Annotated in this window: 116 protein-coding genes, 2 tRNA genes, 1 other RNA gene and 1 pseudogene (2 of these 120 only partly in view); 77 read left to right on the plus strand and 43 right to left on the minus strand. The window is 59.7% G+C overall.

The window, feature by feature from the left end:
- Positions 1-861, plus strand: the 3' portion of a protein-coding gene (locus DAES_RS07730; protein WP_013514480.1) for a CgeB family protein. 408 nt of this gene lie to the left of the window's left edge; only the last 861 of its 1,269 coding nucleotides appear in the window; its start codon lies off the left edge, out of view; the stop codon is at positions 859-861.
- 78 nt (positions 862-939) lie between these two features.
- Here DAES_RS07730 and DAES_RS07735 read toward each other — a convergent pair whose 3' ends face one another.
- The 11 genes from DAES_RS07735 to xerD form a co-directional block, all read right to left on the minus strand.
- Positions 940-2,163, minus strand: coding sequence for a replication-associated recombination protein A (locus DAES_RS07735; RefSeq protein ID WP_013514481.1), 1,224 nt, complete (start codon positions 2,161-2,163; stop codon positions 940-942).
- Complete coding sequence (locus DAES_RS07740; protein ID WP_013514482.1) at positions 2,160-2,900, minus strand: RsmE family RNA methyltransferase; 741 nt, start codon at positions 2,898-2,900, stop codon at positions 2,160-2,162. Before DAES_RS07740 ends, DAES_RS07735 begins: the two co-directional genes overlap by 4 nt.
- 45 nt (positions 2,901-2,945) lie before the next feature.
- The gene (gene lysA / locus DAES_RS07745; protein WP_013514483.1) at positions 2,946-4,184 is read right to left on the minus strand and encodes a diaminopimelate decarboxylase; all 1,239 of its coding nucleotides are present in this window, start codon (positions 4,182-4,184) and stop codon (positions 2,946-2,948) included.
- A 29-nt stretch (positions 4,185-4,213) separates the two neighbouring features.
- Positions 4,214-4,684, minus strand: coding sequence for a hypothetical protein (locus DAES_RS07750; protein ID WP_013514484.1), 471 nt, complete (start codon positions 4,682-4,684; stop codon positions 4,214-4,216).
- Complete coding sequence (gene mutS / locus DAES_RS07755) at positions 4,681-7,368, minus strand: DNA mismatch repair protein MutS (RefSeq protein ID WP_041271386.1); 2,688 nt, start codon at positions 7,366-7,368, stop codon at positions 4,681-4,683. The genes DAES_RS07750 and mutS overlap by 4 nt, the downstream gene beginning before the upstream one ends.
- Positions 7,365-8,516 carry a tetratricopeptide repeat protein gene (locus DAES_RS07760; protein ID WP_013514486.1) on the minus strand — a complete coding sequence of 384 codons (1,152 nt, stop codon included), beginning with the start codon at positions 8,514-8,516 and terminating at the stop codon, positions 7,365-7,367. Before DAES_RS07760 ends, mutS begins: the two co-directional genes overlap by 4 nt.
- A 10-nt stretch (positions 8,517-8,526) precedes the next feature.
- Complete coding sequence (locus tag DAES_RS07765) at positions 8,527-8,883, minus strand: lipopolysaccharide assembly protein LapA domain-containing protein (protein ID WP_013514487.1); 357 nt, start codon at positions 8,881-8,883, stop codon at positions 8,527-8,529.
- 11 nt (positions 8,884-8,894) lie between these two features.
- Positions 8,895-9,383, minus strand: a complete 489-nt coding sequence (locus DAES_RS07770) for an HIT family protein (protein ID WP_013514488.1) — start codon at positions 9,381-9,383, stop codon at positions 8,895-8,897.
- Between the two features lies 1 nt (position 9,384).
- Entirely contained in the window at positions 9,385-9,861 is a 477-nt protein-coding gene (locus DAES_RS07775) for a TIGR00725 family protein (protein ID WP_013514489.1), read from the minus strand.
- A gap of 101 nt (positions 9,862-9,962) precedes the next feature.
- Entirely contained in the window at positions 9,963-12,644 is a 2,682-nt protein-coding gene (locus tag DAES_RS07780; RefSeq protein WP_041271696.1) for a CBS domain-containing protein, read from the minus strand.
- A gap of 20 nt (positions 12,645-12,664) precedes the next feature.
- Positions 12,665-13,588 (minus strand): site-specific tyrosine recombinase XerD, encoded by a 924-nt coding sequence (xerD, locus tag DAES_RS07785; protein ID WP_013514491.1) that lies wholly within the window; start codon positions 13,586-13,588, stop codon positions 12,665-12,667.
- 211 nt (positions 13,589-13,799) lie between these two features.
- On the opposite strand from xerD, the gene DAES_RS07790 reads away from it, so the two are divergent.
- The 3 genes from DAES_RS07790 to DAES_RS07800 are packed head-to-tail and all read left to right on the plus strand — an operon-like array spanning position 13,800 to position 15,778.
- The gene (locus DAES_RS07790) at positions 13,800-14,966 is read left to right on the plus strand and encodes an LL-diaminopimelate aminotransferase (RefSeq protein ID WP_013514492.1); all 1,167 of its coding nucleotides are present in this window, start codon (positions 13,800-13,802) and stop codon (positions 14,964-14,966) included.
- Positions 14,966-15,466 (plus strand): 2-amino-4-hydroxy-6-hydroxymethyldihydropteridine diphosphokinase, encoded by a 501-nt coding sequence (gene folK / locus DAES_RS07795; RefSeq protein WP_269077530.1) that lies wholly within the window; start codon positions 14,966-14,968, stop codon positions 15,464-15,466. Before DAES_RS07790 ends, folK begins: the two co-directional genes overlap by 1 nt.
- Before the next feature lie 18 nt (positions 15,467-15,484).
- Positions 15,485-15,778, plus strand: a complete 294-nt coding sequence (locus tag DAES_RS07800) for a TRASH domain-containing protein (RefSeq protein WP_013514493.1) — start codon at positions 15,485-15,487, stop codon at positions 15,776-15,778.
- Between the two features lie 100 nt (positions 15,779-15,878).
- Here the strand turns inward: DAES_RS07800 and DAES_RS17590 are convergent, their stop codons facing one another.
- Positions 15,879-16,394, minus strand: a complete 516-nt coding sequence (locus tag DAES_RS17590) for a hypothetical protein (RefSeq protein WP_157864825.1) — start codon at positions 16,392-16,394, stop codon at positions 15,879-15,881.
- Between DAES_RS17590 and DAES_RS07805 the strand changes: the two genes are divergently transcribed.
- Positions 16,347-18,440 (plus strand): tetratricopeptide repeat protein, encoded by a 2,094-nt coding sequence (locus DAES_RS07805; protein WP_013514494.1) that lies wholly within the window; start codon positions 16,347-16,349, stop codon positions 18,438-18,440. The genes DAES_RS17590 and DAES_RS07805 overlap by 48 nt on opposite strands.
- A gap of 103 nt (positions 18,441-18,543) precedes the next feature.
- On the opposite strand, the gene DAES_RS07810 is transcribed toward DAES_RS07805, so the two are convergent.
- The 6 genes from DAES_RS07810 to rimI form a co-directional block, all read right to left on the minus strand.
- Positions 18,544-19,329 (minus strand): carbonic anhydrase, encoded by a 786-nt coding sequence (locus DAES_RS07810; protein ID WP_013514495.1) that lies wholly within the window; start codon positions 19,327-19,329, stop codon positions 18,544-18,546.
- Positions 19,330-19,580: 251 nt separating this feature from the next.
- Positions 19,581-19,667 (minus strand) — tRNA-Leu (locus tag DAES_RS07815).
- 13 nt (positions 19,668-19,680) lie between these two features.
- A complete protein-coding gene (gene secG / locus DAES_RS07820; protein ID WP_013514496.1) occupies positions 19,681-20,028 on the minus strand; it encodes a preprotein translocase subunit SecG in 348 nt (115 codons plus the stop codon).
- Between the two features lie 40 nt (positions 20,029-20,068).
- Positions 20,069-20,824: a triose-phosphate isomerase gene (gene tpiA / locus DAES_RS07825; RefSeq protein ID WP_013514497.1), complete on the minus strand. Its 756-nt coding sequence runs from the start codon at positions 20,822-20,824 to the stop codon at positions 20,069-20,071.
- Entirely contained in the window at positions 20,821-22,023 is a 1,203-nt protein-coding gene (locus DAES_RS07830; protein WP_013514498.1) for a phosphoglycerate kinase, read from the minus strand. Before DAES_RS07830 ends, tpiA begins: the two co-directional genes overlap by 4 nt.
- A gap of 27 nt (positions 22,024-22,050) precedes the next feature.
- On the minus strand, positions 22,051-22,500 hold the full coding sequence (gene rimI / locus DAES_RS07835; RefSeq protein ID WP_013514499.1) for a ribosomal protein S18-alanine N-acetyltransferase: 450 nt from the start codon (positions 22,498-22,500) through the stop codon (positions 22,051-22,053).
- Between the two features lie 95 nt (positions 22,501-22,595).
- Here rimI and DAES_RS07840 point away from each other — a divergent pair, with 95 nt between their 5' ends.
- Entirely contained in the window at positions 22,596-23,135 is a 540-nt protein-coding gene (locus DAES_RS07840; protein WP_013514500.1) for an NUDIX hydrolase, read from the plus strand.
- On the opposite strand, the gene DAES_RS07845 is transcribed toward DAES_RS07840, so the two are convergent.
- Positions 23,132-23,923 carry an inositol monophosphatase family protein gene (locus DAES_RS07845; protein ID WP_013514501.1) on the minus strand — a complete coding sequence of 264 codons (792 nt, stop codon included), beginning with the start codon at positions 23,921-23,923 and terminating at the stop codon, positions 23,132-23,134. The genes DAES_RS07840 and DAES_RS07845 overlap by 4 nt on opposite strands.
- A gap of 64 nt (positions 23,924-23,987) precedes the next feature.
- A complete protein-coding gene (locus DAES_RS07850) occupies positions 23,988-24,191 on the minus strand; it encodes a DUF6485 family protein (RefSeq protein ID WP_013514502.1) in 204 nt (67 codons plus the stop codon).
- 279 nt (positions 24,192-24,470) lie between these two features.
- On the opposite strand from DAES_RS07850, the gene DAES_RS07855 reads away from it, so the two are divergent.
- Positions 24,471-26,213, plus strand: a complete 1,743-nt coding sequence (locus tag DAES_RS07855) for a hypothetical protein (protein WP_013514503.1) — start codon at positions 24,471-24,473, stop codon at positions 26,211-26,213.
- Positions 26,214-26,235: 22 nt separating this feature from the next.
- Positions 26,236-27,318, plus strand: coding sequence for a glycine cleavage system aminomethyltransferase GcvT (gene gcvT, locus DAES_RS07860; protein ID WP_013514504.1), 1,083 nt, complete (start codon positions 26,236-26,238; stop codon positions 27,316-27,318).
- Positions 27,319-27,357: 39 nt separating this feature from the next.
- Here gcvT and DAES_RS07865 read toward each other — a convergent pair whose 3' ends face one another.
- Positions 27,358-28,020: a lysophospholipid acyltransferase family protein gene (locus DAES_RS07865; RefSeq protein WP_013514505.1), complete on the minus strand. Its 663-nt coding sequence runs from the start codon at positions 28,018-28,020 to the stop codon at positions 27,358-27,360.
- A gap of 162 nt (positions 28,021-28,182) precedes the next feature.
- Here DAES_RS07865 and yedF point away from each other — a divergent pair, with 162 nt between their 5' ends.
- Positions 28,183-28,800: a sulfurtransferase-like selenium metabolism protein YedF gene (yedF, locus tag DAES_RS07870; RefSeq protein WP_041271699.1), complete on the plus strand. Its 618-nt coding sequence runs from the start codon at positions 28,183-28,185 to the stop codon at positions 28,798-28,800.
- A 92-nt stretch (positions 28,801-28,892) separates the two neighbouring features.
- Entirely contained in the window at positions 28,893-29,648 is a 756-nt protein-coding gene (locus DAES_RS07875) for a pseudouridine synthase (protein WP_013514507.1), read from the plus strand.
- Positions 29,649-29,689: 41 nt separating this feature from the next.
- On the opposite strand, the gene DAES_RS07880 is transcribed toward DAES_RS07875, so the two are convergent.
- The 4 genes from DAES_RS07880 to DAES_RS07895 form a co-directional block, all read right to left on the minus strand.
- The gene (locus tag DAES_RS07880; RefSeq protein ID WP_013514508.1) at positions 29,690-30,382 is read right to left on the minus strand and encodes a LolA family protein; all 693 of its coding nucleotides are present in this window, start codon (positions 30,380-30,382) and stop codon (positions 29,690-29,692) included.
- Positions 30,383-30,396: 14 nt separating this feature from the next.
- Entirely contained in the window at positions 30,397-32,646 is a 2,250-nt protein-coding gene (locus DAES_RS07885; RefSeq protein WP_013514509.1) for a DNA translocase FtsK, read from the minus strand.
- 87 nt (positions 32,647-32,733) lie between these two features.
- Positions 32,734-33,291, minus strand: a complete 558-nt coding sequence (gene efp / locus DAES_RS07890; protein WP_013514510.1) for an elongation factor P — start codon at positions 33,289-33,291, stop codon at positions 32,734-32,736.
- A 58-nt stretch (positions 33,292-33,349) separates the two neighbouring features.
- Positions 33,350-33,808, minus strand: coding sequence for a type II 3-dehydroquinate dehydratase (locus DAES_RS07895; protein ID WP_013514511.1), 459 nt, complete (start codon positions 33,806-33,808; stop codon positions 33,350-33,352).
- A 123-nt stretch (positions 33,809-33,931) separates the two neighbouring features.
- On the opposite strand from DAES_RS07895, the gene yihA reads away from it, so the two are divergent.
- Positions 33,932-34,570 carry a ribosome biogenesis GTP-binding protein YihA/YsxC gene (gene yihA, locus DAES_RS07900; RefSeq protein WP_013514512.1) on the plus strand — a complete coding sequence of 213 codons (639 nt, stop codon included), beginning with the start codon at positions 33,932-33,934 and terminating at the stop codon, positions 34,568-34,570.
- On the opposite strand, the gene DAES_RS07905 is transcribed toward yihA, so the two are convergent.
- Genes DAES_RS07905 through DAES_RS07915 form a run of 3 tightly spaced genes read right to left on the minus strand, consistent with a single transcriptional unit; the run spans position 34,571 to position 37,067 of the window.
- A complete protein-coding gene (locus DAES_RS07905) occupies positions 34,571-35,713 on the minus strand; it encodes an LptF/LptG family permease (RefSeq protein ID WP_013514513.1) in 1,143 nt (380 codons plus the stop codon). It abuts the gene before it with no gap.
- On the minus strand, positions 35,710-36,876 hold the full coding sequence (gene lptF / locus DAES_RS07910; protein ID WP_013514514.1) for an LPS export ABC transporter permease LptF: 1,167 nt from the start codon (positions 36,874-36,876) through the stop codon (positions 35,710-35,712). The genes DAES_RS07905 and lptF overlap by 4 nt, the downstream gene beginning before the upstream one ends.
- Positions 36,873-37,067, minus strand: a complete 195-nt coding sequence (locus tag DAES_RS07915; protein ID WP_013514515.1) for a hypothetical protein — start codon at positions 37,065-37,067, stop codon at positions 36,873-36,875. The genes lptF and DAES_RS07915 overlap by 4 nt, the downstream gene beginning before the upstream one ends.
- Positions 37,068-37,211: 144 nt before the next feature.
- On the opposite strand from DAES_RS07915, the gene DAES_RS07920 reads away from it, so the two are divergent.
- Positions 37,212-38,003, plus strand: coding sequence for an undecaprenyl-diphosphate phosphatase (locus tag DAES_RS07920; protein WP_013514516.1), 792 nt, complete (start codon positions 37,212-37,214; stop codon positions 38,001-38,003).
- Positions 38,004-38,096: 93 nt separating this feature from the next.
- Positions 38,097-38,173, plus strand: a tRNA-Met gene (locus DAES_RS07925).
- A 51-nt stretch (positions 38,174-38,224) separates the two neighbouring features.
- On the opposite strand, the gene DAES_RS07930 is transcribed toward DAES_RS07925, so the two are convergent.
- The gene (locus DAES_RS07930) at positions 38,225-38,623 is read right to left on the minus strand and encodes a desulfoferrodoxin family protein (protein WP_013514517.1); all 399 of its coding nucleotides are present in this window, start codon (positions 38,621-38,623) and stop codon (positions 38,225-38,227) included.
- 192 nt (positions 38,624-38,815) lie between these two features.
- Here DAES_RS07930 and ssrA point away from each other — a divergent pair.
- Positions 38,816-39,206, plus strand: a transfer-messenger RNA (tmRNA) gene (gene ssrA, locus DAES_RS17300).
- Between the two features lie 418 nt (positions 39,207-39,624).
- On the opposite strand, the gene DAES_RS07935 is transcribed toward ssrA, so the two are convergent.
- From DAES_RS07935 to DAES_RS07950, 4 genes are read right to left on the minus strand one after another with little or no spacing between them, the layout of a single operon-like run.
- Positions 39,625-40,047 carry a hypothetical protein gene (locus DAES_RS07935; protein WP_013514518.1) on the minus strand — a complete coding sequence of 141 codons (423 nt, stop codon included), beginning with the start codon at positions 40,045-40,047 and terminating at the stop codon, positions 39,625-39,627.
- Positions 40,044-41,630 (minus strand): recombinase family protein, encoded by a 1,587-nt coding sequence (locus DAES_RS07940; protein ID WP_013514519.1) that lies wholly within the window; start codon positions 41,628-41,630, stop codon positions 40,044-40,046. Before DAES_RS07940 ends, DAES_RS07935 begins: the two co-directional genes overlap by 4 nt.
- Complete coding sequence (locus tag DAES_RS07945; RefSeq protein ID WP_013514520.1) at positions 41,623-42,147, minus strand: DUF2924 domain-containing protein; 525 nt, start codon at positions 42,145-42,147, stop codon at positions 41,623-41,625. The genes DAES_RS07940 and DAES_RS07945 overlap by 8 nt, the downstream gene beginning before the upstream one ends.
- 34 nt (positions 42,148-42,181) lie before the next feature.
- Positions 42,182-42,424 (minus strand): hypothetical protein, encoded by a 243-nt coding sequence (locus DAES_RS07950; protein ID WP_013514521.1) that lies wholly within the window; start codon positions 42,422-42,424, stop codon positions 42,182-42,184.
- Between the two features lie 295 nt (positions 42,425-42,719).
- On the opposite strand from DAES_RS07950, the gene DAES_RS07955 reads away from it, so the two are divergent.
- The 15 genes from DAES_RS07955 to DAES_RS08025 all read left to right on the plus strand — a co-directional run bounded on the left by DAES_RS07955 (position 42,720) and on the right by DAES_RS08025 (position 57,984).
- Positions 42,720-42,953: a LexA family protein gene (locus DAES_RS07955; protein ID WP_009379056.1), complete on the plus strand. Its 234-nt coding sequence runs from the start codon at positions 42,720-42,722 to the stop codon at positions 42,951-42,953.
- Positions 42,954-42,986: 33 nt separating this feature from the next.
- Positions 42,987-43,775: a hypothetical protein gene (locus DAES_RS07960; RefSeq protein ID WP_013514522.1), complete on the plus strand. Its 789-nt coding sequence runs from the start codon at positions 42,987-42,989 to the stop codon at positions 43,773-43,775.
- Entirely contained in the window at positions 43,765-45,867 is a 2,103-nt protein-coding gene (locus DAES_RS07965; RefSeq protein WP_013514523.1) for a 7-cyano-7-deazaguanine synthase, read from the plus strand. The genes DAES_RS07960 and DAES_RS07965 overlap by 11 nt, the downstream gene beginning before the upstream one ends.
- Before the next feature lie 172 nt (positions 45,868-46,039).
- Entirely contained in the window at positions 46,040-46,366 is a 327-nt protein-coding gene (locus DAES_RS07970) for a hypothetical protein (protein WP_013514524.1), read from the plus strand.
- Positions 46,367-46,561: 195 nt separating this feature from the next.
- On the plus strand, positions 46,562-47,146 hold the full coding sequence (locus DAES_RS07975; protein ID WP_013514525.1) for a sigma-70 family RNA polymerase sigma factor: 585 nt from the start codon (positions 46,562-46,564) through the stop codon (positions 47,144-47,146).
- A 104-nt stretch (positions 47,147-47,250) separates the two neighbouring features.
- Positions 47,251-47,583, plus strand: a complete 333-nt coding sequence (locus DAES_RS07980) for a hypothetical protein (RefSeq protein ID WP_013514526.1) — start codon at positions 47,251-47,253, stop codon at positions 47,581-47,583.
- Entirely contained in the window at positions 47,580-48,596 is a 1,017-nt protein-coding gene (locus DAES_RS07985) for a PD-(D/E)XK nuclease family protein (protein WP_013514527.1), read from the plus strand. Before DAES_RS07980 ends, DAES_RS07985 begins: the two co-directional genes overlap by 4 nt.
- Before the next feature lie 26 nt (positions 48,597-48,622).
- Positions 48,623-49,393: an ATP-binding protein gene (locus tag DAES_RS07990; RefSeq protein ID WP_013514528.1), complete on the plus strand. Its 771-nt coding sequence runs from the start codon at positions 48,623-48,625 to the stop codon at positions 49,391-49,393.
- Between the two features lie 12 nt (positions 49,394-49,405).
- Positions 49,406-49,879: a DUF669 domain-containing protein gene (locus DAES_RS07995; protein ID WP_013514529.1), complete on the plus strand. Its 474-nt coding sequence runs from the start codon at positions 49,406-49,408 to the stop codon at positions 49,877-49,879.
- Complete coding sequence (locus DAES_RS08000; RefSeq protein ID WP_013514530.1) at positions 49,879-50,361, plus strand: ERCC4 domain-containing protein; 483 nt, start codon at positions 49,879-49,881, stop codon at positions 50,359-50,361. The genes DAES_RS07995 and DAES_RS08000 overlap by 1 nt, the downstream gene beginning before the upstream one ends.
- Positions 50,313-52,541: an SF1B family DNA helicase RecD2 gene (gene recD2, locus DAES_RS08005; RefSeq protein WP_013514531.1), complete on the plus strand. Its 2,229-nt coding sequence runs from the start codon at positions 50,313-50,315 to the stop codon at positions 52,539-52,541. The genes DAES_RS08000 and recD2 overlap by 49 nt, the downstream gene beginning before the upstream one ends.
- Positions 52,538-55,852, plus strand: a complete 3,315-nt coding sequence (locus tag DAES_RS08010; protein WP_013514532.1) for a CHC2 zinc finger domain-containing protein — start codon at positions 52,538-52,540, stop codon at positions 55,850-55,852. Before recD2 ends, DAES_RS08010 begins: the two co-directional genes overlap by 4 nt.
- Positions 55,853-56,339: 487 nt before the next feature.
- Positions 56,340-57,110 carry a hypothetical protein gene (locus tag DAES_RS08015; protein ID WP_013514533.1) on the plus strand — a complete coding sequence of 257 codons (771 nt, stop codon included), beginning with the start codon at positions 56,340-56,342 and terminating at the stop codon, positions 57,108-57,110.
- Positions 57,111-57,113: 3 nt separating this feature from the next.
- Entirely contained in the window at positions 57,114-57,392 is a 279-nt protein-coding gene (locus DAES_RS08020) for a hypothetical protein (protein WP_011367837.1), read from the plus strand.
- Positions 57,393-57,483: 91 nt separating this feature from the next.
- Positions 57,484-57,984 carry a hypothetical protein gene (locus DAES_RS08025; protein ID WP_013258634.1) on the plus strand — a complete coding sequence of 167 codons (501 nt, stop codon included), beginning with the start codon at positions 57,484-57,486 and terminating at the stop codon, positions 57,982-57,984.
- Between the two features lie 423 nt (positions 57,985-58,407).
- Here the strand turns inward: DAES_RS08025 and DAES_RS08030 are convergent, their stop codons facing one another.
- From DAES_RS08030 to DAES_RS08040, 3 genes are read right to left on the minus strand one after another with little or no spacing between them, the layout of a single operon-like run.
- Complete coding sequence (locus tag DAES_RS08030; protein WP_013514534.1) at positions 58,408-59,322, minus strand: site-specific integrase; 915 nt, start codon at positions 59,320-59,322, stop codon at positions 58,408-58,410.
- On the minus strand, positions 59,303-59,677 hold the full coding sequence (locus DAES_RS08035) for a hypothetical protein (protein ID WP_013514535.1): 375 nt from the start codon (positions 59,675-59,677) through the stop codon (positions 59,303-59,305). The genes DAES_RS08030 and DAES_RS08035 overlap by 20 nt, the downstream gene beginning before the upstream one ends.
- Before the next feature lie 33 nt (positions 59,678-59,710).
- The gene (locus DAES_RS08040) at positions 59,711-59,905 is read right to left on the minus strand and encodes a hypothetical protein (protein ID WP_013514536.1); all 195 of its coding nucleotides are present in this window, start codon (positions 59,903-59,905) and stop codon (positions 59,711-59,713) included.
- A 140-nt stretch (positions 59,906-60,045) separates the two neighbouring features.
- On the opposite strand from DAES_RS08040, the gene DAES_RS08045 reads away from it, so the two are divergent.
- From DAES_RS08045 to DAES_RS08065, 5 genes are all read left to right on the plus strand, one after another.
- Complete coding sequence (locus DAES_RS08045; RefSeq protein WP_013258631.1) at positions 60,046-60,318, plus strand: hypothetical protein; 273 nt, start codon at positions 60,046-60,048, stop codon at positions 60,316-60,318.
- Entirely contained in the window at positions 60,315-60,593 is a 279-nt protein-coding gene (locus DAES_RS08050) for a hypothetical protein (RefSeq protein ID WP_013514537.1), read from the plus strand. Before DAES_RS08045 ends, DAES_RS08050 begins: the two co-directional genes overlap by 4 nt.
- On the plus strand, positions 60,593-62,116 hold the full coding sequence (locus DAES_RS08055; RefSeq protein WP_013514538.1) for a terminase large subunit domain-containing protein: 1,524 nt from the start codon (positions 60,593-60,595) through the stop codon (positions 62,114-62,116). The genes DAES_RS08050 and DAES_RS08055 overlap by 1 nt, the downstream gene beginning before the upstream one ends.
- 114 nt (positions 62,117-62,230) lie before the next feature.
- Positions 62,231-63,739 (plus strand): phage portal protein family protein, encoded by a 1,509-nt coding sequence (locus DAES_RS08060; protein WP_013514539.1) that lies wholly within the window; start codon positions 62,231-62,233, stop codon positions 63,737-63,739.
- Positions 63,739-64,602, plus strand: a complete 864-nt coding sequence (locus DAES_RS08065; RefSeq protein WP_013514540.1) for a phage head morphogenesis protein — start codon at positions 63,739-63,741, stop codon at positions 64,600-64,602. Before DAES_RS08060 ends, DAES_RS08065 begins: the two co-directional genes overlap by 1 nt.
- A gap of 180 nt (positions 64,603-64,782) precedes the next feature.
- Here DAES_RS08065 and DAES_RS17305 read toward each other — a convergent pair whose 3' ends face one another.
- The 7 genes from DAES_RS17305 to DAES_RS08080 all read right to left on the minus strand — a co-directional run bounded on the left by DAES_RS17305 (position 64,783) and on the right by DAES_RS08080 (position 71,017).
- Positions 64,783-66,102 (minus strand): B12-binding domain-containing radical SAM protein, encoded by a 1,320-nt coding sequence (locus DAES_RS17305; protein ID WP_013514541.1) that lies wholly within the window; start codon positions 66,100-66,102, stop codon positions 64,783-64,785.
- Complete coding sequence (locus tag DAES_RS17595; protein WP_013514542.1) at positions 66,095-66,919, minus strand: prenyltransferase/squalene oxidase repeat-containing protein; 825 nt, start codon at positions 66,917-66,919, stop codon at positions 66,095-66,097. The genes DAES_RS17305 and DAES_RS17595 overlap by 8 nt, the downstream gene beginning before the upstream one ends.
- On the minus strand, positions 66,909-68,018 hold the full coding sequence (locus DAES_RS17310) for an amino acid--tRNA ligase-related protein (RefSeq protein WP_013514543.1): 1,110 nt from the start codon (positions 68,016-68,018) through the stop codon (positions 66,909-66,911). The genes DAES_RS17595 and DAES_RS17310 overlap by 11 nt, the downstream gene beginning before the upstream one ends.
- Positions 68,015-69,226 (minus strand): GNAT family N-acetyltransferase, encoded by a 1,212-nt coding sequence (locus DAES_RS08070; protein ID WP_013514544.1) that lies wholly within the window; start codon positions 69,224-69,226, stop codon positions 68,015-68,017. Before DAES_RS08070 ends, DAES_RS17310 begins: the two co-directional genes overlap by 4 nt.
- A gap of 260 nt (positions 69,227-69,486) precedes the next feature.
- Entirely contained in the window at positions 69,487-69,783 is a 297-nt protein-coding gene (locus tag DAES_RS08075; RefSeq protein ID WP_013514546.1) for a PqqD family protein, read from the minus strand.
- Entirely contained in the window at positions 69,780-70,832 is a 1,053-nt protein-coding gene (locus DAES_RS17315; protein WP_013514547.1) for a radical SAM/SPASM domain-containing protein, read from the minus strand. Before DAES_RS17315 ends, DAES_RS08075 begins: the two co-directional genes overlap by 4 nt.
- Positions 70,829-71,017: a helix-turn-helix domain-containing protein gene (locus DAES_RS08080; protein ID WP_013514548.1), complete on the minus strand. Its 189-nt coding sequence runs from the start codon at positions 71,015-71,017 to the stop codon at positions 70,829-70,831. The genes DAES_RS17315 and DAES_RS08080 overlap by 4 nt, the downstream gene beginning before the upstream one ends.
- Before the next feature lie 227 nt (positions 71,018-71,244).
- Between DAES_RS08080 and DAES_RS08085 the strand changes: the two genes are divergently transcribed.
- The 43 genes and pseudogenes from DAES_RS08085 to DAES_RS08295 all read left to right on the plus strand — a co-directional run.
- Complete coding sequence (locus DAES_RS08085; protein ID WP_013514549.1) at positions 71,245-73,641, plus strand: DNA adenine methylase; 2,397 nt, start codon at positions 71,245-71,247, stop codon at positions 73,639-73,641.
- A 12-nt stretch (positions 73,642-73,653) separates the two neighbouring features.
- On the plus strand, positions 73,654-74,016 hold the full coding sequence (locus DAES_RS08090) for a hypothetical protein (RefSeq protein WP_013514550.1): 363 nt from the start codon (positions 73,654-73,656) through the stop codon (positions 74,014-74,016).
- 18 nt (positions 74,017-74,034) lie between these two features.
- Complete coding sequence (locus DAES_RS08095) at positions 74,035-74,898, plus strand: HK97-fold major capsid protein (RefSeq protein WP_013514551.1); 864 nt, start codon at positions 74,035-74,037, stop codon at positions 74,896-74,898.
- Positions 74,899-74,917: 19 nt separating this feature from the next.
- A complete protein-coding gene (locus DAES_RS08100) occupies positions 74,918-75,277 on the plus strand; it encodes a hypothetical protein (protein ID WP_013514552.1) in 360 nt (119 codons plus the stop codon).
- Entirely contained in the window at positions 75,264-75,728 is a 465-nt protein-coding gene (locus DAES_RS08105) for a hypothetical protein (protein ID WP_013514553.1), read from the plus strand. The genes DAES_RS08100 and DAES_RS08105 overlap by 14 nt, the downstream gene beginning before the upstream one ends.
- 19 nt (positions 75,729-75,747) lie before the next feature.
- A complete protein-coding gene (locus DAES_RS08110; protein WP_236608483.1) occupies positions 75,748-76,074 on the plus strand; it encodes a hypothetical protein in 327 nt (108 codons plus the stop codon).
- A complete protein-coding gene (locus tag DAES_RS08115; protein ID WP_013514555.1) occupies positions 76,064-76,549 on the plus strand; it encodes a phage virion morphogenesis protein in 486 nt (161 codons plus the stop codon). The genes DAES_RS08110 and DAES_RS08115 overlap by 11 nt, the downstream gene beginning before the upstream one ends.
- 59 nt (positions 76,550-76,608) lie before the next feature.
- A complete protein-coding gene (locus tag DAES_RS08120) occupies positions 76,609-77,157 on the plus strand; it encodes a hypothetical protein (protein ID WP_013514556.1) in 549 nt (182 codons plus the stop codon).
- A gap of 12 nt (positions 77,158-77,169) precedes the next feature.
- Positions 77,170-77,427, plus strand: coding sequence for a hypothetical protein (locus tag DAES_RS08125; protein ID WP_013514557.1), 258 nt, complete (start codon positions 77,170-77,172; stop codon positions 77,425-77,427).
- A 2-nt stretch (positions 77,428-77,429) separates the two neighbouring features.
- Positions 77,430-78,959 carry a phage tail sheath C-terminal domain-containing protein gene (locus tag DAES_RS08130; RefSeq protein ID WP_013514558.1) on the plus strand — a complete coding sequence of 510 codons (1,530 nt, stop codon included), beginning with the start codon at positions 77,430-77,432 and terminating at the stop codon, positions 78,957-78,959.
- Positions 78,960-78,974: 15 nt separating this feature from the next.
- Positions 78,975-79,436: a phage tail protein gene (locus tag DAES_RS08135; protein ID WP_011366977.1), complete on the plus strand. Its 462-nt coding sequence runs from the start codon at positions 78,975-78,977 to the stop codon at positions 79,434-79,436.
- 15 nt (positions 79,437-79,451) lie between these two features.
- Positions 79,452-80,129 carry a T4 family baseplate hub assembly chaperone gene (locus DAES_RS08140; protein ID WP_011367808.1) on the plus strand — a complete coding sequence of 226 codons (678 nt, stop codon included), beginning with the start codon at positions 79,452-79,454 and terminating at the stop codon, positions 80,127-80,129.
- 328 nt (positions 80,130-80,457) lie between these two features.
- Positions 80,458-81,477: pseudogene (locus DAES_RS18095) on the plus strand (phage tail tape measure protein); the annotation flags it as partial.
- Between the two features lie 2,438 nt (positions 81,478-83,915).
- Positions 83,916-84,227: a DUF7768 domain-containing protein gene (locus DAES_RS08150; RefSeq protein ID WP_013514560.1), complete on the plus strand. Its 312-nt coding sequence runs from the start codon at positions 83,916-83,918 to the stop codon at positions 84,225-84,227.
- Between the two features lie 2 nt (positions 84,228-84,229).
- Complete coding sequence (locus tag DAES_RS08155) at positions 84,230-84,700, plus strand: CIS tube protein (RefSeq protein ID WP_011366981.1); 471 nt, start codon at positions 84,230-84,232, stop codon at positions 84,698-84,700.
- A complete protein-coding gene (locus tag DAES_RS08160) occupies positions 84,697-84,987 on the plus strand; it encodes a LysM peptidoglycan-binding domain-containing protein (protein WP_013514561.1) in 291 nt (96 codons plus the stop codon). The genes DAES_RS08155 and DAES_RS08160 overlap by 4 nt, the downstream gene beginning before the upstream one ends.
- Positions 84,988-85,053: 66 nt before the next feature.
- Positions 85,054-86,346: a phage late control D family protein gene (locus tag DAES_RS08165; protein WP_013514562.1), complete on the plus strand. Its 1,293-nt coding sequence runs from the start codon at positions 85,054-85,056 to the stop codon at positions 86,344-86,346.
- On the plus strand, positions 86,330-86,704 hold the full coding sequence (locus tag DAES_RS08170) for a YcbK family protein (RefSeq protein WP_013514563.1): 375 nt from the start codon (positions 86,330-86,332) through the stop codon (positions 86,702-86,704). Before DAES_RS08165 ends, DAES_RS08170 begins: the two co-directional genes overlap by 17 nt.
- Positions 86,701-87,120 carry a DUF1353 domain-containing protein gene (locus tag DAES_RS08175; protein WP_013514564.1) on the plus strand — a complete coding sequence of 140 codons (420 nt, stop codon included), beginning with the start codon at positions 86,701-86,703 and terminating at the stop codon, positions 87,118-87,120. The genes DAES_RS08170 and DAES_RS08175 overlap by 4 nt, the downstream gene beginning before the upstream one ends.
- On the plus strand, positions 87,113-88,162 hold the full coding sequence (locus DAES_RS08180; protein WP_013514565.1) for a phage baseplate assembly protein V: 1,050 nt from the start codon (positions 87,113-87,115) through the stop codon (positions 88,160-88,162). The genes DAES_RS08175 and DAES_RS08180 overlap by 8 nt, the downstream gene beginning before the upstream one ends.
- A gap of 12 nt (positions 88,163-88,174) precedes the next feature.
- Positions 88,175-88,549: a hypothetical protein gene (locus tag DAES_RS08185; RefSeq protein WP_013514566.1), complete on the plus strand. Its 375-nt coding sequence runs from the start codon at positions 88,175-88,177 to the stop codon at positions 88,547-88,549.
- Positions 88,546-88,809: a PAAR domain-containing protein gene (locus DAES_RS08190; RefSeq protein ID WP_011366988.1), complete on the plus strand. Its 264-nt coding sequence runs from the start codon at positions 88,546-88,548 to the stop codon at positions 88,807-88,809. The genes DAES_RS08185 and DAES_RS08190 overlap by 4 nt, the downstream gene beginning before the upstream one ends.
- A 10-nt stretch (positions 88,810-88,819) precedes the next feature.
- Entirely contained in the window at positions 88,820-89,128 is a 309-nt protein-coding gene (locus DAES_RS08195) for a hypothetical protein (protein ID WP_013514567.1), read from the plus strand.
- On the plus strand, positions 89,125-90,135 hold the full coding sequence (locus DAES_RS08200; RefSeq protein ID WP_013514568.1) for a hypothetical protein: 1,011 nt from the start codon (positions 89,125-89,127) through the stop codon (positions 90,133-90,135). Before DAES_RS08195 ends, DAES_RS08200 begins: the two co-directional genes overlap by 4 nt.
- Before the next feature lie 12 nt (positions 90,136-90,147).
- Positions 90,148-91,038: a hypothetical protein gene (locus DAES_RS08205; RefSeq protein WP_013514569.1), complete on the plus strand. Its 891-nt coding sequence runs from the start codon at positions 90,148-90,150 to the stop codon at positions 91,036-91,038.
- Positions 91,038-91,955, plus strand: a complete 918-nt coding sequence (locus tag DAES_RS08210) for a GPW/gp25 family protein (RefSeq protein WP_013514570.1) — start codon at positions 91,038-91,040, stop codon at positions 91,953-91,955. The genes DAES_RS08205 and DAES_RS08210 overlap by 1 nt, the downstream gene beginning before the upstream one ends.
- Positions 91,956-92,054: 99 nt before the next feature.
- A complete protein-coding gene (locus DAES_RS08215; protein ID WP_013514571.1) occupies positions 92,055-93,464 on the plus strand; it encodes a baseplate J/gp47 family protein in 1,410 nt (469 codons plus the stop codon).
- Positions 93,464-95,038 (plus strand): phage tail protein, encoded by a 1,575-nt coding sequence (locus DAES_RS08220; RefSeq protein WP_013514572.1) that lies wholly within the window; start codon positions 93,464-93,466, stop codon positions 95,036-95,038. Before DAES_RS08215 ends, DAES_RS08220 begins: the two co-directional genes overlap by 1 nt.
- A 10-nt stretch (positions 95,039-95,048) precedes the next feature.
- Positions 95,049-95,642, plus strand: a complete 594-nt coding sequence (locus DAES_RS08225) for a hypothetical protein (protein WP_013514573.1) — start codon at positions 95,049-95,051, stop codon at positions 95,640-95,642.
- Positions 95,643-95,652: 10 nt separating this feature from the next.
- On the plus strand, positions 95,653-96,642 hold the full coding sequence (locus DAES_RS08230) for a hypothetical protein (RefSeq protein WP_013514574.1): 990 nt from the start codon (positions 95,653-95,655) through the stop codon (positions 96,640-96,642).
- Positions 96,643-96,764: 122 nt separating this feature from the next.
- Complete coding sequence (locus tag DAES_RS08235) at positions 96,765-97,226, plus strand: hypothetical protein (RefSeq protein WP_013514575.1); 462 nt, start codon at positions 96,765-96,767, stop codon at positions 97,224-97,226.
- 12 nt (positions 97,227-97,238) lie between these two features.
- Positions 97,239-97,772 carry a hypothetical protein gene (locus tag DAES_RS08240; protein ID WP_013514576.1) on the plus strand — a complete coding sequence of 178 codons (534 nt, stop codon included), beginning with the start codon at positions 97,239-97,241 and terminating at the stop codon, positions 97,770-97,772.
- Between the two features lie 15 nt (positions 97,773-97,787).
- Positions 97,788-101,336: a DUF4815 domain-containing protein gene (locus DAES_RS08245; protein WP_013514577.1), complete on the plus strand. Its 3,549-nt coding sequence runs from the start codon at positions 97,788-97,790 to the stop codon at positions 101,334-101,336.
- A gap of 12 nt (positions 101,337-101,348) precedes the next feature.
- Positions 101,349-101,606: a hypothetical protein gene (locus DAES_RS08250; RefSeq protein ID WP_013219032.1), complete on the plus strand. Its 258-nt coding sequence runs from the start codon at positions 101,349-101,351 to the stop codon at positions 101,604-101,606.
- 248 nt (positions 101,607-101,854) lie between these two features.
- Positions 101,855-102,814: an amidoligase family protein gene (locus DAES_RS08255; protein ID WP_013514578.1), complete on the plus strand. Its 960-nt coding sequence runs from the start codon at positions 101,855-101,857 to the stop codon at positions 102,812-102,814.
- Positions 102,815-102,825: 11 nt separating this feature from the next.
- The gene (locus DAES_RS08260; protein ID WP_013514579.1) at positions 102,826-103,347 is read left to right on the plus strand and encodes a DUF5049 domain-containing protein; all 522 of its coding nucleotides are present in this window, start codon (positions 102,826-102,828) and stop codon (positions 103,345-103,347) included.
- Positions 103,332-104,129, plus strand: coding sequence for a glucosamine 6-phosphate synthetase (locus DAES_RS08265; RefSeq protein WP_013514580.1), 798 nt, complete (start codon positions 103,332-103,334; stop codon positions 104,127-104,129). The genes DAES_RS08260 and DAES_RS08265 overlap by 16 nt, the downstream gene beginning before the upstream one ends.
- Complete coding sequence (locus DAES_RS08270) at positions 104,126-104,683, plus strand: gamma-glutamylcyclotransferase family protein (protein WP_013514581.1); 558 nt, start codon at positions 104,126-104,128, stop codon at positions 104,681-104,683. Before DAES_RS08265 ends, DAES_RS08270 begins: the two co-directional genes overlap by 4 nt.
- Positions 104,684-104,802: 119 nt before the next feature.
- Entirely contained in the window at positions 104,803-105,006 is a 204-nt protein-coding gene (locus tag DAES_RS08275) for a helix-turn-helix domain-containing protein (RefSeq protein ID WP_011927933.1), read from the plus strand.
- A 9-nt stretch (positions 105,007-105,015) separates the two neighbouring features.
- Positions 105,016-105,531: a BREX-3 system P-loop-containing protein BrxF gene (gene brxF, locus DAES_RS08280; RefSeq protein ID WP_013514582.1), complete on the plus strand. Its 516-nt coding sequence runs from the start codon at positions 105,016-105,018 to the stop codon at positions 105,529-105,531.
- Positions 105,528-109,259 carry a DUF6079 family protein gene (locus DAES_RS08285; protein ID WP_013514583.1) on the plus strand — a complete coding sequence of 1,244 codons (3,732 nt, stop codon included), beginning with the start codon at positions 105,528-105,530 and terminating at the stop codon, positions 109,257-109,259. The genes brxF and DAES_RS08285 overlap by 4 nt, the downstream gene beginning before the upstream one ends.
- A 7-nt stretch (positions 109,260-109,266) precedes the next feature.
- On the plus strand, positions 109,267-111,105 hold the full coding sequence (locus DAES_RS08290) for an RNA-binding domain-containing protein (protein WP_013514584.1): 1,839 nt from the start codon (positions 109,267-109,269) through the stop codon (positions 111,103-111,105).
- A 2-nt stretch (positions 111,106-111,107) separates the two neighbouring features.
- A protein-coding gene (locus tag DAES_RS08295) for a DNA methyltransferase (RefSeq protein ID WP_013514585.1) crosses the window boundary here: on the plus strand, positions 111,108-113,544 show its 5' portion. Its footprint extends 368 nt past the window's final position; the window shows 2,437 of its 2,805 coding nt (coding positions 1-2,437); the start codon lies at positions 111,108-111,110; its stop codon lies off the right edge, out of view.

Raw genomic sequence — 113,544 nt, forward strand, 5'->3', positions numbered from 1 at the left:
CAGAAGGAGCCTTTCCTGAGCGATCTAAAGGGCATAGGCCAGCCAAACGGGTTGTATCTGCCCCTGGCCGCGCTGCCCGGCTTCCACCACCCCATGGAGCTGACGCCCATGGAACGGCGAAAGTTCGGCTCGGACATCTCCTTCATGGGCGCGGGCTACCCCAACCGGCGCGTTGCCTTCCGCGAGCTGGTCAGCCGCGATTTCAAGCTCTGGGGCACGGACTGGGACGGCGACCATGTCCTTGAACCCCTGGTCCAGATGCAGGGCGCGCGCGTCTCGCCGGAAGAGTGCGTCAAGATATTCAATGCCACGCGCATCAACCTGAACCTGCATTCAAGCATCCAGGCCGAGGAGCTGGTCACCCTGGGCGATTTCGTCAACCCGCGCACCTTCGAGCTGGCGGCCTGCGGCGCGTTCCAACTGGTGGACCAACGCACCCTTCTTGAAGAAGCCTTTGCCGACGACGAGCTGGCGACCTTCACGTCAATGGCTGAACTGCTTGAAAAGATAGACTATTACCTGGAGAGACCCGAGGAGTGCCAAGCCATTGCCGGGCGCGCCAGGGCGCGGGCGCTCAAGGACCACACCTACCATGCGCGTCTGGAGACGCTCCTCGACTTCACTGCCAGGCGCATTCCGGGCTGGCCCAGGGGCAGGGAGGCCAGCGTGCTCGACGCCGATTTCCCGCCTGAATTGCGGGACGAGCTGCGCGGCCTGCTGGCCCGGCTCGGCCTGTCCGAGAGCGTGCCCTTCAAGGATCTGGTCTGGAGCCTGCGCCAACAGCAGGGTGCGCTGTCCGACCTGGACACGGCCATCCTCTTCCTGGACGAATGGCAAAAACTCTACGCCAAACGCACCTGACCGATTCCTCAAGTGACACATGAACAAAAGGGTTCGCACCATATGGGTGCGAACCCTTTCTTCTTGTCATTCAACGGATTAGGATTTGCGTTTGAACTGCTTGAGCCAGGCGAGCAGCCGGGGTTCCTCGCCCTGATCCTTGGGATGGTAGAATTTGCGCCCGCGCAGTTCGTTGGGCAGGTAGTCCTGGTCAGCCCAGGCCTTGGGGAAATTGTGCGGGTAGAGGTAACCCCGGCCATAGCCCCATTCGCGTTGCAGCGAGGTGGTGGCGTTGCGCAGGTGGAGCGGAACAGGCTTGGGTCCGTTCTCGCGGACCTCTTTCTGGGCCGTGCGGTAGGCGGCGTAGGTGGCGTTGCTCTTGGGAGCCAGGGCCAGATACACGGTGGTCTCGGCCATGGGGATGAATCCTTCGGGCATGCCGATGGCCTCCACGGCCTGATGACAGGCCAGGGCCAGGGGCAGGGCCTGCGGGTCGCCCAGGCCGACATCCTCCGAGGCCGAGATGATCAGGCGGCGGGTGACAAAGCGCGGGTCCTCACCGCTCTCCAGCAGGCAGGCCAGATAGTACAGGGCCGCATCCGGATCGCTGCCCCGGATGGACTTGATCAGGGCCGAGGCCAGCTCGTAGTGGGAATCGCTGTCGCGGTCGCCCCGGACCACGATCTCGGGCAGGGATTCGCGCAGCACCTCAACCGAACGTTTGTCCTTGGGCAGTTCGGCGGTGTATTCGATGAGATTGAGCAATGTCCTGGCGTCGCCACCGGCCATGGAAGCGAGCAGGGCGTAACTCTCCTCTTCCAGCTCCAGGCTGAGCGCCTCGGTTCCGCGATGGGCCACGCTGATCAGCTCCTCGCGGTTCAGGGTGCGCAACCGGAGCACATGGAGCCGGGAGAGCAACTGCCGGGTGACGCTGAAGGACGGGTTTTCGGTGGTGGTGGCGAGCAGGGTGATCTCGCCGGACTCCAGGATGGGCAGAAAGAAATCCTGCTGCGCCTTGGAAAAACGGTGCAACTCGTCGAGGATGAGGATGTCGTGGCCGGGCAGCTGCTTTCTGAGGGCGGTCAGTCCGGCCTCGGGCGCGCTGAGACGCAGGCTCTTCTTGCCCGTCAGCCGGGCCAGGAGCATGGCCAGGGTGGATTTTCCGCAGCCGGGCGGACCGAAGAGGAGCAGGCTCGGCAGCCGCTTGGACTTGGTAAAGGCCTCGATGCGGTTGCGGATGTGCCCCTGCCCCACAAACTCATCAAGGGATTTCGGCCTGATCCTGTCGGCAAGAGGTTGTGATTCTTCGATTTCAAGTTTCATTTGTCGCCTTGTCTCGCGAACCAGCCGAGGCTGAGACAATAGGTTGCAGCGGTCTCCCAGCGCAGGATGCTCTGGCCAAGGGTCACCGGGACGAATCCGCCCTCAAGCAACGCCAGGGCCTCGTCATGCTCAAGCCCGCCTTCGGGACCAATGACGATGAGGCTTGTGCCACAGGAAAGATCAGCCGGGGTGAGCGGCCTGTCGGCCTCGTCCGATTCCCAGGCAACATAGCATCTGTCAAAGCCGCGCGCAAAGTCGAGCAGACCCCCCAGCCCGGCGGGCAGGACCGTGATGGTCGGAAGGAGCGGATTGCCGCATTGCTTGGCAGCCTGGACGCACTTGTCGCGCCAGCTCTCCTTGGGCGTGTCGGGCATCTGCCCCTGGCTGCGGGCGGCAGACCAGAAGGCCACGCCAAGACCTTGAAGCTCCACCAGTTTTTCAAAGAGGTAGTCACGCCGCTTGGACTTTCCCCAGCCGATGGCCAGGGTCACGCCCGTGTCCTGCGCCGGGTGGCTCTCAAGGCTCACGGCTTCGAGCAGGGCGGTGTTCCTGTCGGTCTTTTGGACCTTGAACAGGCCGACGCGGCCCAGGCCGTCAAAGAGGCGGACTATCTGGTCGGGCGCGGTCCGCAGCACGGCCAGCATGTGGTGCGCCTCAGCCCCGGAGAAACGCACGGTTTCGCCCACTGCCGAAGGCCAGCCCTGTGCCGGATGATGGAATGAATTGAGCCGTGCCATGGGTGATCCCCAAATGAAAAGGCCGGGGCGAACCCCGGCCCCTGGCTAGAGTTCCTTGTCGATCAGGTCTTCGTAGGTCTCGCGCTTTCGGGCCACGGTCACCGTGTCACCATCCACCAGCAGCTCGCAGGCCCTGGGGCGCGAGTTGTAGTTGGACGACATGGTGAAGCCGTAGGCTCCGGCAGAGAAGACCGCCAGCAGTTCCCCCTGGTTCACGGCGGGCAGGGCGCGCTCGCGGGCCAGGAAGTCGCCGGATTCGCAGATGGGGCCGACCACGTCATAGGTCAGGGAGTCGCGCTCCTTGGGCGTGACCTCGGCGATGCGGTGGTAGGAGCCGTAGAGGCTGGGGCGCACCAGATCGTTCATGGCCGCATCCACGATGAGGAAATTCCGGGACGGGTTGGACTTGGTGTAGACCACCTCGGTGACCAGGATGCCCGCGTTGCCAGCGATGACCCGGCCCGGTTCGAGGATGACCTTGAGGGGAACGCCCGTGAGCTTCTCCTTGAGGGCCTGCCCGAACTCGGTGGGGTGGGGCGGCTCCTCCTCGTCATAGGTGATGCCGAGCCCGCCGCCCAGGTCGAGGTACTTGATGCCGATGCCCATGTCCTTGAGCCTGCCGTAAAAATCGAGCAGCTTGTCCAGCGCCTCCATGAACGGGGCGATGCTGGTGAGCTGCGAGCCGATGTGGCAGTCCATGCCGATGGGCTCGATGTTGGCAAGGTCCGCGCACATCCGGTAGGCCTCAAGGGAGTTCTCGATATCCAGGCCGAATTTGTTCTTCTTCATGCCGGTGGAAATGTAGGGATGGGTCTGCGGGTCCACATCGGGATTGATGCGGAAGCTGACCTTCGCCACCTTGCCCGCTTCGCCCGCCACTTCGTTGATCTTGAGCAGCTCGGCCACGGACTCGATGTTGAACATGAGAATCCCGGCATCGAGCGCCTCGCGGATCTCGGAGGGCCGCTTGCCCACGCCGGAGTAGACGATTTTGTCCGGCGACACGCCCGCCTTGAGCGCGCGATAGAGCTCGCCGCCCGAGACGATGTCCATGCCCGCACCCAACCCGGCCAGGAGCTTGAGCACCGAGAGGTTGGAGTTGGCCTTGACCGAGTAGCATGTCAGATGGTCCAGCCCGTCAAAGGCGGAGTCGAAGGCCTGGAAATGCCGGGTGAGGGTGGCGGCGGAGTAGACGTAAAGCGGGGTGCCGTATTGCCCGGCCAGGGCCGTGACCGGAACCTCTTCGGCAAAGAGGGCGCCGTCACGATACTCGAAATGATGCATGCACTATCTCTCCTTGGAAAATCTATGGATTACTGCGTGGTGACAAAGACATCGGTATAGGTCAGGGGGAGCGCGGGCAGGTCGTTCTTGCCAGCCACGCGAAAACGGTACTGCTTGTCCGGCTCAAGGGTACACAGGCTCAGCTTCAAGGTGTTGCCGACCAGATCGAAGGCGCCCTGGTTGCGCGTGAAATGGACGGCGTCCCTCGGCACGAACGGACAACCCACGCACCCCTCGCCGTCGCCGCCGCCCACGATCTCGTACTGGATGCTGGCCCGGTACAACCGCCGGGCCGCGCCGCCTACCGCGATGGTCAGCAGCAGGCAGGTGTCGGTGCGTTCCGCGGCCATGATCTCCAGGGTGAAGGTGTCCTCGCTTTGCTGGGGCTGCGGCCATTCCTTCTTGCCCAGGGCACACCCGGAGAGAGCGGCCTGGACGAGCAGGAGCAGGGCGGCCAGGGCGGCCAGGGAACGTTTCATCTGCGGAGTCGATCTGCTCATTGCTTGATCATGCCTTTCCACTGGTTGAGGAGCATCAATGCCTCTATGGGCGTCATGCCGTCCACGTCAAGGGCCGTCAACCGGGTGATGACGGGATGCTCCGGCACCGGTGCGCCGGGGGCCGGACACGCCGCATCCCCACACGTTTCCTGCGGGCACGGGGGAACCAGGGCGAATCCGGGCAGCAGCTTCTGCGAGGCGCGTTCAACCGCACCCCTGGAACGGGTATCCTGCGATTTTTCTTCGAGGTTCGCAAGGATTTCCCGCGCACGATCCACGACCGGTTTGGGCACCCCGGCCAGCTTGGCCACCTCGATGCCGTAGCTGCGGTCTGCCGGGCCGGGCACGAGCCTGCGCAGAAAGACAATGTCCCCCTTCCATTCCTTGACCGCGATATTGAGGTTTCTCAACCCCTCGATCTTTCCCTCTAGGCCGGTCAGCTCGTGGTAGTGGGTGGCGAACAGGGTGCGGATGCCGCCCCTGGCGCGGGTGGCAAGCTCCTCGACCACGGCCCAGGCCAGGGAAAGGCCGTCATAGGTGCTGGTGCCCCGGCCTATCTCGTCGAGGATGACCAGACTGCGCTGGGTGGCCTGACGCAGGATGCGGGCGGTCTCGGTCATCTCGACCATGAAGGTGGAGTGGCCCTGGGCCAGATTGTCCGAGGCTCCCACCCGCGAAAAGACGCGGTCCGCCAGCCCGAGGCGCGCCCGGCGGGCCGGGACAAAGGAGCCGATCTGGGCCATGATCACGAAGATGGCTACCTGTCTGAGCACCGTGGACTTGCCCGCCATGTTCGGGCCGGTGATGAGCAGGATGCGCTTGTCCCTGTCCATCCGCAGGTCGTTCGGGATGTAAGTGGCCCGGCCCATGGCATCCTCGACCACCGGGTGCCGGCCCGCCTCGATGTCGATGTCCAGGCCGTCGTGCAGCTCTGGCCGGTGCCACTCGTTGATCCGGGCGGCCTCGGCCAGCCCCTGCCAGTAGTCCAGGGCGGCCACGGCGTCGGCCATGAACAGGAACCGGCTCCGGGCGCTGGCCACCTGTTCGCGCAGGGTCAGAAAAAGGCTGTGTTCCAGGGCCTTGCGCTCGTCAGAGGCAGAGATGATCCGCTCTTCCATTTCCTTGAGGGCCGGGGTGATGTAGCGCTCGCTGCCCACCAGGGTCTGGCGGCGGATGAAATGGTCGGGCACCTGTCCCTTGTACGCCTTGGAAACCTCGAAATAATAGCCAAAGACCTTGTTGTAGCCGAGTTTCAGCTTGGGGATGCTGCTTGCGTCCAACTCCTGCTGGTGCAGGGTCCGCAGCTTGTCCTCGCCGTGCTCGTTGAGCTCGATCAGTTCGTCTAGCCGAGGGTCGAACCCCTTGCGGAACAGGCCGCCGTCCGTGATCAGGGGAGGCGGGGAGTCCACGAAGGAGGATTCGAGCAGTCCGGCCAAGTCCTCCATGTCGTCCCATTTCAGGAGCAGCCGTTTCACGTCGGGCGCGGTGTCAAGGTCAAGCCCGGCGAGCAGGGCGCGGACCTTGGGCAGCATGGGCAGGCTCTGGCGCAGGGCCACGAAATCCCTGGGCGTGGCCCGGCCCAGGACCACGCGGGTGGAGAGCCGCTCAAGGTCGTGCACCCCGTCGAGCGCCTGGCGCAGGTCGGCCCTGAGCTGGTCGCGGTCGTGGAGAAAGACCACGCAATCCTGGGTCTTTTCGATGGGAACAATGTCGCGCCAGGGCTGGCGCAGGCGGGCCTCCAGCAGGCGTCCCCCCATGGGGGTCATGGTCCGGTCCAGGACGCGCCACAGGGTGCCCTTGCCCGGCCTGCCGTCAAGGCGGCGGAAAATTTCGAGATTGCGCTCTGTCACCTCGTCCAGGAGCAGGTGTTTGCCCAGGTTGAGCGGCCTGAATTCGCCCAGGTGGGTGAGGGGGCATTTCTGGGTGTGCTCAAGGTAGGTCAGCAGCGCGCCGCAGGCGCGCACCAGCTCCGGCTTGTCACCCAGGTCAAGGCTGTCGAGACTGGCCGTCCCCTGCACCTCGGCAATGCGCCGGGCCGCCATGGCCGGATCGAAATAGGAGGCGGGCGGCACGCCCGTGACCTGCGCCTCCAGCTCGGCATACTGGGGCGGCACCTTGCGCCCTTGGGGCAGGAGCAGCTCGCGCGGGCCGATCTTGACGATCCATTGCCACAGCTCCGGCTCGCGGCGGCTGTGCAGGCCGGACCACTGCCCGGTGGAGAAATCGACCCAGGCGACGCCGCCCGCGTTCCTGTCCGAGTCCCAGAACATCACACCAAGGTAATTGTTTTCCTTGGATTTGAGGTTTGAATCTTCGACCACGGTGCCGGGAGTGAGCACGCGGGTGACGGCCCGCTTGACCAGCCCCTTGGCCTCCTTGGGGTCTTCGATCTGGTCGCAGATGGCGATGCGGTATCCCTTGTCGAGCAACTGGGTCAGGTAGGGCTCGACAGCGTGGTGCGGCACCCCGCACATGGGGATGGGGTTGTCATCCTTGGGATTGCGGCTGGTCAGCGTGATCTGCACGGCCCTGGCCACGGTCTGGGCATCCTCGAAGAACAGCTCGAAGAAGTCGCCCATGCGGAAGAACAGCAGGCAACCGGGATTCTCCTCCTTGAAGCGGAGGTATTGTTCCAGCATGGGGGTCAGTTTCTGCTTTTCCACGACACCGGCAGGGTTGGTTATTGCGAGAAATCTTTGCGAAAACCGATGGAATGCCAGCTGCGGCAGCGGGGGCAGTTGTAGAAGAGATGGTCGCGCTTGAGGCCGCAGCGGCGGCAGAAGAAGCGACGCACCATGCGCGCCCGGTCGATGAAGAAGTTCAACTGTTCCATGAAGAACGGAGTCAGGGTCTGATCCATGCGCGACTGCTCGAAAAGCTCAAGGCGGGCCAGCCAGAAATCGGACTGCATGACCAGGGTCTTCTCAAACCAGCTCTTGGCGTTCTCGATGTCGCCGATGCGCAGCAGGTACACGCCCCCGTAGTAGAGCAGCAGCACGTCCGGCTCCTGCGACTCGATGACCGGCACCACGGCAGTGACCACGGCCCGGTCCGAGCAGACCCCGGCCCACTCGGCGTTCTCGTCGGGCGGCGTGTCCATGGGCCGCTCCGCCTTGATCAGGGCCTGGAGCAACCCTTCGAGCAGGACAAAGCGCAGGTCCGAAGCCACGTTGTCCAGGGCCTCGCGCAGGATGTCGGCCACGCGCCGCTCGCTGCCGGACTTGTAGGCCTGGACCATCTGCTCAAGCCACGCCTCGACCGCGCCGGGATAGGCGCGGATGGCGTGCCGGAGTGATCGATTGGCCTGGGATTCCTTGCCTTCCTTGAAATAATCCATGGCAAGGCGGACAAGATAGTGCGCCTGCGGCAGGGGCAGATTGAGCTGCCCAAAAGCCTCGGCGGCTTTTTCGAACGCCCCGCGTTCCGCTGCCAGACGGGCCATCTCGTGCTGGATGGCGACCGCATCCTGCCCCTGGGCACGGGCATCCTCGAACGCCTGTGCGGCCCGGTCCAGAAAACCGCCGCGCCGGAAATCGCGGCCAAGCTCGAACAGGGCGCGGGCCTTGAACTCGCGGGCAAGGCCGGGCCTGACGATGAGGCTGTTGCGGATATGGATGGCGCGCTCGATCTCGCCCTGGGAGCGGTAGAGGCTGCCCAGCGCGAGATAGATTTCAACCGCCTCCGGGTCGTTCTTGACGACCTGACTCAACTCCTCGATGGCCGCACGGGTGTCCTGGACGAGGAAGGCTTCCCCGCCAGTCACTTCACGCGCAGCCTTGAGCTTCTGGTTGAAGTCAGAGGGCTTCTTGCGGTTGAACGGATTCCAGGCCATGGGCTTCCCGTCAGTTGGACTGTTCGGACTTTTCTTCGGTGTTGTAGGAGCGCGTCTCGTTGATGGGCATGTTGCGCAGGGAGTTCAGTTCCTGTTCCAGGCTGGCCATGCGGGTCTTGCATTCCCTGAGCTTGACGCCGGAGCGGAACTTGTCCAGCGCGAAATAGATCATGGTCAGGATGGCCCCTGCCACAAAGGCGGCCATGATCAACACGGCAAAGGGCAGGGGAACCGAGTGCAGCGTCATGGTGTAGGGGATTTCCAGCTTCAGGACTAGCCCTTGGAGCAACACATCGTTGTTCTGGCTGAAGAAAAGGATGGAAAAGACAAAAAGAGCCAGGAGAAACAGAACTTTGATGAAACGCATGAGCCTACTCCTTACGATGTAATTGCGTCAAACAGAGGCCGAAGCCGGGCATAGGTTGAACTCAGATGCTCCGGAATGACCGTGGTTTCGCCGAACACGGCCATGAACGAGGCGTCGCCGTTCCATCGGGGAACGATCTGGAAATGCATGTGTTGGGCGATCCCGGCCCCGGCGGCCTCGCCCAGGTTCAGCCCCATGTTGATGCCATGGGGGTGGAACGCCTGCTCCAGCACCGAGGTGCTGTGGCGAAGCCAGAGCATGCAGTCGTTGGACTCTTCCAGGCTGAGGTCGAGCAGACTGCTCACATGGCGGTAGGGTGTGACCATCAAATGTCCGTTGTTGTAGGGGAATTTGTTCATGATCACGAAACAGTACCGCCCCCGGGCCAGAATGCACCGCTCCTCGTCCTGCGCCTGGTCCTCAGGGATGCAGAACACGCATTCGTCCGGCTTTGGCCCCAGGATGTAGTTCAGCCTCCACGGCGCCCACAATACTTCCATATCACTTCCGCTCAAGAATTGATTTGATAATCGACAGGGCGTGTTCCGGATCCCGTGCCCGCTGCACGCCGTCTATCGCGCCCATGTCGCCGATGGCCACCACCGGCTTGCCTGTCTTGCGGGCCAGGGCCACCTCCGAGAGGGTGCCGAACCCGCCGCCCACGGCCACGATCACGTCGCCGTTGGTCACCACCAGCATGTTGCGCATGGGGCCAAGCCCGGTGGCGATGGGGATTTCCACCCAGGCGTTGGCCGTGGTCCGGTCGCTCGACGGCAGTATGCCAATGGTCCTGCCGCCCGCCTCGCGCGCGCCCTTGCACGCGCCTTCCATGACCCCGCCCAGGCCGCCGCAGACCACGACATATCCGTTCCTGGCCAGCAGGCCTCCCAGCTCGACAGCGGCTGCGTAGAGCGCCCGGCCCTCACTATTCGGCCCGCACTGGCCTGATCCTATCACGGATACATGGCTTTTTGCCATGGCCCACTCCTGTTCGACCGCCATGACGGCAGCACTCTCAGTATCACCAATGGCCTGATTTTTCTACACGCCTTGGCGTCTTTGGGCAAGCATGAAACCGCTCACGAACCGTCGCCTTCCTTACACGTGCGCGACAAAGCACGCCCGAGCCGCTTGGCCAGCCGGAGCTGGTCCTCGCGCGTTTGCGCCCTGCCGTCGATCTTTGCCTCAAGCACCCTGACGAGGATGGCCGAGTAGGCCGGGCCAGGCGCAAGCCCCATCTCCTGAAGATCGGTTCCAGACACGTCGATGGTCACATCGCGCAGCCGGGTCAGGTATTGCGAGATGCCCCGGCGGATGTGCTCCTTCCTGCTGCGGGCCATGAGGAACAGGACGCCCTCAAGGGGGATGGGCCGAAGAATGGCGGAGAGCCGGCTCAAGCGCGACTTGTCCTCGCGCCAGCTCATGAGCCGCATGAGGGCGTCGCCGATCATGTCGCGCAACTGGAGGAATTCGCGCTCCTCCTTGGTGGTGAAGCGCAGCCTCGACGTCACCTGACCGATCTGGTCGCGCTTGATGCCCATGGTCAGACCCAGCAGATAGAGCTTCCATGGCACGACCCTGGGCTCCAGGTAGAGCAGCTTGTACCAGTTGTTGACCTTGCCAAGCTCCATGAGCACCTGCACCCGGTCCGCCGAGAGCTTGAGCAGGGGATGGATCGCCTCCATGATGCCCAGCTCCTGCATCCGGTTGAGGCAGGCCAGCGGATTCTCCTCGGCCATGATCAGCTGCAATTCGTGCATGATGCGGGTGCCGGAGAGTTTGCTGAACAGGTCGAGGCTCAGGGCGTTCTTGATCAGGCGCAGGGTCTGGCCGCCGATCTGGAATTCGAAACGCCGCTCAAAGCGGATGGCGCGCAGGATGCGGGTCGGGTCTTCCACAAAGCTCAAGGAGTGGAGCACCCGGATGGCCTTGTTCTTCATGTCCTGCTCCGCGCCGAAAAAGTCCACCAACTGGCCGAACCGGCCCGGATTGATGCGCAGGGCCAGGGCATTGATGGTGAAATCGCGCCGGTACAGATCCATCTTGATGGACGAAAGCTCCACCGTGGGCAGGGCCGCCGGGTATTCATAGTATTCGAGCCGGGCCGTGGCCACGTCCACGCGCTGGTCGTCGAGGATGACCACCGCTGTCTTGAACTTGACATGGGCCTTGACCCTGCCGCCCAGCTGTCGGGCCAGCCGCCGGGCATAGGCGATGGCGTCGCCTTCCACCACCAGGTCGAGATCGAAATTGGGCCGGGCCAGCAGGATGTCGCGCACGAAACCGCCCACCGCGTAGACCTCCCAGCCCATATCCTGGCCCAGTTCGCCCGCGACCTTCAGGAAATCGATCATCTTCTGGGGCAGTCGGCTGTTGACCAGGGAGGCGATGTTGCGCTCCCTGCGCCGCTCGGGCAGCAGCGAGTCCGGAATCCGCGCCGGTTCGTCGATGAGCATGTTCATCAGGTCGGTCCGGGTGATCACCCCGACCAGGGTTTCGCCGTCCATGACCGGAAGCATGCGCTGCCGTTTGCCCAGGATGATCTCCATGACCCGGTACAGATCGGTCCCGGACTCCACGGTCTCGAACTTGCGGCTCATGTATTCGCTCAGGCCGAGCTTGCCCAGGCCGTGCGACAGGGCCTTGTCCGCGGTCTGGTGTCCCATGATGCCGACGCAGCGCATGGTGCCGCTGGCGACCACGGGCACATCCTTCAGGCCGTAGCGGGTCATCAGTTCCACAGCCTCGTTCATGGCCCTGTCGTCCTCGATGACCACCGGCGGGCGCGACATCAGGCTCTCGATCACGATCTGGGGGTTGATGTGGGAGTAGAGCAGGGCAAAGAGATCGTCGCGCACCTCGGCCAGGGTCCGGTCCTTGACCGTGGCCGAGGCCGCAGCCGCGTGTCCGCCGCCGCCTAGGGAGGTGCAGATCTGGCCGACGCTGACATCCGGGTGCTTGGAGCGCGCCACCACGTGGATGCGGTCGCCCATGCGCCCCAGGGCAATGACGACCCGGATGTTCTCCATGTCCATGAGTTTGTGGACCAGCAGGGCGAAGTCGGGCACGAAGCGGTCCGTGGACAATTCGGTGATGACCACGTCCACGCCGTGGATGTCGTAGGTGGCCGCGTTCTGGAGCAGCTCGCCCAGGTGGGTGATCTGCTCGGCGGACAATTCATGGGAGAGAAGGTCTGAAATGACCTCGATGTCCATGCCCTGACCCTTGAGCCAGCCTGCGGCCTCGAAATCGTGCGGGGTGGTGGAGTTGAAGCCAAAGGAACCGGTGTCCTCGTAGATGCCGAGCCCGAGCAGGGTGGCTTCCTCGGCGTTCAGGGTGATGCCGCGTGTACGCATCTCGGCCACGATGATGGCCGTGGTCGAGCCCCAGTCCTTGACCACGCTCATTTCCGCCTTCAGATCGTCGTCCGTGTCCGGATGATGGTCATAGAGGTGGATGCGCAACCCCGGCTTGTCCAGCAGGGGACGCACCTGGGGGATGCGCGAGCGCTGACGGGTGTCCACCACCACCAGCAGTTCCACATCGTCGGGGTCGATGTCCTTGAAAGCCTTGAAGTTGAAGAGATATGTCGTGCTCTGGATGAAGAAGTTGCGCAGGCTCTTCTCCTGGCTGCCGGGAAAGACGAGGGTTGCGCCCGGATAGAGCTTGCTGGCCGCGACCATGGCGGCCAGGGCGTCGAAATCCGCGTTGGCGTGGGCCGTGATCACGGTCTTGGCATGTATCTTTTCGTTTGCGTTCATGGGGGTGTCAGCCGTGGCGATCACATGGAGGACCGCGGGTGGTATTGCTGGTGGATCGACCTGAGCCTGCCCGCCTGGATGTGGGTGTAGATTTCCGTTGCCGAGATGTCGGAATGGCCGAGCAGCATCTGCACGGTGCGCAGGTCCGCGCCGCCTTCGAGCAGATGGGTGGCAAAGGAGTGGCGAAAGGTGTGGGGCGAAATGCTCCGTTTGATTCCGGCCTTGTCCGCGTAAGTCTTGATCAGCTTCCACACCCCCTGACGGGTCAGCCCCTTGCCCGAGCGGTTGAGGAACATGAAGTCCACGGCAGGGCGGAAGGCGGGACGGGTGTTCAGCAGATAGCGACTCAGCACATCCTGCGCCACATAGTGGATGGGCACCAGCCGTTCCTTGGCCCCCTTGCCGAACACCCGGAGCAGCCCGGTCTGGGCGTCGTAGTCCAGCACCTTCATCTCGATCAGCTCCGAGACGCGCAGCCCGGCGGCGTAGAGCAGCTCCAGCATGGCTTGATCGCGCATGCCCAGCTTTGTGGCAGTTTCGGGCAGGGCGAGCACACGGGACATTTCCTCGCGGGTCAGGAATTCCGGGAGCTTTTTGGGCAGCTTGGGATTCTCCAGCAGATGGCCGGGGTCTTCCTTGTACCAGCGCTGGTCCAGGGCAAAGGCGAAGAAGCCGCGCAGGGACGAAAGGTGTCGGGCCAGGGAGCGGCTCTGGAGTCCCCTGGCGCGCAGATATGTCAGATATAAAAAGAGCGTGCGCTCGGTCAGGTCTTCAAGGCGGAAGGATTTTTCCTCAAGAAAGGCAAGCAGGGAGGCGAGGTCGGCGGAATAGCCGGACAGGCTGTTTTCGGAGAGTCCCTTTTCGATGAGGACATGCTCAAGGTAGCCGTCCACCCAATGGTGGGCAGGGGGGGTGTCTCTGCCTGATTTCTGTTCCCTGGCCATGATCACGCCACAATCACTCTGAGTGTTTGAAATGGTGCAATAAAATTGTCCCGTCCCCAACCATCGCTCACGGTCCGGCAGGGGTGGTCCGGCCACGCCTTCATCCGATAGCTATCAAGTGGGCGCACAAAGAGCAATGGTTCACATTGACAGTGGGACACCGCCCAATTATGAAAGACACTTCGTAGTTTACTGCAAGGAGAGTTCATACATGACAGTTTTCAGTCTCGCGGATCGCCTTTCGACTTTGCCCCCGTACCTGTTCGCGGCCATCGACAAGGCCAAGGCCCAGGTGGCGGCCAAGGGCATGGACATCATCAGCCTCGGCATAGGCGACCCCGACCTTCCCACTCCCGAATTCATCATCGAGGCCCTGTATAACGGCGCCAAGAACCCCAGGAACCATCAGTATCCTTCCTATATAGGCATGAAAACATACCGGCAGGCCGTGGCCGACTGGTACAAGCAGCGTTTCGACGTGGATCTCGACCCTGACACCGAGGTGGTCAGCCTCATCGGCTCCAAGGAAGGCATCGCCCATTTCCCGCTGGCGTTCATCAATCCGGGCGACGTGGCCCTGGTGGCCACGCCCAACTATCCGGTCTACGGCATCGCCACCAACTTCGCGGGCGGCGAGGTGCAGTATCTGCCGCTGCTTGAGGAGAACGACTTCCTGGTCGATCTCGACGCCGTGAGCAACGACACCTGGGCCAAGGCCAAGATGATCTTCGTGTGCTATCCGAACAACCCGACTGCGGCCACGGCCACCCGGGAGTTCTACGAGCGCCTCATCGAAAAAGCCAGGGAGTTCAACGTCATCGTCGTCTCCGACGCGGCTTACACCGAAATCTACTACAACCCCGACGACCGGCCCATGTCCATCCTTGAATGCAAAGGGGCCAAGGACGTGTGCATCGAATTTCATTCCCTGTCCAAGACCTACAACATGACCGGATGGCGCATCGGCATGGCTGTCGGCAACCCGAGCCTGGTTGCCGGGCTGGGCAAGATCAAGGAGAACTGCGATTCCGGCATCTTCCAGGCCGTGCAGGAAGCGGGCATCGCCGCCCTCAGGGATGGCGAGCCCTACGCCGAGCAGTTCCGCGCCATTTACAAGGAGCGGCGCGACGTGGTCAGCGCGGCCCTGACCAAGGCGGGTATCAGGCACCGCGTCCCCGACGCCTCCTTCTACATGTGGTGCAACACCCCCGAAGGCTACAAGTCGTCGGAATTCGTTACCAACGTGTTGATGCAGACGGGCGTGGTGCTGACGCCAGGCAATGGCTTCGGCACTCCCGGCGAAGGGTATTTCCGCATCTCTCTCACCGTAAACAACGACAAGCTCGAGGAGGCGGTATCCAGAATATCGAAACTGTAATCTGCTACGTCAGCCTCGGTTCCAACGAGGGAAACCCCGAAGAGAACCTGAACGAAGCGCTGACGCGGCTTGAGACCTATGGCGACGAGATTTCGCTCAAGGCCATTTCGAGCATCTACCTGACCGAGCCGCAGGGGGAGATCAGGGATCAGCCCTGGTTCGCCAACCAGATGATCAAACTCGAAATCGATGCTGAGATATGGGCGGCTGCCGGGTTTCTCTCCACCTGCACGGCCATCGAGGCCCAGCTGGGCCGGAACCGGCAGGTGCCGGGCGGTCCGCGTCCACTGGACATGGACATCATCGCCTGGGGGGATGTGGTCATGCACACCGACTTCCTGACCCTGCCGCATCCGCGGGCCAGGGAAAGGGCGTTCGTGCTCATTCCGCTCAAGGAGATCGCGCCTGATTTCGTCTTTCCCGACGGGACCACGGTGGACGAGGCCCTTGCCGCCATCCGGTACCGGCTGGACGGCAACAAAATCTGGCAGGATTCCTAAACCACCACGGAGCGCTCCATGCTGAAGTTCATCGTCATCGGCCTCGCCTTGTTTCTCGTCTACAAGCTCTTTTCCGGAGACAAGAAGAAAAAGGAAATGGGCCAGAAGGAAACCATGAAGCAGAAGGTCGCCTCCGGGGAGATGATCAAGGACCCGGTATGCGGCACCTTTGTGGAAAAGGACGGAGACATCCGCGTCAGGGAAGGGGAGAAGTTGCACGTCTTCTGCTCCTATGAATGCCGCGACATCTACCTCAAGCAGATCGACGCCATCACCGTTGATCCCGTGGAAAAGCCCAAAGACGAAGCATAGCCCAGACCTCATCCAACACTTCACAAAAGCCCGGCAACGGGCTTTTTTTGCGTCCTGTGTGCGGGGACACGTGAGCACCTTTGTATGAAGGTGCTCACGTTCATGGACATGCCAGGGCCAGTGATCTGACCAACGGCTCCACGAAGTGCGCGCCGCCTGTCCAAGGGCAACCATGCCAGAGGTCCGACGAGTCAGGACGGGCAGGCACGGCCTTGGAAGCGTTTTTCCTGATTTGATGACCGGGATCATGCCGGGTGAACATGAAAATGCCTCCACAAGGATTTTCAGGACACAACGAGAGAGGTCGAGGGACGAACAACGCGATGCCAAGAGTTAAAGCATTGGCTTGTTCTGCTATTTCAACATTATACACAGTTGTCTCATAATGTAAATTATGTAAACTTTTAAAAAATAAGGGTGAAAGCTGGTTGGCCGGGCCTTGATCCGCCCTCTCTTGGGAGCCATTTTCCGGGAACCGCGAAATTGGCCCATTGAGAGTTTTTGTCGAGCCTGTTAAGGGAATGGCCTTCGGAAACCAACAAAATGCCGCTAGCGGTGTGTGAGAGCCATGAAACGAATTTTGATCATTTTGGCAGCCGGTGTCCTTGTCCTTCATGGGTTCGCCTTTGACTGCGCCGCCCAGTCTGCATCCGCCGACTCCTTTGAGGGCTGGCTCGAAAAGTATGGTGCCTGGGACCGACTCGAACAGGAATACGCGTCCGAATCCTCAAGCGACGCGCCCGATGTCATCCTCAAACGGGCCGAGGTCTACCTGAACCTCAACTCTCCGGGCAAGGCCCTGGAGATCATCGAGATGACTCCCGCCTTTGCGGACAATGCCTATGAGATCGAGCGACTCTGGCTGGGCGGCAAGGCCCAGCGCGCCATGGGCGACCTGAACAAGGCCGTGCTCTGGTTCAGCCAGTCGGCCTCGCTGACCCCGGACGCGAACACCATGATCCGTCGCTTCAAGGATGAAGCCGGCCTGGAGCACGTCTGGATGGATGTCTGGCTCAAGCGTTTCTGGTCTTTCCGTGCCAACACGACCCTTTCACGGGACGTGCAATACGAGGCCCTCAAGCGGATTCAGTCCGTCGGAGCCACTGTCTGGGGCGGGAGCTACTGGACCACCGCTGGTACGGCCCTGGCCTCGCAGGTCCATGGCCAGTCGCCCTCCCCGGCCACTGGCGGGGTTGCCTCAATGGTCTCCCAGGCCGACAGCGACGCAATCGTCAAGGCCCTTGCCCTGGTTTCCCTCGAAAATTTCGAAGAAGCCAAGGTTTCTGTCGAGACCCTGAGCAGGGACGAGGTCCGGGCCTTCTGGCGCATGGTCATCGACTTTCTCGAAACCGGCAGCCTGCCGTCTGACCTCACTGTCTTTGATGGCGGTAACTATCTGAAAGCCAACGCTTTCTGGGAAGGGAACCTGCTTGCGCCCTATTCCGTGTCCCGTTCCCAGTGGCTGCTTGGCAACCCGGAGTCCGGACCGTGGACCTCGTTCCGCAACAACATCCTTTCCATGCCCTTGGACGACGCCAACCGGGCCATCGACAACGAACTCGGCTCCATGCTCATCTCCGAGCAGACCGGGGCCCTGCTCGGCAGCTTCAAGTTTGCCCTCGCCCTTGCCAACGGGGATTTCATTACCTCGGCAAACGCCTGGAATAAAACAGATAAACGCATGCTTCCATTGGCCCTGCAATTGGCTGGCGCCATGCGCTTCAAGGATAACTTGAACAATCTCCTGCCCGAGAATCAGGCCGAGGCCATCAAGGTCCACCCGATTCTGACCGCCTTGTGCAGCGCTGGCGGGTATGAAGTGAACGCGGACGAGGCCCCTTTCTGGATTTCCGCGCCGGCAGACAAGATCACCCCCCTCTCGCAGCGCGACTGGCCCATGGACAAGCTGCTCCTGCTTGCCAGCTGGCAGCAGGAATTCTTGAAATCCCCCACCGAGGATCTGGCCAAGCGCTCGGCCTACCTGTTCGACGACACGGCGTTCGGCATCGAGAGCACCCTCTACCTGGCGGATCAGGCCGTGCGCTTGAACCAGTTGCAGCTCGGAGCCTTCTACCTCAACAGCATCAAGGCCGACACTCTGGGACCGGCCCAAAAGATGAAGTGGTATGATGTCAAACTCCGCCTTGAGCTCGAAACAGGGCGGGAGGACGCCGCCCTTGAGACATACCGGCAGATGGCCGCCTCTTCCGAGGCCATCCCGGTCATGACCCGCCTGCGCATGGCCCTGCTCTTTCAGCAAAAACGCGACTTCGTGACCGCGCGCGACCAGCTCCTGGCCATCTGGGCCAGCCGCGACACCATCACCACCACCCTCCAGGCCGAGACCCTGTTCTGGCTCGGCGAGGGCGAACAGGGCATGCAAAACACGGAAAAGGCGCTGGACTACTACCTGCAACTGGCCTGGAAGTACCCCCAGGAGAACATCTGGGCTTTGACCGCCATGTACCGCGCCTCCCTGATCTACGAAAAACAGGGCAAATACGACACGGCCAAACGGCTGCTCAACACCGTGGTCAGCCGGGCCGACCGCAAGGAACAGCGCGAGGCCGCCAAGGCGCGCATCGACGCCATCGACAAGAAGATGGGCAAAGGCGGACAGACCCCGACCACCGGCGGCTCCACCCTGGTCTACCCCTTCTAGACCGCCCTCCCCCTCAACGCACAAGGCCCGCACGGCGAATACGCCGTGCGGGCCTCGTTCATTGGAGCGAGTGTCTTCGCCAGGAACTGGCGACCGCTCTGCCCTACTCGGCCATGGCGTTCATGGCACGGCCAGGGTCGCGCTCCACCGCGTCCAGCAGTTCGAGAACCCTGGACTCGGGCAGCCAACTGACGCGGCCAGTCCCGACGTCGTAAATCGCCCCGACCACCTTGACCTTGCCGGACCTGACGATCATGCGGGTGGCCGGGCTCTGCATGAACAGGTCCGTGATGCCCTGCCAGACGTTCTCCTCGATGGCAAAGGGCAACACGGCCCTGCCCGAAGCATCGGGATGGGCGGCGATGGCCCGCTGCACAGCCGGGATGATGGGAGCGACCAGCGGCGGAATATTGCGTTCAAACGTCAGCTTGCGCCCCTGCACCACGTCGGTCACGGCTGCGACAGCGCCGCATTGGGTGTGCCCCATGACCACCAGCACCGGCGTGTGCACATGGGCCAGCCCGTACTCGATGGACCCGGCCTCGTCGGTTTTCACCACATTGCCCGCCACCCGGACCACGAACAGGTCTATGAATCCGGCGTCGAAAATCCGCTCCACCGGCACGCGGGAATCCGCGCAGGAAAGCACGGTGGCAAAGGCATGATCGGCCTGGCTCTCGTTCCCGGCCTGGGCCAGCCGCTCCGCGTCGGTGTTTTCATGGAGCGCCTTCCCGGCGACGAACCGCTCGTTGCCTTCCTTGAGCATGGCCATGACCTCGTCGGGTGAGGCTTTGCCCACCACCAGCTCGGCCTGGGCCAAGGCCACCAGGACAGTGGCAAACACAACGTTCGCGCAGATGATGGCCAGGGAATGGAATTTACGGTCCATGCTCTCCTCCCGATTTAGGTGCATGAGTGACACGATGAAAGACAAGATCATAGGACATTATAATGACATGCTGGCATATAAGTATCATTCACACAACCCGAATTGAGGAAATACGTGCTGCTGTCCTTCGGAGGACGACTGAACATAGGCATGAGCATACGGCGTATGGGATGCACCCGTGAGTAAAAGGATACTGGACGCACCAAAAGAGGAAGGGTTGCAGCTTGTTAGCCGCAACCCTTTTTCATTCGTGGTGCCGAGGGGGGGATTCGAACCCCCACGGAATTTCTTCCACTGCCCCCTCAAGACAGCGTGTCTACCAATTCCACCACCTCGGCTTTATGCTTTGAGCTATTCGCTCTTGGCTTTGTCGCCGGTGTCCATGAACTTCACGCCGGGCTTCTGCTGATCAGCCGGGACGATCGGTTGGACGATGCCGTCACCCTTGAGCATGAGGGAATCCTGCGTAGATACCTTGTTGCCGGTGATGACGTTGTAGGTCAGAGAGGTGATCAGGAAAACCGTTGCCAAGCCTGCCGTGATCTTCACCAGGATGCCGCCCGCGCCGGTGCTGCCGAACATGGTGCTGCTCCCGCCGCCGAAGATGACGCCCATCCCCTCGTGACCGGATTGAAGCATTACTGCGCCGATCAAAAAGATGCAAGCCAAAACATGGATGACAATGACTAAATTATCCACAATCTTACCTTATACTCCCTCGTTACAATCCGCTTGCTCATCAGGCCAGAACGATCTGAGAAAAGCTTTCGCTCTGCAAGCTCGCGCCTCCTACCAAGACACCGTCGACATTGTCAAGCGCAATAATCTCGGCGCAGTTGGAAGGCTTGACGCTGCCTCCGTACAATATGCGCATTTCATTGGCTTTTTTGCCAAGGATGGCGGCCATGGTTTTTCGGGTAAAGGCGTGGGCCGCAAGAATCTCCTCAGGCCCGGCCACCTCGCCGGTGCCGATGGCCCAGACAGGCTCGTAGGCCACGCTGATTCTTTCGGGCGAGACATCCAGGGGCACGTCCTTCAGGCCCAGGCGCAGCTGGCGCTCCAGGACCTCTTCCACGCGGCCCGCCCTGCGTTCATCGATGAGTTCGCCGATGCACAGGATGACGCGCAACCCGGCGGACAGGCCAAACGCGGTCTTCTGGCCAATATAGGCGTCATCCTCACCCAGGACATGGCGACGCTCCGAGTGGCCTGTCAGGCCGTATGCCGCCCCAACATCGCGGAGCATGGCGGGCGATATCTCGCCGGTGAACGCGCCCTCTTCCCTGAAATAGAAATCCTGGCCGCCCGTGGCAAAACCAGGCACTCCCGAAAACGCGTCCGAGACCGCCTTGAGACAGGTGAACGGCGGGCAGACAAGCACTTCGCGATCCTGGGGGAGTTTTGCCGCAGCAAGCTCGACCAGTCCGCGGGCCGTGGCCTGCGCCTCGTCCCAAGTCTTGAACATCTTCCAGTTGGCGGCCATCAATTTCTTCATTTCTTCATGCACTCCTTTAAGGCTTGAATCGCGGGCAGGTCCTTGCCCTCCAGGAACTGGAGGAAGGAGCCGCCGCCCGTGGATATGAAGCTGAATTCATTGGGAAGTCCAAGCATATGAACCACGGCGTCCGTGTCTCCTCCGCCGACGATGGTGGTTGCGTCGTCAAGGGCGGCGATGGCCCGACACACGGCGAAAGAGCCTTCGGCAAAGGCCGGGGTCTCGAAGAGTCCCATGGGGCCGTTCCAGACCACGGTCCTGGCCTTGGAGATCACTGTCACGAAGTTATTGATTGTTTCAGGCCCGATGTCCAGCACAAGCGAATGATCCGGAATGGCGGTGGCTGCGCAGACACCCTCGGCCTCGGTGGCGGTGTGCGTTGCGGCGTAGAGAAAATCGACAGGCAGATGCAGCGTGGTGCCAAGCGTGCCCGCCTTGGCCATGATTGAGAGGGCCTCAGGGACGAGATCGGTCTCCACCAGGGATTTGCCGACCGGGTGGCCCAGAGCGAGCAAAAAGGTGTTGGCCATGGCCCCGCCGATGACGATGTCGTTCACCTTGCCCAGCAGGTTGTTGAGAATGCCGATCTTGGTGGATATCTTGGCCCCGCCCGAGACGCAGACATAGGGCCTGTCCGGGCTGATCAGGATCTTGTCGAGATATTCGAGCTCGCGCTTGACCAGGAAACCGGCGCAACACATGGCGGCGTATCTCGGAGCGTCCACTACCGAGGCGTTGGCCCTGTGGGCCACGCCAAAGGCGTCGTTGACATAGATATCCGCCATGGAGGCGAGCTGCTTGCCGAAATCGCCCCGCTCCTCCTCCGTCCTTCCGATCTCTTCGGGATAGAAGCGGAGGTTTTCGAGCATCATGGCCTGTCCGGGCTTGAGTTCCGCTGCCATGCGCCGCGACTCCGGGCCAATACAGTCCGGCGCCAGGGGCACATCGATGCCCAGCATCTGGCCGAGACGCCGGGCAACGGGTGCCAGCGAGAGCGCAGACACGGCCTTGCCCTTGGGCTTGCCCAGGTGGGCACACAGAATGATGGCCGCGTTCTGCTCCAGCGCGTATCGCAGGGTCGGGAGGACCGCGATCATTCGGTTCTCGTCGGTGATCACGCCCTCGTCCAGGGGGACGTTGAAATCCACACGGAAGAGCAGTTTCCTGCCCGCGATGTCAATCTGATCGATAAATTTCATATCGTTGCCTTTGATGGTTTTTTGGAGTCAATCCCGCTTGAAGTCATGCCTGAACAACAAGGCGTCTTCCTTGGTGTCAGGATAATACCGTTTCCTGACCCCTATCTGCTCATACCCGAATTTCCGATACAAATCGATGGCTGCGGTGTTGGATACCTTGACATCGAGAAAACTCTTCGCAATCCCCTTCCCGGTGCAGATGTCAAAGGCCCCGGCCAGCAGCGACTGGCCCAGGCCGCGCCGTCTCAAGCCGGGATGCACGGCCAGGTTCAGGATCTCCATCTCGTCCTCGATCAGGGAGAAGGCGATGTACCCGGCCAGCAGGCCCTGGCTGCGGACGCCCAGTATCTTGTACACGCCCCGCTCAAGCCCCATGGCGAATTGCTCGCGCGTCCAGTGGTAGGCGAAGCACAGCCGTTCAAGCTCGATGAGCTCCTCCATGTCGGATTCGCCAAGCGGCACAACCCTCTCACCCATGACGCTCTCCAGTCTCCCCTTCTGACCGCTGGAAAAACGCGGCCATTGCGTGTATATGTCCTGCACGAGCACACCAGAAAAACCGGGATCAGGACATGATATTCACCAAAAAATCACCTGCCAGGATCGACGCCACCCGTTTTGTCGAGGTGGTGGACGACGCGAACCGGCCTCTGGCTGTCCTGGCCAAGGATATTGTCCACCGCCAATTGCTCAAACACCGCTCGGTCCAGGTCCTGGTCTTCAACGCGGACAAGAAAATCTACCTGCAGAAACGGAACATGGACAAGCGGTTCTTTCCGGGCCGCTGGGACGTTTCGGCCAGAACCCATCCCCATGTTGGTGAAGCCGTCCGCGACGCCGCCATGCGCACCCTCAGGGAAGAGTTGCACCTGGGAGCCGAGGCCCCCCAGTTCATCAGGGCCCTGCCCGCCTGCCCGGAAACCGGGTTCGAGCATGTCTCGATCTTTGCCGTGAGCCGCAACACCCAGTCCATAAACCCGAACAGCGACGAGGTCTGTGAGGGATACTATTTCTCCCGCGAGGAGCTGACCTGCCTGGTCAAGGAGTTCCGCGAACTCCTGACCCCCAATCTGGTCACCCTTTGGGAAGCCGGTATGCTTGTAAGCGTTTAGCCCTCGCAAATCAACCGGCTCAGTGCATCATGGATGACCCCGTTGGTCGCCAGGATGGTCTTTGAGCGCAACGTATACTCCCTGCCCGCGTCATACTCGGTGACCTGGCCGCCCGCCTCGCGCACCAGCAGCCATCCTGCCGCCGTGTCCCACGGGTTGAGCGCGCTTTCAAAATACCCCTCGTAGCGGCCACAGGCCACATAGGCCAGATCAAGCGCAGCGGCCCCCACCCGGCGCACACCCTGAGCGCGAGGCAGGATCGTCCTGAGATTCCTGAGGACCGTCTCCAGATGCTCATCAATGGCGTAGGGAAACCCGGTGGCCAGGAGCGATTGCTCCATGGTCCCCTCGGCAGACACGGCCACGGGTTTGCCGTTGAGCTTTGTCCCGCCGCCCAGGCGCGCGGAAAACATCTCTCCGAGCAAGGGCAGATTGACCACGCCAAGAACGACCCTGTCGCGCTGCCACAAGGCAATGGAATTGGCCACGAACGGCAGCCCGTTGGCAAAATTGGTCGTGCCGTCCACCGGGTCTATGATCCAGGTCAGCTCGCCGGGTTCGGTATCGCTGGCCGATTCCTCAGCCAGAAAATCAGCTCCGGGCAGCAGGCCGGGCAACTCGCCCTTGAGCATCTCCTCCACGGCTATGTCGGTCTCGGTGACCAGATCGATGCGCCCCTTGTGGGTGATCTTCCTGGCCCTGGTCGAGGCTTGCACCACGATCTCCCCGGCCCGTGCGGCGATGCGTTCTAGCCCGGCCAGGACAGTCGGTCCGTCAACGTGGGTCATCGGTTCATCTCCATAAAAAAAGGGCGGATAGCCCCGCCCGGTTCCTTGTACTGAAAACAGTGTCTCACGACCTGCGCTGAATGAAGAATTCCACGGTCCGATTGTAGGTCTTCTCCTCCTCCAAAGTGAAGAAGCAGGCCGGAATCTCGCCGCGCTGCCTGTGATAGTGAAGACACTCGCAACAGATGCCGTGCTTGTCGCAGGACGCTGTGCAGGTACAGTATTGTTCATTGATCTTGGCCCGTGGGCACTGGTCTTTCTTTTTCATCCGCTCCACCTCGCATGGCACCTTTCGCTGTTCGGGGTCAAACCTCGCGTATTCTAGCCAAATGGAGACATAGTGTCAATTATTCTGGACTATTGATAATCCGGCATTTGAAGCGCGAATGCGTAATGCCTGGGGCCGAGCGCCCACTCCCCTCCACTTTCGGAATTCGTGTTGTTAAATCCGTTGAATTCACCCCTAAATATGTGTATGAATTGAGAGTCGCGCAAAAAGTGTGCGTGACGAGTTGGTATCATCACCTGATCACGGACACAGCCATCAATGTGGAAAAATGCGTTCAGCCAAGCGCCTGGCTACGGGGAAACCGGGAGCAAGACGCCCTTCCGGGAACTGGAAACTCTTGAGGATATCAAGGTATTCCTCGACTATTCCCACATCAAGCATTGTCTGCTCAAGCCGTATTTCGAGAACGGGGACTACCCGCTCGTCGAGGCCAGGGAGCTGCTCCCCTCCTTTGAGGTGGACCTTTACGAGTACAAGAACCTCCCAGGCTTCAGCATGGTGGTCTTCGACCGCCCCCTCAACTCGTTTCAGGAAGTCTTTCAATACGATGCCCTGCACTCCCTTGCCGAATGGGAAGGCGTCCACCTCAAGGAGCACTCCTGCCAGCTTGAGGAATCCGTCATCGGCACCAATACCCGCACCTTCCAGAGCCGGCTGCCCAAGCGCCATCATGACGAGTTTCTGCGTCATTTTGAAAACAAGGACATCTGCGCCATTGACAACTATGGAGAATTGCTTCCATTCCTGCTCGAACTCGAACGGGCGCATGTCGTGGCCCACGATGCCTCTGGCCGGTTCACCCTCCAGGGCATCTACGCCTCGCTGCCGTCAAATCTGGACAGCGAGCTCAAGCAGTTCGGGCTGAAGATCGGCAAGTTCAAGCCTGGCAACAGCATGCTCTACGAATGCAACCGGCTGTTCGTCTACCAGTTCATGATGGAACTGTACGGCTTTCCCATCGTCTCGGAACGGCGCACCTCGTCGGCCATGTTTGCCATCAGGCTGCTGCGTCAGAACCAGCGCTTCATCGTCCGCGTCCTGGGCCAGAGCGACCGGACCATCACCACGCTGATGTCCCGGCCCGTGGACGCCCCCGGCAAGATGCGCCGCTACCCCAGGGTGGAGAAGATCGGTCTGGTTCGCATCAACGAGGGGCAAAAGGAGGCCATCGAGCTGTTCGATGACCAGGGATTCTTCGTGGATCGCAAAAACCACGTCGTCATCCTGCGCGTCACCTACCAGCAGCACGAGTACAACTCCAAGAACGTGCGCGAGGACAGGGCGCTCTCGGTCCACCGGCAGGAGGTCATCCATCCCCTGACCGGACGGTCCATCGACAGCCTGAACATCATCCAGAACATCCAGAACATGCTCCTGCGTCTCAACGACATCGTGCGCGGTGAATGCCGCGTGCCCATCAACTACAAGCGCTCCGAGGTCATCAACTCCACCGAAACCCACGAGAAACGGCTCAAGGTGCTGTTCATGTGGCTTTCAAAACACATGTACCGGATCGTGGACTACTCGGACGAATACTACTCCCAACTGGTCAAGGTGCTCGACGGCTACCTGCTGGCCCCGGACAATTACGACATTTTCAGCGAGCACTACGAGTTGCACCAGGAGGTCTGGTCGCGATTCAGCCATATCCAGCAGGCGCGCAAGGTGCGCATCCTTGAAGAGCTGCGCTCCAGGCGCTATCGGGGCGAGCCGGTCTCCTACAAGGAGATGCTCGAACTCATGACTGACATCCTCGGCGATCTGAAATTCGAGATCGTCAACTATTTCGACAAGCTTGTTGCAAAAGTCCTGATCATTGGCGAGGATGTTGTGGCCGACCCGTACCTGCGCCGCAAGTATGTGGAAGTCAGGGAGGAGTCCCTGTCCCCCTATGGCCTTGAAATCAGGAAGCACTACCAACGCCTCGTGGCCCTGCTCGACGAGTTCCGTTCCATCAGGAAATCCCGGACACTGAGCGCCTCGGGCAAGACACCCGTCTAGACACATCCGCAAGGAGGAACCCTTGGAATCCCTGGCAATAACCCCAATCACCAAATGGCACCGCGAGCATGGCGCCAAGATGGCCCCTTTTGCCGGCTTTGACATGCCGGTGCAATACAAGGGCATCATCATCGAGCACAAGCACACCCGCTCCAAGGCAGGCATCTTCGACATCTGCCACATGGGCGAGTTCAAGCTGGCCGGTCCAGGTGCCATGAACGCCCTGAACACGGTCGTCAGCCACGACCTGACCACGCTGGGCCCTGGCAAGTGCCGTTACGGCTTCCTGCTCAACGCGTCCGGTGGCATCATCGACGACCTGATCATCTACTGCCTGGCCGAGGACGAGTACATGCTCGTGGTCAACGGCGCATGCCGCGACAAGGATTTCAGCCAGATCAAGGCCAACCTGCTAGGTGGGCTGTCCTTCACCGACATCAGCGACGAGACCGGCAAGATCGACGTGCAAGGCCCCGAAAGCCTGGACGTGATCAACGCCCTGACCGGCAGGAAATGGAACGAATTGAAATACTTCAACTTCGAGGCCACAGACTGCCTCGGATTCCCCATGCTCATCAGCCGGACCGGGTACACGGGCGAGCTTGGCTATGAATTGTACCTGCCCGCAGACAAGGCGCTCGCAGTGTGGGAAAAGCTCGCGGCAGACACGCGTGTGGAGCCGGTGGGCCTGGGCGCGCGCGACACCCTGCGCCTTGAGATCGGCTATCCCCTCTACGGCCAGGATCTCGACGATGAACACACGCCGGTGGAGGCCGGGGCCGGGTTCTTCCTGAAAAAAGAGACCGACTACATCGGCAGGGCCGGACTCGGCACAGTCCGCCAGATGCTGGTACCCCTGGCCATCGAAGGCCGCCGCACTGCCCGCCACTACGACGAGGTCTTCCTGCCGTCCGGCGAAAAGACCGGGGTTGTCACCAGCGGTTCCTTTGCCCCGAGCCTGGGCCACTGCGTGGCCCTGGCCTATGTCCGGGCTGAAGATGCAGAGAAAGACCTCTTTGTCATCAAGACGGCCCGGGTCGAGCTTGAGGCAAAGAGGACCGGGTTGCCCTTCTACAAGGACGGCACGGCCCGGATGAAAGTCTAGCAGACGAAAAACACAGAGGGACGCTGCGGCGTCCCTCTGTCATTGCTGATCTTTCTCCGGACCCAGGGCGAGCATCGCCTTTTCCAGCCGTTCCTGCTCGCGAGCCAGCGTTTCTTCTGTCAGCTTTTCCGTGGTCACGGCCATGGGCTCTCCCACATAGATGTGGCAGCGCGTGAACGGCAGGGGCAGCGCAAACCGGTCCCATGACCTGTGAAACACCTTCTTGCGTACGGGATAGGCCCGCAGCGGAATTATGGCGGCCCCGGCCTTCTGGGCCAGGTAGATGACGCCGCCCTTGGCCTTGTGCCTTGGTCCGCGCGGGCCGTCCACGGTAAAGACGGCCATGCGGTTTTCTCTCACCATCACTCGGATGGCCTGGAGCAGCGCCCTGACACCGCCGCGCGTGCTCGACCCCCGGACCGTGGCGTGGCCGAGCTTTTCCAGCACCTGGGCGATGACCTCGCCGTCCTTGCTCTGGCTGACAAAGGTCACGACATCCGAACTGATGGAAGTATGACCGAACCCGGTCAAGGAGAAAAGCTCACCGTGCCAAAGGGCCAGCACCAGGGGATGACGCTGCTCGCGCTTGGCCAGGATGCATTGCAAATCGCCGTGCACCTCGAAACGGATGGTGGCGATCCACAGCCGATAGAGAGTGGCTAGGAATGGTGAAAGTCGGGTCGGATCAATGGGTATCTTCATGGTCGAGTCCGGTATGCAGTTTTGTTACCCTTATAGACTGTTTCGCTCCAAGACAAGCCCACCGACTTTTCGACGACCCCCTGGTGCAAATCCAGGCATAAATCATATCTATTTGACCGAGCAGGCCGGTCTATGATTGATTCCGGTTTCAAGGAGGAATTCATGTCTGAAACAACACTCGAATGCCAGGGACTCCCCTGCCCCCAGCCGGTGCTGCGCTGCAAGGACGCGGTGGAGCGTCTGAACCCGGAGCGGATCACCGTGGCCGTGGACAACGAGGCGGCCAAAGACAACGTCTCCCGCTTTCTCGGCACCAGGGGGTATCGGGTTGAGACCGCGCAATCGGACCGCCAATACCTCATCACCGGAACCAGGGCGCAGGACGATCAGGCGCAGCCCGCGACGGGCGGACAGTCGGCAACCTCGGATGCCGGGACCGCTCCCCAGAAGATTCTGGTCTTCATCAGTTCGGAGGTCATCGGCTCGGGCGACGATGGTCTCGGCGGCAGGCTGATGTTCAACTTCCTGGCCACCCTCAAGGAGATTGGAGGCGAGCTGTGGCGCATCATCCTGGTCAATGGCGGGGTACGGCTGGCCGTGCCCGGCAGCCCGTGCCTGAACCAGCTCGCGGCTCTGGAGCAGACTGGCGTGTCCATCCTTGTCTGCGGCACCTGCCTTGAGCACTTCGGCCTGACCGGCCAGCGGCAGGTCGGCCAGGTGACCAACATGCTCGACGTGGTCACCAGTTTCCAGCTTGCCACCAAGACGGTTCACGTCTAATACTCTTTCGTGAGCGGCGGGACGGACCTCGTCCCGCCGCTGTTTCATCCCCCATTGCACGCAAATCCGGCCTGGCCCGGTGTGGAAACCACATGTCCGACGACTCTTCCCTGATGCGCCTGAACAAGTTCATCGCCCAATGCGGCGTCACCTCGCGCCGCGGCGCGGACGATCTGGTCTTTGGCGGCAGGGTCGCGGTCAATGGTGAAAAGGCCGACTCGCCGGGCATCAAGGTGGACCCGGCCCGCGATCATGTGACTGTGGACGGCAGGCCCGTGGTCCTGCCGGGCAGCGGCGGCGACATCACCATCATGCTCCACAAGCCGGTGGAAATCGTGACCACGGCCAGGGACCCCCAGGGGCGCACCACCGTGCTCGATCTGCTTCCGCCGGAGATCGTGGAACTTCGACCCTTCCCGGTGGGACGGCTCGACTATTATTCGGAAGGGTTACTGCTGCTGACCACGGACGGCGAACTCTGCCACCGGCTGACCCATCCCAAGTGGCATCTGCCCAAGGTGTACGAGGTGACCATCCGGGGTTCTGTGCCGGAAAAGGCGATCCGGACCATGCAGTCCGGGATGACCCTCAAGGCGGGCGACAGGCTGGCCCCTGCGGACGCGATCCTGCACCCGCCCGTGGCCGGGAGCCAGGTGCTCGAAATCACGCTCATTCAGGGGCTCAACCGGCAGATTCGGCGGATGTGCGAGGAGCTGGGGCTGACCATCCTGCGCCTGCACCGGGTCAAACAGGGGCCGATGGAACTGGGCAATCTCAAGCGCGGCCAATGGCGCGAGCTGACGGCTGCGGAACTGACCGCCCTGAAAAAAGCGGTCAGTCTGGCCTGACATTTCGGGCCTGGCAACCACTCGCCAAGCCATTCAATCTCCTAGAATCCTTGGGTGTTGTCCTCAACCTGAACGCCTTCGGGCGGGACAAAGGTGAACATGTCGGCAGACAGCTTGATGTCCTGCTTGACATTGGACAGGCGGACCTCGTTGCCGTTGCCGTAGAAATCCACGATCATCACCTGCCGCAGCAGCCCTGTGTCAGGCTCCACGCCGACATAGGCCAGGACCATGCCCGGTTCTGGTTCCTTGGGCAGCAGTTGCAACACGGTGAAGCCCTTGCCCCACCGCTCGCGGACCTCATCAGCTCCCTGCCACTCGGTCTTGATCACGAAATCCTCCTTGAGATTGGCCCGCCCGGAGATGAAGCGCAGGATGGTCTTGGAATCGAGCAGCGCCTCGACCCCATACTTCAGCGCCAGCTGTTCGGCTTCGATGTAATCCCAGGCGTAATCCGGCCCGACCACGAGCAGTTCCTTCTCCGGCTCCAGGGTCTCCCAGCGGACCTGGGAGGGCTGGCGGAACCAGATGCGGCCCCGGCGTTCCTCGACATCCCCGCTGGCCACATTGGTCAGCTCCTGGACAAAGTCGCACCTGAAGGTCTTGAGGGTTTCGTAGCGTTTCTGGATGAGATCGGGCATGTCCTCGGGCGCCACGGCCTTGCCTGCATGGGCAAGGCCGGCGAAAACCAGACAGACGGACAGGGAAACCAGGGCCATATATTGTCTAGACATTTTCAAGTCTCCTTTTATTCCGGTGAGATAACTTTTCTCGGCTTGCTTCCGTCCTGCGGGCCGAGAATCCCGTCCATTTCCATCTGTTCGATGTATCGGGCCGCCCTGTTGAAACCGATCCTGAAGCGACGCTGCAACAGCGAGATGGACGCCTTGCCCTGGCTCAGCACAAACTGTACCGCCTCGCCGTAGACCGGGTCGTCGGACTCGTTGACCAACTCGGAACCATCGCCGCCCGGAGCATCCTTCTTCCAGTCCGTGAAATCAAGCTCAAACTCCTGGGGCTGACTGTCGCGCCAGAAGTTGACCACGTGCGCAATTTCCGTCTCATCGACGTACGCGCCGTGCATCCGCGTGAGCTTGCCGCCGCTGGGCTTGAAGAGCATGTCGCCCTTGCCCAGCAGGCGTTCCGCGCCCACACCGTCGAGAATGGTGCGCGAATCGAACTTGGAGGTGACGAAAAACGAGATGCGCGTCGGGAAGTTGGCCTTGATCAGGCCGGTGACCACGTCCACGCTCGGCCTTTGGGTGGCCAGCACCAGATGGATGCCCGCGGCCCGCGCCAGTTGGGCCAGCCGGACGATGCACTGCTCCACTTCCTTGGCCGCGGTCATCATCAGGTCCGCCAGCTCATCGATGACGATGACAAGGTACGGCATGTGCTTCATATGCTCGAATTCTTCCGGCACAGTGTCGCCCATGTCCTCAAGCTTCTTGTTGTATCCCTCGATGTTGCGCACGCCGAGCTTGGCCATCTTCTGGTAGCGGCAGTCCATTTCGAACACGGCCCAGTCCAGGGCGCTCTTGGCCAGGCTCATCTCGGTGACCACCGGGTGCACCAGATGCGGCAGGGCCGCATACGGGGCCAGCTCGATGCGCTTGGGGTCCACCAGGAGCAGCTTCACCTTGTCCGGCCCGGCCTTGTAGAGCAGGCTCAGGAGAAAGCCGTTGATGCCCACCGACTTGCCCGCGCCCGTGGCTCCGGCCACCAGCAGGTGTGGCATCTTGGCCAGGTCGGCCACCCGCGTGGCTCCGTGGATGTCCTTGCCCAGGGCCAGGGTCAGGGGCGATGTGCTGCCCGTGAATTCCTTGGACTCAATGACCTCGCGCAGATAGACCGTCTGGCGGTCCACGTTGGGGATCTCGATGCCCACGCTGTCCTTGCCCGGAATCGGGGCCTCGATGCGCACGGATTCGGCCTTGAGGGCCAGGGCGATGTCGTCGGTCAGGTTCTCGATCTTGCTGACCTTGATGCCCGGCGCAGGCTTGAACTCGAACATGGTCACCACAGGGCCGGGCACCACCCGCTGAATCTCACCCTGCACATTGAAATCGTTGAGGCATTCCTTGAGCCGATCAGCCAGGGGCTGGAGCACCGCCTGGGTCTGGCTGGTGGCCTGCGGCGGTGGCTGCGTGAGCAGTTCGATGCTCGGCAGACCATTGACGCCAGTCGGAGCGACAGCACCCGGAGTCTTGACAGGCTTGGCCGGTTTCGGCTTTTGCGGTGCGGCCTGGGGTTCCTTTCGCTTGTTCTTGTCACCGTCGTCCAGGTCGATATAATGGATGTCGCAATCCTCTTCGTCCACCATATCGAATCCAACGATCTCGTCCCTGCCCAGCTTCACTTCTGATGCCCTGGCCTTTTTGCGCGCCCGGTACTGAGCCATGCGCGCGTCGATCTTCTCCTGAAGTATGGCCCGCCACAGGAGCAGCCTGTTCCAGACCGAGGCCCAACTGTAGCCGAAAAAGGCCTGAAAGGAGATGATGCTGATGAAAACCCACAGCAGAAACGCTCCAGCCGGGCGCAGATAGGTCAGAGTCAGCCGGGAGACGATTTCGCGGCCAAAGAATCCGCCGCCCACAAGGCCGTAAGCGTCAGCCGGGAGGTCCACCAGCCAGGGATGCGTGGCCCAGGCCTCAAAAGCCACGAACAGACCGGCCAACCCGAGCCAGCGGATCTTGGAAATGCGGATGCGGCTGACAAACCGGGACAGCCCGAGATACAGGAAGTAAAACGGCCAGAACATGGCCCCGAACCCGAAAAGCTCCACAAGGAAACCGGCGCAATAGGCACCGGCCACGCCAGCAACGTTGCGCACCCGCCACCCCTCGCTGACCGCCTGGTTGAAGCTGGGGTCGGCAGGGCTGAACGAGAGCAGGCTCAGGAAGGTGAAGGCCGAAACGAAAAGAAAAAACAGGCCGGTGAATTCCCTGCCATGCCCTGTCCGCCTGGATTGAGCCGATGTGATCTGCCGTCGCGCCATTCGTCCCCGCTTTTGAAAAAAGGTCCTGGACAGCGAACCGTCCACGACCTTTTTTACGCAATTTTCACAACGTGTTGCAAGTCGAGTCTATTCGCGCCCGAGGTATTCGCCGCTGCGCGTGTCCACCTTGATGAGGTCGCCCTCGTTGATGAAGAGCGGAACGTTCACCTGAATACCGGTCTCCAGCGTGGCGGACTTGGTGGCGTTGCTCACGCGGTCGCCCTGCACGCCCGGATCGGTCTGGGCCACCTTCAGGTTGACGTTGGCCGGGAGATCGACCCCGATCAGCTCCCCGTTGTACAGAAGCACCTTCACGGTGTCGCCTTCCTTCACGTAGCCGCCAGCCTCGCCCATGTTGGCTCCAGGCACGTTCATCTGCTCGTAGCTTTCGAGATCCATGAACACGAAGTCCGTGCCTTCCTTGTAGATGAACTGCATGGAAACCACGGCCATGTCCGGTTTCTTGACCTTTTCGCCGGAGCGGAAGGTCTTGTCCAGCACCTGGCCGGTTTTCATGTGGCGCAACTTGGTGCGCATCATGGCACCGCCCTTGCCGGGCTTGAAATGCTGAAATTCAATGATTTCGAACGGTTTGCCGTCAATCTCGATTTTCAGGCCTGTCCTGAAATCCTTGGTCGATATCATGCTTTCTCCGAAATGGCAGACCCCGGAACGCAGCCGGGGCGGTTGTCGTTTTTTCCGATTATCCCTTGAGACGCTCGTAGAGCGCCTGGACAGCAAGCCCATACCCCAGAATCCCGAAACCGGCAATAACGCCGATGCACTGTCCCCCCATGAGGCTCTGCTGGCGCAAGGGCTGGTCTGTGCGCGCCCAGATGTTGCTGATATGCACCTCGACACACGGGATGTTGATCCAGGCGAGGCAGTCGGCAATGGCCAGACTGGTATGGGTGTAGGCCCCGGCGTTGAAAACCACGCCGTTGGTCCCGTCGCCCCTGGCTCGCTCCAGCCGGTCCACCAGCCCCCCCTCGGAGTTGGACTGGAAATGGTGCACGACGATCCCGTCCGCCCGCTCGCCCATGATCCGGCGCAGGATGTCCGGCATATCGTCCATGGTCTGAGAGCCGTATATCTCGGGCTGGCGGGTACCGATGTGGCCCAGATTGGGGCCGTTGAGTATCAGGATATCGAGTTTTTTCATGCCGCTTCCCCCCTTGGGTGGCCTCATGGCTGTTCAGGCCCGTCACGCGCCTTGACGCGACTGCGCAAAAAGAGAACATTGGGCTCTCCACACGCACATCAACACGGACACGGTGCCCCTTTTATGAACCGAACCATCGAGTTAGTCAAAACAATATACGAAATCAAGCAGCTTGAGAGCCTGGATGAGCCTCAGATCGCCCTGGCCGGGAGATCGAACGTGGGCAAATCGTCGCTGGTTAACAGACTGGCCGGGCGCAAAAGCCTGGCCAAGATCAGCTCCAAGCCGGGCAAGACGCGCAGCCTCAACTACTACCGGGTCAACCCGGACGGTTTCTATCTCGTGGACCTGCCCGGCTACGGCTACGCCAGGTGCTCGCAATCAGAGCGGGAGAAATGGGGCAAGCTCATCGAGGCGTACATGACCGCCAACCCTGGCCTGAAGGCTGTGGTGGTCCTTCTTGACGCCCGCCTGACCCCACAAAAGCTTGACCTTGAGCTGACGTCCTATCTCAGGGGGCTGGGCATCCCGGTCATTCCGGTGCTGACCAAGTCCGACAAGCCCAAGCAGCGTGAGCGGGCCGCGCTCCAGAACCAGTGGAAGGACATCCTGCAACAGCCGCGCCTGCCGCTCCTCTTCTCCAGCAAGACAGGCATGGGCGAGGACAAGCTCTGGAATGTCCTGGCCGAATACGCGATCAACGCCGTGCCCGCCTCCCCTGCCGAAACCCCTGACGACACCCAGGAGCCCCTGGCCGATTAGCTAGGGTCTTGCCGTCTTCAAAGCGGTTCCCCAGGTTCTGACAAAGGCCTGAAAGCCGGGCACGGTCACCCAGGCCAGCCGCATCCCCGCCAGGGCGGCCATGACGAAGTTGCCCAGCCAGGCGGCCACGAACGGCGGCAGCACGGCCTGCTCGCCCGCAGTGGCCCCGACAGCGTGGACCCCGTACTGCACAAAGATCAGGATCAGCGAAAAGCCGATGTTGGCGTAGATGTTCTCCGAGAAAGTCACCAGGGCCAGGGCCAGCAGGGCCATGACCGCGATAGAAAAGGCATAGGACCACTTGGTATGCCAGATGGTCCTGAGAATCTCCACGTTGGAGCCGGATTCCTCAAGCTTCTCGATAGCCCTTGAGAGTTCCAGCAGGGGCAGCTGCGCGGTGTCGCCCTTGAGCTCCACTGCGGCATAGGCCTTGAGGTTCTGGCGGACCGAGAGGAATTGCGAGAGCCGCGTGACCGAGACAAAGGTGCGGGTGTCCAGTTCGTGCACGTCGAGCAGCCCCCACCCGTTGTCGTCGATCATGGCCTTCTTGGCCGTGAGGATGCGGATGAGCTCCTGGTTGTCCGTGGCGAATTCGTAGACCACCACATCCGAGGCCCGGCTCTTGCCCGGATACGCCTCCCTGGCCAGCACGATGAACGGGCCGTCGCGGAACCAGAGGTCGGTGATGGTCAGTTCGTCGAGCTGCTTTTTCCTGACATCCTCCTTCCATATCCGGTTGGCCTCGTACTCCCCAAACACGCCGAGGAACTGGGAAAAGGCCAGCTGCCCCAGACTCCAGAACATGGCGTAGATCAAAAAGAACTTGATGAACCAGGCAAACGAGACGCCTCCGGCGCGCAGGGCCAGCATCTCCTTGCTCCGCGTCAGGATGCCGAGCTGGAGGACCAGGGCCAGCAAAAAGATCGCGGGCATGAGCTGCGAGACGATGAGTGGAATCTTGACGAAGAAATAGAAGAGGATCGTCTCTGCGCCCAGCCCCGCCTTGATGAAGTCGTCCAGCCGGTCGAAGACATCCGAGAGCAGATAGATGCAGGTGCCGACAGTCAGGCAGATGGACATCAGATAGAGGTTCTGCTGGATCAGATACCGGCCCAGCACGCCGATGCCGAAAACGGACCTCATGCCGTCACCCTCCACCGTCCGCGCAGATGGCCCAGCCACTGGATCACCGGCAGGCTGCGTTCCTGGTTGGCGAACCGGATGCCGAACACGGCCACCAGCACATACAGGATGTTCGGAGCCCACAGGCCGTAGACAGGTGCGATGGCCCCGGCTTCGCCCAGACTGACGCTCAGGGAGAACATGCTGTAATAAAGAAGGAAAAGTCCCATGGACAAGAGCAGGCCGTACTGCTGCCTGAGACCCCGGAAGACATAGGCGATGGGGATGGCAAACATGCCGAGGATGAGACAGCCAAGCGGGAGGGTCAGCCGCTTGTAATACTCGGTGTCCACCTTGCGCAGGAATTGCGCGGTCTGCTGCGGCGCGATGGACGGATCGTTCCTGATCTCCCTGAGAGCGGCAAAGGTCATGTCCTTGGCCTTCTCCTCGCTGAAGCTGAAGTCGCCCAGGAGCTTGCCCAGGTCAAGCCGGACAGAGTAGCTTCCGAAACGCAGGATATTGATATCCTCGCCGCTCTGCCGGTATATCCTGCCCTTGTTGAAGACGATGTGCACCTCGGCGGTCTTGGGGCTGGATACGATCCGGGCCTCGGGGGCCACGACCACCACCGAGGCGCCGCTAATGGACTGGTCGCGGACAAAGACGAACTTCAACTCGCCGGTGTCGTTGTCCACCTGATGGGCGTAGAAGGTGATGCCCGGAAACTCCTTGTTGAACACGCCCGGCTGGAGCGCGAACCGCGAATGGGACCGGGCGAACTGGTAGAGGCTCGTCTTGAACATGTCCATGCCCCAGGCCAGCCCCCACATGGAGATGAAAAAGGTGAACAGCGTGCACAGGACGCAAAAAGCGATGGGCGCGGGGAGCATCCTGTACAAACTGACGCCATTGGCCTTCAGCGCGGTCAGCTCGTTGTCCGTGCTCATGCGCAGAAATGTCAGGAACACGCTGAGCATGGTGGCGATGGGCGTGATGAGCAGCAAAAAGAACGGCGTGAGATAGAAGAACAATTGCAGGATGTTGAAAAAGCCGATGTTCTGCGAGAGAAAGAGCGAACGCAACTGGAGCATCCGACCAATGAGGATCAGCCCCAGCAGGCAGGCGACCGTCAGGCCGAAAAGCTTCAGCAGTTCCTTGAATATTTGACGATGGAGCAGTTTCACCGGGCTGGGCAGTCTTGTTTTTCCCTATAAAATCTCTGGAGAAATTCCACATCCAGCGGACTCAGGTTGAAGCGCACCGCCGCCTCCTCGATCAGGGCGGCCAGGGGTTTGGGAGCGCTTGCCTCCTGCTTCTCGCAGATCCAGGTGATCGCCTTGCGGGTCAGTTCGCTGCCGGGCATTATGGTGGTCATGGTCATCTCCTGGAGTGTTGCTGGCTAGATCATGCAAATACACCAGCTTCCAAGGGGTTGCAAGCGCGTGTTTCTTGGGCTAGGCCTCATCGGAACGTTCCGTGCTCTCGGCAGGCAGCACTTCAACCGGCAAAAGGGGTTTTCATGGCATCCTGGTATGTGGCGGTCATTCTCGGCATTGTCGAGGGGCTGACCGAGTTTCTCCCGGTCTCCAGCACCGGCCATCTCATCCTGACGAGCCACCTGCTCGGCTTCACCGGGCCAAAGGCCGAGACCTTCACGATCGTCATCCAGCTCGGCGCCATCCTGGCCGTGCTCACCCTCTACCTGGACCGCTTCATCGGCCTGCTCAGGTTTGATCCGCAAAAAAACTTCTCCGGCCCGCGCGGGCTGTGGCTCCTGTTCCTGACCTCCCTGCCCGCCTCCCTTCTGGGGCTGGCAGCCCACAAATACATCAAGGCGTACCTGTTCAGCCCCTTCACCGTGGCCTGCGCCCTGGCCGCGGGCGCGGTCATGATCCTGGTGGTGGAGTCGGTGGACAAGCAGGAAAAGGCCGCGACTCTGGACGAGATCACCCCCTGGCAGGCCCTTGGCATCGGCCTGTTCCAATGCCTTGCCCTGTGGCCCGGATTCTCCAGGTCGGCGGCCACCATCATGGGCGGCATGCTCCTGGGGCTGCGGCGCACCGTTGCCGCCGAATACTCGTTCATCGCCGCCGTGCCCATCATGGTTGCGGCCACGGGCTATGATTTCCTCAAGAACTACGAGCTGTTCGTTGCCGACGACCTGTTTTTCCTGGCCGTGGGCTTCGGGGTTTCCTTCATTGCCGCCTGGGCGGCCATCAAGGGGTTCATCTATCTGCTTGGCCGCCTCACCCTGCGCCCCTTTGCGGTGTACCGGCTGACTCTGGTTCCGCTCATTTTCCTGTTTTTGTAAATGATTTCATAAAAATGCAATCCATCCACTTTTCCCCTTGCCAAGCCGTGGAAGACGGTCTATAGACATTTTCCGCTTCGGCAAAACAAACGTGGCGAGGTAGCTCAGTAGGTTAGAGCATGCGGCTCATATCCGCAGAGTCGGAGGTTCAAGTCCTCTCCTCGCTACCAGCGATCAAAGGCCCGCAAGGATTCACCTTGCGGGCTTTTTTTTGCGTCCTGCTAGACCGTGAATCTGGTCAGCCAGAAGTCGTGCAGGTTGCAGAAGCTGGTGGCGTAGTATTCCCCTTTTTCCTTGATGGTGTAGGTGGATTGCGGCTTGCTCTCAGGGGTGAACACCTGGGAGCCGATCACGACGCCGCCCGCGCTGACCACCGTGTGCCGGACGATGAAGTGATCCTCGCTCATGGAGTGGTCGGTCAGCAGGGTCACGCTGTCGCCCTCCACGGTCACGATGGGCACGTGGATGGCCACCTTGGCCGCCCACATGCCGGGATCGTCCGCCGTATAGACGATGCCCGTGGGATACGGTCCGCTGGCGGCCTCGGCCCGGCCAGCCCCAAGGGTCAACCCTGCCGCCAGGGCCAGGGCCGATTTCAGAAAAACCCGTCTGTCGTTCATGGTTCCTCCTGATGGATGATGACTGCATCCACAATAGCACTTTCACGCTTCCTGGCAACGCTTGCCATCATTTTTCGGTTGCATGCAGACAATCCGGCATCCCCCCCTGCACTTGCGGGGATTTCGTCACAAATGCCTTGCCAACGGCCTGGGAGGCCTTATATAGCTTGTGTCCGTCCGGTTTTTTGAAATGGGGGCGCACTGGTTTCGACGGGGATAGCAGAAGCCAAGGTTGCAGGTCGAGGTTGGTCGATGGCCTCGTAAAAATCGACCTAGCACACAAGTGCCAACAATGACTACGACTACGCTATAGCTGCCTAGTTTCTAGGTGACTGTAGTTCCAGGACATGATCCTGGCGGCTCCCTGGGCCTACGCCCGATAAACCAGGGACGTCGACGACACCCCTTGGGCTAGCCCTGCGCGGCCACCTGTCCCGCACAAGGCGAAACTTTAGGCAGGCATGTCATGCAGCCGCCCGGTCAGGGGCAATCCGCATGCCGAGAACTGAAACCTGACCTAAACCTGTAGATGCCTTGAGCTGATCGTTCTCGGACGGGGGTTCGACTCCCCCCGCCTCCACCATTTAGAAAAGACAAACCCGTCTCTCTGGGGTCATTCTCCGGGGTGACGGGTTTTCTTTTTCCCCTTGTTTCTAAAGGGTTTGCGCCTGTTTTACATCTTTCCGAAGCACCTCTCCGCACCATCGATTCTCCCCATCCTCGAGCCTTTCTTTCTCTGTTTGGCCCCTGATTCTCTGTTTTCTCCGGACCAAGTCCGAAGCTCGTCCGGAAAGCTACATCCTTGATTGATATGGGTTTGCGGATGGTTGCCGTTTTTGGCGGTTGTCTTAGGTCATCGTTCGACGCCGCAACCGGACGTTTTTTTCGAAATCACCTGCATCGGCCGTGAAAAGAAGTGTGGTCAACTCCGGTTTCCTGACCCCAAAGTAGAAAAGCCGACGCTGATGGTCGGCTCTCTGGCGTGGTCTCCGGTCCGGTCGTCAGTCGGTGGTGAAGCCGAACTGGCGGCGCTGCTCGGCCCAGTCCTCGGGAAAGGTCTGGGTCAGCTTGGCCAGAGAGAGCCCGTTGGGTTCCTCACCGTTGATCAGGGCTTCGACGATGTCGGGGGCCAGAGTCGTCAGCTTGAGGATGCGGGCCACATACGAGCCATCGACGTCGAGGGTACGGGCAAGCTCGCTGATGGACTTGATCTGGCCGGATTCGAGGATGTCGGCCCAGGAAAAGGCCCTTGCCAGAGCCTGGAGGACGGCGGACTGTACCGGCTCCTGCGCCCCGGGGATATCTCCATCCAGGGCCTGGGGAGCGATGACCGTCTTGCGGCCGCGCATGCGCCGGATCAGCATCGGGATGTGGATCTGCAGGTTGCCGTTGTCGGCTACGGTAATGGTCGGCTTCATTTTCATCGGCTTACCCTCCGTTCGGTGACTTCGCATGCCAGACCAGCCAGCTCGGCGATGAGTGTTGTCAGCCCGTTGGTGCGCAGCTCCATATCGATTCCGGTCTCCCGGATCTCCACCTTATCCACCAGGAGGCGGATGAGCCGGTTTCGCTCCACCGGGAAAAGGTCTTCCCAGAAGCCCTCGACATTCTGGAAGGCCTCCGAGACATCCTGTTCCGTGATGCTGTTCCCCCGGTAGGCTCTGCAGCGCTCGCTCACATGGGTCAGTTGTTTCGAGAGCTCAACCGCCTGGCGATTGACCGTCGTCAGCATCTCAGTCTTGCCCGGCTGATCGCTGCCGGGTTTCATTAATTCGAGAGCCTGCTCCCGCGCCTGCGACAGCTCCATCTCGAGTTGGGCTTTCTGCTTGAACAACCGCTCCCGCTCTGCCTGCTCGATGTCCCGGGCCGCGAAGTAGGTCTTGGCCACCAGCGTCGGTGTGCGGAACACGGCGCTCAACTGCTCAATCACGGCCTGCTCGATGTCCCCGGCGGGAATCCGTTTGAGCGGGCACCGGCTCACGGTCCGCTTGCTGTCCTTCTGACAGATGTAATAGGTGTAATGGCGGCCGTTCTTGCGGGCGTAGGTCGGCCCCATCGAGCAGCCGCAGTGGCCGCAGCGGATGACGCCTTTCAGCGGGGCGACCATTTTGGTTCTGGCCATGGAAACCTTGACCGGTTTGTTGTCCTCCAGGATGGCCTTAACCTTGTCCCAGGTCGCCCGGTCGATGATCCCTTCGTGCTCACCAGGGTAGCTGCGATCCTTGTGGGCGATCTCGCCGATATAGATCCGGTTGTTCAGCAGCCGGTAGATATGGGCGGTGTTCCATTCGGAGCCCTCGCGCACTTTGCCTTTCTTGGTGGTCCAGGCCTTGGTGCGGTAACCCTGTTCGTTCAGCTCTTGGCCCAGCTTCTTGGCCGAGCCGATCTGGATGAATCGGCGGAAGATGTACTGCACCGTTCTGGCTTCATCGGGGTTGATCAGCAGCTTCTTATTTTCCCGGTCGACGTCGTATCCGATGATGGGCACGCCGCCGCAGTATTTCCCCCGGCGCTTGGCTGCCGCCACCTTGTCCCGGATACGTTCGGCGATGACCTCCCGCTCGTACTGGGCGAAGGTAATCAGGATGCCGAGAAACATCCGGCCGGTGGGATCGGTGGTGCTGAAGTGCTGGGTGACCGAGACGAAGCTGACACCCTTCTCGTTGAAGAGGTCGATCATCTTCATGAAGTCCAGCAGCGAGCGGGACAGCCGGTCGACCTTGTAGACGACGATCACATCGATCTTCCCGGCGTCGATGTCCGCCAGCAGGCGGCGTAGCCCCGGACGCTCCATGTTCCCGCCCGAGAAACCACCATCGTCGTAGCGATCCGGCAGAGCCGTCCAGCCACGCATTCTCTGGGCTTCGATATAGTGTTCCGCCGATTCCCGTTGCGCATCCAACGAGTTGAACTCCTGTTCGAGACCTTCCTCGTGGCTCTTGCGGGTGTAGATGGCACAGCGCAGCGTCTTGTTCTTTCCCGGCGCGACATTGCTGTTATCAAGCATCTGAACCTCCCTCGGCTTTTCTGCCGTAAACCTTCTTCAGCCCGAAAAAGACCTTGCCGTTCCAGCGCGTCCCGGTGATCTCCCTGGCCACCGCGCTGAGCGACCGGAAGGTGCGGCCTTCGAACTCGTAGCCATCGGCAAGGACGGTCACCTCATATCGCCGGTCGTTCCAGACCCGCACCAGTCTGGTCCCGGGCAGGATGGCCTCGTTCGATTTCCGCTCTTCTGGGATGCGTCGATTGACAGTGGCGACCGGGTCCTCCTTGGCGTCCTGCTGAAGATGGACCTTGGCCTGCTCGGACAGCCCGCCGTAGAAAAGCTCCTGGATGCGATAAGCCAGCCGCTTGATGAGGAATTGCTTTTTGTACTGGGGCGGCTCTTCTCCGTAGAGATCGAGCCATTTTTCCCGGAGCTGCTCCAGGGACATGGATTGCAGCAGAGCCATCTGCCGAAGGACTGAGTTTCGGGTTCGGTCCTGATTCTTGCCGCCCGTGGCGGCGTTGTGTAACTCATTCATTTTCAACTCCTTATTTTGGTTTCCGGACGAGTTGTCATGAATGAATGCTCTGTTCCGGCAATGAATCAAGTCCTTCTCCGAGCACAGGGGAAGAATCTTCGAAAACCTCTAACTCATTGCCCACACATGCGTTTTTTGCCTTTCGGCGCAGGACCGCCGTGGCCAGAATGGAGGCGGCTGACTGGAGCCTCGCCTCACCCGACAGGCGGCCGGGTTTGCCGTTTTCGCCAAGGTCATCCGTCCCCGGCCCATCATTCATTTCCTGTACATCCAACATCGAACACCTCCGGTGGGACCGGGGGCTGGATGGTGTGGATGCCAGAAAACGGTGGCGGTCGGGATGCGCGTTCTATGGCACCCACAACCGCCTCAGCTCCGCCTCTGGTCGGTTATCTGGTTACATCCGGCTTGAACCGGACTTGCGTTCGTTACCTACCGGAGGGACGTGCAAGATGACGGAATCAGACGAGAAGTCCTGTTTTTTTGATTGACCTGATGTTCATCAGGTCGTATATTTTGTGGTCATAAATTGGGCTTAATCCGCTCAGTGGCTACGACACGGAGCAATCGCCATGGGAAAGAAAAAGGTATCGGAAATAACCGACCCACAAGCAAACACGCTGAGGGTCATTTGCCAAATCATCGATGAAAAGGGGTTGCCGCCAACGGTGAAAGAATTGTCGGAAGTCCTTGGTATCAGCCACGCGAGCGCCCACGAGCAGATCGCTCAACTGGTACGGAAAGGCTATCTGAAGAAAGAAGCTCGTAAGGCCCGAAGCATCGTCGTCATCAGGAGGCCCGAATAACGATGCTGGGTCGCGAAAAATAAGGAGATCGACATGGGGCACGTCAGACTTGGAAGCCTTCCGAGGTCGAGGGCATGGAAAGAGGTGGTCGGCCTGATCACGGCCGGTGCCGACGTGTCCCAAATCGCAAACGCAACAATCCGGGCAGCCGATAAAGCATTCACCTTCGTGCTCAACGATGAGGGGTTCACCGAGGCGGTCTGGTTGATGACGCAACTCGCCATTGCCGCAAAAAAGGAGAACCTCGGCGAGCATCTCCAATCCCTCGGCGTCAACCTGCCGCAGGATACATCCCTTCCCGATCTTGCAGCCGCAGTCTCCGAGGCCCTGGATAACAAATTGGAGTCCAACGGTGGCCGATCCGACCTCGGTGAAATGTCTCAGCGTGCATTGGTCGGAGCCCTGGTAGAGCACATCTCACCAAAACTGCCGTCTCTCTTCGCCCCCGGGCCAGATGATGTTCGGGCCGCACTGGCAGCGCTCGGGAAAAAGCGGGAGTTCGGAGAGCTGTCGCGGACTTTCTTCGCCAAGCTGACCAACGAGAGCATGAACTACTTCCTCTCAAAAACGCTGGCTACCCATCTGGGCGAGGGCCAGCGCTTTGCCACCATGAATGAAATGGGACAATTCGAGAAGGCTCTGAACACGCACTGTAAAGAGGCGTCCCTGATCGTCGAGCAGTTTTCAGCAGATTGGTTTTCGAAGCACAGGTACGAAGAAGGTGGTGACATCTCCAGGGAGTCTTCCAATGGCTTCGCCTCTTACGCGCTGAAAAAGATGAAGGACGAGCTAAAAGAAGGAGCGCGAGCCGATGCAAGATAAACGATATATCATCTGTGGGAACGCACCGACCGATGGGATTGAAGAAAATCCTGACCGTGATCTGCGCCTGCGCCTTTGGGGCAAGGATGGGCTGGACAAGATCACCCTACGCATTGAAGACATCCACAAAAAGATGAGCAAGGACGTGCCTGATTCTTTCCAGGACCTGCTCGAAATCGCCACCTACGTTTACAGTGCCGATCAGGCCATCCCACGAGGGGCCGACGACGTCGATTCTTTTGGCCATGGCTGGCGCAGGGATCTGCACTTCATCATCCCGGTGCGGAAGCCAGATTTTTGGAACGGAGACGATATCCACCAGGCGCTGCGCTCCACGCTTGGTTTCTTGTCTGACGACAACTATCACTTCGAGTTCGTCAAACTGAAAGAGGCTCAGGCATTCCAGGGATATCTGAAATTTGATGATGACGGACGGCTCTTCGGCTATCCGGAACAGGTAGTGATGTTTTCAGGTGGGCTGGACTCGCTGGCGGGAGCCATCGATGAAGTTCTAAATGAAAAACACAAGGTCGTCCTTGTTACCCACAAGTCGACACCGAAGCTCAACACGCGCCACCGGCGACTGGAAAAGATGATTGCCGACAAGGCTGGGGAAAATGCCCCGCTACACATCGGCGTCCGGGTCAACAAGAACAAGGGGCTGAACTACGAGTACACCCAGCGCAGCCGATCTTTCCTCTATGTGTCTATCGGGGCGACCATCGCAAAAATGCTCAATCTGAAAAGCGTCCGTTTTTACGAAAACGGGGTCATCAGTTTGAATCTGCCGGTCTGCGCTCAGGTAGTCGGAGGCCGGGCAACACGCACCACCCACCCCAGGGTGATCCGAGGCTTTCAGGAAATCATCAGCCTGGTGGCTGGCGAACCGTTCACGATTGAGAATCCCTACATCTGGAAAACCAAGGCCGGTGTTATCGAGGTGATCACCAAGGCCGGATGCCAGGACATGATCGCGGCATCGACCACCTGCACCCATACCTGGGAGATGACCAATCACCATACGCATTGCGGAACGTGTTCGCAGTGCATCGACAGGCGTTTTGCCATGATTGCGGCAAAAGCGGATCAGCATGACCCCGTGGAAGCCTATAAGGCCGATATCTTCACCCAAAGTCGAAGCAAGGACGAGGACAAGATCATGGCTGCCGCGTACCTGGAGCGAGCCAACCAGGTCCGTGACCAGGATGACATCACCCAGTTTATCGCTCGATTCAGCGAGGTAAGTCGGGTCTTCCGCTACTTGAATGGGAACCCCGGAAGCGTGGCCCAAAAGGTCTATGACCTTTACAAGCGCCACGCCAAGGAGGTCTGCGATGCTATGGACACCATGGTTGGCCGTAACATCACCGCCATCCGCCAACGCACCTTGCCGGGAGACTGCCTGCTCAGGACGGTCTATGAATCGGGATCGGTGATCTCTGTCCCAGCTATTCCGGTCGAGCAGAAGCAGCCGGACAACTACTTCAGGAAGCGCGGGGGTGTCTGGGCCGCACGCTTTAACGGCAACGCCGAGGTGCTTGTGACGGGTGTCGACAAAGGAGCCGAGTACATCAACTTCCTCCTGGCGAGGCCTAACAAGGAAACCTCGGTCTACGAGATCGTCTGCGGGTTTGCCATCGATAGCTGCAACGCGGTCCTGAACTCCAATGAGACCGACGAAGGTTTTCAGGTCACCCAGGGGGTTCCGTTGGGTGATACCGGCTTCGTTGCCGATCGCAAGGCCGTCGAGCAATACCGGGAGACGGCTCACGAGCTTCTTCGAGAAATTGAAGAAGCCCGGGCAGAAAACAACGATGCCGAAATCCAGCGGCTTGAGAACGAAATGACCCAGATCACCGCCGCAATCAACGAGGCGGTTGGTCTGGGTGGCAAACTCCGGAAATCCAACGACAAGCGGAAGAACATCCGCGACGCCTTCCGGAGTGCCGTGAACCGGGCCATCACGTATCTGGACAAGTATGACAAGCCGCTGGCCGCCCACCTGAAGGAGTCCATCAAGTGCGGCAACGAACCGGTCTACCGGACCGAAGAGGAGATCGTTTGGGAGGTCCGCCCGATAGTCAACGAATGACCCGGGACCACCCAGGAAGAAAAAACTAAAAAAATTTCCGCTACGCCAAATGTAGCCATTGCGACGCCGGATGTAGCGCCTTCCCCAATGAAGGCGCGATCCGGCGTTTTTTATTGGTCAGCATAGGGTTGGCCACCGGGCGTGCCAGAACTTCCGAACAAGGAGACTGGCAGTGGCACAAGTCAACAAAGCACACCTCACCCCACCGAAGCGGCGACTCATCGAGTTGATGCAGGACATCAACTTCGGCCGCATCACCAACATTCCGGTCCGCGACGGCGAACCGGAACTCACCCCTGACACGGTCATCGAGCGCGAGATCAAGCTGGGCGGACAGAGCGGTCCCCGGCCCGAGCGCGACCAGGATGACTTCATCCTCAAGCAAGAGGTCGTGGCGCTGCTGGAGCACCTCGCGCAGATGGGCAGCGGAAAAGTCTGCCTGCTCGAGATCAAGCACGGTCTCCCGTTCCTGATGCGCATCGAGGAACGGGCAGCCTGAACACGTAACGACCTAAACCCTTAGACACTGGACAACAAGCTGGACGCATGGCGGAGGCTGTTGTGGGTGTCGCCGAGCCGAATACGGCAATTGGCGGCGTACCTGCGACCCCTTCGCCCACGCGACAGCTTTGTCCTGTGATCTGGCCCGTGCCGACACCCACGCGGACCTCCTCCTCGCTCCGAGGAGGCCCCGATGGTTTCACAGAATTCTTACGACGGCATCGACAAGTATGCCGCCGACCTCATTCGGCACAAAGCACGTCAACTCGTAGGCAAGGCCGGATTCACCGAGGACGACAGACCCGACCTCGAACAGGAACTGATGATCGATCTGCTGCAGCGGATGCGGCATTTCAATCCAGCCAAAGCCAAGAAGACCACCTTCATGGCCCGAATCGTCGAACGTCACATCTCCACCATCCTGGAGGCCCGTTTCGCCCAATGCCGGGACTGGCGGCTCTGCCAAACCTCACTCAACGAACCCCTCGACAACGGCGAAGGCGACACCACCGAACGGATCGACTTCCTGGACAGCGAGGGCTCCCTGGGAGGCGGCACCCGCGAAACAAGGGAGCGTCTCGCCCATGAGATCCGCATGGATCTCGACCGAGCCATCGCCTTGTTGCCGGAAGAGCTCCGGGATCTGTGCGTGCGCCTGCACGACAGCACCATGGCCGAAGTCGCCCGGGAGATGGGCATTCCCAGAACCACCCTCTACGACCGGCTGAGCAAGCTCCGGGACGCGTTCCGCGAGGCCGGGCTCGAGGACTACCTGTGATCTCCGACGCATCAGCTCTGGCTCCGGTAAGTAAGCACCGTGCCGCATGGTGCGGCTATCCGGGGCCTCGGAAATCAGAACCTGAACAAAAGAGGAGTTCAACCATGACTCACGACACTTACAAGTACCGTTTTGACGAGTCGGTCCCGGCCCAGGAACTGGAAGACACTTTCATGCTGGCGATGCTGGCCGTCGAAAGCCTGCATGGCCGTTCCCGTGTGCGGATGGAGAGCCGGTTCAATCTGGACAAGGCCCGACGCACCTGCGTGATCGACGCCTCCACCGATGTCGGCAGCGACCTCGCCCGCATTTTCACCGGCTTCGCCACCAAGGAATACGGCGAACGCTCGGTCTTGATCGAACGATCCCAGCCGTCGGGCTGCGCCTGTGCCTCCAAGCATCGCGCAGCGCCAACCGAAGCGGGGGTGGCGGTATGAGCGAGCTGATGACCACCACCTATTCCATGTGGCGGCTATTCCGCAACTGCCGCATGGCCTGCAAATGGCGCTACATCGATGAGCTGGTGCCGCTCGAGCGCGATCCCAATCTGGCCTTCGGCTCGGTCATTCACGATTGCCTGGAGTGCTGGCACGGCGAGCGGAATCTGGCCAAGGTCCTCGACCACATCGACCGGACCTATCCGAACCGGGCGCAGGACGACCATCAACAGGCCGACTGGCATCTCGCCCGGGCCATGATGAGCGCCTATGCGGAACACTACCCGGCCGAAGAGTTCGAGGTCGTCGCGCTCGAGAAAACCTTCGAAGGTCCCATCGTCAACCCGGCGACCGGGGCGACCTCGCGCAGTTTCATTATCGCCGGGAAGGTGGACGGCATCGTCCGTCAGGATGGCCAGTATTTCCTACTGGAACACAAAACCGCCTCGCAGATCGACGCCAGCTACCTGGAGCGGCTGTGGACCGATTTCCAGATCATCCTCTACGCCTGGTACCTGGAGCAGACCCTCGGCATCACGGTCAGCGGCATCATCTACAACGTCCTGGTCAAGGCCAAGCTGCGCCAGGGCAAGGGTGAGACCGAAGCCGAGTTCGAGGCCCGCCGGGCGGAGCTGATCGCCAAGTCGAAAACCGGCAAGAGCAGCGCCAAGCGCAAGCTGCCGGAGGACGACGACACCTTCCAGCAACGGCTCCAGGAGAAGTACCTCGAGCCGGGAATGTTCCATCGCGAGGTGCTCTACATCTCCCGCGACCAGTTCGAGGAACTGCGGGCGGAGCTGTGGGAACTCTCCAAGGCCATGCTCGACGCCCGTCGGCGCGACACCTTCTACCGCAACACCAGCTACTGCTTCCAGTACGGAAGGCCCTGCGCCTACTTCCGGCTCTGCCGCTCGGGCGGCAACCCCAACGTCATTGAAAACCATTTCCAACGGATCGCCCCGCACGAAGAGCTGCGGGACGGAGCCGGTGAAGACGCCGCTCCGGTGTTTTGAAATCCCAACCATAAGGAGACGAAGCCATGCTTCCCAAGACCAAAAGCAAACCCAAACACACGCTCTCGGACCTCACCGCCCTGGTGTACGGCCCGAGCAAGATCGGCAAGAGCACCTGGTGCTCCAAGGCCGATGACGCACTGTTCCTGGCGACCGAGCCGGGCCTGAACGCCCTGGAGGTGTTCCAGACCCCGATCACCTGCTGGGACGACCTTCTGCAGGCCTGCGCCGAAATCGCCGAGGGCAAGCACGAATTCAAGACCATCGTCGTCGACACGGTGGATAACGCCTACAAGATGTGCTCGGACTACGTCTGCAAGAAATTCAAGATCGAGCACGAATCCGACCTGGGCTACGGCAAGGGCTACGCGCTGATCAACAACGAGTTCCAGCGCGTCATCAACAAGCTCGCGTTCCTGCCCTACGGGCTGATCCTGATTTCCCACTCCCAGGAGCGGGACATCGAGACCCGGACCGGCAAACACACCCGCATCGTGCCGACGCTGCCGGAAAAGGCGCGAAAGCTGGTCACCGGTCTGGTGGACCTGATCCTGTTCTGCGACCTGGACATGAAAACCGGCGAGGACGGCAAGCCGGTCTGGCAACGCGTGATGCGCACCAAGCCCAGTCCCAACTACGACGCCGGTGACCGCACCGGCCGACTCCCCGAAGTCATCCCACTCGATTTTCCGAGCTTCATGAAAGCGTTCAACAACACGGCAGCCGGAGCTGCGGCGAGTGCCGCCCGGCCGAAGCCGGAGCCGACCGTGAGTGCGGCGGCGAAACCCCAACAGTAAGGAGATCCGACCATGGAACACTACGAGAACCAATCCAACAGCAGCCTCGATCTGGCGCAGTTCGACGACGCCTTCGAAACCGCCGAAGTCGAGGAACGTGAGTTCGAGGCCGTCCCCGACGGTAAATACCAGGTCAACGTCGACCGGGTCGAACTGACCCGCGCCCAGACTTCCGGCAATCCCATGCTCAAGTGGACCCTGCGCATTCTCGCGCCGACCCACAAGGGCCGTCTGCTCTGGCGCAACAACGTCATGGCCAGCAACGAGAACATCAAGTGGCTCAAGCAGGACCTCTACACCTGCGGGCTGCAGCTTCAGAAGCTCTCCGACCTGCCGGGCCACCTCGAGCAGCTTCTCAACATCAAGCTGGAGGTGACCAAGCGCACTCGCGGTGAAAACGAGAACATCTACTTCAACCGTCGCATTGTCATGGCCGACGATGCCGGGGCTCCCGGTGCGGCGATGGACGACATGATCCCGTTCTGATGATGGACCGGATCACCGTTGTCGTCGATACACGCGAACAGGAGCCCTACAGCTTCGATACAGACAAGGTTTCGACGGTTCGCAAGGCGCTGCTCGCCGGTGATTACTCACTGGTCGGCCTCGAGGAACGGGTGGCGGTGGAGCGCAAATCCCTGACGGATTTTGTCTCCACCGTCATCCGGGGGCGAAAGCGGTTCCACCGCGAACTGGAAAAGCTCTCCGCCTACGAATCCGCCTGTGTGGTTGTCGAATGCAACTTTCGCGATCTGGTCGATGGCCGCTACCGCAGCGATGCCCACCCGCACGCGCTGATCGGAACGGTCGCCTCCATCGTCGTCGACTTCGGTGTCCCCGTCTACTTCTGCTCGGACCGGCAGGCCGCCTGCCGTTTTGTCGAGGAGTACCTGACACGTTTTCACCGGAGGATCGCGAGATGCCAAAAAGAAATGAGAGTAACCCGGCGCGACTCCGGGGAAGAATAGAGCGCGTTTACTATGCCGGACCCAAGTTCTCCGCAGGCCGACTGCTCACCCCGACCGGTGAGGAAGTCCAGTTCGCGGGCAATTTGTTCGCCCGGGAAAATCAGCCTGTGGTCCTGCTCGGAGCGTGGGCCACCCATCCCAAATACGGCCGTCAGTTCAAGGTCGACGGGATGGAGCACGACCTCGAACTCGATCCGGAGGGGCTGATCCATTATTTGGCTAACCATCCGGAGATCAAGGGCATTGGTCCGGCCAAGGCCAGATTGATCGTCGAGAGTTTCGGAGACGCCTTTGAAGAAACCCTTCTGAACGACCCCGAGCGCATTGCGCTCAAGGCCCGACTGCCCCTGGATGCGGCCAAGCGGCTGCGTGACGAATGGTTGAAGAACCGTAGCGTCAACACCGTCATGGCCTGGCTGTCGGCATTCGGCCTGACCCATCATCAGGTCACCACCCTGGTCGAAAGACTCGGCGGCAACTGCCTCGATATCCTGAAGGAAGACCCGTACATCCTCATTCGGGAGATCCGGGGATTCGGCTTCAAGAAGGTCGACAAGATTGCCCGCAAGCTGGGAACCCCCAAGGACCATACCCCTCGTATCCGGGCCGGGTTGAATTTCTGCGTCCGTGAAGCCCTGGACAATGGCAACTGCTGGATCGAATACGAGGATCTGGTCGACCAGGTCAATCTACTGCTGGTTATGGATGCCCTGGATAGCCGGGTTCGTATCGAGAGCGCCCTCGACGCGCTCATCGAAGAACGGGCGCTTTCCTGCGATTCCCACGGCGGGCGTTTCGTGGTCGCTCTGCCGGAGATCGTCCGAATGGAGCGGGAGTTGGCCTCGCTGTTCGGCCATGCCGAAACACCCAACCCGCATTTCCAGTCCGTCAAGAAACTCGATGCCCTGATTCGGCGCTGCGCGGCGACGCTGAACGAGAAGCAGCTCGACGCAGTGCGCTCGGCACTCAATCACAGCATCAGCCTGATCTCGGGTGGAGCCGGTTCGGGCAAGAGCTACACCATCTCGGTCATCAACACCATCTGCGAGGAGAGCGATCTGGAGGTCGTGCTTGCCGCGCCGACCGGCAAGGCCGCCAAACGCCTGGAGGAAGTCAGCGGCCGTAGCGGCACCACCATCCACCGTCTGCTCGGCTATGACGGCAAGGGTTTCTCGCGCAGCAAGGAGAACCCCATCGATGCCGATGTCCTGGTGGTAGACGAGTTTTCGATGGTGGACGTGCCGTTGGCTTGGCACCTGTTCGAGGCGGTCGATTTTTCGCGGACCACGGTGCTGCTGGTCGGGGACCACAACCAGCTTCCGCCGGTGGGACCAGGGAACATCCTGCGCGATCTGATCCAGACACGCGCCATCCCCACGGTCATCCTCGACAAGGTCGTGCGCCAGGCTGGCGTCCTCAAGGAGAACTGCACCGCCGTTCTCAAGGGCGAGGTGCGCAAGACCAGCGAGGCGTCGGTGGGCGGATGCCGGGATTGGTATCTGGTGGATCAGTTCACCGACCCGATGGCGGCACGCTCGTTCCTGCTGGAGTTGTTTCAGGAGCGGCTCGACGCCCTGGGTTTCGACATCATCAAGGACGTGCAGGTGCTGACGCCGACCCACAAGGGACCGCTCGGCACCAAGGAATTGAACGAGGAACTGCAGCGGCTCATCCAGCGCAAACTCTGGAACACCGAAGTGCCGCCGGTCGCCATGGGCCGCCGCGCTCCGTTTCTCAAGCACGACAAGGTCATCCAGACCCGGAACAATTACGACCTGAACGTGATGAACGGTGCCATAGGCTATGTGGTCGATGTTCTCGCGAACGGCACCCTGGTCATCGACTTCGACGGCATGCCGGTGGAGATGGAAAAGGGTTCGCCCGACCTTCAGGACCTGCAGCTCGCCTATGCGCTCACCATCCACAAAACCCAGGGTTCCGAATTCCCCTGCGTCGTGGTGGTGGTCCACAAAGCGCATTCCTTCATGCACCACCGCAATCTGCTCTACACCGGGGTGACCCGCGCCCGGCGCACCGCCATTGTCCTGGGCGACCATTGGGGCATCCAGAATTGCGCCAAGCGTTGCCAGGTGGATGACCGTCGGACCTTTCTGCCCCTGTTTCTGGACGCCGCCCAGCACGCGGAGGCCGATTTCGCCCGTGTCGCGGAGGCCGAATGAGTATGGGCGGAACGGATAACGTCAGGGAGTATTACCGGCACGTCACCGAGATGGACATCGGTGACGTGGCCCGGGAACTCCTGCCGGGACGGATCACCCAGGAGACCGGCCAGCGCTTGATGTGCGACTGCCCCAACCATCAGAGCCAGTCGCGTCTGTCGCTGCACGTGATGCTCGACAAGCAGGGCTGGTACTGCTTCGGCTGCGGAGTCGGCGGTGATGTGCTGCAGCTCGTTGAGTTCATTCAGACGGGCTCGGTCACCGCCGGGCAATCCGGTCCGATGCCGGACAGCCACCGTCAGGCCCGGGACTATCTCGCCAAGAAGGCGGGCTTGCCGCCGCTGTCGCGCTATGGCCTCAGCCAGGAGCGTCTCGCCCAGACGGAGGCCGACCGCGCCTTCGAACTGCGGGTCAAGGACGCGCTGACCTCGCTGGCCAGGCTTTACCACGCCAGACTCAAAGAGTCGCCGGAGGTCCTCGACTGGCTGAAATCCAAATACGCCCTGAGCGAGGAGACCATCGACGATCTCCTGATCGGCTACGCGGACAACGCGTCCGGCGCGGTCGCCCAACTGACCGGGGGTGAGGACGGTTTCTCCAAGCGGGAGCTCGCCGCCACCGGCGCTTTCCGTCCCACCAGCCAGGACGGCCTGACGCCATTTTTCGAGCGCCGGATCGTCTTTCCCTACTGGAGCCGTGGCCGGGTGGTGTTCATGATCGGCCGCAAGACGCCGTGGACCCCGGACGTTGGCTGGGAGCAAGGGAAATACAAGAAACTGCCGGTTCACGACGAACACCAACGGCCTTACGTCGCCGACTTCATCAACAACGCGCTGCTGTTCAACGAGGACTGCCTGCTGGCGAGGCCCGGCAAGGTGATCATCACCGAGGGGGTGACCGATTGCTTGGCGCTGATGCAACTGGGCCTGCCCACCGTATCTCCGGTCACCGTCCGCATCCGGGCCGCCGATTGGGAGCGCCTGATCCCCAAGCTGCGCGGCGTCGAAACTGTCTACATCTGCCAGGACAACGAACTCTCCCAGGCCGGTCTCAAAGGGGCGCTGCAAACCGCTCACACCCTGGCCGAACACAAAATCGACACCCGCCTGGTGACGCTGCCCTTGTCGGAGACACAGCTCTCGGCCCGGCAGGAGCTGACCGAACGCTTCGGCCTGACGGCAAGCGTGGGGCCGAAGGAGCTGGCCAAGCTACTGGCGGGACGTCCCGCCGAGGAAATCCAGGCGGCCGAGGCGCTTCTCGCCATCGCCAAGATCGACGTCAACGATTACATTGCCGCCGGGCATACCCTGGAGGATTTCGAACGCCTGCTCGCCGAGGCCAGCACGCCCATCGAGTTCGGCGTGCGCTCGCTGCCCGAGGGCGCTGAAGAGGAAGAACGCAACCGCCTGCTCGAACCGATTCTGGGGGAGATTTCCGAACAGTCGCCGCTGGAACAGGCACGCCTGCTGAAGCTGGTGCAGGAGCGCATCGGCGGTGGTGTTTCCATGGCCACCCTGAAGGAACAGATCCGCGCCATCCAGAAGGACCGCAAGGTCGAGTTCCGCAACGAAAAGAAAAAGGCCAAGCGGATGTCCGGCGCAATGCCCGGATCATGCCGCGCCCGGGTCGACGAGGTGCTGATCGACACGGAGCTGGAGAACGGCGCTCCCGACTACACACTGGCAGCCGAGGCGGCCTACGACTGGTTTACCGCCAACGGTGCCCAGTTCTTTCATACCCTGCAGGGTGAGCCGTTCATGTATTTCGACAACGCCATCTACTGGATGGATTCGCCAGACCGGGGCCGAAAGCGCCACTACGCGGCCATGCTCTACAAGCACACGGGCATGGTGCCGACATCCAACGGCGGACGAACATTTTTCGAGGTGTTACCCAGCCTGGCCATGATCCGTGGCCAGGTGCGCGACCATTTCTCCTGGCTGCATACCGATGTGGCTTCCTACACCGTCTATTTCAACCTGAACAATCCGGAGCACGAGATCGCCAAGATCACCCCGGACGAAATTCAGATCATGAAGAATGGCGGCAACGAGGACGGCATCATCCTGGACGGCTCGCGCAAGATGAAGCCGCTGAAATTCCTGCCCGACGCCGACCTCGAAGAGGCGGACCGGCTCCTGGTCGATCTGCTGGTGGGCAACATGACCTGTCCACAAGGAGATCGCTTTCTCATCCTTTCCTGGCTCTCCTGTTTCTTGCTGATCGACTTCGCCGGGACGCGGCCCATGACCCGCTTCGAGGGCTCGGCCGGATCGGGCAAGACCACTGCCAGCAAGATCACGTCGACGCTGCTTTACGGCGAGCCCCAGCACAAGAAGGCCACCGACGCGGCGAACTACACCGACGGCTCGCAGAACCCGCTCATCGTCCTCGACAACATCGAGGTCAAGCAGATGACCGAGGATCTGACCACCTTCATGCTGACCAGCATCACCGGCATCGCCAAGGAGAAACGCAAGAGCGGCACAGACAGCGAGACCATCACCGAGCGGACCAAATGCCTGCTGAACACCACCGGCATCGAGCCGCTGTGCGGGGAGCTTTCGGAGATACTGTCGAGGTCCTTCGTTATCAACTTCGACCTCGCCAACCAGGCCAGCGACTGCTTTCTGGAATCGGAGGTCATCTCCGCCATCCAGCAGAACCGGGATCTGATCATTTCGGCCATCATGAAGCGGACCAGCCATGTGTTGGCGATGATTCGGGACGGAGCTCAGAAACAGGTCATGCGTCTGCTGCACCGAACCATGCCGACTCATGGCAAGCGCCGGTGCAACGACTATCTGAGCCTGATGTATCTGATGATGCTGGCCGGGTCCGAGGAGCACGAGGTGACCACCGGACTCGAGGAGCTGAGCCCGCTGTTCATCGAGCAGATCCATTCCATCAACGACACCAGCCAGGAAATGGCCCGGGAGTCGAACCCCATTGCCACGGCGCTGGCGTCGCTCTTCCATGCCTACCGGAACGCGGTGGAACTGGACGAGAAGGCCCGCTACGGTGAGGACGACCGGGCAAACCACGTGGTGGGGTTCATCGAACGCTATCAGGTGAGGTTCGAGAACGAGAACACCATGGAACCGGTGTCGGCGGGACGGCTGCTCGCGGCGCTGCGCAGGGTCGGCCGGGAATTCAACCTCGAATTCGAATACAAGAAGCCCGCCCAGCTCGGTCGGCGCATCAGCAACGACCTGGACGTCATCCGGGACGCCGGGTTCGACATCGACCGGCAGCGCAACGCCCACACCAAGAACTTCGAGTACCGGATTGCCAAGACCGCCAATTTCTAATTTCACCCACACTGCCCAAATCATCCAGGACGCTCTCGGGCGTCCTTTTCTTTTGCGGTGGTGCGGTGAACACCGCTGTCCCTTGCGGTGGATGACCACCGCACGCCAAACCATTGCCAGACAAGGCTTTCATGGCCTTTGCGGTGGTTGCGGTGGTAAATCCAGAGGTCTCACCCCCTATGGGCTGAAATATTTTTTCTACCTACCAACCCGATATCCCACACCAGAGAAATTCCGGCCCAGCGTGAAAGACATTCCCCAAATACCACCGCAACCACCGCACTCTCTCTTCTCTTTCTTCATAACTATCGAAAAACAATAAACAAACAACGCACCACTCCCTGCGGTGGGACGAGAAAACCTTCCACCGCACGACCACCGCAGCCACCGCACATATCCACCGCAGCTATTGGTCACCGACGGTTTCAGGGCCGCTCCGGTAAGTAACGGGAAAAGCGATTAACCCGTATTTCTGGAGCCTGAAACCATGAGCCTTCTGAAAACCATGATCAAGCACACCGCCGGAGGGCAGGAAGCCTCGGCCGGATGTGAAACCCCATTATTACCACCGCAACCACCGCAGCCCGCCATCTATGTCTCCACCGGGCTCGACATCCACGAGATCGAAGACGCCCGCGACTGGCCTGAAGACATGGAGATCGACGGCACGCTGTGTCGCCGTCTGTCGCCTGAATACTTTGCCTGGCTACGTTCCCGCATGGTCACCGCCCAAACCGCGCACAAGGCCGGAAAGCTCCCCGAGGATGCCTGGAATACGCTGCGGCAGCGATTCAACGCCATGCAGGAACTGTCCATCCGGGAGTTCTGCAAGGAACACTTGCAGGAGGTCCTGCAGTCCTTTTCCCCGAAGAACTACCAGCCACCCGCGCTTCGTCCCGAGTCCCAGAAGAAACCCGTCGAAGTTCCAAGAAAGGACTGGATTTATCCCGGGAACCAAGCTTGGAAATGTAAGCAGCCGGTGACTTCCCAGGCTGTCGCCAAGGTCGACGCCATCCGTGAGGAGGCCATGGCCAAGGGCTGGTCCGAGGCACGCCTCTTTCAGAACCAGGGCCGATTTCGGTTTCCCTGCGGCGAGGACTACGGCCTGGTCTGTTTCGTCGATGGCGATCAGGAGATTGGCGAGGTCACCGAGCGTTCTATCGAAATTATCCACGGGCCGAAGTCCGGGCGTCCCAGCACGCTGCGGTTCTACAACCCGGACGTGCCGCAGCCGTGGATGAAGAAAGTGGAGGATTGAGCCGTGAAGAAAAAGAAGCGCTACGCCAACGCCAAGGATGTCCTGCCCGAGGAACTCTTCGAGCAGATCCAGAAGCACTACACCGGAATTCTCTGGGTTCCTGCACCGAGCCGCTTCTACCAGGAACGCCGCGACCTAGTGCTTGCCCTTCATCTGCAGGGGATCAGCAGCCAGGAGATCTCCAACCTCGCCGGAGTGACCACTCGCCGGGTCAACCAGATCATCGCCGCCGAACGAAAACAGGACCGGGACCGACAGTTGGCCGCCGCTTCCGGTAAGTAACCACTGAACCGGCGGGAGCGCGTTTGGAGGCTAAATCGGCCTCCCGCCCCGCATCCCGGCTTGGGAAAACAATATTCGGCAGGATTTCCACGTGGCACTGAACAAACCGGACAAAGAGACGCTGGACCGCTGGCACCGCAACGAGGGTAAGACCGAACCGCCCCGGCGCGGGCCTGGTGCGCCCGAGGGCAACCAGAACCGGCTGCGTCACGGCATCTTCGCCGACCGCTGCCTGACTCCGGAAGAGAAGGTCATGTTCGACGCGATCATCGACCGCCTCAACCAGGACTTCGAGTTCAACAAGTCCAGCGACTTCCTGCAGGTGGAGTTGGTGGGCGTCTATTCGGTGAAGCTGGTCCGCGCCCAGATCGAGGGGAACACCGACGCCGCCGAAAAGCTCGACCGGATGATCCGCTGCCACATGAAGGATCTCAAGACCACCAAGATTGCCCGCGAGGGTGAGGAGCCGAAAGGCCCGCAGACCTCTCCGGCGGAATGGGCGGCGGCGCTGCTCGAGAAGGTGGCCGAGGCCGCCAACGCCCCGGCAACGAAAACCTCCGGCCGCAAGAAACGCGGAAAGAATTGCGGATAACACCATGGAGGGCTTTTCCGATGACCCCGTCACACGGCGACTTGCAGCAGACAACTTCACGTGGAATTGCGGATAAGACGTGTTCCTTGCACTTTCAGAATCGGCGTTCCCCGGCCGCCGACCATCATTTCCACTCATCACTACCCTCCAGCAGCTCTCAATATCCGCTTGGCATGTGTGCGCATAAGCCGAGCCGCATAAGCCAAGCAGATATTGCTATGTGCGGCCGACAGACAGCGAAGGAGAAATTCCGGTCAATCGAAATTTCCCGACCCGCCTGGCAGGATGCAACCCACTGTCATGATCATTCATCATCGGCGGATGTGTTCTTCTGCGGGCACTGTCATTCACTGTCTTCGACACTGTCTCGCCCAACGAAAACAGGAGCAGCCGGAGCCGCTCCCATCATCGATTGCAAAAAGATCAGAGACGTTCGAGGGCTTCCTCGAGCTGGCCGTCCACGAGGTGGGTGTAGATCTGGGTGGTGGACACGTCCCGGTGCCCCAAGGCCCGCTGCACCACGAGCAGGTCGTTGGTCGCGCCGTAGAGATGGGTGGCGAAAGTGTGCCGCATACCGTGCGGCGTCAGTTCCTTTTCGATCCCGGCTTTCCGCAGCCAGTGGGCGAGCCGGTTGGCGATCTGCCGCTGGCAGAGTCTGCTGTCCCGGTTCGACAGGAACAGGGCTTCCATTTCCGGGCGGCCGCGTCGACGGCGCTCGGCCAGGTAGCGGCGCAGCAACGTGCGGAGGTCGGTCTTGATGAACTTGACCTGCGGCACATTCCCCTTGGCCCACACCCGCAGATGCTTGGCGTCAAGGTCGATGTCATCCATGTCGAGCGCGGCCAGCTCGCCAAGCCTGATCCCGGTGCCAAGGAGCACCTCGATCATGGCGCGGTCGCGGAAGGCGGGAAAGTCGGTTCGGCCCTTGAGTTCCTTGAGCAGGCGTTTCTTTTCTCCGACGGTCAGGAACACCGGGAGTTTTCTTGGCAGACGGTGCATGCGGATGGACCGCGCCGGGTTGTCATCGACGATGCCCACATCAATGGCCCAGGCAAAGAACGCCCGCAGAGCCGCCTTCATGCGATGGAGCGACGCGGCTGAGCGCGGACCTCTTTCACTGTCAGCCACCGCCTCGGAGGAGAACACCTGGTCGAGGAGCCCTGGCGTAATCTCCCTGCAGATAATCCCGGCAGCCAGTTTCTCCGCCACGCGGGCCAACAGGGCGAGATCCCTGCGGTATGCGGCTATGGTCGCTGGCGAGCGTCCTTCGGCCGACAGGCTGGCACAGAACGCCTCTGTCGCGCCCGCCAGATCGAGGTCAGCCGTTCGATTGCTCATCGCTGGACTCCTTCACCCTGCTGTGGCCCATGGGCGTGCTTTTGGGCAGCGGCAACTCCTCGATGCGACCCGACTCCTTGGCCCAGACCATCATCATGCGGAACACCCGGACGGTCTTGGTGACGGTGCGCTCGGCCCGCTCCTTGCCGTCGGGGAGTTTAAGCAGCAGGTCGGACTTGTAGAACTTGCCGACCTGGGGAAGCCGGATCTCGGCGAGCTGGCGATCCGCGCCGAAGAAGGCCTCAACCACGTCGAGGTCCTTCCGGTAGGTGTAGAGGGTCCGCTCTTTCTTTCCAGATTCCCGCAAGTGGCCGATGAAGGCCTCGGCGGTCTGATGAACGGTGCAGTCAGTCATGTCTATGTCTCCTTTCAGGGTGGCCCGGCGTGTTCAGGACAAGAACTCGTCCAGCTCCCGCAGCAGCTCCTCGACGTGACCGAGGGAGCCGACGCTCGCCCAGGTGATGTCCGGCTGCTTCGCGTCCGCTTCGAGCTTGCTGCGAATGCCGTCGATCAGCCGGGCGATGCTCTCCTGTTTTTCTCGGTACGCCTTGAGTGCCTGCTGGCGGTTTCTGTCGTAGGTCATGGCCTGCCTCCGGTTCCGGTTTTCGTGGATGCGGGACCATCCCGCGTCACATCCAATGACGCTTCTATTTCGTTGAAAATCAAGTGTTTGCAGAGATCTTTCTGCATGTACCCCAAACCCATAACCCAAAGGAGATCAACATGTTGAAGAAGACCCTCGAATGGACTATCCCGCTGGTCCTGGCCGGGATCATGACCGGTTGCGCCACCTACCGGCCTCCGGCCCAGATCCAGTCGGCGGTGGCCACCGTCAATCGCCACACACCCGAGTATGTGACCGAGGCCAACAAGGCGCTGCGCGAGGTCGGCCACCCGGACGCTGAGCGCCTGACCGGTGTTGGCCTGCGCCTGCAGACCGCCGTGGACGCCCTTGACCAGTGGGCCAATGGTTCGAATCAGGAGGCAGGCCAATGAAAGAGATCCTGCAGGAGAACAGCGATGCCGTTCGCCAGGCCGGTGAGGCCCTGGTCGAAATCGGTACCGAACTGGCGGCGGGACGGATCGAGAGCGCCCTCGGCCGTCTGGAAGTGGCCCAGCAGCAGTACCGGGTCTGGGCGGAACTGGACCAGGCCATCATCGACATTCAGGAAGCTGTCCACGATCAAAAGAACACCCTGGCCGTGCAGCAGATCCTGACGGAACTGGTGGGCACCATCCTCGGCAATGCCTTGAGGACGGGATTGCACTGATGGCAGTAACCGACAAGGAGCGCAAACTCGCGGCGACCCTGAGCGATCCCGTGTTGTGGGGGCAAGCCTACCTCTACAACCGGGATGGCTCAGGCCGCGACTACTGGCCGCATCAGGTGGAGGACCTGCGCTGTCTGGCCAGGAACATCATTCACCTCGACGGCCGGGACGTGGGCAAGTCCATTGTGCTCTCGACCGACGCGCTCCATTACGCCTTCACCACCCGGGGTGGCCAGGGCCTGATAGCGGCCCCGCACCAAGGGCACCTCGACAGCATTATCGAGGAGATCGAGTACCAGCTCGACACCAACCCGGATCTGATGAACAGCATCGCCGTGACCAAGTACGGCAAACCCAAGATCCATCGCAAACCCTATTTCCGGCTGGAGTTCACCAACGGTTCAGTGCTCTATTTCCGTCCGGCTGGGGCCTATGGCGATTCCTTTCGCTCCCTGCATGTGGGCCGCGTCTGGGTCGATGAGGGAGCCTGGCTGACGGAGCGGGCCTGGAAGGCGCTGCGCCAGTGCCTCAAGACGGGGGGAATTCTGCGCATCTACTCCACGCCCAACGGCCTGCGCGACACCACTTACTACCGGCTCACCTCGTCCGACCAGTTCCATGTGTTCCGCTGGCCGTCCTGGCTCAATCCGCTCTGGACCGAGGACCGCGAGTCTGAACTGCTGGAATTCTATGGCGGCCGGGACAGTTCCGGCTGGCAGCACGAGGTGGCCGGTGAACACGGCAAGCCCTCCTATGGGGCCTTCAATGTCGAGCAGTTCAACCTCTGTCGGCAGGATTTGCTGGAGTATCAGAAGATCGTCATCACCGATTCCGAGCTGCGCGATTGCGACACCGAGGAAGCGGCCCACGACCGGATGGAGATGCTGCTCAATCTCACCCCCCGCAGCGGGCAGTTCTGGATCGGCGGTGACCTGGGCTACACCAACGATCCTACCGAGATCATAGTTTTCCAGGAAATGGAGGTCGGCGAGCGGACCCTGCTGAAGATGATCCTGCGCGTGCATCTGGAACACGTTTCCTATCCGCATATCGCTCAGATCTTCGCCCTGCTGGAGCGGTACTACACCCCTGCAGGCATCGGCGTGGACAACGGCGGGAATGGACTGGCCGTGGTGCAGGAACTGCTCACTCTGGACAAATACAGGGGGCTGGAGCTGGAAGGCAGGCTTAAGGGATACGACTTCGGCGGCATGACCCGACTGGCGGTGCGCGATGGCAAGGAAATTAAGAAGCGGACCAAGGAGCTGATGACCAGCCTCATCAACGGGGCACTGCAACGCAAGCAGCTCATTTTCCCCTCGGACGACCTGGAGGTGGAAGACCAGTTCACCACCCACACCTACACCCTGCGTGACGGCAAGATCATCTATTCCAAGGGCAACGACCACATCATCGACGCGGTGCGCTGCGCCATGCTGATCCGGGAAGAAGGTAACCTCGACCCGGTCGGCGAAGAGGTGGTTTCGCTCAAACCCGTGCTCACCAATCCGGTCTTCATCTGATCGCATCCTCCGACGCTTTCCACCCCGCTCCGGTAAGTAACCGGCATCGAGCCGGGTTCGGCCCACACGGGCCGGATGTGCGGCTGTCATGGCCGAAACTACCGAGAGGATCACGTGGAAAGCACCGCCCATCAGGACGAACAACCCGAAAGCCTGGACACCACCGGCTTTGTCATCGCGCCGCTGGCCGCAGCGGCCGCGCTCGACTCGGCGGCCTTCAGCAAGGTCAACGCCGCCGAGGCTATTCCGGCCACCTGGGAAGAACGCGCCCGTAAGGCCTGGGAATACTACGTCGAGGAGCCGCTGGTGAAGAACTGCGTCAACTCCTGGCGCACCTTCGCCGTGGGCGACGAGATCAAGATCACCAGCGATGACGAGACCCTCAAGGAGCAGGCACTGGAGGCCGCCTGGCGGTTGAACATCACGCAATTCATCAAGGACATGGTTCTTCAGCTCCTGGTGAAAGGCGACGCCATCGGCTTCAAGCGCTTCACCAAGTCCGGCCAGGACATCGAGGAGCTGGTCTGCGTCAACCCGGTCTCGGTCAAGGTCAAATACGCCCAGGGCGAGCTGATCGAGGCCCGGCAATTTCCCGAAGACACCCCCGGCGGCGGGGAATCCATCCCGCTACCCGTCGAACAGGTGGTCCACCTCAAATGGGACGCACCGGCCTTCTCGCCCCGGGGCAACTCCCTCGTGCTTCCAGCCTTTCAAGCCATCGAACTGCTGCGCGATTACCGCCGGGCCGAACAGGCCATCGCCAAGCGCTGGGCCACGCCCTTTCGCCTGCTCAAGGTGGGCGGCGCGTTCGGCCAGAAGATGGTGATGCCGGACCAGCGGATGCTCGAACAGGTCCGCGACATGGTCAACAAGATGGACATGAAAAGCGGCTTGGTGGTCCCGTTCTACGTCAATGTCGAAACTCACGGCACCGACGGCCAGGTCCTCAACGTCGAGGACAAGGTCAAGGAGGTGAAGGAAGACATCGTGGTGGCCCTGGGTCTGTCACGCTCGCTGGTGACCGGCGATGGCCCTAATTTCGCCACCGCCTCGGTGAGCATGCAGAAGATGATGGTCATGATCCGCGAGATCAAACAGGCCGCACGCAAGCTCCTCGACTGGGTGTTCGATGACTGGATGGAGCTGAACGGCCATGGCGACAAGAGCATCCAGTTCATCTTCAACGACCTCGACCCCAGCGACGCGGTCGATTTCAAGAAGCTCCTCATCGAACTCTACGACCGCAAGCTCATCAGCCGCTCCAGCCTTCAACTCAAGATGGACCTGGACCCGGACATCGAGGCCGCCAACCGCGAGACCGAACGTAAGCAGATCGACCTGATGGACGAGAAGCAGGTGAAGCCGGTGGTGGATATGGTCGTCTCCGGCATCCTCAGCGTGCCTCGCGCCCGGAAGATGCTCGGGATTCCGGCCGAGGACGATGAACCCACGGCGGAGGCGGCTTTGGTCTGGTCGGGCGATCTGGAGTCCACCGGCGATGCGGCCGTGTGCGACGAGTGCAGCCACTTCATTGCTGACACCAACCACTGCCGGGTCCACAACAGCGAGCGCACCTTCGACGCCCCGGCCTGTCGTTTCATCGACCGCCGGGAGCCTCGCTGATGCCATCGGACCTCAAGCAGCGCATCCAGGACACCACCCTGAAAAGCCTGACGGCCCGCAACCGCTATAACGACCAGGTCACGGCCCAGCTCACTCAGGCGCTGAAACAGGCCGAAGACGAGGTCGCCCGCGCCATTCTCCAGTACCGCTCCCTCGGCTCCCTGCCGGACAACAAGCTGGCTGCATTGAAAGGTCTGGAGAAACTGCAGGGCGAGCTGGACGATGTTCTGCGCCAGTTGAAACGGGATCAGACGCTTGTCTTCCGTAAAAGCACCAAGGATGCTTTCAAGGGCGGCATCGCTCAGGGTATTTCCGAGCTGACATCCGCATCGCTGCCTTTCTATGCCGACCTCAAGCCTGATAGCATCGACAAGCTGGCCACAAAGGTGTTCACCATCGTCGACACCAATGCCCTCGACTTCATGACGCAGTACAACCTCACGCTTGCCGGTGACGTAAACCGGGAACTGGCCGACGGAATAAAGCGCGTCATCATGCAGGGAATAATAGAAGGAAAAGGAACGGATGATATTGTCCGGGACCTCGGACGGGTTGTCATTTACAAAGACTCTTTCAAACAGGCCGGAACAAAAGTCTTCAGCAAGGCGCAGTACCGAATGGAAATGATCGCCCGGACTGAGGTGTTGCGGGCACACAACATGGGGCGAATCAAGTTCCACCAGCATGTCGGAATTGAGAAGCTGGAGTGGATGACCATGGGGGACGAGCGAACCTGTCCGGTATGTGGTCCGCTCGATGGTAAAACCTTTCCAATTGATAAATTCCCGGGGCAACCGGCACACCCATTCTGCAGGTGCACCAACCTTCCTGTGTTGAGTGATATCAAACTGAAAAATATTTGAGACGCCATTCCGACACATTTCAAAGCCTTCCGGTAAGTAATCGCTGAAACCATAATGAGGAAAGTCTATGAATTACAAAAACCACTTGATTGCAAACATGAAAGTCGCCATTAGATGTTTTGTATTAATGGTGTTCCATACCTTGCACGGAATAATTCCCTGCAAATATACAAGCCATGATTATTGGGGGATTTGACTGCTCAGGAAATAAGGAGTTCCGTTATCCTTAATTTTACGCAGCATTTTAATTCTTTTTAATTTTTGAAATTTTGAAACGAAATCACTCTTAAATGCCATGAGTTCACTTTTTGAATACTTGGATAACCCGTTTTCAGAGCAAGAAAATAGGTGAATTTTCCCTTCTTTCACTTTGTCCGGCAATCCTTCATATAGTTCCGAGCCTATCATGTAATCCAGCAACTTAACATTTACATCATCAAAACGACTATGGATTGCATAATTAAGTGATTCTTGAATCGTCTCTTCATCGTCATCAGGTGCACCTACAATGAAATTACCGATTGTAAATACACCCACTCGGTCGGCTTCTTCTAAAATTTCATCCAACAATTTAAAATCAATACTTTTTTTATAATAGTCTAAGATGCTTCTATTCTTGGATTCTACGCCAAAGCTGATGACTGAGACCCCGGCTTTTTGTGCTACAGATATGAACTCCTTGTCGATTTTTGCCCAAGAACTAATCGCAATTTTCAAGCTATGAGTTCCCTTCAATTCGGCAAATTTGTTCAAGATTTTTTTTGCTCGTCCAAGGTTCGCAGTGAAGTTTTCATCAGTGATCCAGATATTATTTATCCCAGAGAAAATTAATTCCTGAAAATCAGTGTAAATCTTTTCTTCACTGAAAAACCTAAGCTTTTTGTCCCACCCTTTACGTTGGCAAAAAGAACAGCTTCCAGGGCAGCCTCTACTTGTTTCCAGTAATGCAGAAGGGGCTAAGTGTGCTTTTTTGTTTAATCGCTTACCCTTTATTTGTTCCTCATCCAATAGTTGCCTGTCTGCAAAAGGTACTCTTGATAAATCAGCTATTGTTCCCAGGCTGATAAAATTATTCTTTATTTCACCTCCTGCGAGAAATCCATTAATGATTCTTGGAAGTTCAACTTCTGGCTCACCGGAAACCGTGAGATCAAAGACCGGAATAGATTCATTAACAAGAGTACAATGTTTTCCTATTGCAACGGTTAAAACCTCATCTCTGTACTCTTTTGTTAATTGAGCAATCTGGAAGCCGTTGGATACATTTGCGGATCTTTTTAAAGGAAAAGCATCAAGCTCAACAATTACACAATCAATATTGTCGATACTTTCATGAAATTTTTGCTCGTCAAATTTCTCAACAGAATAGTCAACAAATTTTACCTTAAAATCCAAATCCTTAAGTGAAGAGGATAGGTATAAAAGCTGCAGTGAGTAGCCAAACCGATGGTCTTTATCAAAATCGGGTTCGGGATAAACAAGAAGGATTGATTTATTCATTTACAGTTCCAAGGTATTCATTGAGCCTTTTTAATGCATGTAAGCCCCAAGAAGCACCGTCCTCAATTTCATGAAATGCCCATATCCCATTCTTCAATTGATTGTCTTCCAGCCATTTAAGTGTGTTTTTGAATAGATCAACTGGGACCATGTCTTTATGTCGCAACAATCCCAAGATGGCGATCGACGTACAAAAAACATCGCTTGCGACTGGGTGTTCTTTCCAAGGAGCAAAGCTTCCATCTTGTCTTTGATTCATGGAAAGCCATGAGACTGTATCGCTTATTATTTTGCTGTCCTGCGGAACATATTCACTGGAAGAGAAAGCCATTAAAGTGTAAGCAGCTTTGTATGTAAGCGAGTTTATTTCTGATTTCCATAACTCTTCTAATTTTTGCAAATAACATTGTTTTTGAAGTTGGGGGATCATATCCAATAAAAGCCCCGATACCGGAATCCTTGACATATCCCTGGAAGACCGTCCCCATAAACCACTTTTGTTCGTGTTTGCTTCCAGATAATTTATTCCATTATCAATAATCTCTTGATGTGTATTTTTATCATAAAGAGATAGGAAAACGACGTTCCAGATAGTGTCTGTGATAGCAACCCAACCCCCATCTTCATTCTGTTCATTCTTGCAACGATCAATAATCCACTTGGGTATACTACTGGGTGAAAGTCCAGACATTAATAACAGGCTGGCGGTCTTGGTAATTCGTCGTAACTCTAACTCTTTGGCCAACATTTCCTTGAGCATAGCTCGCAAAGAAGTAGTAGCCTTTAACACGGATAAATTTGGTAGTTTATTTCCCATATTTCATGGTCTCGCTAATGTTTTTGTCTCTATAAAAACAATTAATGGCTCGGATATTTGTTATGCCAAAAAGCCACATTGCTAATCGCTCAATTCCGAGTCCAAATGATAAGATCTTTATGTTTGGCAATGGATTGAGGTCTACATACCAATTTAGTTGGTCGCACAAATCAAGTTTTTCAAACTTGCAGCGCAAAAAAGATTCTCTTGTATCTCGTAGGCATCCTTCTGCAACTTCACCCACACCAGGTGCCAAAAAATTCAATGAATAAGTGTATTTGTCGTCAATTGGCAATGCAGACCAAGTAGAAATTTTCGAAGGAAAATGAATAACCGTAGTAGGGCCGTTTTTTGAAATTTCACGTTCATGCTTTCCAAGTCCTTTATTTAGAAGGCCGTACTTGCAATTCAAATCGGCATATGAAACGATAGGTATGTCTTCAAATGGCAACGCCTTTATTTGATCAGGAATTATTTTACTTACTCTATTAAAAATGTCTGAGATAAATTTCGATAATTCACAAATCAGATCTTCAAAGCAATGGCCTACAAATGACACTTCCAGCATGTCAAATTCAGAAAGGTGCTTGGAGGTTTTTGATGGTTCTGCCCTGTAACATCTCTGTATAGAATAAACTTTTCCCATATTGGCAGCCATTACCGTAGAATATAAAGCATTGCTGGATGACAACCGGGCTTTCTTTCCAAAGAAGTCAATCTCAAAAATATCACCTTTATTATTGCCGGGATGGATGCTGGGCAACCTGACTTCAAAAAAGTTGTTGTCATAAAAATAGTTTCTTATTTGATTCAGCAATATCGCATAGTTTTTTGCATTTGCTGATTCAGGAATAACGCCCTTGTTGCTTTTCTCTGCGCCAACTAATTCTTTGGCATGAATCTCACCATTTTGCTGATTTGTATTTATTGTTATGTAGTCGTTTATTTTTAAGTTTTTAAGCTTATCATAGCCAACTGCTTGGCCGTGTGTCGCGACAATATTGAATGTTTCGGCCCCATGAGAAACTGTTATAAAAGTTATCTTCCCCAAACATTTAATGTCTGTGACCATGCCGGATATGAATGATTCGTTTTTCACCCCAATCTCCAGTTTATCATCGTCTTTTTAGGAGTGAACGTTGGCGTGAAGCCTAACTTTTTTGCAATATTGACCATCGGGTCATTGGACGAGTACGTTTTCATTTCAGCATAACTCAAGGCCTTTGTGACCGACTCAATCAGTAGTCGTCCGATTCCACTGCCACGGGAATTGGCTGGCACGTAGACTTCTTCAATGAGAGCACCATTCTCTGGCCTGTCACTTTTTCTCAGGAATCCAAGGATCTGTCCTTTGCTGTTCTCTGCTACAAAAACGTGTTTTGGCTTGCGGAGCATCTGCTTTAAGAACGATGACTTCGCACTTATGGCAAGCAATTTCCTTTCAGGCTCTGATATGCCTTCGAGCATGTTAATGAGAGTGTCGGAGTCATGGTCACATGCGCGTCGTATCCAAATGTTATCTGCCTGAAAAAGATGCCGAAAATTTTCACTAAGGATCTTCTTTCTTGAGTCGTCTGAGAGTTTGGAAGATGAGATGAATTCACACTCGAGTTTGTAAACATCTTCATCCTTGTCTTTGTAAAACGGGAAATCCGATCCCCAAAGAACATGCTCATCTCCCACGAGATTTATTAACTCCGCAAGACTTGCTCCGTTCGTTCTGATTGTAGACGTCTCAAAGTAGAGATTGCTCCGATTCTTGCTTGCTGCGAGAATATCTTTAACATTGTCAACTAAGCCTTCATCTGAGAATGGTTGTTTCCGTGCACAATGGGCTATGATCACCTTAAGCTCTGGAAAGTTAGATGAAATTTCAGATATCTTTTTTCGCCATTCGTTCCTATGGGCATGAATAAGTAAAACTTTCCCTGTTTTCCGAAGGAGATCATAAATGGGAAACATTACGTCATTGGAGATTTCGAGGTAGAAGTGTTCCTTTATCCCATATATGTTGGTAATGTTGGCCTCTATACTTCTTATGTCATCAGGCAACAACAATGGTAAAATTAATGTCGGTTCCTTTTGTGCACATTCGAGTATATACTTATTGGCTGATTCCCTTTTTACTTCGTTAAAAGGGAATGGGAATGCAAGGCACTTTGTAACTCCCTTCGCACTACTGACCCTAAGGTAGTTGCTAAAAGTATTGGCTGTAGCATTATTGTAGGCCGGAAGCGAGCTGTGCCCTTCTTCAATATTTTTAATTTTCGCTACGCCTATATGAACATGGGAATCAAATAAAAGCATTGCATATCCTTAAATGTTAACAACCAGCCTCCTTGTGCAAGGAGGCTGGTTGTTGTTGGTTTTAGTTGCAGTTACAGTTAGTGCAACCAAAACACCACTTACCCTGACAGAACTCAGCCCAAATCTCTTCGGGAAAAGTCATGCCATCGAGCTCTTCAAACACGGGTTCTTCATAAGTGACCATTATAACCTCCTTGCATTAGGATGTTTTACAAAGGCGAACCTAACCATTAGGCTCTACCAACCCTGTAAACTGCTGCTTACTCATTTTCAACAAGAACGCCACTCTCTGTCCATTTTTCCATAAGACCAGAAAGATCATTGATTAAGATGCCTTTCTCAACCGAGAACTTTTTTGTCAGGTTGTCTACGACGGCAGAGAAGGATACGTTCTCGGAGAAACTTTCCAGAATGGTAAAGGACGTTTCGTTGAGCTTGAATATTTTCCCTGTTGAAACATTAAAAAGGAAAAAGTCCTTTTCTCCATCATTACCCCGGTGCAACATATAGTCATCGGAGAGAATAAAGAATTTGTGCATTATGTCATCAAGGTTCATTGTGATTCTCCTGTTTTATATTTCCAGCATAATGGATCTTGCGCTAAATAATCCCCGTTCTCTGCATAAGCAGCAGCCCTGCAACCTCCGCAGCGGCCCAAGTCTTCACATGTGCCACATGAGGATGTCATTCGATTTTTTCGTCTTATATTCCACAGAATATCTGACTTGTACCAAATCTTAAAAATACCATCGTTAAGTACGTTGCCTATGGGGATAGGTAGCCGCCTGCAAGGATATGCCGTTCCATCATGCATAATGCATAAACTTGAATAACCGACTGGGCAGAATCCTCCGAGAGATTCATCAATCAGATGCCACAACGGTCGAGATGTTCTGATCTTAAGTTTTCTCCCGCTGCTCTCGATCTGTTTTTTCTTCTGCTTAATCTGCTCATAAATTTCTTTTAATCTGTCTGCGGACAGCTTCAATTGATCAGAATCAGAATTCCCTAAGGGAGTGTAGCGCTCAATTGTTAACGCATCTATCCCCATTCTGTCTGCCAGATCAATGATGTCCGCTACAGATCCTGCATTTTCTTGATTCAGAGTGAACATTACGGCAGTGGGAATGCCGACCAAGATAAGTTTTTCTAGACCATTAATTGCTTTGCTGAAACTCCCTTTCCCCCTCATAAGGTCGTGAACCTGTTCAGTTCCACCATCAATGGAGATCTGCACCTCTTTCAGCTTCTTAAATTTTGTGAGCTTGGCAATTTTCTTGTCATCTATGAGAGTTCCATTTGATAAGATCCCAGCCCAGTAGAAAGCCTTATCCTTCTCGATCTTATTAAGGAGATGCAATAGCTTTTCAAATTCAAGAAAGGGCTCACCTCCTGTAAGTGAAATCCTTCCATTTTTTTTCCATGTTGAAATGGCCTTCGATAATTCAGCATATATTGCATCAAGCTGGGCAACAGGCACAGGTTGAGCCTTATAATCTTCTTGGTAGCAATGCCGACACCTCAAGTTGCATGATTCCAGAAAATGCCATTGGATATAAAATCCCGAATTCTCAACCTGTGAGGTGTCGTCAGTTATTTTAGTCATTGAAATTCCTTAAATTTCTTACTTTTAACCCAGACGTCAATCTCGTCCCGGTCAAACCTCCACTGGGTTCCGATCTTGGAACCGGGCAGCTCGCCTTTTTGGGCCATCTGATAGAGCTTGCTGCGGCTCATTTTCAGATAGCCGGAAAGCTCCTCGATGGTCAGCCATTTGTCTTGTGATTCCATGTTAGTCACCGCTCATCTGAATTCTTAGCAACAAATAATAACATAAAATAACGAATGACAGGCATATTTTCAAGCCAAATCTCGGAAACTTCGAGGAAATTCCCGGCTGAACCCCGACCGCTGAAATTCACCGTCACCCTCCGACACATCGCCGACGCTTCCGGTAAGTAACCGCTGAACGCTCCCCGCAGGTCGCGGAGAGCACAGCAAACTGACCGGAGACGTTGATGGAACTGTTCGCCACAGACCTGGAAAGGCTGGCGTTTCTACTGGAGGCCGATGCGGCGCTGACTCTCGATCCCGATGTGCTCGGGTCCGAAGCCGCCGAACAGTCCGCTCCTGAAGAGCTCCCTCCCGAGAAACGCCCCAAATACATCACCAACTACATCGGCAGTAAGCAGAAGCTCGTCGACTGGATCTGGAAGCATACCCCGGAAGGCACTGGCACGGTGCTGGATGCCTTTTCGGGGTCTGCGGTCGTGGCCTACATGTACAAGACCAAGGGCCTCCAGGTCATCGCCAACGACCGGCTCCGCTACTGCCACCATGCCGCCAAGGCGATCATCGAGAACAACTCGGTTCGCCTGAGCGAGGACGAGATCGAGGCGCTCCTGGCCGACAACGCCAAGGCGGGCAGCTTTGTTCAGGACAACTTCAAAGGCATCTTCTTCGCCAAGGGCGTCCACGCGCTGATCGACACCATCCGCGCCAACTGCGACAAGCTCTCCGGCTTCAAGAAAGACATCGCCCTGTTCGGCCTCGGCAAGACCTGCATGAGCGGCAAGGGCGGCTTCGGCCACTTCTCGTCGTCCACCGATTATGGCCGCCGTCAGGACACCCCCGACGAATTCAAGGATCGACTGCGCAAGAACCTGCAGCGTATCAACGCCCTGGTCTTCGACAACGACAAGGAGAACAAGGCATACCGGCAGGACATCAACGACCTGCTGCCGAAAGCCAAGGCGGATCTGGCCTACTTCGATCCGCCCTACGCCACCGAGTTTTCGACCACCAACTACGAGCGGGCCTACCACTTCGTGGAGGGGCTCATGACCTATTGGGAAGGGCTCGAAATCAAGGCCGACACCAAGGTCAAATATTACGAGACCGACCACAAGACCGTCACCAAGGCCAACGCCAGCGAGTTCTTCCAGACCTTTCTCGGCAACGCCAAGCACATCCCGCACTGGCTGATCTCCTACCGCGATCACGCCTATCCCAACGAGCAGGAGATGAAGCGGATCATCGGCTCCTTCGGCAAACAGAGCCGGATGAAGTCCAAGGATCACCACTACGCCATCACCTCCAAGCACGGCGAGGCTTCAAACGCCAAGGAGCGTCTGTTCGTCTGCGCCCCCGGGGCCAAGGCCAGCGCCGAGCGGGAGGAGAAACCCGTTCCGATGGCCGCCGCCGCGAACTTCCACACCAGCATCCCCGTGGATATCCGGCTGGGCGAAGGCGAACGCCTCACGACCGAGGCCATGGATGTCGGCTCGGCGGGCGACCCCCAATTCAGCTTCGTGCTCTGCCGCACCGGCACCAACAAGAACGGCGATCACTTCACCGCCGAGGAGTTGTCCGGTCGGCATATGACGGCCGTGAACAAGAAGGTCGATCTGCAGCATTCACAGGAGTTCAACGACATCGTGGGCGGCATCGTCGCCGCCGACTACCTGGAGGACGACAACGGCGGCCGCGTGGAATGCGTCGGTGAGCTGTACGTCCACGACACCCCGGCCGCCCGGCTGGCTTACAAGCTGATGAAGCGCGGGATCATCTCCCAGGTCTCCATGGAGTGCGACTACCAGGAGGGCGAATGCTCGGTCTGCCACAAGCGCTTCCAGAACAAGGCCGACTACTGCACCCACCTGCGTAAATTCAAGGGCCGTGATTTCAATGGCCAACCCGTTTTCGAGATTCTGCACGGCGTCACTTTCACCGGACTGGGACTGCTCGACCGCAAGGGCGCGGACGAGAACGCCAGGATTCTGCAGGTGGCGTCCCTTCAGAGCCAGCCCGACCAATCCCAACCCGAAGGAGATTCCACGATGGAAGACAAAACCAAACCTACCGATGAACCGGCCGTCGAAGCGGCCAAGAAGAAACCCGCCCAGCAGGAAGGCGATCCCGCTCGCGTTACCGACCTGGAAAAGGAAAACCGGCAGCTCAAGGCCCAGGTCGCCGAGCTGCAGAAACGCGTCCAGGAACTGGAAGCCGAACAAAAGGCGGCCGCCTGCCGCTCCCGGGCCAAGAAGCTGCTCATCCGGCTGGAGAAGCAAGGGCTCTCCTTTGCTTCCGATGAGGACCGGGAAGCCGAGCTGAAACGCCTGGCCGAACTGTCCGACGAAGCCTTCGCCGCCACCGAGGCCGCTTACGAACGCCTGCCCAAATCGGCCAAAGCGGACAAGGACAAGGAAGAGAAACCCGCCGACAGCGACCAGGGCGGCAAGCCCGCCGCCAAGGCGTCGACGGAAACCCCGCTGCGCAGTGACGCTGGTGTCCGTCCCCACGATGTGGATGACCGCAAGGTGTCGCTCGAGGATCGTCTGCGCGACGGGTTCATGGCCGCTTACCGCAACCGTGTCGGCGAGGACTCTCCCGAACACTCGGAACACAACGCATAAGGAGGAAACACCATGTCATTCATTAATCCGTGTCACCGCAGCCTCGCCTACGGCGATGGCCACATCCAGGGCGACGGGCAGCTCGGTCAGATGGTCCGCGTAGTCGGCAACGACCTGTTCGCCGTCAACACCGATCCCACCAAGCGCTCCTTCGGCATCCTGATCAAGGACTACGCCGGTGGAGAGATGCCCGGCATCTACTGCGACGGCGGCGTTTACGAGACCGACGTCTTCGAAGGGACTATCGCCGCCGGGGATGACCTGAAAGTCTCCGCCAACGGCCGACTGACCAACGGTATCGCAGCGGGAGAACGCCTGGTCGCCCACGCCATCTCCGTACAGAGCGGCGTTCTCAAATTCCGTCTGTTCGTCTAACCCAAGGAGCCAACGCACATGAAAACCAATCAGTTGAAGATTCATTCCCAGGAATACATGGAAACCATGGCGCGGCTCATGAGCGAGGCTCTCGAGTCGCCGGAAGGCATGCGGGCATTGGCCGCCGCCATTGCCGCGCCTATCGAACAGGAGATCAAGCGCAAGGAGATCTCCTCGCTGTTGCTCACCAAGCACACGCTGCCCAAGGGCGAACGCCCGGTCTACCAGAAGAAACCGACCGTCAAGGCCCACTGGATCAGCAAGGATGGCGACGCCCAGGAGCAGGAGGTGGGCAAGGACGAGGTCGAGTTCCCCACCAACCGTATCCACTCCAATCCGATGGTGGATGTTTCCGTCCTCAAGAATGGCAACATCGGCACGCTGATGGACATCCAGACCAGCGCCGCCGACGCCATCCGCAAGGAGATGGACCGCCGTACCATCTCGGTGTTGTCCTCGGCCATCCCGGCGTCCAACATCATCGAGGTCACCGGTGACGTGCTCACCGAAGAGGCGCTGAACGAGGCCATCTCGATCATCGAGGACCTGGAGCTTTCGGTGAAGTACATCGTCATGCGCGGCCGCCGGTTCAACGACATGCGCGGCTGGAATCTCGATCCCCAGACCAAGCTCGAGCTGCGTCAGAAGGGTGTCATCAAAAACTACGGCACCGGCGGCATTCTGCTGACCGCCTCCATGCCGTTGGACGAGATCATCATCGTCCCGGATGAAGAGGTCGGAAAGATGCCGGTTCGCGAGAACCTGAAGACGGAGTCCATCGACCAGAAGACCCGCTTCAAGACCGGCTGGTTGGTGTGGTCCGAGATCGGTCAGGGCATTACCCGCCCCGACATCATGGCCAAGGTCAAACTGGTTCCGTAATCTTAGGAGGTGACGTGAGATGAATCGAATCAAGAACATCCGTCCCGGCGTTCTGGTGATCCCCGACGCCGGGTTGAAACTCAAGCCCGGCCAGGTGGTCGAGGTGGAACGCCTCACCAAGCAGATCCAGGCGGCGCTCAAGAACGGCCGCCTGGCCATGGCCGACAAACCGAAGCAGGAACCGGTCGTGAGTCCCGAGCCCGACCAGGACGCGGAACCGGTGGACCTGAGTAAGCTCTCCGCCACCGACGCCATCTCCAAGGTCAACGAGGAGGCCAATCCCGAGACCCTCAAGGGCTACATGGAAACCGAAAAACGCCGCACGGTGATCGACGCGCTCAAGAGCCGTCTGGAGGGCATGCAAGGTGCTGCTGAGTGATCTGATCGCCGACCTGCGGCTCGATCTTTCCGATCCGGGCGCATCTCTCTTCGAGGACCAGACTCTGGATAGATGCGTCCGGAAGGCCGTTTTTCGAGTCGGCCGCGATCTTGACCAAACGCTGACGGTAACGGCCGGAGAGATCATCCCCGATCCCTCCGGAGAGGTTCGGGAGCTCTTGGTGATCATGGCACAGATCCACGCCTGCCAGGTCATGCGGTCGGCCACCGCCAACGCCTTTTCTTTTTCCAGCGGCGACAAGCGGGTGGACAAAACCGGCCAGCCTGGCCATTGGGCCAAGCTCGAGGCCGATCTGCTCGCGGACTACCGCCAGCGGCTCACCGAGTTGCGCCCGGCCACCCAGCTCGACCGGGAAGCCTACATCCTGACTCCGGGCGGCCTCACGCCGGTCATCTACGAACAAGGGATCGACCTCGATGTTGTTGAATGACCGGGAACGCGCAGAAGCCGTGGCCGACGTCGCCCGGCTGATCCTCTCCTCGGGTCAGACCGCACGCATCCTGCGCGTAGTCCCCGGCGACCGGCTCTACGGCACCGACGACGCAGAATACGCGGAAGTCTCACTCATCCCCCTTGAACTGAACGAAACCCCGCCGGAGGAGCTGAGCGGCAAAATCGACGCGCTCGCCTGCGTCCTTCCCGATGCCGACGTCCAGGGTGAAGACCGCCTGGCCACCGGTAGGGAAACCTATCGCATACAGAGTGTGGAAGAAGAACACTTCTTCGGCACCGTCACCCACAAAAACCTGCAACTGGTGAAACTCAATGGGCGTTAGGCGGACCGGTGACTGGGACAAGGCCCGCGCCAAGCTGACCACCGGCATGGGGCCGCGCCTGGCCACGGCCCTGCGTCAGGCCACGATCCGCAACGCTCTTTTTCTGGTGCGCGAGATCCAGCGGGGGATTCGCTCCCAGGCCCCGGGCGGACAAGCCTTCGTGAAACTCGCCGAGAGCACCATCGAGCGCAAAGGTTCCAGCAAGGCGCTCATCGACACCGGCTTTCTCGTCAACGCCATCACCCAGAAGATCATGGCCGACAAGGCGTTCGTCGGCCTGCTGCGCGGCACCGTCAACAAGGATGGGGAAGACATGGTGAACATCGGTGCCGTCATGGAGTACGGGGCCACCATCAAACATCCGAACGGCGCGACCATCATCATCCCCGCCAGACCCTTTCTGCATCCGGTGATGGAGAAGTACCGCGAGCAGATCCTCCAGAACTATCGCGAGGCGATCCGCTCCGCGCTTTGAGCCTCCGACACATCGCCAGCGCTTCCGGTAAGTAACCAGGCAGAAAACGGAGGCGTCCTTTGAGCACGATACAGACCGTCACAGAAACCCTGATCCGCCTGGCCAAGCAGGCCATCCACCCGGACACCGTGCTGGTGTTCCCGGATGACCTGTTCGAGGTCCAGCGCACCCCCAGCGTCATCCTCCAGGGGCCGAAGCTGACGGAAGATCGTTTCCGCCGCAGCCAGAGCCGCCTGTTCGAGAAGAATGTCGCGGAGCTGAGTTTCGAGGAGTGCCGATTTCCCCGGCTCTATCACCTCGATTTCGATCTGGTGGTGACCGTGGACCGGGAGGCCGAACTGCTCGGTTTTCACGAGTCGGTTTCGCGGTTCCTCCAGCTTCACCCGGAGATCGCCATCGCCGACCAGGGCAGCCTGAACCTCACGGAACTGGTTCCTCTGGGCGGCCTGGCCCGGGTGAATCTCTCCAACCTCCGGCAGAGCTCCGGACGCATCCGCATCGAATCCTGCCCGGTGTACGACGGCGACCTGCGAGACGGTCGGCTGATCCGGGATCGGACCTTCCAGTTTCACGGCGACGTGACAGAGCAACGAACCATTCAACCGTAAAGGAGAACAACCGTGATCGAGATCAGAAACCTGCAGTTCCAACCCCTGACGTTCAACCTCTCCGGCCAGGGAACCCTCCACCTCGGGCCGCGAGAACGCAAGAGCATCGCCCGCAAGGATCTCTCAGCCGAGATCAAGACCGCCGGAAAACGCGGCCTGGTGCGCATCACCGACCTGACCGGCGGCGCGGCACCGGAACCGGAAACGCCTACTGCGACCGAGGACGCCGGAACCGATGAGGCCAAGACCACCAGCAAGCGGAGGAAATAACCATGCCGACCTATCTATCGCCCGGGATTTACACCCGGGAAACGGATTTCAGTTTCTATGTGAAGCAGATCTCGACCTCGTCGGCCGCCATGGTCGGGGTGGCCGAGAAAGGCCCCATCAACAAGCCCGTGCTGGTGACGAGCTGGGAGCAGTTCATCAACCGTTTCGGCTCCTACATCAATGAGAGCTATCTGGCCTACGCCGCCCGGGCGTTTTTCGACAACGGCGGCTCGGTCCTCTATGTCATCCGCATTGCCCATCTCACCGATCCCACCGACCGGGACACGCTGACAGCGCTCAAGTCTTTCATCGTCCTGCAGAACCGGGAGGCCACGCCCGCCGACGCCCTGCGAATCGAAGCCGTGAACGAAGGCGTATGGGGCGACCGGCTCTCCGTCTCCATCGAGGACGGCTCTCTCGATCCGGCCAACCATTTCAACCTGGTGGTCCGGCACAAAGGCGATGTGGTCGAGGTGTTCAAGGACCTGAGCATGGACGAGACGCTGCCCAACCATGTGGAGCTGGCGATCAACGACCGCTCGGATTTCATCCTGGTCCAGGATCTGGCAGCCGTGTCGGGAACGCCCGGCGACCGTCCGGCATTGGGCGTGTTCACACTCACCGGCGGTGACAACGGGCTGACCGACCTGGCCGATGCCGATTTCATCGGCGATCCCTCGCAACATACCGGCCTCTATGGCTTTGACGAGATCGACGCACTGAACCTGCTGATGGTCCCCGGCGTCACCACGGTGCCGGTCATCAACGCCGGAATCGCCTATGCCGAAGGGCGCAAGGACCTGCTGTTCATGGCCGACACGCCCATGCATCTGGAGCCGCTCGAAGCGGTCGACTTCCGCGAGGGACAAGGGATGTACAGCCACGCGGCCTTCAACTCCTCCTACGCGGCGCTCTATTACCCCTGGTTGGAGATCAGCGATCCGGTGAACTCGCGCAAGAAGCTGGTGCCGCCCTGCGGCGCGGTGGCGGGATGCATCGCCCGCAGCGACCAGAAGACCAACGTCTGGAACGCGCCCGCCGGTATCGACCGTGGCCGCATCTTCAACACGCTGTCCCTGGCCTACAAGACCAGCCGAGGCGAACGCGATGTGCTCTATCCGGAGGGGGTCAACGTGATTGCAGTGTTCCCCGACACCGGCATTAACATCTGGGGGCAGAAGACGCTGCAGAGCCAGCCCTCGGCCGTGGACCGCATCAACGTCCGCCGTTTGATGATGTTCATGGAGGAAGCCATCTCGGAATCCTCCCGCTTCGTGGTGTTCGAGCCGAACCATCCCCAGACCTGGCGTGCCCTCGGCCGTCTGATCAACCCATTCCTGCAGGACATCAAGGACAAGGGTGGTCTCTACGACTTCGCCTTCCAATGCGACGAGGAGACCAACACTCCGGCAGTCATCGACCGCAACGAAATGGTGGCCCGCGTGTTCGTCAAGCCGACCAAGACGGCGGAGTTCATTGAGTTGAACTTCATCCTGACCAGCACCGGCGCGGACTTCAAAGAAATCATCTAACGGGAGAACAAGGCTATGAGAAGCGGAAATATGCCCAAGAGCCTTTACCAGAACTGGCAGTTCGCCATCGAGGTAAACGGCTTCGACGTGGCCCTGTTCCACAAGGGACAGGAGCCCAAAACGGAATTCGAGGAAGTGGCCTTCGCCCCGGCCGGTTCGATGTTCGATCAGAAGGTGGCTGGCCGGGTCAAGTTCGAGGATATCACCCTCGAGAAAGGAAACCTGCAGGACGGCTCCGACGAGGCTGCCCGGGAATGGATCAAGAAACAGGTGGACGTGAATGCCGTCACCGGCGGCCTTCCGGCCGACTACATGCGCGATATCGACGTTGTCCGTTACGACCGTACCGGTAACGAGACCCGCCGCTGGACCCTGCATGGAGCCTGGGTCAAGGCGCTTGAATACGATGAACTTGAAGGTGGCAACACCGAAAACACCATCGAGAAGCTGACCATCTGCTTCCAGTACTGGACCTAAACCGGAGGATCAACCATGTACAGCTTTGAACTGCCAAGCGGCATTGAACTTGAGCTCCGGGAGATGACCGGTGCCGAAGAAGAATTACTGACCAACCAGCGCCTGATCCGTTCCGGAGAGGCGATCAATCAGGTGCTTCGCAACTGTTTCGTGAAGCTAGGCGACAAGACCGATCCGGATATCGGCGAGGTGATGAACCTGTTGTCGGGAGACCGTCTTTTTGCCCTGGTCCGCCTGCGTCAGATCTCTCTCGGTGACGAGGTGGAGCTGGAGCTGAGCTGCCCCAACACCGCCTGCCGCATGACCAACTACGTGACCGTCAACCTCGAAGAGCTGAAGGTCACGCCTTACGGGGAACAGCGGGAGTTCGAATTCAAACTGCCCGGCTCGAAGAAAGCTGTTCGTTTCGGCTATCTCGATGGCAACAAGGAAAAACGCCTGGCCAGCCTGCGTGAGCCGAATATCACTTCGGCCATGCTGATCCGGATTCTCGACATCGACGGCAAGGCACCCACCAAGAAAAGCCTGGCGGAAATGTCGATGCGCGACCGCAGCACCCTGCGCCAGGAGATGTCGCGGGTGGACGCCGGAATCGACACCTCGGTCGAGATGGAATGCGACGGCTGCGGCACCCGTATCCGTACCCGCCTGGAGGCGGAACCGGCTTTTTTGTTCCCCGGAGTTCGCTTGTAAGCGACGTTTTTTTTCTCGCTTACGGCGGACTGCACTGGGGCTATTCGGAAACCCGCTCACTGCCGCTCAGGGTCCGGCGACAGTTCGTCGAGGCTCTTGAGCGGCAGCTTGATTTTGAACGAGAGCAAACGGAACGGCATAAATGAACGGTGATCTCGGACTGGGCATAGTGGTATCGATGAAGGATGCGTTTTCGCAGAACGCGCAGCGCGTCCGTGGTTCCATGATGGACCTCGATTCCACCGTGGCGGATGCCAGCGAGCGGATGACCCGCAACCTGGACCGCATCCAGCAAGGGACCATGATGCTGGGGGCGGGACTGGCCCTGATGGCAGTACCCGCCGCCCTGTTCGCCTCCACCGCCGCGACTCAAAAGGCACTGGGCGAGCTGGCGTCCCTCGGCGTGCAGGACCTCCGGGCCATCGAAGATGCCGCCGAATCCTTCACCAACCAATGGTCCGGTGCCGATAAGGCCGCCTTTGTGGCCGCCACCTACGACGTGAAATCGGCCCTGTCCAACCTGAGCGACGGGGCCGTGGGTGTTTTCACTTCCATGGCCGCCATGACCGCAAAGGCAACCAAGGCCACCACCCAGGAGATGGTGGGCACCTTCACCACGGCCTACGGGATTTTCAAACCCATCATGGCCGACATGACCGACATGGAATGGGCGACCGCCTTTTCCGGGGCCATGGCGCAGACCGTGGCCTCGTTCAAGACCAATGGCACTCAGATGGCGGACGCTATCAAAAACATCGGTGCGGTCGCGGCGGCGAGCAACATCCCTCTAAACGAGCAGCTCGCCGTGCTTGGTCAGCTTCAAACCACTATGCCCGGTTCCGAGGCGGGCACGCTGTACAAGGCGTTCATCATGAAGGCCGCCGAGGCGGGTGATGAACTCGGCCTGTCCTTCACCGACGCCAGCGGCCGCCTCAAGGGCGTGGTTCCCATCCTGCAGGAGATCAAGCGCCAGTTTCCCGATCTTTCCAACGCCGCCGCGCAGGTGAAACTGAAAAAAGCTTTCGGCTCCGACGAGGCGGTTAAATTCCTGTTGCAGATGTCGGCGGGAGTGAATTCCCTCGAAGGCAATATCCAGTCGGTGGGCCGAGCCATGAAGACCGGCACGGCGGTCACCGAACAGATGGCCGACGCCATGAACCAGGACATCGGAGCCCGGTTCCTGCTCCTGCGCCAGCAGATGGCCAACCTCAGCGAAATTCTGGGGCGCACCTTGCTGCCGGTGGTGACACCGGTCATCAACGGCGTCTCCCGCGTTATTCTCTTCCTGCAGCGCATGGCCAAATCGATGCCGGGCGTGACCCGGGCGATCCTGGGACTATCCATGGCCCTCGGCACCATTCTGGTCGTGGCCGGAGCCGTCACCGCCGCCGTGGGGATGGTGGGACTCATGCTTCCCGCTATCAAGGCCGGGTTCGTGGCCATCAGCGCCGCGCTGGCCGGGGTGGGTTCGGCGGTCGCGACCTATTTTCTGCCAGTTACCGCGATTATTGCTGGCGTGATCCTCTCGGTTTATTTGCTCAAACGCGCCTGGGAAACCAACTTCGGCGGCATCCAGGACGTCATCACCGGGGCCTGGAACAAGGTCTCGCTGGTCTTCCGGGGGATCAGGGAGCTTGTGGGCTCGCTCAGCGGCGGTGTCGGACAGATGTCGGCCGAACTGGCCCAGAAGCTCCAATCCGCCGGTCTGCTGGGCTTCGTGGTCACCGTCTTCAAAGCCTATTACCGCGTTCGTGAGGCACTGGCCGGATTGTGGGGCGCTTTTTCCCATGCCTTTGGTCGCATCCGCGCCATCCTCGAACCGACCGTCCGCACCCTGATGAGCGCCTATGCGGCGCTGGCCAGCGCGGTCTTTTCGGTGGTGGAGATCTTCGGCGTGGCCGCCAGCGCCACCGACGGCTCGTCCTGGCGCACCTTCGGCACGGTTATCGGCACCGTCGCCGGTGTGCTTCTTCAGGGGTTGGCATTCGCGCTGAAGATCGTGGCCTGGAACCTGTCGCTCATCGTCCGAGCCCTGGCGGTGGTGGTGCGCAGCGTGGTCTGGGTCGGCAAGGTCATCGTCGGGTCCCTGGTCGGAGCGGCCAAGTTTATCTACAAGTTCCTGTTGCCCGTGCGCATGATCGGCGAGGCCTTCGTGGCCGCCGGAAAGATCGTCTATGCGGTCTGGCAGGTGCTGACCGGCGACATTTCCCTGCTGGACGGTCTCAAGGCCATCGGCGGCGCGGTCTACGATTTTGTTGCCACCCCGTTCCGCTGGGCGCGGGATGTGGTGGTCGGTGTCTGGAATTTCTTTTCCGGCATTTTCACCTCCATCGGCCGCCTGGTGGCCGACGCTGCCGGACAGATCGGCCAGGCGATTCTGAACCTGCCGATCATCAGCACTCTGCGCGATCTGTTTGCCACCGTGCGCTCCTTCTTCGCCGGGGACACGACCTTTTTCGAGGCGGGCAAAAAGCTGCTGATCACCCTGGGCGAAGGGATCTGGTCGGCGGTGACCTATCCCTTCACCATGCTCAAGAACGCCCTGGGCAAGCTGCGCAATCTGCTGCCGTTCTCCGACGCCCGCGAGGGACCGCTCGCCAACCTGACCGCCTCCGGTTCCGCGCTGCTCAAGACCCTCGCCGACGGCATGAGCCTTAGTCAGTCGCTGCCCGCGAAAGTGTTCGGCTTCGCCGCTCGCGGGATTCTCTCGATCGCTGCAGGAGCCTGGCAACAGATTAAATCGGCGGGCGGCAACCTTATGGACGCCGCCTCGGTTCCCTTCCGCATGGCTGGAAAACTCTGGGATGGGTTGACCTCCGGAGCTCAAACCGTCGCTACCAAGGCCGGTGCCATCTTGGGCGGTCTTAAACAGTCCCTGCTTGGCGGCACGCCTGACCTGGCGCTCAAGCCGTCTCAGGTCAATGCCTGGGACGCTCTGGCCACGGGAGCCGTCAATGTCCGCGACCGGATCGTTGCCACGCTGTCGGCCGTGCCCGGCGCTGTCGGTCGAATCTTTGCCAGCGCCGGGGCCGAGGGGCAATCCCTCTGGCAGCGGCTTTCCAGCGGCGCGAGCGCGGGCATTCAGGCGATCAAGGATCGCAGCGCCGGGATCGCCAACGGTTTACTCACCTCCACTCGCGCTTTGCTGGGAGTCCAGGCCCCGGTTCCGCTGGTGGCCGAGCAACGTCAACCGCTCAAGACGACGCAGCCCACCGAATCGATTGGGCAACGCATCATCGAAAGCGTACTGAGTCTCGTGCCGCGTCTGGACGAACGCCTGGTGCCCAAGGCCCTGAGCGCCATGCTGATGCTCCAGCCGGTCATGGCCACGGTAGCGCCAACTCCGCAACCGATGAACGGCACAGTGCAAACCGTCGCAGCGGCCGTCGAGCCGGTAAGTAAGAGCTATATCCAGCCGTTCGCAGTGGAACCGGCAATGGAAAGAGGAGACGCCTCTCTGGCACCGGGCGGGATCGAGCGGCCCATGACCGCTGCGCCGACTCCGATAACGAAGCCCCTGCAATCAGGACTAGCAGAGATGGTGCCATCCGAACGCTTGATTACTCCGGCCCGCACTGCTCCGGCGGCACCATTGCGGGGAGAGGAAGCCGGTCCGGGAGTGCGCGAACTGCTGGAATCCCTGCTCTCGCGCCTCGATGGCCTGGCCGACCGCCCGGTGGAATTGAGCGTGACCACCAACATCGATGGTCGGAAGGTGGCCGAGGCGGTCTACAAGGACCTGCGGGAGCGGAAGATCAGAAACTACGAAACCCTGTGAGAGGACCGATGAAACGCATCTTTGTCTGCAGCCCGTTCGCGGGCGACATAGCTCGAAACGTCAAGGTCGCCGAAGCGCTTTGCCGTTGGGTCATGAGAAGCGGTCACGCGCCGTTCGCGCCACACCTGCTGTATCCGACCTTCACCGACGACAGCGTTCCCGAACAACGGGAGACGGGCATCGCCTGCGGCCTGGCCTACATGGAATGCTGCGACGAGGTGTGGGCGTTCACCGGCAACGGTATTTCCAGCGGCATGCAGCGGGAACTGGACCGGGCCGGACAACTGGGCAAGCCGATCATCAAGATTGTCGAGGTGTAAGGATGGCCTGGGATCAACAGCCCATCAAGGGATATCTGGTGGACGCCGACACGGGGGAGCGGCTCGAATTCCAGTACAACCCCAACTCCATCAGCGACGAGAAGTCGACCGACTACGCGACGATCAAAATTCCCGGTATGAGCCATCCGCGCTACCAGTACGTCGCTGGGGAACCGCGCCGGATCGCCTTCAAGGTCGAGCTGTTCAAAGGGCCGGTGAAGCAGAAGGTCGACTGGCTCCGCTCTCTGCAATATCCGGAGCACGCCGGAACCATGCTCAAGAACGCGCCGCATCGTGTGCTGCTCATTTTCGGCGATCTCTATCCCGGCGTGACCTGTATCGTCCGGCAGGTTAAGGCGCGGTTCTTCGGCCTGTTCGACCGGGACAACCTGCTGCCGCAGCGGGCCGAGGTGGACATCGTCCTCGAGGAATACGTGGACCGTTCCATCAACTGGTCGGAGGTGCGCTCATGATCGGTCGCGATTCCCGCTACGCCCGCTGCGTTCTCTACCGGGACAGTGACGGCACCTCCCTCGGCGTGCGCCAGCGCATCGACACTACCCCCAGACACGACGACCGCCTGCACACCTTGGTCGAAGGCGACCGTCTGGATCTGCTCGCGCACCGCTATCTGGGCGATGCCCGGCTCTGGTGGATCATCTGCGACTACAACGACATCTTCTTTCCGCTGGAACTCGAGCCGGGCCAGGCGCTGCGCATTCCCTCCCGCGAACACGTTCAGATGCGCCTGCTCGACTGAGGCGTCCGACACCTCGCCATGCCTTCCGGTAAGTAAGCAGGGAACTGCGAACCACCGGAGAGACGCATGGATCTGGATACTTTCAAGCCGACATTTTTGATTCAGATCGAGGGGCAAGACCTCTCGAAGGACATCACCCAGGAGATCACCTCTTTCGTCTTCACCGACAACGAGGAGGAGCTGGATATCCTCGAACTGTCGGTGACCGACCGCAACCTGCAGTTCGTCGATGATCCTCTGTTCCAGGAAGGCAATGAGATCGTGGCCCGCTTCGGCTACGTGGGAAACCTCTCTCCGCGTAAGAAGGCGGTCATCAAAGACATCGATTACGATTTTCCGGAAAACGGCGACCCGACCATCCGCATCAAGGCCTACGACAAGGGCTTTAAACTCGCGGGCAAGGAAAACCAGAAGGTCTGGCAGAAACCCGCTCCCGGCATCCTCTATTCGGAAATCGCCGAGCAGATCGCCGCCGCCAACGGCCTCACGTCGGTGGTCACTGCCACCAAGGGCAAACATCTCCGCGTCACCCAGAGCAACATCTCGGACGCCCAGTTCCTGAAGGAGCTGGCGGAAAAAGCCCGTGACCGCGATGGCGACGGCGTGAGCGGCTATGTCTTCTACGTCCAGGACGACGAACTCCACTTCCATCCCCGCGAGCTCGACCAGACGCCGCTTCTGACCCTCGAATATTTCACCGACACCAAGGGCCTGTTGCGCTCGTTTCGCCCCAGCACCCAATCCCAGGGAGCCAAGGGCGCGGGTGTCGAGACCAAAACGGTCGGCGTCGACCCGCGCAAGAAGGACGTGGTCGAGCACAAGGCTAACAACGCCACCACGCCCGAGCGCACGGCCCTGGGCAAGCAGACCTATCTGGTCGACGGCAACACCGGCGAAGGCAGCTTCAAAGAACAGGAGACGGGGCAGATCGTGCCCAGCTTCGACCGTTCCGAAGGCTTTCACGATGAGCCGCGACAAGAGCCCGCCCAGGACAGCGCCGAAGGTAAGTTCCGCGAGGCCGAACTGCGTCAGGTCGAGGCGGATGCGGCCACTATCGGCATTCCCCAGCTACGCGCCAAGAAGAACGTCGAGATCAAGGGCGTGGGACGGAAGTTTTCCGGCATCTATTACTGCCACTCGGTGCGCCACAGCATCAGCGGCGCTGGCTATCTCTGCGAACTCAAACTCAAGAAGAACGCTCTCGGCAAGGGCGCGGGCGACAAGTCCGCCGAGTCCCAGGGCAAACCCAACGACAAGGAGGCCCCGCCCACACCGCAAAACGAGCCGCCAGCCATGGTGACCATCAATGCGGACACCGGCGCGGTCACACAAGGAGGCGGCAATGGGCGATCTCAGTAAGAATTTCAACCGGTCGGAATTCGCCTGCAAGGGCAAAAACTGTTGCGGCCATTCGGCTGCGGTCCATCCCGATCTGGTCGACGCCCTGCAGGCGTTGCGCGACCGCATCGGCAAACCGCTGTCCATCACCAGCGGCTTCCGCTGCAACCGGCACAACAAGGCGGTGGGTGGCGCGGCGCAGAGTTACCACACGCTGGGCATGGCGGCCGACGTGAGCTGTCCCGATGGCGTTTCGCCCGGGGACCTGGCGGTCATCGCCGAGGAGATTCCGCTCTTCCGCGAGGGCGGCATCGGCGTCTATGCCTCCTGGGTCCATCTCGATGTGCGCCAGTCGGGCAAGGCGAGGTGGCGGTCATGAGTTCCGAAGCCAAGACCCTATTTTCCGGTACCGCGCTGGGTCTCTCCGGGCCGCTTCGGGTGGAGATTCTTGCTAATGGAATGACCGCCAGGCTGACCCAGCCGTTCCGTGTCCGCACCGGCGCTTGCCGCATCATCGAAGTGCCCGCCGGGTTCGAGACCGACTTCGCCTCGGTGCCGCGCCTGTTCTGGCGCATGGTGCCGCCCTGGGGGCGATATTCCCCGGCGGCCGTCGTTCACGACTACCTCTACCACACCGGCAAGGTCTCGCGGCTTGCGGCCGACCGTATCTTTCTCGAACTGATGGCGGCCCTGGGCGTGTCTCTGTGGAAACGCCAGGTCATGTATTGGGCGGTTCGCCTGGGCGGCTGGCTGGCCTGGGACGCCAGTCGAAAACGGGAGGCGGAGCATGCTTGAAACCCGCGACCGCCATTCCGAGGAGCGCTACCGCAACCGCTGGTACGGCAAATACCGGGCCTTCGTGCGCGACAACAACGACCCCGAACGCCTCGGCCGGGTCCGGCTGGAAATCCCAGCCGTGCTCGGCAGCGGGCGGGAGAACTGGTCCGAGTGGGCCGCGCCCTGTTTCCCCTACGGCGGCAACGACGACACCGGCATGTTTCTGGTCCCCGAGGAAGGGGCGTCGGTGTGGGCCGAGTTCGAAGGCGGCGTTGTCCAGTATCCGATCTGGACCGGGGTCTGGCTGGCCAAGAGCAATCCCGGCGAACAGCCTGAGGAATCCAAGCGCACCTGCGAGAGAGCCTTCTGCCATGACTGCGAGGACAAGGTCGAACATCAGGCCAACCGGCACGACGATCTCGAACACAAGAAGTACCACGGCCATCCGCCGTATTACTGCCCACGCCTGAAAGTCCTGCTCAAGACCGAAACCGGCCACACCATCCTGGCCGATGACCGCGACGGCGACGAGCTGCTGCGGATCATCGACCGCGCCGGACAGATCCTCACCATGGAAGGGAAGGTGAAGCCGGAGATGCAGAGCGGCAACGCCCTGCGCCGAGGCACGAAGAACGCCGAGAAAGGCGACCAGCTCGACATCGCCTCGCAGATCGTCGGCTCCCGCGCCCGCATCCAGCTCACCGACCTCTGCCGCCAGCAGGTGATCCTCGAAGCCTGGCAGGACAAGGAGAAGGTCCACATCCTCTCGTGCGACAAGGGCCGCTCCCGCTGGCAGAAGATCCTCATCGATACCACCAAGGGTCGGGAGAAGGTTCACATCTGGGGACTCAACGGCACCCAGGAAATCCTCGTCGATTCCACCGCCGCCGCCGAACAGATCCGGCTGACCGACAAGGCCGGTCAGGTGGTGCGCATGAACGCCGCGCCCGGCCAGGAGAGCATCAGCGCCACCGACAAGTCCGGCAGCCTCGTGTTCATGGATGGGGTGGCCGGAAACATCATCATTCGCTCGACGAACACCGTCTTGATCAACACATGAAGGAAGCATTGCATGGGAGAAAGAACAACAACGCCCTCCGGACTTTCGGCCAGCGAGGAATTGCTGGCCCGGACCTTCGATCATTGGCGGGAGGAATTCCGCAGCATCCTCGAAAGTCACCGCCGGGAAATCCAGGACCGACTCGAGAAGATCGAGCGTGAAATCGAGAAGAAATCGGACAAGGAAAACGTCGAGGTGCTGGTCCGCTCGATCTACTCCGATCTGCACCGGCACGCCGAGGAGATCGACCGGCTGCATGCCCGGGTCGGCTCCAAGATGGGGACCGAGACCATGTGGAAGATCGTCGGCCTGGTGTTGACCATCGGCAGCACCATCGGCGGACTTATCGGCTTTCTGATCCATCTGTTGCTGAAGGTGAACCCATGAGCTCCCAGGCGCGACTCGGCGACATCAGCAGTCACGGCGGCGTCATCATCACCGGGGCAAGCCGGACGCTGGACAACGGCATGCCGGTCGCCCGCATGGGGGATCTGCACGTCTGTCCCATCCCGGGGCATGGCGTGACGCCCATCGTGACCGGCAGCTTCGACACCATCACCGAAGGATTGCCCAACGCCCGCATCGGCGACATCACCGCCTGCGGAGCCATCATCGTCACCGGCAGTCCCGACACCATCGACAACTGAGGGGGACGCCATGAACAATCTCGAACAACCGCAGGAACCGCACTACTGGGATGTCTTCCCGAAGCTGATCCGGGTTTCGCGATCCCCATTCGTCCAGCGCATTCCGCTCTCGATCCGTGGTCTACCCGAAGCGCCGGTGTTTGAAACGTCCAATCCCGACGTGGCCAGTGTCGATGAGGACGGCAATGTCGAGTGCGGCTTCGTTCCCGGGGCGGCCATGATCCTGGTCTGGGATTCGCCCGAGCGGCTCAGCCTGCGTCACGTCCAGGTCGAGGTCTATGGCGGCGGCGTCTCCGCACCGGTGGAGGTTCCTTCATGACGGATACCGCGCCAGACTACAGCCATTGGGAGGTTCAGCCTCGCTCCATCCGCCTTTCCGCTGGCGAGTTCGAGCAACGGGTTCCACTCTCCCTGCGCGGCGACGTGGACGCCCCGGTCTTTGCCTCCAGCAATCCGGAGGTCGCGGAGATCGGGCCGGACGGTGTCATTCGCTGCGGCTGGACCATCGGCAACGCCGTGCTCATGGTCTGGCGATCCTCGGCCCGGGACAGTCTCCGCCATGTTCTGGTGGAGGTCCGCGATCCGTCCTGGTTCGCCGACCACCCGGACTTTGCCAGCGGAGCCACGGTCTTCCTCAGCGGCATGGTGGTCAACGCCCTCAATACCAGCGGTGTCGGCAACGCGCTGATCGAATTCCGCCGCTCGGAAACCGGCCCGGCGGCGTACCAGACCTTCGCCAACGCCTATGGCGGGTTCGAGCTGTCCGTACCCGAGGGGTTCTATTACGTGGAGGTCACCGCGCCGGGATACATTGCCTGGCATGGCTGGGTGAACGCCGACCCCAACACCTCCGGCGACATCCAGATCGTTCTCTCGCCCGAGCTCGACGGCCAGGTCGCCCGTATCGTGTTGCAGTGGGGCCTCAACCCCCGCGATCTCGATTCCCATCTCACCGGACCGACGCCATCGAGCGGCCGTTTCCATGTGTTCTATTCCCACACCATCGAAAACGAGGCGGCGGAATTGGACGTGGACGACACCAGTTCCTACGGGCCGGAGACCATCACCATCCATCGGCTCATCCCCGGCGTCTACCGCTACGCGGTCCACGACTACACCAACCGCAACGCCAATCCGAGCACCGGACTGGCGCAGTCCGGAGCATCGGTGAAAGTGTTCCTGAGCGATGGCCGTGAGCAGACCTTCACCGTTCCCAACGCCCCCGGCACGGTCTGGACAGTGTTCGAAATCGATGGCGCGACCGGAACAGTGACGCCGGTCAACGCCATGAGCTATCAATCCCAACCCGCCAACGTCGGCATGTAATGGAGGCTGTCCATGATTTCCGAAGAACCCGCCGACTTGCAGGCCACCATCGAACAAACCGATTCCGGCGAACAGCAGTATGTGCTACGGGCGCTCTGCGATCACCTGTCAGGAATCCGTGAAGAACTTTCCGGAATCCGCACGCTGCTGGAGGCCGGTCACGCCGCCTCGGAGGCGATGCGCGGCCAGGCCCAGGCTTATCTGGAGGCCCAGCAGGCTAGGACCCAGGAGTACCTGGAGCAGGTTCAGATCGAGCCGGAGCCCGATTTCTATCCCTTCGTCGAACTGCCTGCGGGCACCGAACCCAGGGATCTGCCGGATGGCAACCGGCTCTTCACCTTGCCCGACGGCATGATCCTGCGGACCACGGACGACCAGCGAATCTGCGTTATCGACGCTGGGGAACAGCAGGTCATCACCCCCGGACCCGGCACGGCCATCGATGTCGCCCCGGGACGCCTTTACACCCTGATCGGGTCCTATCTGCGTTCGACCCAGGAGGCAGCCGGTATCAGCGGACTGCCTGCCGGGATCGAGCCGACTGCCATGGGCGAGGAGCGCTTCGCGGTGGTTCTGCCCGAGGGCATCCGCCTCGATGTCGATCACCGGGAGCGGTTCATCACCCTGATCAACCCGGCCGGACCTATCGACATCATCGGCATCGGCCGCATCGAGGGCATCGGCGAAACCATCGCTGTCCGTCTGCTCTCCGGCGGAGCCAAGGGATTCCAGTGCGGCCAGTCCGGCCACGGTGGGTTGATCGAGGCGAACGGAACCATCCACTTGGGTCTGGAAATTGGTCTGGATCTGGTGATCCGGTTCCTGGGAGAAGCCATCGACGACGGCGCACCGGAAAATGGCTGCTCGGGACAGTGCGGCCTCGACTGCGAGGAGCGTACCTGATGAGCTACGACTTTCTCGGGAAGGGGCTGCGCTACCCGTTCCGGTTTCAATCGGTATCCGGCGGCACCCAGATCTCGGCCGCCACCTCGCGGGAGCACGAACATATCCGCGAAAGCATCCTGCAGATCCTCGGCACCCGGATCGGCGAACGGTTCATGAATCCGGAGTTCGGCTCGAGGCTGAAGGATCTGGTGTTCGAACAGAACGACGAGGTGCTCAAAGGCCTGCTGCGCCATTACGTGATCGACGCCATCAAGCGCTGGGAAAAGCGGGTGATCATCACGGAGGTACACTTCGACGACCGGCCGCTGGATATCGACGGAAACCTGCTGCTGGTGCATATCGCCTACCGGGTGATCCAGAGCCAGGTTGACGGCAACCTGGTCTATCCCTTCTACAGAGAAGACCCGAACAATCCCGCGCCCAGCTATCCCCAGCCGGAACCCGAGCCTGAGCCGCCGCCGGTGCGCAGGGTGCGCCTGTCGCCGGACGTGCGCTCGCTGTTCAATCTGCTCTGGTTCGACGCAGCCGAGATGAGCCCCGATCCAAATGATTTCTTCATCTGGCCAGCCGGGGAATACGAAGTCGCCTACATCGAGGGAGCCTTTCAGGACCGCAACGGCAAGTGGATCGTCAGCGATCCAGGTGACAACCACGGCCATTACCTGACATTCGAGGGAGCGCCAGAAACGGAAGCGCCCCAGGCCGAGCACGCCCTCTATCTGGCCGCGAGCGGTCTGGGCTTCGACACCCAAAGCCAGGCGGAAGATAACGCCGCTGGCACCGTTCACCGGATCACCACGTTGGAGCCGGGCCGCATCGGTCTGTTCTATTTCGAGGGCAAGAAAGAATCCCACTACCTCAACAACACCTCCGGACAGCCCAATCCCGTCTGGCAACTGCGCGGCCCGCTCTGAGGCATCCCGCCTCCGACACATCCAGGTCCCTTCCGGTAAGTAACCGGCGTGGCGAGAGCATCAGGCGCTCTCGCATAACCGCCGAAAACCGGAGAGACTATGGGCCGCGCAAGCATCGGATACATCAACAAGGATTATGAATCGATCCGCCAGGAGCTGCTGGCGAAGATCCCGCAGCTCACCGACCGCTGGACCGATTTCAATCACTCCGATCTCGGCGTCGTCCTGCTCGATCTGTTCTGCGGCGTGGGCGACATGCTGGCCTATTACCTGGACGCCCAGGCGGCGGAGGCCTTTCTGCCCACGGCCCGCCAGCGGCAGAACGTCATCAACCTCTGCAAGCTCATCGGCTACCGGTTGGACTCGCCGGTGGCCTCCACCACCACGCTGCGTTTTCGGCTCTCCGCCCCGCTTGGCAAGGACCTGACCATTCCGGCGGGGACGGCCTGCCGCGCCTTGCTTAGTGACGGCGAGGCGGATTTCGAGACGGTCGAGGACGGCCTGATCCCGCGAGGCGTGCTCTCGGTGGACATCCCGGCCCGTCAAGGCGTGCGCCGCACCGAGACCTTCACATCGACGGGGCTGCCATTCCAGCGCATCCGCCTGACCGGCGACGTCATCGCCCAGGGCACCATCACCGTTACGGTGGGGGACGACGCATGGAGCGAGGTCGATCATTTTCAGGACAGCTTGGCCGACAGCCGCCATTTCATGGCCGACCTGGATGCGCTCGACATCTCTACCCTGATTTTCGGCGACGGGCAAAGCGGCGCTGTACCCGCTCAGGGAAGCGCCATCACCGTCAGCTATCTGCAGACCATCGGTGACCAGGGCAATCTCGGTCCGAACCGGATCTCCCAACTGCTGAGCCCGGTCTACCTCGACGGCGGCCAGGTCTCCCTGACCGTCACCAATCCTGTTCCCGCCACCGGCGGCGCTTCGCGGGAAGCCCTCGAACACGCCCGTCGACAGGCACCGGCGGAGCTGCGCAGTCTCTGGAAGGCCGTCACCCTGGAGGATTACCAGGCCCTCGCCGAGGGTTACCCCGGCGTCGCCAAGGCCAAGGTGCTCGACACCAATGCCTGTCAGAACATTCGCTATTACAACGTCCAACTGGCCATCGCCCCCAACGGCGGCGGAATGCCCTCGGCGCTGCTCAAGCGGGACCTCGCGGAGTTTCTCGAGCGCCGCAAGGTCATCACGGTTGAGATCAATCTGTTCGATCCGATCTACCGCCCCGTTTCCATCGACGCCGAGGTCTACATCTGGCCCGGTGAACCGCTGGAAAACGTGCGCAGCCGCATCGAAGCAGCGCTCACCGATTTCTTTTCCTTCGACGAGGTCTCCTTCGGTCAGACCATTCACTTCTCCGACCTGGTGGCCCTGATCGATGGCGTGCGTGGCGTCAGCCACATGCATCTCTACGCGCCCCAGCAGGACATCGAGCTGCGCCACGGCGAAATCCCGGTTCTCGGCACCGTCAACCTCGATCTGCGGAGGGCCGGTTGATGTCGGATTGGTTCAAGGACAATCTGCTCGGCCTGCTGCCGCCGCTTTACGAGCACAACGACGAGGCCGGTGACCTGCGTACATTTCTGAGCCTTCCCGCCGGGACGCTGGACGAGCTCAAGCAGGCCATCGACGACTTCCCGACCATTTTCGATGTCGATCACTGCGACGAGCGCTTCCTGCCGCTGCTGGCGAGACTGGTCGGCCTCGAAGTGGACGGCACCTGTTCGCCGGACTGCCAACGCCGCCGCGTGCGGGAGGCGGTCGAAATCTATCGCCGCAAGGGCACCATTCCGGCCATCGAACGCGACTTCGACGCGCTCGGTTGGCAGGGGGAACTCCAGGAAACCTTCCGCTCGGCGCTGCGTCTCAATGCCCGCTCCCGACTCAGCAGCGCCAAACTACCCGGGCTGGTGTTCAGCCTCGGCGTGTTTCGCGTGCTGTGTCTCAACCAGACCGAGGGGCTGCGCGACGCTCTGGTATTTCACCACCCGGCGGGCACGCGCTGTTTCTGGTTCCAGTTCCTCCTGGAATGGATCGAAGGCGGCGCAATGCTCGACTTCGGGCACGCCAACGCCGTGCGCCGGATCGTGCTGGCGTTTCTCGACGAGACCTTCGTCCTTGGCCGCTCCTCGCTCGGTTCCTGCCGTCACCTGACCAACAAGCAGAGGGCCTGGGAGCTGCTGCAGCTCACCAGTACCATGGAAATGCTCCCGGAAATCGACCGGGCCGCCGTGAAGGTCTCCCGTTTTCACGGCCGCCAGAACCGGATGCGCCTGAACCACAAGGCCCTCAACGACTGGCGGCTGCCGTACACCCGTGTCGGCGAGGATCGGGTTTCCTTCTGCACGCCCATCTACACCGGCCGCGACTTCGAAGGGGATGTGCTGGAAAGCGGCTTCGGGCTGGGCGAGAGCCATCTCAACCGCAAGCCGCTGACCCATGGCCAAACCGCGCTGCGCTACTGCTTTCGGCAGAAGGACTTCTTTTTCGACACGCAAGCGGAACCGGTCGAACGGGCGGAGGCCAAGTACGACCTGCGCCTGCCGCTGGAATCTCGTCACCGCCTCTGCTTCCAGCTTGGCCGTGCCAGGCTCAACGACGGTCTCGATCTCACCGCCAACCAGGGCGGCATCAGCAATCTGCTGCTCGCCTCCACCGCTGGCTGCGACGCGGACGTCACCCTGGCCGTCGACCGGATCGACCGATGGCGGCGGAGAGGGCCTGTGTTCCGGCTCAATGCGAACACCCTGAACACCCGGTATCTGAGCAATGCGAATCTGACCGGCGAACGGGCCTCGCTTGAAGTCTATGTGGACACGGGCTCTCTCCAGCGCCATCGGGTCGAGACCATGAAGCTGGGCGCGAGCCCGCTCAACACCACCGGCCTGCGCCTCTCCGTTGATCGGACCCGCCCGATGCGCGTCAGCCGCATGCGCCTCAACCAGGCCGGATTCCGTTGGTCGCGGCCGTCCTACCGTTGGCTGTTCCGTCAGCAGGACCTTCACGAGCCCACGCAGGCCGGGTTCGAGGCCGCCACCAATAACTATCGCGCCACCCAGTGGCCCACCTGAAGGAGAACCCATGGCGATTCACCTCTATCTTGACGAAGCGCTGACTCAGCAGATTTCCGAGGGGGATTTTAGCAGCCCCGAGGCCGAGAGCTACAACGGCACCGATGGCGACATCAAGGATCGGCAGATCTACGTCGCCAACGAGCAGACGAGCCTCCCCTCGGCCATCGACGCAGCGCAGACCTCCATCGCCCTGGCCGAACCGCGCTTTGCCGACGGCGAACTCATCATCATCGATGGCGAGCAGATGCTCATCGAAAGCGGCGGCGGCACCGCCAATCTCACCGTGCAACGGGGCGTGGCCAACACCGCTCCGGCCGTACACGACGCCGGGACGACCGTCTATTCCGGCTACGACTACACCGGGCTGGTGCTCGATCCCATCGACGAAACCGGCACCGACGAATCGGTCTGGTACCGCCTGGCCCTGACCCAGGCAGGACTCGACACCGCCACCCAGGGCGCACCGCTCAACCTCGGCGACAAGGCATACCAGCAGACGCTGTCTTTCTGGCGGCGCTGCACCGTGCTCCCGAGCACGCCGGTGCAAAACAAACTCGACATCAAGCTGCGCCTGACCGGCACGGAAAACCCGATTCTCTAAGGAGGCCGCCATGGCATACCACAGCATTCAAGGACTCGCCCACGGTCGGCTCGACCTGCTCAATCAACTGCGGACCTTCCTGGTGACCACCACCGGCTGGACCCTGCATGACGACCAGTCGGCCGACCCGCAGCCGTATTTCGTCTTCAAGTCTCACGGGGAATCGGGGGCCGAGGACGTCTATCTGCAGTTCCGTATCAGCACCACCTCCGGGCGGATTCACGTCGCGGCATTCCAGTATTGGGACGCGGCCACCCACACCGGCGTCAATGAGGCTTCGCACACCAGTTACACCTACCTGCGGGTGGAGGACAGTGCCGACTTCATCTTCTGGCTGTTCGCCGACCTGAACCACGTCTTCGTGGTCACCAAGCTCGTCTCCACCTACTACGGCCATTACAGCGGATTGCTGAAACGCTTCTGGTCCGGGGCCGTCGCGCTCACGCAGGCGGCAGTCACCGCCGGAAGCGGCGTGGTGCTTCAGGTCAACGACGCCACCGTGGTCACGCCCGGGCAGGACTATGTGATCAAGGATGACGCGGGCATCGAACGCGTGCGGGTGAGCGCCACCGACACCGTCGCCACGCCGAACACCATCACCATCGAGACCCTCGTTCGGGATTACGCATCGGGAGCCAAGATCGGCGAGGACCCGCAGCCGGTCGTCAACAGCTACTACAACGCGCCGGGCACCTTCTACGCCGTGAACAAGTTCGACGGCTGGACTTCCGCGTCCGGCCAGCAGGGCCGCTGCGGCGCGGCAAATGGTGGGCTCCAGGGCGAAACCGATCCGGAGATGCGCTACGGCACCACCATCCTCTTTCCCTGGCTCGCCTCGATGTCCGGCTCCGCCGCCTACCAGGAACTGCGCGGCGAACTCATCGAGATCTTCGCCGTGGGCGGCGGCAATGTCGCCTCGGAAGACACCATTCAAATCGGAACGGACAGCTACCGCGTGTTCAACCTGACCACCGGCGGCTGGTGCGCGGTGAAGGAGTAACGCCATGGTAACGCATAGCGGAAAGCTCAAAGCCGTCACCAGGATCACCGGTCAGCGTCGTCCGGAAACGCTTGTGTCCATGAACCGTGGTCAGGCGCTCAAGCTCAGCGGGAGGATTCGCCGTGGCCGTGCATAAGGGACAACTGGCATCAATCACCACCCACAGAGGCATCCGGCGACCGGAACTGCTCGCCATTGGAGCGGCGCAACCCGGAGCGCTTTTCGAGCTGTTTTCCGGGGCACCGGCCAGGCGAACGGTGATGGTCCAAGCCGACAGCGCAGTACGGGTCGCCCATCGGCTCGAACGTCGATCCGACCTCGCGCTTCGCGTGAACAACCGCCTGAACCGGAGCGCCGACCTGTGGCTCGTCGTCCATGGCCGTCTGGGCGTCGATGCCGACGCGGCGGTGCGGGTGACGCGCCCCTGGCTGCGGAGCATCGACACCAGCGTCCGGACGTCCGGCGCACACATCAGCCTATCCGACACCGTTCAGCGCATCGCGATCCCGGCCGAACTGCTGGCCGACACGCGCCAGATCCTGTTCGCGGTGCTCATCGATCAAGACCACGAAATTCAGACCTAAAGGAGAACAGCAATGGCACTGGGACTCATCGTCAAAACCGGCCGGATACTGACGGCCAAACTCCTCCTCGGCCAGGCCGTGGACGGCATCACCCACTGCGCCATCGGCGACGGGGATGCCAGTTTTACCGACCCGCAGAATCCGCCCGCGCCGGACATCGGCCAGACCGGGCTCAGAAACGAACGCGCCCGCAAGCGCTACTACAAGCGAACCTTTCTCAAGGAGGACGCCGAAGGAGCGCTGCTGGTCAACGGCGTGCGCTACCTGGAAACCGGCGAGGAGACCAACACCATCGGTGTCTTCTTCCGCTTCGACGAGGCCGAGGCCAACGGCATCACCATCCGTGAATACGGCTTCTTCGGCGGCGACGTGCAGTACGTGGAAAGCGTCACCGGGGATCTCGCCATGGGCGGCGTGTTCCATCAGGACACCAACCCGACCGGCGAGGTGCTGCACCCGGGCTACCTGTACGAGGTGAAGAACATTCCCGACTTCAACAAGATTTCCGACACCCGCGTGGAGCTGGTCGGGATCATCAAGATCTAACTGGAGGATTCAAACATGAGCATCTCACGCGAGACATTCGACCCGACCAAGAACTACAAGCGCATCCGCTACCATCAGGATCGCGACCTGCTGGATTCCGAACTCAACGAGCAGCAGGACATCATCAACCTGGAGCGGCGCAAGATCGCCGACATCCTTTTCAAGGAAGGCTCCATCATCATGGGCCTCGAGGTCAGCGCGGCCGCCAACGTCCTGACCCTGGCCCCGGGCGTGGTCTACATCGACGGCCATCTGGAACAGGTGAGCGGCGCGACCCTGACCTATGACCCGGCCACCACCAGCGGGGCAGATTACGTTTACGTGGAGCTGCTGAAGTACAACTACGGCTACACCCAGGACCCGGCCTTGATCAATCCGGCCACCGGCGAGCCCACCGCCGAGCGGGAAAAATGGGTTCTCTCTCTCAAGGCGACGGATACCAGCGGCCAGACGCTGCCCAACAACGTGGCCGAGCGCCGGGTGATCCCGATTTACAAGTTCGACCGCGAGAGCGGAGACGTCACGCCCACGGTGCAGGAGAAGTCCAACCTCTACCTACGTGATCTGCTGGGCACGCTGCCGGGTAGCCGGATCACCGTCTCCTCGATCACCGAGGACCAGCTCTCATTCGCCGCCGCCGAGGGTCTCAACTCACTGATTCAGAACCTGGCCGAGCGCACCTTCGACCAGGCAGGAAGCTACCTGGTGCGGGGATTCGACACCTTTATCGGCGGGGTCGATGACGACAGTGTGGAGGCGATCACCAACGCCGGACGCGCCTACATCCAGGGCTTCCGGCATCAGCGCGATCTACCCACCTCGACCCTGGTGCCCAAATCCATCGCCACCAAATCGGTGCGCGGCGAGCAGAAGACCTTCGACATCAACAAGCGCCGCTATCCGGTCAACTCCACGCCGCTCAAGGAGACGACCCAGGTGGAGGCCATCGTCGAGATTACCCGCAACGTCACTCGTGGCTCGGTGGGCGGCGGCGAAGACCTGCTCGACCCCAATCCGGTAGTGGACATCCTCGAGGTCAGCCAGGGAGCGACCATCTTCCAAGAGGGCGTGGACTGGCAGCAGTCGGGCAACCATGTCGACTGGCTCGGCTCCGGTAACGAACCGGCCATCGGCACCACCTACACGGTGCGCTGGACCTACACCAAGCAGATGGTCAAGGGCACCGACTACGTGGACAGCGGCTGGTTCGGACAGGCCAACCATCCGGCGGCCGGAAACTATTTCTATCTGGTGACCGCCTACAACGCCACCGGCGAGACGGCCTTCAACGCCGCTGCGGTCGTTGCCCGGGCCACCACCGCCGGGGAGATGAACAAGCTCTCTTGGCTACCGGTCAGCGGCGCGACCGGCTATCGCGTCTACCGGGCCGCCACCAACGGCGCACGCACCGACTACAAGCGACTGATGGAACTGGGCAGCGAGGCGCTCTCCTACGTCGACGACGGCGTCGAGGAGATCGGCACCGCTTCGCCTCCGTCCACCAACACGGCCGGACTCACCATGTCGCCGGTGCAGCTCGAGCTGGGCAACCTCAATGTGATCAACTTCGGGCGCGGCAGCCTCGGCGACCAGCCGGTGAACGGTTCCAACTGCAGCCTGGACTACGACTATTACCTTGGCCGTCGCGACATCGTTTACGCCACCACCACCGAGATCAAGCGGCTGGAAGGGGCTCCGGCCGATTTCCCGAAGCTGCCCATCGTGCCAGAAAACGCCCTGGGGCTGTGCAGCATCGACTGCCCCCCCAACTCCATCGACATGGAGATCCGCAACTTCGGCCTGACCCGCATCACCATGGACCAGATCCACGACATCATTCAGGACGTCGAGGACCTGAAGTACAACGACGCCCAGTACCAGATGAACAACGAGCTGCAGAACCGGGACGCCCAGACCAAGAAAGGCATCTACTCGGACGACTTCTCGAACACCGCCCAGTCGGACATCTACCACGCCGAATGGGACGCCCGGGTCAACGAGATCGCCCGTTTCGTCGCGCCGGACCGCATTCCGCACTCCACCGTGCTCTCGGTCGATCAGGCGGGCAGCAACGCGAGCTTCTTCGGCAGCCTGGCGCTGCTGCCGGGCAACGAGACCGTGCTGGTGGAGCAGAACGACTGGTCCGAGGAGCGCAACATCAACCCCTACGCCGTGTTCGACAAGCCCCCGGCCATGCTGCAGATCACGCCCAACCTCGGGCGGCGCGGCCAGACCGGCATTGCCGTCACCGGTATCAACTTCACCCCGAGCAAGTCCGGCATCGTGCTGCGCTGCGACGGCCAAGTGATGGCCAGCAACCTGATCAGCGACGAGGCCGGTCGGGTCAGCGCCTCCTTCACCATTCCGACCAACGCCCGCAACGGCAACCGCATCGTGGAGATGGCCGACGGCGTCTACTCGGCCCGGGCCAGCCTGCAGATCAACGATCCGCTGGTCATCACCCGCATCGAGCGCATCATCGAAAACCGCATCATCCGCGTGCCCGTGGTGCAGGTGGTCTGGCGCACCCAGACCATCTTCGTGCCCCGCGATCCGCTGGCCCAGACCTTCAGCTTCACCCAAAACCAGGTGATCTCCAGCATCGGACTGCAGTTCACCGCCAGGGACCCGAGCATCCCGGTCACGGTGCAAATTCGCGGCGTCACCACCGGTCTGCCCAACGGCGTGGTGTTCGCCGAGAAGGTGCTGGCCCCGAACGAAATCAGCCTGAGCGGCGAGACCCGCATTCGCTTCGACGACCCGTTCTACGCCGAGGCCAACACCAGCTATTCCGTGGTGCTGCTGACCAACAGCACTAATTACAAGGTCCGCACCGCCACCCTCGGCAAGATGGGCCGCTGGGGCATCATCACCCGGCAGACCTACATGGAAGGCGTGCTGCTGGAGAGCTCCAACGCCGAAACCTGGACGCCGCTCAACGGCTCCGACCTGGCGATGAAGATCTACGGCTACAACTTTCAATCCGAGGGCATGATCCGCTTCCAGCCGATCACCGGCGTGCAGTTCTCCGACATCAACCTCGACGAGTACTCGGCCATCCCCCAGGGCACCGGCCTCGACTGGGAATACTCCACCGACGGCGGCGTGACCTGGGACGCCATGGTTCCCGCAGAGGAGGAGCGGCTGCCCAACCTCGCCACCCGGGTCCAGATCCGCGTGCGCCTGAGCAGCTCGCTTTCCAACGACACCCCGGCCATCAACTTCCGCGACGTCAACCTGGTGGGCTACCTCAACAAGACCACCGGGGCATACCTGACCCGCGAGAACGAGCTGACCCAGGGCGTGGAATCGACCAAGGCCTATGTGCAGATGCAAATCCCCAGCGGCACCACCCTGCAATGGTTCGCCAGCAACGACGGCGGCCTGACCTGGGAGGCGATGACCATCCAGGACACCCGGCCCATCGACGAGAACTGGACCGAGTACACCCTGGTGCGCACCTTCACCGACAACACCGGCAACAAGGTCCGCTACAAGGCTGAGATGACCGGCACGCCGCTGATCTACCCGCGCATCCATTCGCTGGGCGCGACCCTGAGCTAAGGAGGCACGGCCATGATCGTTCGACGCAAAGGCGGCCTGACCGAGTTCATCCCCACGCCGCAGGAGAAGCGCGACGGCCTGATCCGCGACCACGCCCTGGGACTGCTGGAGAATCTGCACCAGCGCCTGGCGCGGCTGGAACGGGCATCAAAGCTCCCGGCCGCAGAAGCGGAGGCCTTCACAGCTCTGCTGGCGCGGATGCGGGCCGACGAGTCGCGCAACCTCGAGCTGCACGCCAGCCTGATCACCTCTGATACCGCCTCCGGCTGACCGGCTCACTGCCACCGCCAACCCAGAACCCCGGATATGGTCAGCCCGTTCCGGGGTTTCTGCCGCCTATGCGCCGCCAAATCCGGCCAAGTTCGCAAGTCATTGAAAATAAAGGTGTTAAATGTCGGCTTCGGCTGTTCTTCTACTTGATTTGTGTCCAGAAAGAAGCATTCATTCATGGTGTAAGCGGAGGCTGAAAAGCCTTGCCTGACAACGACTTAGAAGCGCAATGAACGACGGAGGCACGCATGAACCTGAAAGAGATCCACTACGGGATCGAGATCGAGACCGTAAAACGCACCCGGGAGCAAATCGCCTGGGCCATTCACTCGGTGGTGGGCGGCACGGTCCGCCATGTCGGCATCCCCAGCAGCTACGACCCCTGGGAGGTCGAGGACCTGCGCGGCCGCGTCTGGAAGGTGGTGGGGGACGCCTCCCTGACCAGCGTCCCGGCTCATCTGCGGGCCGAGGTGGTCAGCCCGGTGCTCGGCTACGACGACATCCCGCAACTGCAGGAGGTGGTCCGGGGCATCCGCCGCGCCGGAGGCAAGATCAACAGCCAGTGCGGCATTCACATCCATATCGACGCCGCGCCCTTCGACGGCAGACACCTGGGTAACCTGGCCAAGATCATCTACAAGCAGGAGCCGCTGATCCTCCACGCCCTCGGCATCAGCCGCGACCGTCTCAACCGCTACACCCGGCCGGTCAGCGATGAACTGATCCAGCGTATCGAACAGCATCGCCCGCGCACCAAGGACCAGCTCAACCGAATCTGGTACGGCTACCACAACCGCCAGCCCCAGCACTACGACAACAGCCGCTACCACGGAGTCAACCTGCACAACGTCTGGTACCGGGGCACGGTGGAGTTCCGCTGGTTCGAGGCGACCCTCCACGCGGGGCGGATCAAGGCATACCTGCAATTCTGCCTCGCGGTCGCCGCCAAGGCGCTCAACGGCCGGGCCGCCTCCAGCCGCAAGCGGGACTTCGACCCACAAAGCGCCAAGTACGACTTCCGGGTCTTCCTGCTCCACCTCGGCCTGATCGGCGACGAGTTCAAGACCGCCCGCAAACATCTGATGGCCAACATGCCCGGCGATGCAGCCTTCAAGAACGGACGCCCCAAACCGGAGGAGGTCCTTCCGGACGAAACAACCACCACTCTCACCAACGAGGCCGGGCAAGTTCCCGGCCTCACTGTTTAAGGAGGTGCCCCATGAAGATTCTGATCCGCTCCACCACGCTGGACGGCGAACCGATCCCCGGCAGCGGGGAAATGCTGCAGGCCGCCGACTGCCTCGAAGTTGTCGAGCTGATGCGCGGCCAGACGCCGTTTACCGCCAGCCGAGCGCCCCGGGACTACATGACCGAGGTGCTCTCCGGCATCGAAGGCGGGCCGACCCAGCCTTTGCCGGAGGACGCCGCCTCTGCGGCCGCCGAGTTTCTCACTCGTCTGGCGCGGCACGGCCTGATCGAGTTTCTGCCCGACGACAAGGCCAGCGATCCCTGGCCGGAACGATTCCTCGAAGCCTTGGAGACGGTGCGGCTATCCGGGCGCACCAACATGCTCGACCACCCGGAGGTGACCCGGCTGACCGCCGAGATGGGCTACCCGGAGGTGGCCGAGTGGCTGGCGGACCACCGGCGGGAATACGCGGCCTTCGTCCTTGAGGGGACGAGACCGCTCGGCAAGAACTTCGGCGGCAAGGAGGACACGGCTCCATGTGCGGACAAGTAGGCATCATCTTCGGTCGCAAGCGCAGACGGCCGAACGAGCGGGATTACCTGTGCGAGGTCTTCATCCGCATGCTGCTGCACAGCGAGGAGCGCGGCCCGCACGCCTCCGGTCTGGCCTGGCTCAAGACCGACGGCAGCCACCGCATCTTCAAGCGGCCGATGCGGGCGCACGAACTGGTCTACGAGAAGCCGTTCCAGGAGCTGCTCGGGCAGGTCGACAACGAGACCACCATCCTCATGGGGCATACCCGCTGGCGCACCCGGGGCAACGAGTTCAACAACCGCAACAACCATCCCATCCGGGCCGGGATCGTCATCGGCACTCACAACGGCACCATCTACAACGCCGATTATCTGTTCCGCCGTCTGGGGCTGCCGCGCTACGCCGAGGTGGATAGCGAGCTGATCTTCCGTCTGGCCGACCGCTTCGCGCCAGAAGGCCCCATCGACCGGGAAGGCTTGAAGAAGGCGCTTGCCCTCTGTCGCGGCCAGATGAGCGCCGTGCTGGTCTCGCGGCTCGACCCCGGCACCATCACCGTGCTTAAGGGCAACAAGCCGCTCTGCCTGCGCATCCACCGTCAGCACCGGGTGGTGCTCTACGCCTCGGACGACGCCTTTATCGACTTTGCCGTGGACAAAGAGAAGGGCTGGCGCGAGCTGGAGGTGCCGCCCATGACCATGCTCACCATCCGCCACGAGGATGTGCGGGCCATCGAAAACAGCGAATTCCGCTTCATACCCCAGGAGCGCAAAGGGATACTGCCCGAAGGAGTGAATGCATGAACATTGGAGACACCGCGAAGCTGAACACAAACCCGGAAGACAGTCCCGAGACCATCCTCCGACTCTTCGTCTACGGCACCCTGAAACGGGGCTACTGGAACCATCAACGCTTCTGCGCCCAGGCCCGCAGCATCGAACCAGCCGTGGTCTGGGGCAGGCTCTACCATCTCCACGCCGGGTTCCCGGCCCTCGAGGTGCCGGAAGGGCTGATCCTGTCTCAGGGCACCGCCGATCCACTGGCCGACGCCCGCAGGCAGGAGGATATCGGCACACCACGCTTCGGCCGACCGACCGGCGATTGGGATCTGATCCATGGGGAACTGGTGACCTTCACCGACCCGCAACGCAACCTGCCGCCTATCGACCTGCTGGAAGGCTTCCGGCCCGGCGGCCAGAGCATGTACCAGCGGGTGATGGTGCCTGCAGCCAGGGGCTCAATCGCCTGTGCTGTATGGACTTACACCATGCATGCGCCTCAGAACGGCGAACGTATCACCAACGACAATCAGGCCGTTTTTTGGAAAAGTCGTCTCTATTCGGCACAAAACGCTTGATTTTGGCAATCCATCAATGTAGTTTATGGAGCTTAATTTGCGGCACTGTGTCCGGATTTCGGGTTTCCCGGAGACCTTCGGGCTTTTACCGAAAACATGATGAACGAAGGACGAAGGCTATGGATGAGAGATGGCTGACGGTCGATGACATTTGCAAATACCTGAATGTAAGCAACGAGACGGTCTACAAGTGGATCGAACAACGGGCTATGCCCGGTCATCGCGTCGGCCGTCGCTGGATGTTCAAACAAGACGAAGTGGACGAATGGGTCCGCTCCGGCGGTGCGGCTGACAAATCCGATAAGCCGGACACCGAGCAATAAGGAGCGACCATGGCCGAGCCGATTCACGACAAGATAAAACGATCCCTCCAGGCAGCCGAAGGCTTGTATCACCGTCTGGTGTTGCTGGTGGGTGAGACCGGTTCCGGCAAGACCGGCGTTCTTCGGGATATTGCCGAGGAATTCGGCTCATCTGTCGTCAACGTCAATCTGGCGCTTTCAGGCGAACTGCTTGAACTGACGGCAAAGCAGCGGTCGCTTCGGTTGCCGGGCATCCTCGATCAGATCGCGGACCAGGCTCAAGCACCCGTGGTGCTGGATAATCTCGAGATCCTTTTCGACAAGGATCTCCAGCAGGACCCCTTGCGCCTGCTGCAGGGCATTTCAAGAAACCGGGCCGTGGTGGCTTCGTGGAACGGAATCATGAATTCCGGGAGGCTTTTGTACGCCGAAACCGGCCATCCCGAGTACCGCAGCTATGACTCGGTCGATGCGCTGATTGTGGGCATGGATGGCACGGCCACTGTCGATTCGGCAAAAAACAATAGAGAGGCAGGACAAGCATGAAATACGGAGACCTTATCCAATTCGACCCGATTGAGTCGGTCGTTCAGTTGCGTGACGCGGACAAATCGAGCGCCGCACACACCCTCGTGAACACCTATGTCATTTCCGAGGAAATGGCCGAACGGCTCACCCAGCTTGTCATTCCTCAGATGCAGTTCGACCAGCCGGTCGACAACAAGGGCCTGCTGGTCGTCGGTAACTACGGCACCGGTAAGTCGCACTTGATGTCGGTGGTCTCCAGCCTTGCCGCAGATGCCTCCCTGCTGGAAGGGCTGAAGAACGATGGTGTCCGCGACGCAGCCTCTCAGATCGCCGGTCGGTTCAAGGTCATCCGTACCGAGATCGGTGCCACCACCATGTCCCTGCGCGACATCCTGGTGGCCGAACTGGAAGAGCACCTCGAAAAACTCGGCGTGGAGTATGTGTTCCCCGAAGCCGGGACCATTACCAGCCACAAGCGGGCCTTTGAAGACATGATGGCCAAGTTCGGCGAGGTCTTCCCCGAACACGGCCTGCTGCTGGTGGTCGACGAGCTGCTCGACTACCTGCGCACCCGCAAGGACCAGGAGCTGATCCTCGACCTCAACTTCCTCCGCGAGGTCGGCGAAGTCTGCAAGGACCTGCGCTTCCGCTTCATGGCCGGTGTCCAGGAAGCCATTTTCGACAGCCCGCGCTTCGCTTTTGTTGCCGACAGCATCCGCCGGGTGAAGGACCGCTTCGAGCAGATCCTCATTGCCCGCAGCGACGTCAAATTCGTTGTGGCCGAGCGTCTGCTCAAAAAGACCACCGAGCAACAGGCCAAGATCCGCGACTACCTGATGCCTTTCGCCAAATACTACGGCGGGCTCAACGAGCGCATGGACGAGTTCGTCCGGCTCTTTCCGGTGCATCCCGATTACATCGACACCTTCGAACGGGTCACCGTGGTGGAAAAGCGCGAGGTGCTCAAGACCCTGTCCATGGGCATGAAAGGCATTCTCGGCAAGGACGTGCCGCAGGACGAGCCAGGCCTGATCGCCTTCGACAGCTACTGGAACACGCTCAAACAGAACGCTTCTTTCCGTGCCATTCCCGAGATTCGGGCGGTCATCGATTGTAGCCAGGTGCTGGAATCCCGCATCGAGAACGCCATCACCCGGAAACAATACAAGCCGATGGCGCTGCGCCTGATCCATGCGCTGTCCGTCCACCGCCTCACCACCGGCGACATCTATGCCCCAATGGGCGCGTCCGCCGAGGAGCTGCGCGATCGCCTCTGCCTGTTCGATCCGCTGATCGCCGAGCTGGGCAGCGACGAGCCCGACAAGGATCTGCAGACCCATGTGGAAACGGTCCTGCGTGAGATCCACAAAACGGTCAGCGGCCAGTTCATCTCCTTCAATGCCGACAACCGCCAGTTCTATCTCGATCTCAAAAAGACCGACGACTTCGACGCCCTGATCGACAAGCGGGCCGAAAGCCTGGGCCAGGCTCAGCTCGACCGCTTCTATTACGAGGCGCTCAAGCGGGTCATGGAGTGCCAAGACGCCACCTATGTCACCGGCTACAAGATCTGGCAGCACGAACTGGTCTGGCAGGAGCACAAGGCAGCCCGCTCCGGCTACCTCTTTTTCGGGGCACCGAACGAGCGCTCCACCGCCGTGCCGCAGCGGGACTTTTACCTCTACTTCATTCAGCCCAACGATCCGCCGCGCTTCAAGGACGACAAGGTCAACGATGAGGTCTTCTTCCGCCTGAAAGTCACTGACGAGGAGTTCCAGACTGCGCTGAAGAGCTACGCGGCGGCACTGGATCTTGCAGCCACCTCATCGGGACACGCCAAGGCCACCTATGAATCGAAGGCCAACGGTTTCCTGAAGAAGCTGGTCCAGTGGCTGCAAAAGCACATGAGCGATGCCTTCGAGGTCACCTATCAGGGCCGCGCCAAATCCATGACCGAATGGGCCAAGGGCAAATCCATCCGCGACCTGTCCGGCCTGTCGCCCCACGAGACCATCAACTTCCGTGACTTGGTGAACACTATTGCCGGTGTCTGCCTGGCACCGAACTTCGAGAACCAGGCCCCGGACTATCCGTTCTTCTCGGTCCTGATCACCGGCAACAACCGCGCCCAGGCCGCGCAGGACACCCTGCGGGCCATCGCCGGGCAGAACCGCACCAAGCAGGCCACCGCCGTGCTGGACGCCCTGGAACTGCTCGACGGCGAGAAGATCGACCCCTACAAGTCGAAGTACACCAAGTTCATCCTCGATGCCGTCAAGGCCAAGGGGCACGGCCAGGTGGTCAACCGCAGCGAGATCATCCAGGATGACCACGGGCTGGAATACATGAACCCCGGCGGTGGTCGGCTTGAGCCGGAATGGGTGGCGGTCATCCTGGCTTCGCTGGTCTACTCCGGTGACATCGTGCTCGCCATCCCGGGCAAGAAATTCGACGCCACCGGCCTGCAGCAACTGGCCGCGACCGGCATGGACGAACTGGTCCGCTTCAAGCACCTGGAGCAGCCAAAGGAATGGAACCTGCCCGCGCTCAAAGCGTTGTTCGAACTGCTCGGCATGACGCCGGGCATGGCCCAGCTCGTCACCCAGGGCAAGGACGAACCGGTGCAGAACCTGCAACAGGCGGTGGGTAAGATCGTCAAGCGCATCGTCATGACCCAGCAGACCCTGCGCGAAGGGCTCTCCTTCTGGGGCCTGGATCTGCTCGCGGGCACCGACCTGGCCAGCCAGGCCAGCGGACTGGACGAGGCCAAGGGCTTCTTTGAATCGCTCCAGGCCTACTCCTCGCCGGGCAAGCTGAAAAACTTCCGCTATAGCGCTCCCGAAGTGCTGGCCCACGAAAAGGCCGTGAAGGCGCTGGATGAGCTGGACGCCCTGCGCGAGTTCATCATGGACCACAGCCCGACGGCGTCCTGGCTCTCCACCGCCGAGGCGGTGCTGCCCGCCGACCATGACTGGGTGGATCGCATGAAGACCACCCGGCAGGACGTGCTGGATGCCCTCAAGCAGGCCGACCTGACAGAGCTGGCCAGCCAGTCCCAAAGCATCGGGGCCAAGCTGCAAAAGCTGAAGAAGGATTACACCGTCGCCTACATCGGCCTGCACACCAAGGCCCGGCTGGGCGTGAACGACGACAAGCGCAAGGCGGGACTGCTCAACGACCAGCGGCTGCAAACCCTGCTCAAGCTGGCCGGTATCGACCTGATGCCCCGGCAGCAGCTCACCGATTACCAGAACCGCCTGGCCGGACTGAAAAGCTGCTTCGCCCTGACCGAGCAAAACCTCGACGCCTCGCCCATTTGCCCGCATTGCGGGTTCCGGCCTTCGGTGGAAACCGGCACGGCGGCAGGCTCGCAGATGATCGACCAGATGGACGCCCAGCTCGACGCCATGGTGACGGCCTGGACCTCGACCATCCTCAGCAACCTGGAGGACCCGATCACCCAGGCCAACATGGACCTGCTGAAGATCGACGACCGCGAGCCCTTGGAGGCCTTCATCAAATCGAAGGAACTGCCGGTGCCGCTGGACAGCAACTTTGTCCATGCATTGAAGGAAGTGCTCTCCGGCCTGGTCAAGGTCACCGTCAAGGCGCAGGAGCTGCAACAGGCTCTGCAGGTTACCGACGGCCCGGCCACCCCGGCGGAGATGAAGAAACGCTTTGAGGAGTACATCGATCAGCTCACCAAGGGCAAGGACCCGGCCAAGGTGCGGATCGTCATGGAATGAGGACAAGATGACCCAAGATGAGCTCATACAGTTGCTGAGTGCGCATGAGTGGACGGATGTCGAGTTCAAGGAAGCTCGCCAGGCCGTCCCCAAAAACGCTTATGAAACCGTGTCGGCATTTGCCAACACCGCTGGCGGTCACTTGGTATTCGGCGTCAAGAAAGATGGCGCCCGGTTTGAAGTGGTCGGTGTCCTCGATGTCGACAAGGTGCAGAACGAATTTGTGTCAACCTTACGGCAGAAAGAGAAAATCAGCCTGATAATCAATGTTGAGGAACATCTCCACAACATAGACGGGAATGACCTTCTCGTTTTTTATGTGCCAGAGGCCACACGAGCCGAAAAACCTGTTTTCCTCAATAAAGACATTCGAAAGGCTTTCATCCGCAAGGGCGGTGCCGATGTTCGCTGTAGCCAAGAGGAAATTCAGCGGCTGATTAACGATGCTTCTGCGGATCGATACGATGGACAGATCATTGAATTTGACCTGCAGTCCTGTTTCGACCCTTCCACGATATCTTGGTATCGCAACGTTTATGAGCGAAAGCCCGGAAATCGATCTTACGCCGATAAGAATGACATCGAATTTCTTTTTGAGCTTGGCTTGATCAGAGAAACTCAGCAGGGCTGGAAAGCATCGCGTGCCTCCATTCTTTTGTTCGGCCGCGATGGATCGTTCCGAGATATCATGCCCCGGCCGGTTGCCGACTGTCAGCGGTTCGGAACTGTTTTTGGAGAATACACACCCGGATCAAGGTGGGCCGATAGGATTGTGCTCGACTTCAATCTTATCCGCTCCTGGCAGTCTCTGCTTGATTGGTACCAAAAGGTGGCGACGACCCCGTTTCATGTTGATCCGACCACAATGCAGCGCACGGATATGCCACCAGACTATATCGCCTTCCGAGAATCTGTCATCAATGTGCTCATCCATCAGGACTACGCGGATCACAGTCGAAAACCTGAAATACGACACTTCACAGACCGAACCATCTTCTGGAACCCTGGTGATGCCTTTGCCTCCTTTGCCGACCTTTTAGAGCCAGGGGAAAAAGAGGTTCGTAATCCGCGAATTGTTACGGCCTTCCGGCGGATTGGCTTGAGCGAGAATGCGGGTTGGGGCCTGCGGGATGTGTTCACCAACTGGCAGCAGTTGGGGAACGTGCCCCCAGTCATTCACAATGACAAAGCCACTAAGACGTTCGAACTTGTATTGCCCAAAGAACTTCTCCTCTCCGAAGAGCAGATTATGTTCCAAGCTCAACTTGGCGTCCATCTGGACCCTGATGCAGCCAGGCTATTCGCGTACATCTGCCGGGAGAAAGAGATCAGTGTGGCGGATGCCAAGGCGGTTCTGGCACAATCCACGGCGCAGTCGCTGGTAAAGCTACAATATTTGTTAAATCAAGCGCTTATAAAGGAAATTGAACCTGAGAGCTTTTATGGACTGGCTGAGCATCTTCTATCCAGATTTCCGAGTGACCAACCTAGTGACCAAGTAGGCGGGAGGTTAGTCACTCCGTCGACTGACCAACCTCAAGTTTCTATTCCTGATACGACCCCGCCGAGATTGGAGCTTTCAGAACACCATCGGGCGGTCATTCGGTTGTGCGAGATACCTCGATCCGCTGGCGATCTGATGGGCGAATTGGGCTTGAGTCATCGGACATTTTTTAGAAGCACGGTGCTGGAGCCACTGTTGGCTGGAGGTTTGATTCAGCAGACTCATCCTGAATTGCCAAATCATCCCAAGCAGGCTTATGTCCTGACCGAAGCCGGATTACGTTTGTCCGAGCTTATGAGAACTCAGGGCCAGACTCAGAATGACGATAACCAAAGGATTTAAATATGAGCGACAACATGCTGTTTGACCTCGATAGCGAGGAAAAGAAAAGCGGACCCGTAAAGTGTCTTGGACGTGAGTTCGAAAATGATGAGGCTCGCCGCGCCCACTTTATAGAGGAGTTGCGCAAAAAACTCCAAGACCCGGAATTCCGCAAGATCGAAGGATTTCCCAACGGCAGCGACGAGGATATCCTGAATCTGAGCGACCCGCCTTATTACACCGCCTGCCCGAACCCTTGGATTGGGCATTTTATTGCTGAGTGGGAGGCTTTAAAGCCTAAAAAACCAGATAACTACAGTTATCATCGTGAACCATTTGCAGCGGATGTTAGCGAAGGAAAATACGATCCAATATACAAATACCATCCATATCCAACAAAGGTTCCACACAAAGCAATAATGCGTTACATCCTCCATTATACAAAACCTGGAGATATCGTATTTGATGGCTTTTGCGGAACCGGTATGACAGGAGTCGCCGCTCAAATGTGTGGTGACCGTGATGCCGTTATTTCCCTTGGGTACCAAGTTAAGCAAGATGGTTCAATTCTACGCGAGGAGATTGATGAAACTGGAATAAAAACGTGGGTTCCATTTTCTCAGATTGGCATTAGGAGAGTTGTTTTAAATGATTTATCCCCGGCCGGAACTTTTGTTACATATAATTATAATACGCCCATAAATATAAGTTCGTTTGAAAAGACGGCGAATCGCATCCTCAAAGAAATTGAAAATGAATGCTCATGGATGTACACAACCAAACATTCAGATGGGCGTCTTGGAACTATTAACTATACAGTTTGGTCAGACGTTTTTGTGTGCCAAGAGTGCTCAGGAGAGGTTGTTTTTTGGAATGCTGCTGTAGATAAAGAAGCTGGAAAGGTAAGGGACGAGTTTTCCTGTCCTCATTGCAGTTCAAGTCTTACCAAAAGAAGCCTTGATAGGGCTTGGATAACATTTTTCGATCCCATTATAAATCAGACACAGAAGCAGGCAAAGCAGGTACCTGTGTTGATCAATTATTCGGTTGGATCTTCACGTCATGAAAAAGTCCCGGATCAGTATGATATAGATACACTTAAAAAACTAGAGGACCTCAAGGTCCCATATTGGTTTCCATCAGAAAGAATGATTTTTGGAAAAGAAACAAGACGAAACGATCCTGCTGGTTTAACACACATTCATCATTTTTACTCTAAGAGGAATCTTTACGCGCTGGCAAAGTTGAAGTCTTTGTCTCCGTCTGCAAAGTTTAACCTCTTGATTACGAAGGTTTCCTTTCAAATAACCAAGCTTTATAGATTTACATACCAGAGCGGTGTCTGGGGGGCAGGAGGTGGGCCACTGTCCGGAACGCTTTACGTTCCATCACTCGTAAAAGAGCTGAATATTATAAAACAAATTAAAGACGCTCTAAAACAAAGACGAGGAATTTCTCATCCCGCGACTTATGGGAGTTTTGTCGGGTCTACACAATCAAGCTCGTGGCTACCATCAATCCCTGATAACAGCCTAAGTTACATATTTATTGACCCCCCGTTTGGTGCAAATCTTTATTATTCAGAGTTGGCATTTCTCTGGGAAACTTGGTTGCGCATATTAACAAATAATAAAGAAGAAGCGATCGAAAATGATGCTCAAGGAAAGGGCCTAGATGATTATCGACTTCTGATGCAGAAATGTTTTTCTGAGGCATATCGTGCCTTAAAGCCAGGAAGATGGATGACCATAGAATTCTCTAACACGAAAGCTAGTGTTTGGAATAGCATACAAACAGCCCTGCTCGAGGCGGGTTTTCTTGTCGCCAATGTGTCTGCCTTGGACAAGAAAAAGGGAAGTTTCAAAGCGGTAACTACACCAACTGCAGTAAAACAAGATTTGGTCATCTCGGCATACAAACCTAATGGTGGCTTCGAGGAGAGATTTTCTTCTGAGGCTAACACAGAAGACGGAGTTTGGGATTTTGTTAGAACGCATCTAAAATATCTTCCAGTCATTAAGAAGCAAGCAGGAGAGCTGATCATTATTCCTGAGCGCGACCCCCGTATCCTGTTTGATCAGATGGTGGCCTATTACGTTCGCAAAGGCTACCCAGTTCCTATCTCCAGCCAGGAATTCCAGCTTGGACTGAGACAGAGATTCGCAGAACGAGATGGCATGTTTTTCCTGCCTGAGCAAGCTGCCGAGTATGACAAGAAACGTCTTACTGTTGAACGTTTGGTCCAGCGCTCCCTTTTTGTCTTTGATGAATCCTCGGCAATCGAGTGGCTGAGAAGCCTGTTGCGTGAAAAGCCGCAGACCTTCCAAGATCTTCATCCTCAATTTCTCAAAGAAATCGGAGGTTGGAGCAAAAACGAGAAAGCCCTCGAGCTTTCAACTTTGTTGGAACAAAACTTTTTGCGATTCGATGGTCGCGGCGAGGTTCCAAGTCAGATTCACA

Origin of the sequence: Pseudodesulfovibrio aespoeensis Aspo-2 (assembly GCF_000176915.2) — a bacterium.
GTDB lineage: Bacteria > Desulfobacterota > Desulfovibrionia > Desulfovibrionales > Desulfovibrionaceae > Pseudodesulfovibrio > Pseudodesulfovibrio aespoeensis.

Bases quoted from the DNA above. Each gene is read 5' to 3' on its own strand.
- DAES_RS07735 (WP_013514481.1), bottom strand. From the start codon at position 2,163: ATGAAACTTGAAATCGAAGAATCACAACCTCTTGCCGACAGGATCAGG.
- DAES_RS07740 (WP_013514482.1), bottom strand. From the start codon at position 2,900: ATGGCACGGCTCAATTCATTCCATCATCCGGCACAGGGCTGGCCTTCG.
- lysA (WP_013514483.1), bottom strand. From the start codon at position 4,184: ATGCATCATTTCGAGTATCGTGACGGCGCCCTCTTTGCCGAAGAGGTT.
- DAES_RS07750 (WP_013514484.1), bottom strand. From the start codon at position 4,684: ATGAGCAGATCGACTCCGCAGATGAAACGTTCCCTGGCCGCCCTGGCC.
- DAES_RS07760 (WP_013514486.1), bottom strand. From the start codon at position 8,516: ATGGCCTGGAATCCGTTCAACCGCAAGAAGCCCTCTGACTTCAACCAG.
- DAES_RS07765 (WP_013514487.1), bottom strand. From the start codon at position 8,883: ATGCGTTTCATCAAAGTTCTGTTTCTCCTGGCTCTTTTTGTCTTTTCC.
- DAES_RS07770 (WP_013514488.1), bottom strand. From the start codon at position 9,383: ATGGAAGTATTGTGGGCGCCGTGGAGGCTGAACTACATCCTGGGGCCA.
- DAES_RS07775 (WP_013514489.1), bottom strand. From the start codon at position 9,861: ATGGCAAAAAGCCATGTATCCGTGATAGGATCAGGCCAGTGCGGGCCG.
- DAES_RS07780 (WP_041271696.1), bottom strand. From the start codon at position 12,644: ATGAACGCAAACGAAAAGATACATGCCAAGACCGTGATCACGGCCCAC.
- xerD (WP_013514491.1), bottom strand. From the start codon at position 13,588: ATGGCCAGGGAACAGAAATCAGGCAGAGACACCCCCCCTGCCCACCAT.
- DAES_RS07790 (WP_013514492.1), top strand. From the start codon at position 13,800: ATGACAGTTTTCAGTCTCGCGGATCGCCTTTCGACTTTGCCCCCGTAC.
- DAES_RS07800 (WP_013514493.1), top strand. From the start codon at position 15,485: ATGCTGAAGTTCATCGTCATCGGCCTCGCCTTGTTTCTCGTCTACAAG.
- DAES_RS07805 (WP_013514494.1), top strand. From the start codon at position 16,347: ATGAAACGAATTTTGATCATTTTGGCAGCCGGTGTCCTTGTCCTTCAT.
- DAES_RS17590 (WP_157864825.1), bottom strand. From the start codon at position 16,394: ATGAAGGACAAGGACACCGGCTGCCAAAATGATCAAAATTCGTTTCAT.
- DAES_RS07810 (WP_013514495.1), bottom strand. From the start codon at position 19,329: ATGGACCGTAAATTCCATTCCCTGGCCATCATCTGCGCGAACGTTGTG.
- tpiA (WP_013514497.1), bottom strand. From the start codon at position 20,824: ATGAAGAAATTGATGGCCGCCAACTGGAAGATGTTCAAGACTTGGGAC.
- DAES_RS07830 (WP_013514498.1), bottom strand. From the start codon at position 22,023: ATGAAATTTATCGATCAGATTGACATCGCGGGCAGGAAACTGCTCTTC.
- rimI (WP_013514499.1), bottom strand. From the start codon at position 22,500: ATGGGTGAGAGGGTTGTGCCGCTTGGCGAATCCGACATGGAGGAGCTC.
- DAES_RS07840 (WP_013514500.1), top strand. From the start codon at position 22,596: ATGATATTCACCAAAAAATCACCTGCCAGGATCGACGCCACCCGTTTT.
- DAES_RS07845 (WP_013514501.1), bottom strand. From the start codon at position 23,923: ATGACCCACGTTGACGGACCGACTGTCCTGGCCGGGCTAGAACGCATC.
- DAES_RS07850 (WP_013514502.1), bottom strand. From the start codon at position 24,191: ATGAAAAAGAAAGACCAGTGCCCACGGGCCAAGATCAATGAACAATAC.
- DAES_RS07855 (WP_013514503.1), top strand. From the start codon at position 24,471: ATGTGGAAAAATGCGTTCAGCCAAGCGCCTGGCTACGGGGAAACCGGG.
- DAES_RS07865 (WP_013514505.1), bottom strand. From the start codon at position 28,020: ATGAAGATACCCATTGATCCGACCCGACTTTCACCATTCCTAGCCACT.
- yedF (WP_041271699.1), top strand. From the start codon at position 28,183: ATGTCTGAAACAACACTCGAATGCCAGGGACTCCCCTGCCCCCAGCCG.
- DAES_RS07875 (WP_013514507.1), top strand. From the start codon at position 28,893: ATGTCCGACGACTCTTCCCTGATGCGCCTGAACAAGTTCATCGCCCAA.
- DAES_RS07880 (WP_013514508.1), bottom strand. From the start codon at position 30,382: ATGTCTAGACAATATATGGCCCTGGTTTCCCTGTCCGTCTGTCTGGTT.
- DAES_RS07885 (WP_013514509.1), bottom strand. From the start codon at position 32,646: ATGGCGCGACGGCAGATCACATCGGCTCAATCCAGGCGGACAGGGCAT.
- efp (WP_013514510.1), bottom strand. From the start codon at position 33,291: ATGATATCGACCAAGGATTTCAGGACAGGCCTGAAAATCGAGATTGAC.
- DAES_RS07895 (WP_013514511.1), bottom strand. From the start codon at position 33,808: ATGAAAAAACTCGATATCCTGATACTCAACGGCCCCAATCTGGGCCAC.
- yihA (WP_013514512.1), top strand. From the start codon at position 33,932: ATGAACCGAACCATCGAGTTAGTCAAAACAATATACGAAATCAAGCAG.
- DAES_RS07905 (WP_013514513.1), bottom strand. From the start codon at position 35,713: ATGAGGTCCGTTTTCGGCATCGGCGTGCTGGGCCGGTATCTGATCCAG.
- DAES_RS07915 (WP_013514515.1), bottom strand. From the start codon at position 37,067: ATGACCACCATAATGCCCGGCAGCGAACTGACCCGCAAGGCGATCACC.
- DAES_RS07920 (WP_013514516.1), top strand. From the start codon at position 37,212: ATGGCATCCTGGTATGTGGCGGTCATTCTCGGCATTGTCGAGGGGCTG.
- DAES_RS07930 (WP_013514517.1), bottom strand. From the start codon at position 38,623: ATGAACGACAGACGGGTTTTTCTGAAATCGGCCCTGGCCCTGGCGGCA.
- DAES_RS07935 (WP_013514518.1), bottom strand. From the start codon at position 40,047: ATGAAAATGAAGCCGACCATTACCGTAGCCGACAACGGCAACCTGCAG.
- DAES_RS07940 (WP_013514519.1), bottom strand. From the start codon at position 41,630: ATGCTTGATAACAGCAATGTCGCGCCGGGAAAGAACAAGACGCTGCGC.
- DAES_RS07945 (WP_013514520.1), bottom strand. From the start codon at position 42,147: ATGAATGAGTTACACAACGCCGCCACGGGCGGCAAGAATCAGGACCGA.
- DAES_RS07950 (WP_013514521.1), bottom strand. From the start codon at position 42,424: ATGTTGGATGTACAGGAAATGAATGATGGGCCGGGGACGGATGACCTT.
- DAES_RS07955 (WP_009379056.1), top strand. From the start codon at position 42,720: ATGGGAAAGAAAAAGGTATCGGAAATAACCGACCCACAAGCAAACACG.
- DAES_RS07960 (WP_013514522.1), top strand. From the start codon at position 42,987: ATGGGGCACGTCAGACTTGGAAGCCTTCCGAGGTCGAGGGCATGGAAA.
- DAES_RS07965 (WP_013514523.1), top strand. From the start codon at position 43,765: ATGCAAGATAAACGATATATCATCTGTGGGAACGCACCGACCGATGGG.
- DAES_RS07975 (WP_013514525.1), top strand. From the start codon at position 46,562: ATGGTTTCACAGAATTCTTACGACGGCATCGACAAGTATGCCGCCGAC.
- DAES_RS07980 (WP_013514526.1), top strand. From the start codon at position 47,251: ATGACTCACGACACTTACAAGTACCGTTTTGACGAGTCGGTCCCGGCC.
- DAES_RS07985 (WP_013514527.1), top strand. From the start codon at position 47,580: ATGAGCGAGCTGATGACCACCACCTATTCCATGTGGCGGCTATTCCGC.
- DAES_RS07990 (WP_013514528.1), top strand. From the start codon at position 48,623: ATGCTTCCCAAGACCAAAAGCAAACCCAAACACACGCTCTCGGACCTC.
- DAES_RS07995 (WP_013514529.1), top strand. From the start codon at position 49,406: ATGGAACACTACGAGAACCAATCCAACAGCAGCCTCGATCTGGCGCAG.
- DAES_RS08000 (WP_013514530.1), top strand. From the start codon at position 49,879: ATGATGGACCGGATCACCGTTGTCGTCGATACACGCGAACAGGAGCCC.
- recD2 (WP_013514531.1), top strand. From the start codon at position 50,313: ATGCCAAAAAGAAATGAGAGTAACCCGGCGCGACTCCGGGGAAGAATA.
- DAES_RS08010 (WP_013514532.1), top strand. From the start codon at position 52,538: ATGAGTATGGGCGGAACGGATAACGTCAGGGAGTATTACCGGCACGTC.
- DAES_RS08015 (WP_013514533.1), top strand. From the start codon at position 56,340: ATGAGCCTTCTGAAAACCATGATCAAGCACACCGCCGGAGGGCAGGAA.
- DAES_RS08030 (WP_013514534.1), bottom strand. From the start codon at position 59,322: ATGAGCAATCGAACGGCTGACCTCGATCTGGCGGGCGCGACAGAGGCG.
- DAES_RS08035 (WP_013514535.1), bottom strand. From the start codon at position 59,677: ATGACTGACTGCACCGTTCATCAGACCGCCGAGGCCTTCATCGGCCAC.
- DAES_RS08040 (WP_013514536.1), bottom strand. From the start codon at position 59,905: ATGACCTACGACAGAAACCGCCAGCAGGCACTCAAGGCGTACCGAGAA.
- DAES_RS08045 (WP_013258631.1), top strand. From the start codon at position 60,046: ATGTTGAAGAAGACCCTCGAATGGACTATCCCGCTGGTCCTGGCCGGG.
- DAES_RS08050 (WP_013514537.1), top strand. From the start codon at position 60,315: ATGAAAGAGATCCTGCAGGAGAACAGCGATGCCGTTCGCCAGGCCGGT.
- DAES_RS08055 (WP_013514538.1), top strand. From the start codon at position 60,593: ATGGCAGTAACCGACAAGGAGCGCAAACTCGCGGCGACCCTGAGCGAT.
- DAES_RS08065 (WP_013514540.1), top strand. From the start codon at position 63,739: ATGCCATCGGACCTCAAGCAGCGCATCCAGGACACCACCCTGAAAAGC.
- DAES_RS17305 (WP_013514541.1), bottom strand. From the start codon at position 66,102: ATGAATAAATCAATCCTTCTTGTTTATCCCGAACCCGATTTTGATAAA.
- DAES_RS17595 (WP_013514542.1), bottom strand. From the start codon at position 66,919: ATGGGAAATAAACTACCAAATTTATCCGTGTTAAAGGCTACTACTTCT.
- DAES_RS08070 (WP_013514544.1), bottom strand. From the start codon at position 69,226: ATGCTTTTATTTGATTCCCATGTTCATATAGGCGTAGCGAAAATTAAA.
- DAES_RS08075 (WP_013514546.1), bottom strand. From the start codon at position 69,783: ATGAACCTTGATGACATAATGCACAAATTCTTTATTCTCTCCGATGAC.
- DAES_RS17315 (WP_013514547.1), bottom strand. From the start codon at position 70,832: ATGACTAAAATAACTGACGACACCTCACAGGTTGAGAATTCGGGATTT.
- DAES_RS08080 (WP_013514548.1), bottom strand. From the start codon at position 71,017: ATGGAATCACAAGACAAATGGCTGACCATCGAGGAGCTTTCCGGCTAT.
- DAES_RS08085 (WP_013514549.1), top strand. From the start codon at position 71,245: ATGGAACTGTTCGCCACAGACCTGGAAAGGCTGGCGTTTCTACTGGAG.
- DAES_RS08090 (WP_013514550.1), top strand. From the start codon at position 73,654: ATGTCATTCATTAATCCGTGTCACCGCAGCCTCGCCTACGGCGATGGC.
- DAES_RS08095 (WP_013514551.1), top strand. From the start codon at position 74,035: ATGAAAACCAATCAGTTGAAGATTCATTCCCAGGAATACATGGAAACC.
- DAES_RS08100 (WP_013514552.1), top strand. From the start codon at position 74,918: ATGAATCGAATCAAGAACATCCGTCCCGGCGTTCTGGTGATCCCCGAC.
- DAES_RS08115 (WP_013514555.1), top strand. From the start codon at position 76,064: ATGGGCGTTAGGCGGACCGGTGACTGGGACAAGGCCCGCGCCAAGCTG.
- DAES_RS08130 (WP_013514558.1), top strand. From the start codon at position 77,430: ATGCCGACCTATCTATCGCCCGGGATTTACACCCGGGAAACGGATTTC.
- DAES_RS08135 (WP_011366977.1), top strand. From the start codon at position 78,975: ATGAGAAGCGGAAATATGCCCAAGAGCCTTTACCAGAACTGGCAGTTC.
- DAES_RS08140 (WP_011367808.1), top strand. From the start codon at position 79,452: ATGTACAGCTTTGAACTGCCAAGCGGCATTGAACTTGAGCTCCGGGAG.
- DAES_RS08150 (WP_013514560.1), top strand. From the start codon at position 83,916: ATGAAACGCATCTTTGTCTGCAGCCCGTTCGCGGGCGACATAGCTCGA.
- DAES_RS08155 (WP_011366981.1), top strand. From the start codon at position 84,230: ATGGCCTGGGATCAACAGCCCATCAAGGGATATCTGGTGGACGCCGAC.
- DAES_RS08160 (WP_013514561.1), top strand. From the start codon at position 84,697: ATGATCGGTCGCGATTCCCGCTACGCCCGCTGCGTTCTCTACCGGGAC.
- DAES_RS08165 (WP_013514562.1), top strand. From the start codon at position 85,054: ATGGATCTGGATACTTTCAAGCCGACATTTTTGATTCAGATCGAGGGG.
- DAES_RS08170 (WP_013514563.1), top strand. From the start codon at position 86,330: ATGGGCGATCTCAGTAAGAATTTCAACCGGTCGGAATTCGCCTGCAAG.
- DAES_RS08175 (WP_013514564.1), top strand. From the start codon at position 86,701: ATGAGTTCCGAAGCCAAGACCCTATTTTCCGGTACCGCGCTGGGTCTC.
- DAES_RS08180 (WP_013514565.1), top strand. From the start codon at position 87,113: ATGCTTGAAACCCGCGACCGCCATTCCGAGGAGCGCTACCGCAACCGC.
- DAES_RS08185 (WP_013514566.1), top strand. From the start codon at position 88,175: ATGGGAGAAAGAACAACAACGCCCTCCGGACTTTCGGCCAGCGAGGAA.
- DAES_RS08190 (WP_011366988.1), top strand. From the start codon at position 88,546: ATGAGCTCCCAGGCGCGACTCGGCGACATCAGCAGTCACGGCGGCGTC.
- DAES_RS08195 (WP_013514567.1), top strand. From the start codon at position 88,820: ATGAACAATCTCGAACAACCGCAGGAACCGCACTACTGGGATGTCTTC.
- DAES_RS08200 (WP_013514568.1), top strand. From the start codon at position 89,125: ATGACGGATACCGCGCCAGACTACAGCCATTGGGAGGTTCAGCCTCGC.
- DAES_RS08205 (WP_013514569.1), top strand. From the start codon at position 90,148: ATGATTTCCGAAGAACCCGCCGACTTGCAGGCCACCATCGAACAAACC.
- DAES_RS08210 (WP_013514570.1), top strand. From the start codon at position 91,038: ATGAGCTACGACTTTCTCGGGAAGGGGCTGCGCTACCCGTTCCGGTTT.
- DAES_RS08215 (WP_013514571.1), top strand. From the start codon at position 92,055: ATGGGCCGCGCAAGCATCGGATACATCAACAAGGATTATGAATCGATC.
- DAES_RS08220 (WP_013514572.1), top strand. From the start codon at position 93,464: ATGTCGGATTGGTTCAAGGACAATCTGCTCGGCCTGCTGCCGCCGCTT.
- DAES_RS08225 (WP_013514573.1), top strand. From the start codon at position 95,049: ATGGCGATTCACCTCTATCTTGACGAAGCGCTGACTCAGCAGATTTCC.
- DAES_RS08230 (WP_013514574.1), top strand. From the start codon at position 95,653: ATGGCATACCACAGCATTCAAGGACTCGCCCACGGTCGGCTCGACCTG.
- DAES_RS08240 (WP_013514576.1), top strand. From the start codon at position 97,239: ATGGCACTGGGACTCATCGTCAAAACCGGCCGGATACTGACGGCCAAA.
- DAES_RS08245 (WP_013514577.1), top strand. From the start codon at position 97,788: ATGAGCATCTCACGCGAGACATTCGACCCGACCAAGAACTACAAGCGC.
- DAES_RS08250 (WP_013219032.1), top strand. From the start codon at position 101,349: ATGATCGTTCGACGCAAAGGCGGCCTGACCGAGTTCATCCCCACGCCG.
- DAES_RS08255 (WP_013514578.1), top strand. From the start codon at position 101,855: ATGAACCTGAAAGAGATCCACTACGGGATCGAGATCGAGACCGTAAAA.
- DAES_RS08260 (WP_013514579.1), top strand. From the start codon at position 102,826: ATGAAGATTCTGATCCGCTCCACCACGCTGGACGGCGAACCGATCCCC.
- DAES_RS08265 (WP_013514580.1), top strand. From the start codon at position 103,332: ATGTGCGGACAAGTAGGCATCATCTTCGGTCGCAAGCGCAGACGGCCG.
- DAES_RS08270 (WP_013514581.1), top strand. From the start codon at position 104,126: ATGAACATTGGAGACACCGCGAAGCTGAACACAAACCCGGAAGACAGT.
- DAES_RS08275 (WP_011927933.1), top strand. From the start codon at position 104,803: ATGGATGAGAGATGGCTGACGGTCGATGACATTTGCAAATACCTGAAT.
- brxF (WP_013514582.1), top strand. From the start codon at position 105,016: ATGGCCGAGCCGATTCACGACAAGATAAAACGATCCCTCCAGGCAGCC.
- DAES_RS08285 (WP_013514583.1), top strand. From the start codon at position 105,528: ATGAAATACGGAGACCTTATCCAATTCGACCCGATTGAGTCGGTCGTT.
- DAES_RS08290 (WP_013514584.1), top strand. From the start codon at position 109,267: ATGACCCAAGATGAGCTCATACAGTTGCTGAGTGCGCATGAGTGGACG.